The 113823-nt window shown below is 73.3% G+C and carries 99 protein-coding genes and 1 pseudogene (1 of these 100 only partly in view); 47 read left to right on the top strand and 53 right to left on the bottom strand.

Annotated elements, in window-relative coordinates; genetic code table 11:
* Both ACIQGV_RS29760 and ACIQGV_RS29755 read left to right on the top strand, forming a co-directional pair.
* Positions 1 to 303, top strand: partial view of a TetR/AcrR family transcriptional regulator gene (locus ACIQGV_RS29760; protein WP_402499701.1) — the 3' portion only. The gene continues 339 nt to the left of window position 1, outside the view; only the last 303 of its 642 coding nucleotides appear in the window; its start codon lies off the left edge, out of view; the stop codon is at positions 301 to 303.
* 91 nt (positions 304 to 394) lie between these two features.
* Complete coding sequence (locus tag ACIQGV_RS29755) at positions 395 to 1105, top strand: ArsR/SmtB family transcription factor (protein WP_402499699.1); 711 nt, start codon at positions 395 to 397, stop codon at positions 1103 to 1105.
* Between the two features lie 334 nt (positions 1106 to 1439).
* Here the strand turns inward: ACIQGV_RS29755 and ACIQGV_RS29750 are convergent, their stop codons facing one another.
* From ACIQGV_RS29750 to ACIQGV_RS29715, 8 genes are all read right to left on the bottom strand, one after another.
* A complete protein-coding gene (locus ACIQGV_RS29750; protein WP_402499697.1) occupies positions 1440 to 2522 on the bottom strand; it encodes a Zn-dependent alcohol dehydrogenase in 1083 nt (360 codons plus the stop codon).
* Between the two features lie 14 nt (positions 2523 to 2536).
* Positions 2537 to 3925, bottom strand: a complete 1389-nt coding sequence (locus ACIQGV_RS29745) for an aldehyde dehydrogenase family protein (protein ID WP_402499694.1) — start codon at positions 3923 to 3925, stop codon at positions 2537 to 2539.
* 164 nt (positions 3926 to 4089) lie between these two features.
* Positions 4090 to 5433 carry an ABC transporter ATP-binding protein gene (locus ACIQGV_RS29740; protein WP_402499691.1) on the bottom strand — a complete coding sequence of 448 codons (1344 nt, stop codon included), beginning with the start codon at positions 5431 to 5433 and terminating at the stop codon, positions 4090 to 4092.
* A gap of 217 nt (positions 5434 to 5650) precedes the next feature.
* Positions 5651 to 6868, bottom strand: coding sequence for an MFS transporter (locus tag ACIQGV_RS29735; protein WP_402499689.1), 1218 nt, complete (start codon positions 6866 to 6868; stop codon positions 5651 to 5653).
* 23 nt (positions 6869 to 6891) lie between these two features.
* A complete protein-coding gene (locus tag ACIQGV_RS29730; RefSeq protein WP_402499687.1) occupies positions 6892 to 8298 on the bottom strand; it encodes a CitMHS family transporter in 1407 nt (468 codons plus the stop codon).
* Positions 8299 to 8437: 139 nt separating this feature from the next.
* Positions 8438 to 10675, bottom strand: a complete 2238-nt coding sequence (locus tag ACIQGV_RS29725; protein WP_402499683.1) for a molybdopterin oxidoreductase family protein — start codon at positions 10673 to 10675, stop codon at positions 8438 to 8440.
* Positions 10676 to 11323: 648 nt separating this feature from the next.
* A complete protein-coding gene (locus ACIQGV_RS29720; RefSeq protein WP_402499681.1) occupies positions 11324 to 11941 on the bottom strand; it encodes a TetR family transcriptional regulator in 618 nt (205 codons plus the stop codon).
* Positions 11938 to 12663 carry a nuclear transport factor 2 family protein gene (locus ACIQGV_RS29715; protein WP_402499678.1) on the bottom strand — a complete coding sequence of 242 codons (726 nt, stop codon included), beginning with the start codon at positions 12661 to 12663 and terminating at the stop codon, positions 11938 to 11940. The genes ACIQGV_RS29720 and ACIQGV_RS29715 overlap by 4 nt, the downstream gene beginning before the upstream one ends.
* Positions 12664 to 12881: 218 nt before the next feature.
* Here ACIQGV_RS29715 and hmgA point away from each other — a divergent pair, with 218 nt between their 5' ends.
* From hmgA to ACIQGV_RS29700, 3 genes are all read left to right on the top strand, one after another.
* Positions 12882 to 14204: a homogentisate 1,2-dioxygenase gene (hmgA, locus tag ACIQGV_RS29710; RefSeq protein ID WP_402499676.1), complete on the top strand. Its 1323-nt coding sequence runs from the start codon at positions 12882 to 12884 to the stop codon at positions 14202 to 14204.
* An 85-nt stretch (positions 14205 to 14289) separates the two neighbouring features.
* The gene (locus tag ACIQGV_RS29705; protein WP_402499673.1) at positions 14290 to 15039 is read left to right on the top strand and encodes a GntR family transcriptional regulator; all 750 of its coding nucleotides are present in this window, start codon (positions 14290 to 14292) and stop codon (positions 15037 to 15039) included.
* A gap of 26 nt (positions 15040 to 15065) precedes the next feature.
* Complete coding sequence (locus ACIQGV_RS29700; RefSeq protein WP_402499671.1) at positions 15066 to 16217, top strand: type ISP restriction/modification enzyme; 1152 nt, start codon at positions 15066 to 15068, stop codon at positions 16215 to 16217.
* 245 nt (positions 16218 to 16462) lie between these two features.
* Here the strand turns inward: ACIQGV_RS29700 and ACIQGV_RS29695 are convergent, their stop codons facing one another.
* Positions 16463 to 17179: a TetR/AcrR family transcriptional regulator gene (locus ACIQGV_RS29695; RefSeq protein WP_402499669.1), complete on the bottom strand. Its 717-nt coding sequence runs from the start codon at positions 17177 to 17179 to the stop codon at positions 16463 to 16465.
* 63 nt (positions 17180 to 17242) lie between these two features.
* Between ACIQGV_RS29695 and ACIQGV_RS29690 the strand changes: the two genes are divergently transcribed.
* The 3 genes from ACIQGV_RS29690 to ACIQGV_RS29680 are packed head-to-tail and all read left to right on the top strand — an operon-like array spanning position 17243 to position 20218.
* Positions 17243 to 18199 (top strand): ATP-binding cassette domain-containing protein, encoded by a 957-nt coding sequence (locus ACIQGV_RS29690; protein WP_402499666.1) that lies wholly within the window; start codon positions 17243 to 17245, stop codon positions 18197 to 18199.
* Positions 18196 to 18978 carry an ABC transporter permease gene (locus tag ACIQGV_RS29685; protein ID WP_402499664.1) on the top strand — a complete coding sequence of 261 codons (783 nt, stop codon included), beginning with the start codon at positions 18196 to 18198 and terminating at the stop codon, positions 18976 to 18978. The genes ACIQGV_RS29690 and ACIQGV_RS29685 overlap by 4 nt, the downstream gene beginning before the upstream one ends.
* Before the next feature lie 43 nt (positions 18979 to 19021).
* The gene (locus ACIQGV_RS29680) at positions 19022 to 20218 is read left to right on the top strand and encodes a CaiB/BaiF CoA transferase family protein (protein WP_402499661.1); all 1197 of its coding nucleotides are present in this window, start codon (positions 19022 to 19024) and stop codon (positions 20216 to 20218) included.
* Positions 20219 to 20261: 43 nt separating this feature from the next.
* Here the strand turns inward: ACIQGV_RS29680 and ACIQGV_RS29675 are convergent, their stop codons facing one another.
* From ACIQGV_RS29675 to ACIQGV_RS29665, 3 genes are all read right to left on the bottom strand, one after another.
* Positions 20262 to 20525 (bottom strand): hypothetical protein, encoded by a 264-nt coding sequence (locus ACIQGV_RS29675; RefSeq protein ID WP_402499658.1) that lies wholly within the window; start codon positions 20523 to 20525, stop codon positions 20262 to 20264.
* Positions 20526 to 20653: 128 nt separating this feature from the next.
* The gene (locus tag ACIQGV_RS29670; protein ID WP_402499656.1) at positions 20654 to 21469 is read right to left on the bottom strand and encodes an anti-sigma factor domain-containing protein; all 816 of its coding nucleotides are present in this window, start codon (positions 21467 to 21469) and stop codon (positions 20654 to 20656) included.
* The gene (locus tag ACIQGV_RS29665) at positions 21466 to 22059 is read right to left on the bottom strand and encodes a sigma-70 family RNA polymerase sigma factor (protein ID WP_402499654.1); all 594 of its coding nucleotides are present in this window, start codon (positions 22057 to 22059) and stop codon (positions 21466 to 21468) included. Before ACIQGV_RS29665 ends, ACIQGV_RS29670 begins: the two co-directional genes overlap by 4 nt.
* A gap of 164 nt (positions 22060 to 22223) precedes the next feature.
* Between ACIQGV_RS29665 and ACIQGV_RS29660 the strand changes: the two genes are divergently transcribed.
* The 4 genes from ACIQGV_RS29660 (at position 22224) to ACIQGV_RS29645 (ending at position 28596) form a co-directional block, all read left to right on the top strand.
* Positions 22224 to 23759 carry a DUF4331 domain-containing protein gene (locus ACIQGV_RS29660; protein WP_402499651.1) on the top strand — a complete coding sequence of 512 codons (1536 nt, stop codon included), beginning with the start codon at positions 22224 to 22226 and terminating at the stop codon, positions 23757 to 23759.
* A gap of 152 nt (positions 23760 to 23911) precedes the next feature.
* The gene (locus ACIQGV_RS29655; protein ID WP_402499648.1) at positions 23912 to 25204 is read left to right on the top strand and encodes a hypothetical protein; all 1293 of its coding nucleotides are present in this window, start codon (positions 23912 to 23914) and stop codon (positions 25202 to 25204) included.
* Positions 25201 to 26904, top strand: coding sequence for a nickel transporter (locus tag ACIQGV_RS29650; protein WP_402499646.1), 1704 nt, complete (start codon positions 25201 to 25203; stop codon positions 26902 to 26904). Before ACIQGV_RS29655 ends, ACIQGV_RS29650 begins: the two co-directional genes overlap by 4 nt.
* Positions 26905 to 26979: 75 nt before the next feature.
* On the top strand, positions 26980 to 28596 hold the full coding sequence (locus ACIQGV_RS29645) for a serine/threonine-protein kinase (RefSeq protein ID WP_402499644.1): 1617 nt from the start codon (positions 26980 to 26982) through the stop codon (positions 28594 to 28596).
* Positions 28597 to 28600: 4 nt separating this feature from the next.
* Here ACIQGV_RS29645 and ACIQGV_RS29640 read toward each other — a convergent pair whose 3' ends face one another.
* On the bottom strand, positions 28601 to 29404 hold the full coding sequence (locus ACIQGV_RS29640) for an SGNH/GDSL hydrolase family protein (RefSeq protein ID WP_402499641.1): 804 nt from the start codon (positions 29402 to 29404) through the stop codon (positions 28601 to 28603).
* A 278-nt stretch (positions 29405 to 29682) separates the two neighbouring features.
* On the opposite strand from ACIQGV_RS29640, the gene ACIQGV_RS29635 reads away from it, so the two are divergent.
* From ACIQGV_RS29635 to ACIQGV_RS29605, 7 genes are all read left to right on the top strand, one after another.
* Positions 29683 to 30891 (top strand): S8 family peptidase, encoded by a 1209-nt coding sequence (locus tag ACIQGV_RS29635; RefSeq protein ID WP_402499639.1) that lies wholly within the window; start codon positions 29683 to 29685, stop codon positions 30889 to 30891.
* A gap of 175 nt (positions 30892 to 31066) precedes the next feature.
* Positions 31067 to 31501, top strand: coding sequence for a hypothetical protein (locus ACIQGV_RS29630; RefSeq protein ID WP_402499636.1), 435 nt, complete (start codon positions 31067 to 31069; stop codon positions 31499 to 31501).
* Between the two features lies 1 nt (position 31502).
* On the top strand, positions 31503 to 32603 hold the full coding sequence (locus ACIQGV_RS29625) for a GNAT family N-acetyltransferase (protein WP_402499633.1): 1101 nt from the start codon (positions 31503 to 31505) through the stop codon (positions 32601 to 32603).
* Positions 32604 to 33003: 400 nt separating this feature from the next.
* Entirely contained in the window at positions 33004 to 33819 is an 816-nt protein-coding gene (locus tag ACIQGV_RS29620) for a glycosyltransferase family 2 protein (protein WP_402499631.1), read from the top strand.
* The gene (locus ACIQGV_RS29615; protein WP_402499628.1) at positions 33816 to 35108 is read left to right on the top strand and encodes a glycosyltransferase family 2 protein; all 1293 of its coding nucleotides are present in this window, start codon (positions 33816 to 33818) and stop codon (positions 35106 to 35108) included. The genes ACIQGV_RS29620 and ACIQGV_RS29615 overlap by 4 nt, the downstream gene beginning before the upstream one ends.
* Entirely contained in the window at positions 35105 to 35905 is an 801-nt protein-coding gene (locus ACIQGV_RS29610) for a polysaccharide deacetylase family protein (RefSeq protein WP_402499626.1), read from the top strand. The genes ACIQGV_RS29615 and ACIQGV_RS29610 overlap by 4 nt, the downstream gene beginning before the upstream one ends.
* Positions 35898 to 39656, top strand: a complete 3759-nt coding sequence (locus ACIQGV_RS29605; protein ID WP_402499623.1) for a lipopolysaccharide biosynthesis protein — start codon at positions 35898 to 35900, stop codon at positions 39654 to 39656. Before ACIQGV_RS29610 ends, ACIQGV_RS29605 begins: the two co-directional genes overlap by 8 nt.
* 18 nt (positions 39657 to 39674) lie before the next feature.
* On the opposite strand, the gene ACIQGV_RS29600 is transcribed toward ACIQGV_RS29605, so the two are convergent.
* Entirely contained in the window at positions 39675 to 41081 is a 1407-nt protein-coding gene (locus ACIQGV_RS29600) for a xylan 1,4-beta-xylosidase (protein WP_402499621.1), read from the bottom strand.
* Positions 41082 to 41157: 76 nt separating this feature from the next.
* On the opposite strand from ACIQGV_RS29600, the gene ACIQGV_RS29595 reads away from it, so the two are divergent.
* Positions 41158 to 42252 carry a DUF5925 domain-containing protein gene (locus ACIQGV_RS29595; protein ID WP_402499618.1) on the top strand — a complete coding sequence of 365 codons (1095 nt, stop codon included), beginning with the start codon at positions 41158 to 41160 and terminating at the stop codon, positions 42250 to 42252.
* 93 nt (positions 42253 to 42345) lie between these two features.
* Positions 42346 to 42618 carry a hypothetical protein gene (locus tag ACIQGV_RS29590; RefSeq protein ID WP_402499615.1) on the top strand — a complete coding sequence of 91 codons (273 nt, stop codon included), beginning with the start codon at positions 42346 to 42348 and terminating at the stop codon, positions 42616 to 42618.
* Here ACIQGV_RS29590 and ACIQGV_RS29585 read toward each other — a convergent pair.
* A complete protein-coding gene (locus tag ACIQGV_RS29585) occupies positions 42606 to 42977 on the bottom strand; it encodes a GntR family transcriptional regulator (protein ID WP_402499613.1) in 372 nt (123 codons plus the stop codon). The genes ACIQGV_RS29590 and ACIQGV_RS29585 overlap by 13 nt on opposite strands.
* 71 nt (positions 42978 to 43048) lie before the next feature.
* Between ACIQGV_RS29585 and ACIQGV_RS29580 the strand changes: the two genes are divergently transcribed.
* The 4 genes from ACIQGV_RS29580 (at position 43049) to ACIQGV_RS29565 (ending at position 46410) form a co-directional block, all read left to right on the top strand.
* Complete coding sequence (locus ACIQGV_RS29580) at positions 43049 to 43981, top strand: GNAT family N-acetyltransferase (protein WP_402499611.1); 933 nt, start codon at positions 43049 to 43051, stop codon at positions 43979 to 43981.
* Entirely contained in the window at positions 43962 to 44462 is a 501-nt protein-coding gene (locus ACIQGV_RS29575) for a DUF402 domain-containing protein (protein WP_402499608.1), read from the top strand. Before ACIQGV_RS29580 ends, ACIQGV_RS29575 begins: the two co-directional genes overlap by 20 nt.
* 156 nt (positions 44463 to 44618) lie before the next feature.
* Positions 44619 to 44756 (top strand): hypothetical protein, encoded by a 138-nt coding sequence (locus tag ACIQGV_RS29570; RefSeq protein WP_402499607.1) that lies wholly within the window; start codon positions 44619 to 44621, stop codon positions 44754 to 44756.
* Between the two features lie 598 nt (positions 44757 to 45354).
* The gene (locus ACIQGV_RS29565) at positions 45355 to 46410 is read left to right on the top strand and encodes a lytic polysaccharide monooxygenase (RefSeq protein WP_402499604.1); all 1056 of its coding nucleotides are present in this window, start codon (positions 45355 to 45357) and stop codon (positions 46408 to 46410) included.
* 64 nt (positions 46411 to 46474) lie between these two features.
* On the opposite strand, the gene ACIQGV_RS29560 is transcribed toward ACIQGV_RS29565, so the two are convergent.
* The gene (locus ACIQGV_RS29560) at positions 46475 to 47344 is read right to left on the bottom strand and encodes an esterase/lipase family protein (protein WP_402499601.1); all 870 of its coding nucleotides are present in this window, start codon (positions 47342 to 47344) and stop codon (positions 46475 to 46477) included.
* A 191-nt stretch (positions 47345 to 47535) separates the two neighbouring features.
* Entirely contained in the window at positions 47536 to 47982 is a 447-nt protein-coding gene (locus tag ACIQGV_RS29555; RefSeq protein ID WP_402499599.1) for a MarR family winged helix-turn-helix transcriptional regulator, read from the bottom strand.
* 116 nt (positions 47983 to 48098) lie between these two features.
* Between ACIQGV_RS29555 and ACIQGV_RS29550 the strand changes: the two genes are divergently transcribed.
* On the top strand, positions 48099 to 48473 hold the full coding sequence (locus ACIQGV_RS29550) for a cupin domain-containing protein (RefSeq protein ID WP_402499596.1): 375 nt from the start codon (positions 48099 to 48101) through the stop codon (positions 48471 to 48473).
* A gap of 17 nt (positions 48474 to 48490) precedes the next feature.
* Here the strand turns inward: ACIQGV_RS29550 and ACIQGV_RS29545 are convergent, their stop codons facing one another.
* Positions 48491 to 49450 (bottom strand): ABC transporter substrate-binding protein, encoded by a 960-nt coding sequence (locus ACIQGV_RS29545; protein ID WP_402499594.1) that lies wholly within the window; start codon positions 49448 to 49450, stop codon positions 48491 to 48493.
* Between the two features lie 396 nt (positions 49451 to 49846).
* Here ACIQGV_RS29545 and ACIQGV_RS29540 point away from each other — a divergent pair, with 396 nt between their 5' ends.
* The 7 genes from ACIQGV_RS29540 to ACIQGV_RS29510 all read left to right on the top strand — a co-directional run bounded on the left by ACIQGV_RS29540 (position 49847) and on the right by ACIQGV_RS29510 (position 57513).
* Complete coding sequence (locus tag ACIQGV_RS29540; RefSeq protein WP_402499592.1) at positions 49847 to 50704, top strand: amino acid ABC transporter permease; 858 nt, start codon at positions 49847 to 49849, stop codon at positions 50702 to 50704.
* Complete coding sequence (locus ACIQGV_RS29535) at positions 50701 to 52512, top strand: FAD/NAD(P)-binding protein (RefSeq protein ID WP_402499590.1); 1812 nt, start codon at positions 50701 to 50703, stop codon at positions 52510 to 52512. Before ACIQGV_RS29540 ends, ACIQGV_RS29535 begins: the two co-directional genes overlap by 4 nt.
* Positions 52509 to 53270, top strand: a complete 762-nt coding sequence (locus tag ACIQGV_RS29530; RefSeq protein ID WP_402499588.1) for an amino acid ABC transporter ATP-binding protein — start codon at positions 52509 to 52511, stop codon at positions 53268 to 53270. Before ACIQGV_RS29535 ends, ACIQGV_RS29530 begins: the two co-directional genes overlap by 4 nt.
* A gap of 2 nt (positions 53271 to 53272) precedes the next feature.
* Positions 53273 to 54064, top strand: a complete 792-nt coding sequence (locus ACIQGV_RS29525) for an FMNH2-dependent monooxygenase (RefSeq protein ID WP_402499587.1) — start codon at positions 53273 to 53275, stop codon at positions 54062 to 54064.
* Positions 54061 to 54843: a DUF1684 domain-containing protein gene (locus ACIQGV_RS29520; RefSeq protein ID WP_402499584.1), complete on the top strand. Its 783-nt coding sequence runs from the start codon at positions 54061 to 54063 to the stop codon at positions 54841 to 54843. Before ACIQGV_RS29525 ends, ACIQGV_RS29520 begins: the two co-directional genes overlap by 4 nt.
* Positions 54844 to 55092: 249 nt before the next feature.
* On the top strand, positions 55093 to 55995 hold the full coding sequence (locus ACIQGV_RS29515) for a S1 family peptidase (protein ID WP_402499581.1): 903 nt from the start codon (positions 55093 to 55095) through the stop codon (positions 55993 to 55995).
* A gap of 435 nt (positions 55996 to 56430) precedes the next feature.
* Positions 56431 to 57513 carry a S1 family peptidase gene (locus tag ACIQGV_RS29510; protein WP_402499579.1) on the top strand — a complete coding sequence of 361 codons (1083 nt, stop codon included), beginning with the start codon at positions 56431 to 56433 and terminating at the stop codon, positions 57511 to 57513.
* A gap of 149 nt (positions 57514 to 57662) precedes the next feature.
* Here ACIQGV_RS29510 and ACIQGV_RS29505 read toward each other — a convergent pair whose 3' ends face one another.
* Positions 57663 to 58940, bottom strand: coding sequence for a DUF5685 family protein (locus tag ACIQGV_RS29505; protein WP_402499577.1), 1278 nt, complete (start codon positions 58938 to 58940; stop codon positions 57663 to 57665).
* Positions 58941 to 59288: 348 nt separating this feature from the next.
* On the opposite strand from ACIQGV_RS29505, the gene ACIQGV_RS29500 reads away from it, so the two are divergent.
* Positions 59289 to 59726, top strand: a complete 438-nt coding sequence (locus ACIQGV_RS29500) for a cell division protein SepF (RefSeq protein ID WP_402499574.1) — start codon at positions 59289 to 59291, stop codon at positions 59724 to 59726.
* 53 nt (positions 59727 to 59779) lie between these two features.
* Here the strand turns inward: ACIQGV_RS29500 and ACIQGV_RS29495 are convergent, their stop codons facing one another.
* Positions 59780 to 60952: an acyl-CoA dehydrogenase family protein gene (locus ACIQGV_RS29495; RefSeq protein WP_402499828.1), complete on the bottom strand. Its 1173-nt coding sequence runs from the start codon at positions 60950 to 60952 to the stop codon at positions 59780 to 59782.
* Between the two features lie 127 nt (positions 60953 to 61079).
* Positions 61080 to 62681 carry an MFS transporter gene (locus ACIQGV_RS29490; RefSeq protein WP_402499572.1) on the bottom strand — a complete coding sequence of 534 codons (1602 nt, stop codon included), beginning with the start codon at positions 62679 to 62681 and terminating at the stop codon, positions 61080 to 61082.
* Between the two features lie 261 nt (positions 62682 to 62942).
* Between ACIQGV_RS29490 and ACIQGV_RS29485 the strand changes: the two genes are divergently transcribed.
* A complete protein-coding gene (locus ACIQGV_RS29485) occupies positions 62943 to 64187 on the top strand; it encodes a mannosyltransferase family protein (protein ID WP_402499569.1) in 1245 nt (414 codons plus the stop codon).
* 226 nt (positions 64188 to 64413) lie between these two features.
* The gene (locus ACIQGV_RS29480; RefSeq protein ID WP_402499567.1) at positions 64414 to 65451 is read left to right on the top strand and encodes a phosphatase PAP2 family protein; all 1038 of its coding nucleotides are present in this window, start codon (positions 64414 to 64416) and stop codon (positions 65449 to 65451) included.
* 130 nt (positions 65452 to 65581) lie between these two features.
* Here ACIQGV_RS29480 and ACIQGV_RS29475 read toward each other — a convergent pair whose 3' ends face one another.
* Positions 65582 to 65797, bottom strand: coding sequence for an I78 family peptidase inhibitor (locus tag ACIQGV_RS29475; protein ID WP_402499564.1), 216 nt, complete (start codon positions 65795 to 65797; stop codon positions 65582 to 65584).
* A 324-nt stretch (positions 65798 to 66121) separates the two neighbouring features.
* On the opposite strand from ACIQGV_RS29475, the pseudogene ctaD reads away from it, so the two are divergent.
* Positions 66122 to 67804 (top strand): annotated as a pseudogene (gene ctaD / locus ACIQGV_RS29470) (cytochrome c oxidase subunit I); the annotation flags it as partial.
* On the opposite strand, the gene ACIQGV_RS29465 reads toward ctaD, so the two are convergent.
* The 3 genes from ACIQGV_RS29465 to ACIQGV_RS29455 are packed head-to-tail and all read right to left on the bottom strand — an operon-like array spanning position 67695 to position 70581.
* Entirely contained in the window at positions 67695 to 68735 is a 1041-nt protein-coding gene (locus tag ACIQGV_RS29465; RefSeq protein ID WP_402499561.1) for a helix-turn-helix transcriptional regulator, read from the bottom strand. The pseudogene ctaD and the gene ACIQGV_RS29465 overlap by 110 nt on opposite strands.
* 24 nt (positions 68736 to 68759) lie before the next feature.
* The gene (locus ACIQGV_RS29460; RefSeq protein ID WP_402499558.1) at positions 68760 to 70058 is read right to left on the bottom strand and encodes an ABC transporter substrate-binding protein; all 1299 of its coding nucleotides are present in this window, start codon (positions 70056 to 70058) and stop codon (positions 68760 to 68762) included.
* Positions 70027 to 70581 (bottom strand): hypothetical protein, encoded by a 555-nt coding sequence (locus tag ACIQGV_RS29455; RefSeq protein ID WP_402499556.1) that lies wholly within the window; start codon positions 70579 to 70581, stop codon positions 70027 to 70029. Before ACIQGV_RS29455 ends, ACIQGV_RS29460 begins: the two co-directional genes overlap by 32 nt.
* A 139-nt stretch (positions 70582 to 70720) precedes the next feature.
* Between ACIQGV_RS29455 and ACIQGV_RS29450 the strand changes: the two genes are divergently transcribed.
* The 3 genes from ACIQGV_RS29450 to ACIQGV_RS29440 are packed head-to-tail and all read left to right on the top strand — an operon-like array spanning position 70721 to position 74774.
* A complete protein-coding gene (locus tag ACIQGV_RS29450; protein ID WP_402499554.1) occupies positions 70721 to 71191 on the top strand; it encodes a hypothetical protein in 471 nt (156 codons plus the stop codon).
* Positions 71191 to 74136 (top strand): ATP-binding cassette domain-containing protein, encoded by a 2946-nt coding sequence (locus tag ACIQGV_RS29445; protein ID WP_402499551.1) that lies wholly within the window; start codon positions 71191 to 71193, stop codon positions 74134 to 74136. Before ACIQGV_RS29450 ends, ACIQGV_RS29445 begins: the two co-directional genes overlap by 1 nt.
* The gene (locus tag ACIQGV_RS29440; protein WP_402499548.1) at positions 74133 to 74774 is read left to right on the top strand and encodes an ABC transporter ATP-binding protein; all 642 of its coding nucleotides are present in this window, start codon (positions 74133 to 74135) and stop codon (positions 74772 to 74774) included. The genes ACIQGV_RS29445 and ACIQGV_RS29440 overlap by 4 nt, the downstream gene beginning before the upstream one ends.
* Here the strand turns inward: ACIQGV_RS29440 and ACIQGV_RS29435 are convergent.
* Together ACIQGV_RS29435 and ACIQGV_RS29430 are read right to left on the bottom strand one after the other, a co-directional pair.
* The gene (locus ACIQGV_RS29435; RefSeq protein WP_402499546.1) at positions 74740 to 75411 is read right to left on the bottom strand and encodes a transglycosylase family protein; all 672 of its coding nucleotides are present in this window, start codon (positions 75409 to 75411) and stop codon (positions 74740 to 74742) included. The two genes, ACIQGV_RS29440 and ACIQGV_RS29435, sit on opposite strands and share 35 nt — an antisense overlap.
* 118 nt (positions 75412 to 75529) lie before the next feature.
* Positions 75530 to 76204: a transglycosylase family protein gene (locus ACIQGV_RS29430; protein ID WP_402499544.1), complete on the bottom strand. Its 675-nt coding sequence runs from the start codon at positions 76202 to 76204 to the stop codon at positions 75530 to 75532.
* Between the two features lie 508 nt (positions 76205 to 76712).
* Between ACIQGV_RS29430 and ACIQGV_RS29425 the strand changes: the two genes are divergently transcribed.
* Positions 76713 to 77495 carry a hypothetical protein gene (locus tag ACIQGV_RS29425; protein WP_402499543.1) on the top strand — a complete coding sequence of 261 codons (783 nt, stop codon included), beginning with the start codon at positions 76713 to 76715 and terminating at the stop codon, positions 77493 to 77495.
* A gap of 134 nt (positions 77496 to 77629) precedes the next feature.
* The gene (locus ACIQGV_RS29420; RefSeq protein WP_402499541.1) at positions 77630 to 78040 is read left to right on the top strand and encodes a hypothetical protein; all 411 of its coding nucleotides are present in this window, start codon (positions 77630 to 77632) and stop codon (positions 78038 to 78040) included.
* Positions 78041 to 78099: 59 nt separating this feature from the next.
* Here the strand turns inward: ACIQGV_RS29420 and der are convergent, their stop codons facing one another.
* The 16 genes from der to ACIQGV_RS29340 form a co-directional block, all read right to left on the bottom strand.
* On the bottom strand, positions 78100 to 79587 hold the full coding sequence (der, locus tag ACIQGV_RS29415; RefSeq protein ID WP_402499540.1) for a ribosome biogenesis GTPase Der: 1488 nt from the start codon (positions 79585 to 79587) through the stop codon (positions 78100 to 78102).
* Between the two features lie 75 nt (positions 79588 to 79662).
* Complete coding sequence (locus ACIQGV_RS29410) at positions 79663 to 80367, bottom strand: lysophospholipid acyltransferase family protein (protein WP_402499537.1); 705 nt, start codon at positions 80365 to 80367, stop codon at positions 79663 to 79665.
* Complete coding sequence (cmk, locus tag ACIQGV_RS29405) at positions 80325 to 81011, bottom strand: (d)CMP kinase (protein ID WP_402499535.1); 687 nt, start codon at positions 81009 to 81011, stop codon at positions 80325 to 80327. Before cmk ends, ACIQGV_RS29410 begins: the two co-directional genes overlap by 43 nt.
* A gap of 511 nt (positions 81012 to 81522) precedes the next feature.
* Positions 81523 to 82608: a prephenate dehydrogenase gene (locus ACIQGV_RS29400; RefSeq protein WP_402499532.1), complete on the bottom strand. Its 1086-nt coding sequence runs from the start codon at positions 82606 to 82608 to the stop codon at positions 81523 to 81525.
* Positions 82605 to 82967 (bottom strand): chorismate mutase, encoded by a 363-nt coding sequence (gene aroH, locus ACIQGV_RS29395; RefSeq protein WP_402499529.1) that lies wholly within the window; start codon positions 82965 to 82967, stop codon positions 82605 to 82607. The genes ACIQGV_RS29400 and aroH overlap by 4 nt, the downstream gene beginning before the upstream one ends.
* Before the next feature lie 118 nt (positions 82968 to 83085).
* Complete coding sequence (locus ACIQGV_RS29390; protein ID WP_402499527.1) at positions 83086 to 84105, bottom strand: ADP-ribosylglycohydrolase family protein; 1020 nt, start codon at positions 84103 to 84105, stop codon at positions 83086 to 83088.
* A complete protein-coding gene (locus ACIQGV_RS29385; protein ID WP_402499525.1) occupies positions 84102 to 84821 on the bottom strand; it encodes an NUDIX hydrolase in 720 nt (239 codons plus the stop codon). The genes ACIQGV_RS29390 and ACIQGV_RS29385 overlap by 4 nt, the downstream gene beginning before the upstream one ends.
* A gap of 73 nt (positions 84822 to 84894) precedes the next feature.
* Positions 84895 to 85971 carry a pseudouridine synthase gene (locus tag ACIQGV_RS29380; RefSeq protein ID WP_402499523.1) on the bottom strand — a complete coding sequence of 359 codons (1077 nt, stop codon included), beginning with the start codon at positions 85969 to 85971 and terminating at the stop codon, positions 84895 to 84897.
* Entirely contained in the window at positions 85971 to 86639 is a 669-nt protein-coding gene (gene scpB, locus ACIQGV_RS29375) for an SMC-Scp complex subunit ScpB (protein WP_402499521.1), read from the bottom strand. The genes ACIQGV_RS29380 and scpB overlap by 1 nt, the downstream gene beginning before the upstream one ends.
* The gene (locus ACIQGV_RS29370) at positions 86636 to 87832 is read right to left on the bottom strand and encodes a segregation/condensation protein A (protein WP_402499519.1); all 1197 of its coding nucleotides are present in this window, start codon (positions 87830 to 87832) and stop codon (positions 86636 to 86638) included. Before ACIQGV_RS29370 ends, scpB begins: the two co-directional genes overlap by 4 nt.
* Positions 87833 to 87850: 18 nt before the next feature.
* Positions 87851 to 88426 (bottom strand): hypothetical protein, encoded by a 576-nt coding sequence (locus tag ACIQGV_RS29365; RefSeq protein ID WP_402499516.1) that lies wholly within the window; start codon positions 88424 to 88426, stop codon positions 87851 to 87853.
* Positions 88411 to 89547: a ParA family protein gene (locus ACIQGV_RS29360; RefSeq protein ID WP_402499514.1), complete on the bottom strand. Its 1137-nt coding sequence runs from the start codon at positions 89545 to 89547 to the stop codon at positions 88411 to 88413. The genes ACIQGV_RS29365 and ACIQGV_RS29360 overlap by 16 nt, the downstream gene beginning before the upstream one ends.
* A 387-nt stretch (positions 89548 to 89934) precedes the next feature.
* The gene (gene ald, locus ACIQGV_RS29355) at positions 89935 to 91059 is read right to left on the bottom strand and encodes an alanine dehydrogenase (protein WP_402499511.1); all 1125 of its coding nucleotides are present in this window, start codon (positions 91057 to 91059) and stop codon (positions 89935 to 89937) included.
* Positions 91060 to 91188: 129 nt separating this feature from the next.
* Positions 91189 to 93258 carry a tetratricopeptide repeat protein gene (locus ACIQGV_RS29350; protein WP_402499509.1) on the bottom strand — a complete coding sequence of 690 codons (2070 nt, stop codon included), beginning with the start codon at positions 93256 to 93258 and terminating at the stop codon, positions 91189 to 91191.
* Between the two features lie 293 nt (positions 93259 to 93551).
* Positions 93552 to 94178: an NUDIX domain-containing protein gene (locus ACIQGV_RS29345; RefSeq protein ID WP_402499506.1), complete on the bottom strand. Its 627-nt coding sequence runs from the start codon at positions 94176 to 94178 to the stop codon at positions 93552 to 93554.
* 81 nt (positions 94179 to 94259) lie between these two features.
* Positions 94260 to 95930: a CTP synthase gene (locus ACIQGV_RS29340; protein WP_402499503.1), complete on the bottom strand. Its 1671-nt coding sequence runs from the start codon at positions 95928 to 95930 to the stop codon at positions 94260 to 94262.
* Between the two features lie 530 nt (positions 95931 to 96460).
* On the opposite strand from ACIQGV_RS29340, the gene ACIQGV_RS29335 reads away from it, so the two are divergent.
* The 3 genes from ACIQGV_RS29335 to ACIQGV_RS29325 all read left to right on the top strand — a co-directional run bounded on the left by ACIQGV_RS29335 (position 96461) and on the right by ACIQGV_RS29325 (position 101412).
* Entirely contained in the window at positions 96461 to 98263 is a 1803-nt protein-coding gene (locus ACIQGV_RS29335) for a glycoside hydrolase family 15 protein (protein WP_402499825.1), read from the top strand.
* A 68-nt stretch (positions 98264 to 98331) separates the two neighbouring features.
* Positions 98332 to 99714 carry an FAD-binding protein gene (locus ACIQGV_RS29330; protein WP_402499501.1) on the top strand — a complete coding sequence of 461 codons (1383 nt, stop codon included), beginning with the start codon at positions 98332 to 98334 and terminating at the stop codon, positions 99712 to 99714.
* Between the two features lie 54 nt (positions 99715 to 99768).
* Positions 99769 to 101412, top strand: coding sequence for a PucR family transcriptional regulator (locus ACIQGV_RS29325; protein ID WP_402499499.1), 1644 nt, complete (start codon positions 99769 to 99771; stop codon positions 101410 to 101412).
* 14 nt (positions 101413 to 101426) lie between these two features.
* Here the strand turns inward: ACIQGV_RS29325 and ACIQGV_RS29320 are convergent, their stop codons facing one another.
* From ACIQGV_RS29320 to ACIQGV_RS29300, 5 genes are all read right to left on the bottom strand, one after another.
* A complete protein-coding gene (locus ACIQGV_RS29320; protein WP_402499497.1) occupies positions 101427 to 102557 on the bottom strand; it encodes a glycosyltransferase family 4 protein in 1131 nt (376 codons plus the stop codon).
* A gap of 226 nt (positions 102558 to 102783) precedes the next feature.
* Complete coding sequence (gene recN / locus ACIQGV_RS29315; RefSeq protein ID WP_402499495.1) at positions 102784 to 104526, bottom strand: DNA repair protein RecN; 1743 nt, start codon at positions 104524 to 104526, stop codon at positions 102784 to 102786.
* 186 nt (positions 104527 to 104712) lie between these two features.
* Complete coding sequence (locus ACIQGV_RS29310; protein WP_402499493.1) at positions 104713 to 105618, bottom strand: NAD kinase; 906 nt, start codon at positions 105616 to 105618, stop codon at positions 104713 to 104715.
* Complete coding sequence (locus ACIQGV_RS29305) at positions 105615 to 106430, bottom strand: TlyA family RNA methyltransferase (RefSeq protein ID WP_402499491.1); 816 nt, start codon at positions 106428 to 106430, stop codon at positions 105615 to 105617. The genes ACIQGV_RS29310 and ACIQGV_RS29305 overlap by 4 nt, the downstream gene beginning before the upstream one ends.
* A 7-nt stretch (positions 106431 to 106437) precedes the next feature.
* Positions 106438 to 106743 carry a hypothetical protein gene (locus tag ACIQGV_RS29300; RefSeq protein WP_402499488.1) on the bottom strand — a complete coding sequence of 102 codons (306 nt, stop codon included), beginning with the start codon at positions 106741 to 106743 and terminating at the stop codon, positions 106438 to 106440.
* 42 nt (positions 106744 to 106785) lie between these two features.
* Here ACIQGV_RS29300 and ACIQGV_RS29295 point away from each other — a divergent pair, with 42 nt between their 5' ends.
* Positions 106786 to 107133, top strand: coding sequence for an SCP2 sterol-binding domain-containing protein (locus tag ACIQGV_RS29295; RefSeq protein WP_402499486.1), 348 nt, complete (start codon positions 106786 to 106788; stop codon positions 107131 to 107133).
* A gap of 45 nt (positions 107134 to 107178) precedes the next feature.
* Here the strand turns inward: ACIQGV_RS29295 and ACIQGV_RS29290 are convergent, their stop codons facing one another.
* The 4 genes from ACIQGV_RS29290 to ACIQGV_RS29275 form a co-directional block, all read right to left on the bottom strand.
* Positions 107179 to 108078 (bottom strand): ABC transporter ATP-binding protein, encoded by a 900-nt coding sequence (locus ACIQGV_RS29290; protein WP_402499484.1) that lies wholly within the window; start codon positions 108076 to 108078, stop codon positions 107179 to 107181.
* Positions 108075 to 109136, bottom strand: coding sequence for a FecCD family ABC transporter permease (locus ACIQGV_RS29285; RefSeq protein WP_402499482.1), 1062 nt, complete (start codon positions 109134 to 109136; stop codon positions 108075 to 108077). The genes ACIQGV_RS29290 and ACIQGV_RS29285 overlap by 4 nt, the downstream gene beginning before the upstream one ends.
* Positions 109133 to 110176 (bottom strand): FecCD family ABC transporter permease, encoded by a 1044-nt coding sequence (locus tag ACIQGV_RS29280; protein ID WP_402499480.1) that lies wholly within the window; start codon positions 110174 to 110176, stop codon positions 109133 to 109135. Before ACIQGV_RS29280 ends, ACIQGV_RS29285 begins: the two co-directional genes overlap by 4 nt.
* Positions 110177 to 110273: 97 nt before the next feature.
* The gene (locus ACIQGV_RS29275; protein WP_402499479.1) at positions 110274 to 111302 is read right to left on the bottom strand and encodes an HAD hydrolase-like protein; all 1029 of its coding nucleotides are present in this window, start codon (positions 111300 to 111302) and stop codon (positions 110274 to 110276) included.
* A gap of 73 nt (positions 111303 to 111375) precedes the next feature.
* On the opposite strand from ACIQGV_RS29275, the gene ACIQGV_RS29270 reads away from it, so the two are divergent.
* The gene (locus ACIQGV_RS29270) at positions 111376 to 112659 is read left to right on the top strand and encodes a DUF1015 domain-containing protein (protein ID WP_402499476.1); all 1284 of its coding nucleotides are present in this window, start codon (positions 111376 to 111378) and stop codon (positions 112657 to 112659) included.
* 102 nt (positions 112660 to 112761) lie between these two features.
* Here ACIQGV_RS29270 and ACIQGV_RS29265 read toward each other — a convergent pair whose 3' ends face one another.
* On the bottom strand, positions 112762 to 113592 hold the full coding sequence (locus ACIQGV_RS29265) for a hypothetical protein (RefSeq protein ID WP_402499823.1): 831 nt from the start codon (positions 113590 to 113592) through the stop codon (positions 112762 to 112764).
* Between the last annotated feature and the right edge of the window lie 231 nt (positions 113593 to 113823).

Raw genomic sequence — 113823 nt, 5'->3', positions numbered from 1 at the left:
GCCCTGCGGCTCGCCGACGCGGTCTACGGCGCGATGGTCGAGGCGGGCTGGCCGCCGCCGCAGGCCACCTCCATCGGCGCGCTGATGCGGTACTTCATCATGGGCTCCGCGCTCGGCTCCTTCGCCGGCGGCTTCGTGGACGACCGGAGCGCCTACGACCCGGCCGACTACCCCCACCTCGGCCAGGCCCATCTGCTGGCGGAGCTCCAGGAGAAGATCGACGAGCGGGCCTTCGAGACCGGACTGGCGGCGCTGCTGGACGGGCTCCAGCAGCAGTACGACCAACTGGCCCGGGCCGTGTAGGACCCGGGCGCGGGCGGCCCGGGATCCGGTCCCGCGCCTGCGCCCGCACAATTCGGTGGGGACCGAAGCGTCGGCGGCGCATGCTGGGGCCATGACCACGAGGGATCCACAGGCGGCCGGGCTCGCGTCGCTCGCCGCGCTGATCGCCGACGAGACCCGCGCCACGTGTCTGCTGGCGCTGCTCGACGGGCGGGCCCGGACCGCCGGCGAGCTGGCCCGGCACGCGCAGGTCGCCCCGTCGACGCTGAGCGAGCATCTGAGCAGGCTGGTCACGGGCGGGCTGCTCGCGCAGGAGCGGCAGGGGCGGCACCGGTACGTACGCCTGGCCGGGCCGGATGTCGCACAGCTCGTGGAGGACCTGGCCGCGCGGGTCGAACCGGGCCGGACGCCGAAGCCGCGCACCCTGCGCGAGTCGAGCGCCGCAGCGGCGACGGCCCGCGGACGCACCTGCTACGACCATCTCGCCGGGCGCCTCGGGACCACGGTCACCGACGCGTTCGCCTCCCGGGGGCTGCTGGGCCGGGACACCGGGTTCGCGCTCACCGACGCCGGTCTGGAGTGGTTCGACTCGGCCGGCATCCCGCTGGAGCGGGGCGGGCGGCGGCCGCTGGTACGGGCCTGCCTGGACTGGACGGAGCGGCGGCCGCATCTCGCCGGGGCCGCCGGGGCGGCCCTGTGCCGGCACGCGCTGGAGGCGGGGTGGTGCGTGCGGATCGGGTCCGGGCGGGCGGTGAAGGTGACCACGGCCGGCGAACGGGCCTTCGGTGAGCTGCTGGGCATCGAGGGCGGGGCGCTGCGGTGAGTTCTCCGGCCGGCCGTACGCCGTGGCCTGTCGCGCAGTTCCCCGCGCCCCCGGGGACACCACCTGCAAGGCGCCGGCGGGCCCAGGCGTCGCGGCGAGATCTCCCGTCGGCCGTACGCCGTGGCCTGTCGCGCAGTTCCCCGCGCCCCCGGGGACACCACCTGCAAGGCGCCGGCGGGCCCGGGCGTCGCGGCGAGATCTCCCGCCGGCCGTACGCCGTGGCCTGTCGCGCAGTTCCCCGCGCCCCCGGGGACACCACCTGCAAGGCATCGGCGGGTTTGCGGGGCCATGGACCGGTCGGATCCATGGCCCCGTCGGCCCTTCGGCCGGTGGGTCAGAACACGACCAGGGCCCGGCCGCCCTTGCCCGCCAGCATGTTCTCGAAGGCCGCGGGGATGCCGTCGAGGGCGATCCGCTCGGTCACCAGCGAGGAGAGGTCCAGACGGCCCTCCCGGACGTGCTCGGCCAGGGCCGGGAGGTCACGGGCCGGGTCGCTGTTGCCGTAGACGCAGCCGGAGAGGGTGCGGCCCCAGTGGAAGATCTCCAGGGCGTTGAAGGTGACCTGCTGGTCCTTGCCGCCGATGCCGACGACGGTGGTGCGGCCGCCGCGGCGGGTGGACTCCCAGGCGGCGCGGATGGTGACCGCGCGCCCGACGCACTCCACGGCGACGTCGACGCCCTGCTTCGCGGTGAGGGCGCGGATCGCGCGCGGGGTCTCCTCGGAGGCGACGACGTAGTCGGTGGCGCCCGCGGCGCGGGCCAGTTCCTCCTTCTCCGGGGAGACGTCGACGGCGACGATCTTGGAGGCGCCCGCGATCCGGGCTGACTGGAGGGCGGCCAGGCCCACTCCCCCGACGCCGAACACCGCGACCGTCTCGCCCTCGCGCACCCGCGCGGAGTGGTGGACGGCGCCGTAGCCGGTCAGCACGGCGCAGCCGAGCAGGGCCGCGTCGGCGAGCGGGATCCCGGCCGGTGCGGGCAGGGCGCAGGCGGCGGGGACGACGGTCTCCTCGGCGAACGCGGCGACGTTCAGGCCGGGGTACAGGTCGGTGCCGTCGGCGGTGCGGGCGTGGACGCGGGCGATGCCGTTGAGGGCGTTGGCGCACAGCCACACCTCGCCCAGCGAGCAGGCGTGGCACGCGCCGCAGGAGGGCGCCCAGTTGAGGACGACGCCGTCGCCGGGGGCGACATGGGTGACGCCCTCGCCGACGGCGACGACCGTGCCGGCGCCCTCGTGACCGAGGACGGCGGGCACCGGGACGCGCATGGTGCCGTCGGACAGCGACAGGTCGGAGTGGCAGACACCGGCGGCGGCGAGGCGGACACGGACCTCGCCGGGGCCCGGATCGGGCAGGTCGATCCCGGTGATCTCCAGCGGGGCACCGATGGCGGGAAGGACAGCGGCACGGACAGCCATGGCGGGCAACTTTCCTAGAACTGGAGGGACTTGGTCTGGAGGTACTCGGCCAGGCCGTGCGAGCCGAGCTCACGGCCGACGCCGGACTGCTTGTAGCCGCCGAAGGGGGCGAGGGGGTTGAAGCGTCCGCCGTTGATGTCGACCTGGCCGGTGTCCATGCGGCGGGCGAAGGCGACCGCCTCGGCCTCCTCGCCGGCCCAGACGGCACCGGCGAGTCCGTACACCGTGCCGTTGGCGATGCGCAGGGCGTCCTCCTCGTCCTCGTAGCGCAGGATCGACAGGACCGGCCCGAAGATCTCCTCCTGGGCGACGGTCATGTCCGGCGTCACATCGGCGAGGACGGTCGGGCTGACGAAGTAGCCCGTCTCGCGCGGGGGTTCGGAGCCGCCCGCGACCAGACGCGCGCCCTCGGCGACACCCTTGTCGATGTAACCGCGCACCCGCTCGTGCTGCCTGGCGTTGACCAGCGGGCCCATGCGGTCGGCGTACTTGGCGGCGGCGGCCGCGGCGAGCCCGACCGCCTCGTCGTAACGGGCGGTGTCGACGAGCATGCGGGTCCACGCGCTGCACGTCTGGCCGGAGTTGGCCATCACATTGGCCACGCCCACGTTCACCGCCCTGGCGAGATCGGCACTCGGCAGGATCACGTTGGCGGACTTGCCGCCGAGCTCCAGGGCGACACGCTTGACGGCGCCGCTCGCGAGGGCGCCGATCCGCCTGCCGACGGCCGTGGAGCCGGTGAAGGAGACCAGATCGACGTCCGGGTGCTCGGCGAGCGCCTGTCCGGCGACCGGGCCGAGGCCGGTGACGAGGTTGAACACACCCGCGGGGACGCCCGCCTCGTGCACGGCCTCGGCGAACAGCTGGGCCGTCAGCGGGGTGTCCTCGGCGGGCTTGAGGACGACCGTGCAGCCGGCCGCGAGGGCGGGGGCGACCTTGGCGACGATCTGGTGGAGGGGGTAGTTCCAGGGGGTGATCGCGGCGACCACGCCGACCGGCTCGTGGAGGACGACGGAGTTGCCGACCTTCTCCTCGAAGGCGTGGGTCGCCGCCAGTTCGGCGTACGAGGCGGCGACCGCGAGCGGGGCGCCGACGTGCACGTTCAGCGAGAAGGCCAGGGGTGAGCCGAGTTCGGCGGTGACCGTCCCGGCGATCTCGTCCTTACGGGCCGCCAGCGCGTCCCGCAGGGCGGCGAGCCGCGCGGCACGGGCGGCCGGGGGCGTCGCCGCCCAGCCGGGCAGCGCGGCGCGGGCGGCCCGTACCGCGGCGTCCACGTCCTCGGCACCGCCCGCGGGGACCCGGGCGACGACCCGCTCGTCGGCCGGGTTCACCACGTCGATCGCGCCCTGGCCCGCGGCGGGGCGCCACGCGCCGTCGATGTACATGCCGTCCTGGGCCTTCATGGCCTACCTCCCGAGATCGCGGCGACAACCGCAGCCAAACTAGCGGCGATAGTTTTTCCGCGCCAGAGGCATCCCGGCCGAGGCTACGTCAGGGGCCACGAGGAAGGGGCCGGTCCGATGTGACATGGACCGGCCCTGCGGTGTGACCTCGAAGACCCGGCCGGTCACTCCTCCAGGCCGGGGAGACGGGCCGGGGCCGGGCAGATCCGGTCGCCGTGCTGGTCGAAGACGAACAGATGCGCGAGGTCGACCAGGAGCGGTACCTGCATGCCGTGCCTGAGGTCGATGTCGGGTGTCGTGCGGACGATGAGGTCGCCGGGGACACGGCCCTCCGGCGGGGCGGGCTGCGGGCGTCCGGGTTCCTCCTCCTCGGGGTGGTCCAGCACCACGACCGGGCCGGCCCGCACCGCGCCCGCGCGTTCCCGCAGCCGGTCCAGCATGGTGCCGCCCTCCCGGCGGCGCCGGACCCGGCCGGCCGGGCGCGCGGCCTCCAGCTCGGGGACGACGGCCGGGCGGGAGCCGGTGTTGACGTGAACGAGCACCTCGTGCCCCTGGAACTCCACATGCTCCACCAGTCCCACCAGCGGCACCTCGCCGGGACGGGCCGACGAGGCCGCGCCGAACCGCACGGCCTCCGAGCGCAGACCGACGATGACCTCGCGGCCCTGCTGGACCCGGAGCAACTGATGGTCCCGGGACAGCGGTTCGGTCAGCCGCAGGTACTGCCTGCCGAGACTGACGGTCATCGCGCCGCCGATCGGGGCCCGGACGAAGCCGCGCAGCAGATTGATGCGCGGCGTGCCGATGAAGGCGGCGACGAAGACGTTGCGGGGCAGGGCGTAGACCTCGCGGGGTGTGCCGACCTGCTGGAGGACACCGCCGCGCATCACCGCGACCCGGTCGCCGAGCGACATGGCCTCGGCCTGGTCGTGGGTGACGTAGACCGTGGTGACACCCAGGTCCCGGGTGAGCCGGGTGATCTCGGCGCGCAGATGGTTGCGGAGCTTGGCGTCCAGGTTGGACAGCGGCTCGTCCATCAGGAAGGCCGAGGGATGCCGGGCCACCGCGCGGCCCATGGCCACACGCTGCCGTTCACCGCCGGACAGCTGCCGGGGGAAGCGGTCGAGGAGGTCCTCGATGCCCAGCATGCGCGCGGTGGCGTCCACGCGCGGGCGCGGGTCCGTACCGGGCGACTCGATGCGCAGCGGGAAGCCGATGTTGTCGCGGGTGGTCATGTTCGGGTAGAGGGCGAAGTTCTGGAAGACCATCGCCATGTCCCGGCCGGCCGGGGGCAGTTCGTTGGCGTGCTCGCCGTCCAGCAGCAACTGCCCCTCGTCGATCTCCTCCAGGCCCGCGATCATGCGCAGCACCGTCGATTTCCCGCAGCCCGAGGGGCCGAGCAGGACGAGGAACTCGCCGGACCCGATGTCCAGTGTCAGCCGGTCCACCACGCGGGTGCCCTTGGTGTAGCTCTTGCTCACGTCGTGCAGAGAGATGGCGCGTGTCATGAGGGATGCCCCCGGGGGCTCATACGGGCGCTGATGCTCCACGGTCGGACGCGCCTTGCGGTGCGCAAGACGCCTGTGGGTCACGGAAGCTAACGGAAGGTGTGCGGCCGGGGAAGGTGAATGGCCGAATCCGCTCGTACGGTCCACCTGGTGAGACGGCGGACGCCCCTCCCTCCGGCCGGGGCCTTCCCTCCGGCCGGATTCAGTGCTGCCGGATTCAGTGCTGCCGCACCCGGCGCGGTCCGGCCGGCTCACCGGCCGCCGCCGGTCTCGCCGGAGAGCGCAGGGCGACGCCCGAGGAGAGCAGCAGCAGCGCCCCGAGCATCACGAACGGCGCCGCCACGCCCGCGGCTCCGGCGACCAGACCGGCCGCGGCGGGGGCGGCGACCTGGCCGAGACGGTTGCCGGTCAGGCGGAGGGCCAGGGCGGTGGAGCGGGCCCCGTCGGGGGCGGCCCGGACGACCGTCGTCATGGACAGCGGCTGGCCGACCCCGAGGCAGAAGCCCAGCACCGCCAGCATCACGGCCAGCGCCCACACCGGCACCGGCAGCGCGACCCCGGCGCACAGCACCGCGGCCGACAGGCAGGTCGCCGTGAGCAGCGCGGTGCGGCCCAGCAGCCGCAGCAGGGGCGTGAGCACCAGTCGGCAGGCGATCGTGGCGGCGGCACGCAGACCGAGCAGCAGCCCGATCACCGGCGGGGCGATGCCCCGGTGCTCACCGACCACCGGCAGATAGGCGGTGAGGACGTCGGTCGCGGACAGCACGGAGAGGCTGATCAGGATGCCGGCCGGTACGCCCCTGGTGCGCAGGATGCGCTGGACCGGGACCCGTCCGCCCGGGGCGGACCGGGGCGCGGACGCCGTCGTACGGTGCTCGATGCGCCACAGCGAGGCGAACGCGGCCGCGGCGCCCGCCCCCGCGACGAGCAGCGCCAGCGCGCTGGTGCCCGCCATGTCGCGGCCGCCGATCAGCGCGCCGGCCGCGACGGGGCCGACGAGCTGGCCGAGGGAGGCGCCGATGGTGAAGTGGCCGAAGTTGCGGTCCTGTTCGTGCGGCGCGGACTGCCGGGCGACCAGGGACTGGGCGCCGATGACGAAGGAGAGATGGCCGAGCCCCGTCACTCCGCTCCAGACGGCCATCGTCCCCGGCGAGTCCGCCAGAGCGCCGAGCACGCAGCCGCCGGAGATGAGCACCACGCCGGCCGGCAGCAGGGGCGCGCAGCGGCCGTGGTCGGTGCGGCGGCCCAGCGGGACGGCCGCGAACAGCGGCAGCAGGGCGTAGACGCCCGCGATCACACCGATCGCCGTCTCGTCCGCGCCCAGCCCGAGGGCCCGGTAGGACACGGCGGGCCGGGCCATCGACACCGCCCCCTGCGCGAAGCCGAAGGCGATGACGAGGCGGAGCAGCCAGCCGCGGTTCCCACCGGGCCTCATGGTCGGTTCCCTTCCTGGGAGGGTCAGACGATGCCGAACAGCAGGGCGGCGGCGAGGATCACCAGACAGGTGGCGGCCGCCCACTTCACGACGAACCGGGTGTGGTCGCCGAACTCGACCTTCGCCATGCCGACCAGGACGTACACGGCCGGCACCAGCGGGCTGGACATGTGCAGCGGCTGGCCGACGATGGAGGCGCGGGCCATCTCCAGCGGGGTCACACCGTGCGCCGCTCCCGCCTCGGCGAGGACCGGCAGGACACCGAAGTAGAAACCGTCGTTGGACATGAAGTAGGTCAGCGGCAGGCTCAGCAGGCCGGTGACGAGGGCCATGTGCGGGCCCATGCCGTCCGGGATGATGCCGACCAGCCACTCGGCCATGTGGTCGACCATGCCGGTGCCCTGGAGCACCCCGGTGAAGACGGCGGCGGCGAAGACCATGCCGGAGACGTTGAGGACGTTGTCGGCGTGGGCGGCCAGCCGGGCCCTCTGGTCGGGGATGCGGGGGAAGTTGACGGTGAGCGCGAGGGCGGCGCCGAGCAGGAACAGCACCGGGATCGGCAGCCACTCCATGATCATGGCGGTGAGCAGGGTGACCGTGAGCAGGGCGTTGAACCACAGGAGCCGGGGGCGCAGGGTGGGGCGGTCGGGGTCCAGGCCCTGGAAGCCGTCCTCGGTCCCGTCCTCGGTCCCGACTCCCGCACCCGCACCCGCACCCGCACCCGCACCCGCACCGGAACGCGCCTCGGTCCCGCCGGACCCGGAACCCGCGCCCACCAGCACGGTCTCCTCCTCCAGCACCTCGTCCAGCGTCAGCGTCCCGAGCCGCCTGCGCTCGCGCCGGCCGAGGACGTACGAGAGGGCGATCACGAACAGCAGGCCGACGGCGAGGGCCGGGATCATCGGGACGAAGATGTCGCTGGCGTCGACCTTCAGCGCGGTGGCCGCGCGGGCGGTGGGGCCGCCCCAGGGCAGGGTGTTCATGACGCCGTTGGCCATGGCGGCGACACCGGTCATGACGACCAGGCTCATCTTCAGGCGCTTGTACAGCGGGTACATCGCCGAGACGGTGATCATGAAGGTGGTGGAGCCGTCACCGTCCAGCGAGACGATCGCGGCGAGCAGGGCCGTGCCGACGACGATCCGCATCGGGTCGGCCTTGGCGAACTTCAGGATCGCCCGCACGATCGGATCGAACAGGCCGACGTCGATCATCACGCCGAAGTAGACGATCGCGAACATGAGCATCGCGGCGGTCGGCGCGAGGCTGGAGACGCCGTCGATGACGTAGTCGCCCAGCTCGGCGCCCTTGCCGACGAACACGCAGAACAGCGCGGGGATCAGCACGAGCGCCGCGATGGGCGACATCTTCTTCATCATGATCAGGACCAGGAAGGTCGCGATCATGGCGAAGCCGAGGATGGTCAGCATGAGTGGACACCTAACGTTCGCCCTTGAACTCCCACCAGGGCCGGCGGTGCGAGCGACGTTAGGTGCCGTACATCGGCGTCAGCAAGACGTCGGCCTGCGAGCAATAAGAGCAAAACTGCTGGTCACAGCTCTGCGCAGCTCACAGGGACACCAGGGCGGCCACCTCCACCGGCACCCCGTTGAGGACGGCGTTGCCCGACAGGGGGTCCAGCAGGGTGCCGTCGAGGAGCTGGTTGACGTTGACGCCGGGGTCCTTCGCGGCGTGGTGCAGCCGGGTCCCGGGACGGTCGTGGCCCCAGCCGTGCGGGAGGCTGACGACGCCCCGCCGCACCGCGTCCGTGACCTCGGCCGCCACGGTCACCTCTCCGCCGGCGCCCTTCACGCGTACGTCCGCCCCGTCGAGGACGCCGAGCCGTTCGGCGTCCTCGGGGTGCAGCTGGAGGGTGCAGCGGTTGGTGCCGCCGGTGAGGGCGGGCACGTTGTGCATCCAGCTGTTGTTCGAGCGCAGATGACGGCGGCCGACCAGGAGCAGCCCGGCGGGCCGTTCGGCCATGGCCTGCCGCAGCCGCGGGAGGTCGGCGGCGATCGGGGCGGGCAGCAGCTCGACCTTGCCGCTCGCGGTCTTCAGCGGCTGCGGCAGGCGCGGGCGCAGCGGGCCGAGGTCGATGCCGTGCGGACGGGCCAGCAGCCGCTCCAGGGTCAGCCCGTCCGGCTCCGCGCCGAAGCCGTCGCCGTAGGGGCCGAGGCGCAGCATCATGTCGAGCCGGCGTTCGGGGCCCGTGTCGCCGCCGAGCCGCGCGGCCAGCTCACGGGGGTCGCGGCCGTGCACCGGGGAGTGGGGTTCCTTCACCGCCCTGCCGAGGGTCTGGTCGACGACGAGCGTGTCCACCGCCGAGGGGTCGGCGCCGTGCATGCCGGTCGCGGCGAGGACCAGCCGGGCGAGGATCTCGGTCTCGGCCATGCGGCCGTCCTCCAGCGGGACGGCGGGGCGGGTGTAGCGGACCTGGTTGCGCACGGCGAGGGTGTTGAAGGCGAAGTCGTGGTGCGGGCTCTGGGAGGGCGGGGGCGGCGGCAGGACGACATGGGCGTGCCGGGAGGTCTCGTTGAGGTAGGGGTCGACACTGACCATGAAGTCCAGTGAGTCCAGGGCCTTGTCGAGGCGGTCGCCGTCGGGTGCGGAGAGCACCGGGTTCGCGGCGACGGCGATCAGCGCGCGGACCGGTACGCCGTCCCCGGTCGCGGTGTCGATCTCCTCGGCGAGGGCGGACAACGGCAGTTCGCCCTTGGCCTCGGGGTGTCCGCTCACCCGGGAGTGCCAGCGGCCGAGCGCGAACCCGCGGCCGGGGCCGGCGGGGCGGGGGGTGCGGTCGGTGGCGGCCTGCGGGAAGAGGGCTCCGCCGGGGCGGTCCAGATTGCCGGTGAGGATGTTGAGGACGTCCACGAGCCAGCTGGCCAGGGTGCCGTGGGCGACGGTGCAACTGCCGATGCGGGCGTAGACGGCGGCGGTGGGCGCGGCGGCGAGCTCGCGGGCGAGTTCGCGGATGACCGCGGCCTCGACGTCGCACGCCTCCGAGACGGCCTCGGGGGTGAAGTCCTCGACGGCGTGCCTGAGTTCGCCGAGTCCCTGGAGCAGGGGCGTCAGCTCGCCGGGGTCCGCGAGGTCCTCCTCGAACAGCACCTGGGCCATCGCGGCGAGCAGCAGGGCGTCCGTGCCGGGCCGGATCGCGAGATGCCGGTCCGCGAGCCGGGCGGTGCGGGTGCGGCGGGGGTCGACGACGGTGAGGGTGCCGCCGCGCGCCCTGAGGGCCTTGAGCTTGCCGGGGAAGTCGGGGGCGGTGCACAGACTGCCGTTGGACTCCAGAGGGTTGGCGCCGATCAGGAGGAGGTGGTCGGTGTGGTCCAGGTCGGGGACGGGGATGGCGTTGGCGTCGCCGAAGAGCAGTCCGCTGGAGACGTGCTTGGGCATCTGGTCGACCGTGGAGGCGGTGAACAGGCTGCGGGTGCTGAGGGCTGCCAGCAGGACGGGCGGGTAGAGGGCGCCGGCCATGGTGTGCACGTTGGGGTTGCCGAGCACGACGCCGACCGCGTGCGGGCCGTGGCGTTCGACGACCGGGCGCAGTCCGGCGGCGACCGCGTCGAACGCCTCCTCCCAGGTGGCCTCGCGCAGTTCGCCGTCGCGGCGCACCAAGGGGGTGCGCAGTCGGTCGGGGTCGCCGTCGACGGCGCCGAAGGAGGCGCCCTTGGGGCAGACGAAGCCGTGGCTGAAGACGTCCTCGCGGTCACCGCGGGCCCCGGTGACCCGGGTTCCGTCGATCGTGAGGGTCAGCCCGCAGGTGGCCTCGCACAGAGGGCAGATTCGCAGGGCGGTGCGGGACACGGGTCCTCCCGGAAGGGGTCGCGGCTGCGCGCACGGGGCCGCGGCCGGGCGGTGGGCACGCACATGCCGCGCCGGCGGCAGCGGTGGCGCACGGACTGCCGCCGAGCATACCGACCGGTAGGCATGGAGGGGAGCCCCCGGCTGCCGCCGAGGCGGACGAGGACGAACCCTCCGGCCACGGCCGGGACACCGGATCCCGGCCGGCCGGTCAGGCACACGGGCCGATCCGACACCCGGGACGGCCGACACCCGGGACGATCCGGCACACAAGTCAGCCCGATACCCAGGACAGCTCCATGCCCGGGACGACCCGACACCCGGGACGGCCCGACACGCAGGTCAGCCCGACACCCGCAGGACAGCCCACGCCCGAATCGGCCCGACACCCGGGACGGTCCCGACACCCGGGACGACCCGGCACACAGGTCAGCCCGACACCCGCAGGACAGCCCACGCCCGAATCGGCCCGACACCCGGGACGGTCCCGACACCCGGGACGGCCCGACACGCAGGTCAGCCCGACACCCGGGACGGCCCGGCACCCGGGACGGTCCGGCGCACAAGGCGGCCCGGCATCAGGGACGGTCCGGCGCACAGGGCGGCCCGGCATCAGGACAGCCCGACGCCCGAACCGGCTCCGCGCGCAGGTCAGTCCAGTACACGGGAGAGATAGGCACGCAGCAGTTGCCGCATCTCCGCGATGATCTTCTCGTCGCCCTCGGGGTCGACCCGGAAGGCCAGGTGGACGAGGGTGTCGGCGGTCTCCACGGCGATCAGGAAGCTGCGCCGCATGTCCTCGTCCGGCTCGCGGGAGAGGTGGCCGGCGAGCATCTCGGTGAGGCGGTCGGCGACGCGGTGGTTGGGTTCGGCGTCACGGGAGCCGACCGGGATCTGGTTGCCGAAGTCGACGAGGGAGAAGCCGGGCGCGGTGCGCTTCATGGTCAGGTACTCGTCGAGCAGGGCGTCCACGGCCGTCCGCCAGTCGCCGCCCCGGCTGCCGTACAGGCGCTCGCGGACGCGCTCGGCGAAACGGTCGAGGTTGCGTTGGGCGAGGGCGTCGGCCATGGCCCGTTTGTTGCCGAAGAAGCGGTAGACCGAGCCGATGGGCACACCGGCGCGCAGCGCCACCGCGCGGGTGCTCAGGGCGTCGTAGCCGACCTCGTCGAGGAGATCGGCGCACGCGTCGAGGATCCGGGTCAGCCGTTCGGCGCTGCGCCGCTGGACCGGGGCGCGGCGGAGCGAGGTCGCTTGGGACACGGGCTTCATGATGCCTTTCCGCCGGGGTCGGGTGAACCACGCCCCTCAGTACGCGGCGGAACGGCCGTTCGACTCGGCCGCCCGGTGGCCGGCGTCGCGCCGTCGGCCGGGGCGGCGCCGGCCGACGGGGCCGCACCGTCCGACGGCACCCCGGCCCCCGACGGCACCCCGGCCCCCGACGGCGACTCGGCTCCCGAGGCGGTGATGTCGGCGGTGCGCTCGACGGGTTCGCCGTCGACCGCCCAGACGGTGGCGTCGTCGGCGTAGAGCCGGGCGGTGAGCTGGTGGGTGCCCCGGGGGACGAACCGGGCGGCCAGCCGGTGGCCGGGTTCGCGCAGCTCGGTGACGAGCCGGCCGTCCAGGTAGAGACAGGCGAAGCCGCGTCCGGGCGCCGCCCGGTCGGGCGCTCCGGGCGGCGAGAAGCGGAAGTTGCGCAGCGCCAGGCGGACGTCCCAGCCGCCCGAGGTGTCCGGTTCGACCTCGATGCCGACCTCGGGGGCGTCCTCCTCGTCCACCTCGCGATAGGCCCGCCCCTGTTCGTCCCGGTCGTCCAGCACCTTGCCGACCGGCGAGGGCGACGCGCCGTTCCTCGCGTCGCCGGCACTTCCGACGCCTCCGGCACTCCTGGCACTCCCGGGACTCCCGGCGTCGCCGCCGCGGCAGCCTGCGGATCCGGTCAGCAGCAGGACACAGAGGGCGAGCGTGGTGAGGGATCTCCGTGTCCATGGCATGTCCGCGAGCGTAGAACGCGGGTCCGGCGCCCCGAATCCCCCTGGAGTCTGGTTCCCGTCGTCCCCACGAAGGAGGAGGAGGGGACCTCGGGAGGACCACGGGGCCACCGGGCGGCCCCGCGGGATCGCGCGGCCCTCTTGCGCCCGGGGCGAGCCAATCCTACGGTGAACCATAGGAATCAGTCGGATGCGGCATCGGACGGCAGGGAGCAGCGAGCATGAGCGCGGACGCGCGGAAGACGGCCGAGGGGCTGTCCTATCTCTCCGGTTTCGGCAACGAGCACAGCTCGGAGGCCGTGCCGGGCGCACTGCCCGAGGGCCGCAACTCACCGCAGCGGGCCCCGCTCGGCCTGTACGCGGAACAGCTCAGCGGTACGGCGTTCACCGAGCCGAGGGCCCACAACCGCCGCTCGTGGCTGTACCGGATCCACCCCTCGGCCGCGCACCCGGCGTTCACCCGCACGGGCAACGGCAGTCTGCGCACCGGTCCGTTCACCCAGACCGTCCCGGATCCCAACCGGCTGCGCTGGGACCCGCTGCCGGAGCCCGACGAGCGCACCGACTTCCTGGCGGGCCTGTGGACGCTCGGCGGCAACGGCGACGCCGCCCAGCGCGCCGGCATGGCCGTGCACCTCTACCACGCCAACGCCGACATGGACCGGGTCTTCAGCGACGCGGACGGCGAGCTGCTGATCGTCCCGGAGCGCGGCGGCCTGCTGCTGCGCACCGAGTTCGGTCTGCTGCACGCCGAGCCGGGCCATGTCGCCCTGATCCCGCGCGGTGTCCGCTTCCGGGTGGAGCTGCTCGACGAGACCGCCCGCGGCTACGTCTGCGAGAACTACGGCGCCATGTTCCGCCTGCCCGACCTCGGCCCGATCGGCGCCAACGGCCTGGCGAACGCCCGCGACTTCCGTGCGCCCGTGGCCGCGTACGAGGACGTCGAGGGCCCGGTGGAGGTGGTGAACAAGTACTGCGGCAACCTCTGGCGGGCGACGTACGACCACTCCCCGCTCGACGTCGTCGCCTGGCACGGCAACTATGTGCCGTACGTCTACGACCTGCGCCGCTTCAATGTGATCGGCACGATCTCCTACGACCACCCGGACCCCTCGATCTTCACGGTGCTGACCTCGCCGTCCGACACCCCGGGGCTCGCGGGCGTCGACTTCGTCGTCTTCGCGCCACGCTGGCTGGTCGGCGAGGACACCTTCCGGCCGCCGTACTTCCACCGCAACGTGATGAGCGAGTACATGGGCCTGATCGAGGGCGCGTACGACGCGAAGACGGCCGGGAAGGGCGGGTTCGTGCCCGGCGGCGGCTCGCTGCACACCATGATGTCGGCGCACGGACCGGACCGCGAGACGTTCGACCGGGCGAGCGCGGCCGAGCTGAGGCCGCAGAAGATCGACGACGGTCTGGCGTTCATGTTCGAGACGCGCTGGCCGCTCACCCTGACCCCGCACGCGGCCCGCGCGGAGCACCTCCAGCCGCACTACGACGACGTGTGGCAGGGCATGGAGCGGCACTTCCGCCCGGTGTGACGGGCGGGTCCGCCTCCGGTCCGCCGTGCGCCGGGGACGGCCCACCGGTTGCACGGAAGATTCCCGAAAGGGTACGGATGACCCCGTGACCTCCTTCGCCCCCGACTCCGTCGTCCTCAACCGCAAGCTGCCGCTCTGGTACCAGGTGTCGCAGTCGCTGCGCGCCTCGATACTGGGCCGCTCGCCGCAGGACCCGCTGCGGCTGCCCACCGAGGAGCAGCTGGCCGGGCACTACGGCGTGAGTGTGCTGACCATGCGGCAGGCGCTGAAGGAGCTGGAGGACGAGGGCCTGATCAGCCGGCACCGGCGGCGGGGCACGTTCATCGAGCCGGGGGTCAAGCGGGGCGCCCCGGTACGGCTGCTGGGCTCGGTCGACGCGATCGTGGCCCAGCAGTCCGGGATGACCACCGAACTGCTGGAGCACGGCCGGACCGCGCCGCCGGCCGAACTCGCCGAGCACTTCCCGGACCTGGCGGAGGTGACGGCGTACCACCGGCTGCGCAGCGACGAGAAGACGGGCGAACCGACCAACCACGCCCGCAACTACGTCCGTCCCGAGCTGGCCGAGCGCATCGATCCCGCCGATCTGGTGCGCTGGCCGATGACCAAGGTGCTGCGGGACGTGGTCGGGGCGGACATCAGCAGGATCACCGACACGGTAGAGGCCCGTCTCGCCGACCCCGAGACGGCCCGGCTGCTCGAAGTGCCGCTGCTGAGCCCGATCCTGCACTACACGGGTGTCACCTACGACACCGCGGGGCGCGTGCTGGACGTGGTCGTCATCCACTACCGGGGCGACCGCTTCTCCTTCACGGTGACGCTGGACGCCACCTGACCCGCGCCGCGGCGGCCCGTCGTACCATGCCGGGCGTGACGAACGACGACGCTCCGCCGCTCGCGGACCTCATGCCGTGGTCCGTCGCACCACCGAGGCTGGGCCGGGCCTGGCCCATGGCGCCGGATCCGGCGTCGCTGAAGGCCCGGTGGGCCGCGCTGCTGCGGGCCGAGGGCGCCGGACGCGCGGCGCTGTTCGCACCGACCCGCTCACGCACCCTGGACACGGCCGTCGCCCAGCTGCCCGGCCGGTCCGGGGGCACGGAGAGGCTGGCGCGGGCCACCGGCCCCTGCCCGGAACCCGTGAGGGTCCTGCACGCCCCGTTCGACGAGCAGTGGCTGATCCCCGACCACCGGCTGATCGACGCGGCCCGCCCCGAGCTGTGGCGGGTGGCCGACGAGCACCAGATCTTCGTCGTCGAGACGCCCGGCGCCTCGGGCCTTCCCCTGCTGGCCACCTCCCTGCCGCCGTTCACCCGGCGCGGACGGGTCCGTCCCCTGTACCGCCGGCCCGGCGCCGGGGAGCCCAACCTCGCCCCGGGCCTCACGGACCATCTGACGGGCCTGCTCGGTGCGGCCGTCGCCCCGCAGGACGTGCTCGCCTGGATCGTGGCCGCGGCCCGCCCCGATCTGACGGTGCCGCTCACCGGCGACGCCGCGGCCTGGGCCTCGGGCGTGCGGACGGGCCGGCGCATGCTCTGGCTGATGCGCCGCGACGGCGAGCGCCCCCGGCTCCCCGGCGGCCGCCGCCCCTACGTCCGCGCGCCCCTGCCGCCCCGGCCGCTCTCACTGCGCTACGACCGCGACGAGGAGACCCTGCATCTCGACGAGGGCCGGGTCTCCCCCGTACCGCCCGCGGCATGGGACTTCGCGTCGGACGGGGTGCGGGTCCTGGAGTCCTGGTTCGCCGCGCGGACCGCCGAGGCCCCGCCGGGCACCCTGGAGGCCGTCCGCCCGCGGACCTGGCCGCAGACCTGGACGTCGGAGATGCTGGAGCTGATCACCGTACTGGCGCTCCTGGCGGAACTGGAGCCCGTACGGGAGGAGCCGAAGTCCCCGGTCACGGCGAGGGATCTGAGGCGGGCGTCCGTCCTGCCGCCCCCGGACGCGGCCCGTCTGCCGGCCTCGGTGCTGGACCACGAGGAAGAAGGCCCCGGCGGCCAGTTCACCCTGATCTGAGGCACCCCAGAAGGCGTGCGGGGCCGCAGCCGGCGCGGGACCGTACCGGTATACGGCCCCGCCGCACGGACACGGGCGACCCCGTACGGCGGGGAGCCGCAGAACGCACCTGCGCCCCCCGCGGAGCGCGGCCGTCCGGCACCCGTCCGCGGGACGACGTCCCGAAGGCGCGCGGGCGACGTCCCGAAGGCGCGCGGGCGACGGCGCGCACGGCCGCGGCACACCGGGACCGGCGCACGAGACGGTCAGGAACGCGGCGCGTACGCGTCCAGCACCCTCCCCACGACCCGCTCGAAGACCTCCTCCAGGTCCACCGGCCCCACCCCGCCCTCCGCGAACGCCGCGGCCAGCCGGGGGAACTCCCCGCTCGCGAGCTGCCCGCCCACGTACGCGGAGCGCACCCCGGCCTCCTGCTCGACCGACCACGGCAGCGTCCGCGCCCGCTCGGCGACGGCCAGTTCGTTGGCGACGGACGTGGCCACCACCCCGTTGACCATGGCGATCAGCTCGACCTTCGTGGCGTGGGACGCGTCCAGCGGGTCGAGACAGGCCAGGGACCACTCCAGGTACCGCAGCGCGTTGGGCGAGAAGCCGTGGACGCCGGAGATCAGCCGGATCATCCAGGGGTGCCGGTGCACCAGGGCCCGTCCCTGCCGGGCCATGCGCAGCGTGTCCGCCCGCCAGTCGCCCGTCGGCTCGGCGAGCTCGTGCTCGCCCGCCGCCGCGTCCATCATCAGCTCGAACAGGTCTTCCTTGCGCGGCACGTAGTTGTACAGCGACATCGTGCCGCAGCCCAGCTCGGCGGCGACGCGCCGCATGGACACCGCGTCCAGGCCCTCGGCGTCGGCGAGACGCACCGCCGCTGCGGTGATGTCCGCGCGGGAGTACGCGGGCCTGGGCCCCCGGCCCGTGCGTTCGGGCCGCGTCCAGATCACATGGGGTTCGGCCGCTCGGCCCGCCATCGGTCATCACCTCGCCCACCATCGTAGTTACGTACGCCGTACGTAGTGCGCTATGGTCAGGCCATGACTTCTACGTACGGTGTACTTAGTGAAGGTCTGGAGAAGCGCTTCGGCGCTGTCCACGCCCTGCGGGGGCTGGACCTGGCGGTGGCGGCGGGCACGGTCTGCGGGATGCTCGGCCCCAACGGCGCGGGCAAGACGACGGCCGTACGGCTGCTGACCACACTGCTCCGGCCGGACGCCGGCTCGGCCAGGATCGCCGGGCACGACCTGGTGCGGGAGGCGGCCGCCGTCCGCGAGCGCATCGGGGTCACGGGGCAGTACGCCTCGGTCGACGGCGATCTGACCGGGCGGGAGAACCTGCGGCTGTTCGCCCGGCTGCACCGGGTGCGCGGCCCGAACGCGGCGGCCGACGCGCTGCTGGAGCGGTTCGGCCTCGCCGAGGCCGCCGGCCGGGCCGCGAGCACCTACTCGGGCGGCATGCGCCGCCGGCTCGACCTCGCGGCGAGCCTCGTGAGGCGTCCCGAGGTGCTGTTCCTGGACGAGCCGACCACGGGCCTCGACCCGGCGAGCCGCAACCGGATCTGGGACGCCGTGCGCGATCTGGCGGCCGAGGGCACGACCGTGCTGCTGACCACGCAGTACCTGGAGGAGGCCGACCGGCTCGCCGACGACGTCGTGCTGGTGGAACGGGGCCGGGTCGCGCACACCGGGTCGCCCGCGGAGCTGAAGTCCGCCGTCGGCACGTACGCCGAGGCCGTGGTGACCGCGCCCGAGGCGATGGCCGGGGCCGCCGCGGTGCTGGACCGGCTCACCGGCAGCGAGCCGGTGCTCGACCACGGCCGCCGCGCCGTCGGCGCGATCACCCGTGACACCACCCTCACGCTGCCCCGGCTGGTGCGCGAACTCGACGCGGCGGGCGTGCCGTTGCTCGACGCGAGCCTGCGGCCGCCGACCCTCGACGACGTCTTCCTGCGCCTGACCGGCGCCCGTCCCGGCCACGAGGAGCGTGCGGCATGAGCGCGTTGGCGTACGACGGCACCGCGATGCTGGGCCGGCAGCTGCGGCGGATCCGCAACAACCCGGGGCTGGTGGTGCTCACCCAGACCGCCCCGATCACGATGCTGCTGTTCTTCGGGTACGTCTTCGGCAGCGCGGTCGCCATGCCCGGGCAGGAGTACCGCTCCTTCCTGGTGCCGGGCCTGCTGGTCGCGACGGCCGCCGGCGGTCTGACCACCGGCATGCTCCAGGCCGCCCAGGACACCCACCGCGGCGTGACGGACCGCTTCCGCACGATGCCGGTGAGCCGGGCCGCGGTGCCGCTCGGACAGGCGGCCGCCGACCTGGTGGTCACCGCGGCCGGCACGGTACCGCTGCTGCTGGTGGGACTCGCGGTGGGCTGGCGGGTCGAGGGCTCGGCCCTCGGGGCGGCCGGGGCGATCGGGCTGCTGATGCTCTTCCGGTTCGCGGCGACCTGGGCCGGGATCCTGCTCGGGATGCTGACCCGCGACGAGGAGACGGGCGGGCAGCTGGCCAGCATGACCTTCGTGCTGCCGCTGCTGTCCAGCGCCTACATCCCCGCCGACGGCATGCCCGGCTGGCTGCGCACGGTCGCCGAGTGGAACCCGATCAGCGCGGTGACCACCGCCCTGCGCGACCTGTTCGGCAACGCGCCCGTGCCCGAGGGGGCCGCCTGGCCGGTGGCCCACCCGGTCGCCGGGTCGCTGGCCTGGTGCGGGGTGCTGCTCGTGGTGTGCGCGCCGCTCGCCGTGCGCCGGTTCACACACGCGGTTCACTGACCGCCACTGACACGGACGCCGCCCAGGGGCGATGATCCACTCCATGGACCGACTCCCCCTGCCCCTGGACGGCATCACCGTCGTCGCCGTCGAACAGGCCGTCGCGGCCCCCTTCGCCACCCGCCAGCTCGCCGACCTCGGCGCCCGGGTGATCAAGGTGGAGAGGGTCGACGGCGGCGACTTCGCCCGTGGCTACGACACCGCCGCACAGGGCCTGGCCTCGCACTTCGTGTGGTGCAACCGGGGCAAGGAGTCGGTCGCGCTGGACCTGAAGGACCCGCGGGGGCTGGCGGTCGTGAAGCGGCTGATCGCGGACGCGGACGTGTTCGTGCAGAACCTCGCCCAGGGCGCGGCCGCCCGGCTCGGCCTGGACGCGGCCACGCTGTGCGCCGCGCACCCGCGGCTGATCGCGGTGGACATCTCCGGCTACGGCCCGTCGGGGCCGTACGCGGACAAGCGGGCCTACGACATGCTCGTGCAGTGCGAGGCGGGGCTGGTGTCGGTGACCGGGACACCGGAGCAGCCGGTGAAGGCGGGCATCCCCGCGGCCGACATCGCGGCGGCCATGTACGCCTTCTCGGGAGTACTCGCGGCACTGGTGCGGCGCGGCACGACCGGACGCGGCGGGCCGGTGGAGGTGTCGATGCTGGAGGCGCTGACCGAGTGGATGGGCCATCCGCTGCATCACACGATCCACGACGGCACTCCCCCGGCGCGCACCGGCCTCGCGCACGCCGTCATCGCCCCCTACGACGCCTATGCGACGGCCGACGGGGGGCGGGTGCTGCTGTCGGTGCAGAACGACCGCGAGTGGAGGCGGCTGGCCGGGCAGGTGCTCGGCGGCGCCGGGTACGGCACCGACCCGCGGTTCGCGACGAACGCCGCGCGGGTGGCGAACCGGGAGCACACGGACGCGCTGGTGGCGCGGGCGCTGGGGGTGCTGGGCACGGACGAGGCGATGGCCCGGCTGGAGGGCGCGGGCATCGCCTGCGCACGGCTGAGGGACCTGTCCGAGGTGGCGGAGCATCCGCAGCTGGCGGCGCGGCGGCGGTGGCGTGAGGTGGGTTCGCCGGTGGGCCCGCTGCGCGCGCTGCTGCCGCCGATCACGCTGCCGGGTGGGGGCGAGGCGCGAATGGGGGACGTCCCCGCGCTCGGCCGGCACACCGAGGCGGTGCTGCGCGCCGCGGGGATGACGGACGACGAGATCGCAGCGCTGCGCCGGGACGGCGTGGCAGCCTGAACACGGCCCCCGGGGAGTGACCCCGGGGTATGCCGGTGACGGCTCAGTGACCGCCGAACAGCGAGCGGCGCAGACGGCGCAGCGGCGCGAACAGGGAGACGCGCCGCATCCGGGCGCCCTGGCCGCTGTGACGTGTACGGTCACGCGCGGTCAGTTCCAGCATCAGCGAGGTCGCCTCCGCGGCCTTCTGCTGCGGCACGGCGGGACCCCCCAGCACCGAGAGATGTCGGTCCAGACGGGAGCTGGTCGCGCTGCTCCCGCAGGTGATCGCAGGGACCCTTGCCCTGCGCACAGTTATCTGTTCCATGTCACTCCCCACCCGTACGAGTCCACCCGGCTCACGGGCAGGGTAACCCTATCGTCCTTATTGGGCACGTGTGTATCGAGGCCACAGGATTCACCTTCCCCGTAAGGGTGTTGACGACTCCTCGCCGATCACTCTCCGAATCCAACCGATTCCAGGGCGAGTTGGACAACCGGCTGACCAGTGGGCTGAGGTGAGCCGCCGCCCGGCTCGACGGTTACAGCGAGTGAGGTCGAGGACGGGTCGAGACCGTCCGCGACCAGGGGCGTGTCGGGGTCGAACAGGCCCAGGGAGCGGGGCCGCGCATCGGGGCGCATGAGCCACAGTTGGTGTACGCGGTCGCCCGGCGGATCGCCGTATCCGCTCAGGGTCACCACCGCGCGCCCCTCGGAGGCGGAAGCGATCACTCCGATACTGCGGCCGCCGGGGTCCCGCGAGGCGGCCGTCCGCACGTCGGGCGCGGCGAGAACGTGGGCGATCTCACGTGCCCGGTCGCGCTCGGCGGCCAACTGGCCCTCGGTGCGGTCCGCCTGGACGGCGAACAGCGCGGCGACGACGAGCGCGGCGGCGGCCGTCACGGTGGCGAACGGCATCAGCAGGGGGCGCGGACGGGGCGCACGGACGCGCGACGGCGGCGGCGCCGTGCCCCAGACATGGTCGGGCAGCCGCCGGCCGCGTTCCGGTGCCGGGCCCGCGGCCTCCTGGGCGGTGGCGCGTACGGCGGTCAGGACCCGGTCGCGCAGGGCGGCGGGCGGCGCCGCCGCCGTGGACCAGGCGAGCCGGACGGCGTCCTCGGACAGGGCACGCACCTCCGCGATGCAGCGGTCGCAGCCCTCCAGATGCCGCTCGAAACGGCGGCGTTCCTGTGGGTCCAGCGCGTCCAGGGCGTACGGCGCGGCCAGCGAGTGCACATCCCCGCGGCGCAGCAGACGGTCGAGCAGGCTCATGCGGCGCCTCCCAGGCACTCGCGCAGCCGGGTCAGGCCGTCGCGCATCCGTGTCTTCACCGTGCCCAGCGGCAGCTTCAGCCGCTCGGCGACCTCACGGTAGGTGTAGCCGTCGTAGTAGGCGAGGGTGACGGACTGACGCTGGAGGGCGGTCAGCCGGTCCAGACAGCGGCGCACCCACTCGCGCTCCAGCCCGGCCTCCACCTCCTCGGTGACCTGGTCGAAGGCGGGCGAGCCGGAGCGCATGGCCTCGCGCTGCTCCCGTTCGCCCGCCGCGCGGGCGCTGCGCACCCGGTCGACGGCACGCCGGTGGGCGAGGGTGAGCACCCAGGCCAGGGCGCTGCCCCGGGCCGGGTCGAACCGGGCGGCGGAGCGCCAGAGTTCGAGCAGCACCTCCTGGGACACCTCCTCGGACTGGGCCGGATCCCGCACCACGCGCCGGACCAGCCCGAACACCGGTCCCGACACCAGCTCGTACAGCGCCTCGAACGCCCGCTGATCGCCCCTGGCGACCTGCAGCAGCAGCTCGTCCGCCTCCACCCGCTCCCCCTCTCGCCGGCCGCACCGGCCCCGTCCCGTCACACCAGCCATTCGCACCGAACGCACCTCCGGATGGGATACGGATCAGGACCGGAAAAACGCGGGTGTTCACGTTTCCGGGCCGGCCGAAAATTTTTTTCCCGTCCGACCAATCCGGTCCGCGCCCCGTTCCGAATCCCCGGTCGTCAGGCAAGACGGCACGGAGGACGGACGGCATGACAGGTATCTCCAGGAACGCGGCACGGCGCAAGAGCGTCGCGACCCTCATATGCGGCGCGCTGGCCGCCGGGGGGCTCGCGGCCGCCGGCGTGACCGTGCTGGAACCGGGGGCGGCCGCCGCCTCCAGCCACCGGGAGGCCCCGCTGATCTCGGGGCAGCCGCAGTACGACAACACGGACGTGTACGCGTTCGTCAGTCCGGACAAGCCGGACACGACCACCATCGTCGCCAACTGGATCCCCTTCGAGGAGCCCGCCGGCGGCCCGAACTTCTTCCCGTTCGCCGAAGACGCCCAGTACGACCTCCACATCGACAACGACGGTGACGCGCAGGGCGATCTGCTCTACCGCTTCACCTTCAAGACGCATGTGAAGAACAAGCGGACGTTCCTGTACAACACCGGCCCCGTGGACAGCCTCAAGGACCCGGACCTCAACATCACCCAGACCTACGACATCGAGCTGCTGCGGCTGAAGAAGCAGCATCTGAAGTCCCGTACGAAGATCGCCGACGATGTGCCGGTCGCACCGTCCAACGTCGGCAAGGCGTCCATGCCCGACTACGCCAAGCTGCGCAAGCAGGCGGTCCACAAGCTGGCGGGCGGCTCCACGTCCTTCGCCGGACAGGCCGACGACCCCTTCTTCCTGGACCTGCGCGTCTTCGACCTGCTCTACGGAGGGAACCTCTCCGAGGTCGGCAACGACACCCTCAAGGGCTACAACGTCAACTCCATCGCCCTCCAGGTGCCGAACCACATGCTCCGGCAGTCCGCGCACCAGCCGGTCGTCGGCATCTGGTCCACCACCCAGCGCAAGAACGCGCACGGCGAGTTCACCCAGGTCTCCCGTCTGGGCAACCCGCTGGTGAACGAGGTCGTCAACCCGCTCGGGGACAAGGACACCTTCAACGCGAGCTCGCCCTGGGAGGACGGGAAGTTCCTGAAGAACGTCACCAACCCCGAGCTGCCCAAGCTCATCGAGGCGATCTACAAGATCAAGGCGCCCGCCGAGCCGCGCAACGACCTCGTCGACGTCTTCCTCAAGGGGGTCGACGGCCTCAACCAGCCGCCGCACGTCACCCCGTCCGAGATGCTGCGCCTCAACACGTCGATCCCGCCGACCCACAGCCCCAAGCGGCTCGGTGTCCTCGACGGCGACAACGCGGGCTTCCCCAACGGCCGCCGGCTCACCGACGACGTGATCGACGCCTCGCTGCAGGTCGTCGAGGGCGAACTGCTCGGCGCGAAGAACGACCTCGGTGACGCGGTCGACAAGAACGACAAGGCGTTCGAGAAGTCGTTCCCGTACGTGGCGCTGCCCACCGAGGGATCGCGCGGGCCGCTCGCCAAGGGCACGTCCGGCGACGCCGACGTGCGCAGCCAGCTGGGTGACGCGCTCCAGCCCGCGGGTACCTCCGGCGGCTCCACCGACACCGCGCTGATCACCGCGTCCGCCGGTGCCGGAGCCCTGGGCGTCCTGCTGATCGGCGGGGGCCTCATGTGGTGGCGGCGGGCCCGGAACCGGGCGTACTGAGCGCCGCCGGGGGCGCGGCCGTACTCATGCCGGGCCGTCCATGACGGTCCGCGCACCTCCCGCGCCCCTGGGAAGTCCCCTCGTTCCCCCGTCCGTCCCCCGTCCGTCCCCCGTCCGTCCCCTGTCGGGCCCCGTCGACCTAGGAGAGGGCGATGTCCTCCAACAAGCTCCAGCTCGGACTCAGTTCCGTCCTGCTGGCCGTCGCCCTGACGGCCGGGTCCGTCGCCCTCGGGGCCGTACGTGAGGGACAGGACGCCGGTACCGCCGCGGCGCCCGCCGCGGCCCGCCCCGGAGCGGGGATCGAGGCGCTCCAGGCCCATCTGCGCGGCCAGCCGAAGGACTACGTCGGCTGGTCCACGCTCTCGCTCGCCTACGTCGAGCGGGCCAGGGTCGACGGCGACCCCTCGCTGTACCCGAAGGCCGAGGAGGCCGTCGAGCGGTCGCTGGCGCTCTCGGCCGGCAACGACCAGGCGCTCGCCGCGCGGGCCGCGCTGGCCGCCGCACGGCACGACTTCACCCGGGCCCTCGCGGACGCCGACCGCGCTCTGGCCCGCAACCCCTACAGCGAACGGGCCCTGTGCACCCGGATCGACGCCCTCGTCGAACTCGGCCGGTACGCCGAGGCCGAGCGGGCCGCCGACACGGCCGACGCACGGAGGCCCGGGATCCCGGTGTTCACGCGGTACGCCTATGTGCACGAACTGCGGGGCGACATCCGCACGGCACGCCGGGTGCTGGAGCAGGCTCTCTCCGGGGCCACCTCCCCCGGCGACATCGCGTACGTCGCCACCCAGCTCGGCCAGCTCGACTGGAGCCAGGGCGCGTACGACAGCGCGCTGGGGCACTTCGGGCGGGCCCTGGCCGCCGACGAGGACTACCTCCCGGCGCTGGAGGGCCGTGCCCGGGCCCAGGCGGCGTCCGGGGAACGCGCCGCCGCGGTCAGGGGCCTGGAGCAGATCGTCGCCAGGGCCCCGCTGCCCGGCCCGCTCGTCGCGCTGGGCGAGCTGTACGAGGCCGGGGGCGACCGGGACCGGGCGCGTGAGCAGTACGCCCTGGTGGACGCCTGGACGGCCCTCGCCCGCGCGGGCGGCGTCGAGGCCGATCTCGACACCGCGCTCGCCGCGGCCGACCACGGGGACCGGGCCACCGCCCTGCGCGCCGCCCGGGCCGAGTGGGACCGCCGTCGCACCGTGCACACCGCGGACGCCCTCGCGTGGGCGCTGCATGTCAACGGCCGTGACGCACAGGCCCTGCCGTACGCCCGCCGGGCCACGGCGACCGGCTACCGCAACGCCGCCTTCCTCCATCACCGGGGTGTGATCGAACTGGCCACGGGCCATACGAAGGAGGGCCGCGCGCATCTCGCGGCCGCCCTGAAGCTGAACCGGGGCTTCTCGCCGCTCGGCGCCCGCGAGGCCCGTGCGGCGCTGGAGGCGGCCCGGTGAACCTCCGTCGCACCCTCGCGTCCGCCGCGGCCGTCCTGACCTCCGCCTGCGCGCTGGCGCTGGTCCCGGCCGCCGGCGCGCACGCGCACCCTCTCGGCAACTTCACCGTCAACCGTTACGACGGTCTGGTCGTCGCCCCCGGCGAGCTGCGGATCGACCATGTCGAGGACCTCGCGGAGATCCCGGCGACGCAGGCCGGGCCGCAGATCGAACGGACGGGCATCGCACGGTGGGCCCGGGAGCGGTGCGCCACGGCCGCGCGGGACAGCGAGGTCGAGGTGGACGGCCGCAGGGCCGCCCTCTCCGTGACCGCGAGCCACGCGCGCGTGCTGCCCGGCCAGGCGGGGCTCGACACCGTCCGGGTGGAGTGCCGGCTCAGGGCTCCGCTGCCGAAGGGCGAGAGCGTCGCGGTCGGTTTCCGGGCGGCGGGCGCGTCGTCCGGGCCGGGCTGGCGGGAGGTCACCGCGCAGGGCGACCGGACCACCCTCACCGCGTCGGACGTGCCGCGCACCTCAATGTCAAGCGAACTGCGCACGTACCCGAAGGAGTTGCTGTCCTCCCCGGCGGACACCTCGGCCGCCTCCCTGACGGTGCGGCCGGGCGGGCCCGCCCTGGCGGAGGACCGGCCGCAGGCTCCCGCGGCCTCGGTGCTGCCCCGCGGCGCCGACCGGTTCACCCAGGCCCTGGAGTCGCTGGTGGCCCGGCAGGACCTCACGTTCGGCTTCGCCGTGCTGGCCCTGTTCGTCGCCGTCGCGCTCGGCGCGATGCACGCGCTCGCGCCGGGGCACGGCAAGACGCTGATGGCCGCGACGGCCGTGGCGCACGGGGGCAGGGCACGGCTGAAGCACGTCCTGCCGCTGGCCGCGTCGGTGACCGTCACGCACACGCTCGGCGTGGTCGCCCTGGGCCTGCTCGTCACGGCCGGTTCCGCGGCGGCGCCCTCGGTGATCGCCTGGCTGGGCATCGCGAGCGGGGCACTGGTGACGGGGGCGGGGGTGAGCCTCCTGCGGAAGGCGTGGCACACGCGGGCGCGGCCGGCCCGGCCCCGGAAGGCGCCGGAGCGGGTCCCGGTGCTCGTCGGTGCGCACGGCCACGCGGGTCATGCGCACCGTCACGCCGAGGACGGGGAGCACACCCACTCCCCCGACGAGGAACACACCCACTCCTCCGACGGAGAGCACACGCACTCCCCCGCGCACGACCACAGCCACGACCACGGCCACGGCCACAGCCACGGCCACAGCCACGACCACGGCCACGGACACGGACACAGCCACGGGCACGCGCACGGGCACACCCACGGCGACACGCACACGCACACGCACAACGGCTTCACCCACTCGCACCCCGTCGCCCCCACCCTGCGCGGCACGCTCCTCCTCGGCTTCGCCGGCGGGCTCGTGCCCAGCCCCTCCGCGGTCGTGGTGCTGGTCGGCGCGGCCGCGCTCGGGCACGCCTGGTTCGGACTGCTGCTGGTCGTCGCCTACGGGGCGGGGCTCGCGCTGACCCTCACCGCGGCCGGGATCGCCGTCGTACGGCTGGGCGGGCGGGCCGTGCAGGCGCTGGAGCGGCGTCCGCGCTGGACCGCGCACCCGCTCGCGACGGCGGCCCGCAGGGCGCTGCCCCTCGTCTCCGCCGGGGTCGTCGTGCTGCTCGGAGCCGGATTGCTGCTCAAGGGGGCGGCATCAGCATTCGGCTGAGCTACTTTTGGGGAGAAACCAGACGGGACCGAATCGGACGGGACATGACTCCCGGAGCTGCGATGGGAGGTTCCCGTGTCGGGATCACCGGGTGGTGAACGTGTGATCGCGGGCCGCTACCGGCTGCTGTCCCCGCTCGGCGAGGGCGGGATGGGCACGGTGTGGCGGGCCCTCGACGAGGTGCTGCGGCGCGAGGTCGCGGTCAAGGAGGTGCGCGCGCCCGCCGGTCTGCCGGCCGGCGACGTGGAGCGGCTGTACGCCCGGCTGGAGCGTGAGGCGTGGGCGGCCGCCCGGGTGGCGAACCGCAATGTGGTGACGGTGTACGACGTGGCGACGCAGGAGGGCCGCCCCTGGATCGTGATGGAGCTGATCCGGGGCATCACGCTCGCCGACCTCCTCGACGCCGAGGGCCCGTTGCCGCCGCAGCGGGTGGCGCTGATCGGCGCCGAGGTGCTGTCGGCGCTGCGCGCCGCGCACGAGGCGGGGGTGCTGCACCGGGACGTGAAGCCGGGCAACGTGCTGATGGCGAACGACGGCCGGGTGGTGCTGACCGACTTCGGCATCGCCACGGTGGAGGGCAGTTCCGCGCTGACCATGACCGGGGAGGTCGTCGGCTCACCGGAGTTCCTGGCGCCGGAGCGGGCGCTGGGCCGTACTCCGGGACCGGCGTCCGACCTGTGGTCGCTGGGTGTGCTGCTGTACGCGGCGGTCGAGGGCGTCTCGCCGTTCCGCAAGGACACCCCGCTGAGCACGCTGCACTCGATCGTGGACCAGGAACTGCCGCCGCCGCACCGGGCCGGACCGCTCGCGCCCGTGATCGAGGGGCTGTTGCGCAAGGACCCGGCCGGACGGCTGGAGGCGGAGGAGGCCGAGCGGGAGCTGCGGGCCGTCGGCTCGGGCCGCGCCCCCCGGGCGGACGGCGTGCGGTCCGCGCCGCCGGCGCCTTCGGCGTCGTACGCCCCGACGGTGGCGGGCCGGCCCCAGGACGGGGGAGGGACACCGGCGCAGCCTTTCGCCGCGGGGACGGTGCCGACCCGTGAGGTGGCGGACCCCCGCCGCCGGCGGGCCGGTCTCGCGCTCGTGGCGGGTGCCGCGGCGCTGGCGCTGGCACTCGCGGGGCTGACGTACAGCCTGCTGAACAATGACGACGGCAAGAAGACCGGGGCGAGCCGTACGGAGAGCCGTACGGCGTCGGCCGTCGCACCGGCCCCGAGCGAGACCGGGAAGCCTGCGGACACCGGGAAGCCGTCACCGACGCCGACGCCGGCCCCGAGCAGCCCGAGCCCGTCGAGCACGCCACCGCCTCCGCAGACGGTGCAGGTGAGCGTGACGGGCACGCGGACGGACTACACCGGCACCTGCCCTCCCGCGAAGGAGGAGGCGCCGGTCTTCACGGCGACGTTCACGGTGGGGCGGCTGCCCGCGGAGGTGGACTACCGCTGGGTGACGGCGAACGGGGAGGTGGTGGGCGGCGGCTGGAAGACGCTGTCGTTCCCGGAGGGCGGGGCGCGGTCCGGGCAGGACTCGGTGGTCCTGACGACGCAGGCGCAGGAGGGGACGTACAGCGACCGGCTCGGCGTCGAGGTGCGGGAGCCGGTGGAGTTCACGTCCGGCTCGGTGGCGTTCTCGGTGACCTGTGTGCGGGAGACCCCGACGGACGGGGCCTCCCCTTCTCCGACGCCTTCGCAGTGAGGGTTCAGTCGTTGCTGTTCAGGACCGGCAGGTAGCCGCCCGACTGGCCGGCGGCCGTCGGGTGGTAGGACTCGCCGATGTTGAGCCAGTTGACGCTGTGCAGCCAGGCGCTGCCGGAGCAGATCTCATGCCCGGTGAAGGTGCCGCGCACGTCGCCGAAGACGAAGCCGTGTGCGGCGGCGCGCTGTGCGATGGCGCTGTTCAGAAGGTCGGACGCCTGGTTGATGGCGGATCGCTTGGCCTCGGACAGGCCCAGGCAGGTGGTGCCCAGCTTGTAGAAGCGCGGGTAGCCGATGACGACGACCCGTGCAGAGGGGGCACGGGTGCGGATCGCCGAGTACACGCCGTCGAGCTTGCCGGGCAGGGTCGAGTTGACGTAGGCCCTCGCGGTGTTGATGCGGGAGAGACAGGAGCTGTCGGACTGGAGCACGCACGTCGTCATGACGTCGGCGAAGCCGGCGTCGTTGCCGCCGATGCTGATCGAGACCAGTCCGGTGCCGGAGTTCAGCGGAGCGAGCTGGCCGGCCAGGACGTCGTCCGTGCGGGCCCCTGAACACGCGGTGAAGCTGAAGGACGAGGGCGAGTTGGCGGCCGCCCACAGGGACGGGTACGCCTTGGTGCTGCGCTTGCAGTCGCCGCTGGAGCCGATGTAGCTGCCGGCTCCGACGCCGGAGGAGTACGAGTCGCCGAGTGCCACGTACGAGAGGGCGGCGGACTCGGCGGCCTGCGCCGTGGCGGCCCCGGTGAGGGCACTGCCGAGGGCGAGGAGGATCGAGCTGACGAATACGACAAGTCGGGAACGTCTCATGGAACCTCCGTTTAGCAGGATCTCTGCCATGACTGTCGTAGCAACTACGCGTGTTGACGGGAAGTGTCCATGCCAAGAAATGTGATGCCTTTTCAGTAACTCCGCACGGCCTTCATCGCTCGTTCGATTACGTGCCCATGTCAGGTTTGTTGACAGAGCCTCAACTCCCTTGTTCTGCAAGGGCTGTTCACGGAGGCTTCTGCTGCGCGACAACACGCGCATCCCCCACAGCGCCCGCCCCACCCGGGCGTGCGCGCCTACAGGAGGACTTCCTCGTCATGGCACAACTGCGGAGCAACAAGGTGCGGCTCGCCGCGATCACCGGTGTGGCGACGGCCGCCCTGGCCGGAGGGCTGACCGCCCTGCCCGCCCAGGCCGCCCCGGCCGAGGGCCGCGTACTGGCCGCCGGCTCCCCCACGGCCGTCAAGGACAGCTACATCGTGACCCTCAGGAAGGGCACGGCCTTCAAGGCGTCCTCGGCCGCCGGGAAGAACCTCGTCGAGAAGTACGGCGGCACGGTGAAGCGGACGTTCGGCGCCGCCCTCGACGGGTACGCCGCCACCCTCTCCGCCGGTGAGGCACGACGGCTCGCGGCCGACCCGTCGGTGGCCTCCGTGGAGCAGGACCAGATCGTGCGGGCGGCCGACACCACCCAGACCGGCGCCCCCTGGGGCCTGGACCGCGTCGACCAGACCTCCCTGCCGCTGTCGGGCACCTACACCTACCCCGACTCCGCGGGCAGCGGCGTCACGGCGTACGTGATCGACACCGGTGTGCGCATCACCCACGCGCAGATCAGCGGCCGCGCCTCCTACGGCTACGACGCCGTCGACAACGACAGCACCGCCCAGGACGGCAACGGCCACGGCACCCATGTGGCCACCACCATCGCCGGTTCGACCTACGGCGTCGCCAAGAGAGCGCGGATCGTCGGCGTGCGGGTGCTCAACAACAGCGGCTCCGGCACCACCGCGGGCGTCGTGGCCGGCATCGACTGGGTGACCGCGAACCACAGCGGTCCCTCGGTCGCCAACCTGTCGCTGGGCGGCGGCGCCTCCACCGCCATCGACACGGCCGTGCGCAACTCCATAGCCAGCGGCGTGACCTACGCGGTGGCCGCGGGCAACAGCAACGCCAACGCCTCCTCCTACTCCCCCGCCCGGGTCGCCGAGGCCATCACCGTCGGCGCCACGACCAGCACCGACGCCCGCGCGAGCTACTCCAACTACGGCTCCGTCCTGGACCTCTTCGCGCCGGGCTCCTCCATCACGGCCGGCTGGTACACCTCCGACACCGCCACCAACACCATCTCCGGCACCTCGATGGCGACCCCGCACGTCGCGGGCGCCGCGGCCGTGTACCTCGCCGGCCACACCTCCGCCACCCCGGCCCAGGTCGCCACGGCGCTGGTGAACGGAGCCACCACCGGGAAGGTGACCGGCCCGGGCACCGGCTCCCCCAACCGGCTGCTGAAGATCGTCCGGTGACACTGAAGAAAGCGCTGTGACCTGCGTGTTCCCCGGGGGACCCCACTCCCTCCGGGGAACACGCGTCTGACGGGAGGAAGAACCGGGCGACGGGACTCTCGCCATCTTGACGCCCGTGCACGGGCTGCGCGACATTGAAGCCCGGCATCCGGCGCTTCGGGGGGAACCGTCGCCAATGCAGACCTTTCACGAAAATCCCGACAACACAGCTTCGGCCGACGACGCCGAGCCGGTGGGAACAGGTCCGGGGAGGGACCTGATCACCCTGCTCACGGGCGCCGCCACGGCCGCCGCCGGCACCGGGGCCCTGCTCGCGCTGAGCGACTCCGGCTCGCCGCTGCGCGGCCCGTTCACCCTGTTCTTCCTCGTCGCGGCACCGGCCACGGCGATCGCGGCGAACCTGCGCGGACTCGACCCGCTGGGCCGGGTGATCGCCGCGCTCGGCGGGGCGATCGTCGTCGACATGCTCGTGGCGCAGAGCATGCTGGCCCTGCACCGATGGTCCGTGCGCGGCGGGATCGTGGCCGTGGCCGTGGTCAGCGCCGTCATCCTCCTGCCGGTCCCGCTGCGCCTCCTGCGCGAGCGCGGCGCACGAAGGCGGGGTGCGTGACATGGACACCGGCATCCGCGTGCACCGCCCCGGCGAGCTCACCGCGGCCGACCGGGCGGCCTGGACCGCCCTGCAGTCCAAGGCCCATCTGCACGGCTCGCCCGAGCTGGCCAACCCCTTCCTGTCCCCCGAGTTCACCCTCGCCATGAGCCGGGTGCGGCGCGGCGTCCGTGTCGCGGTGGTCCGCGAGGGCGGTGAACCCGCCGCCTTCTTCCCGTTCCAGCGGTCCGTGACCGGCGTCGGCCGGGCCGTCGGACTCGGCGTCTCCGACGCCCAGGGGGTCGTCCACCGGCCCGGCTTCACCTTCGACGCCCGGGAGCTGCTGCGCGCCTGCGGACTCGCCGTGTGGGAGTTCGACCACCTGGTGGCGGGCCAGGGGCCGTTCGCGTCCGGGGCCACCGGCACCTTCGAGTCGCCGGTCATGGACGTCGACCAGGGCTGGGAGACGTACCTGGGCCGGCTGCGCGAGCGCTCCCCGAAGTTCGCCCGCACCACACTGGCCAAGCAGCGCCGGCTGATGCGGGACACGGCCGGCGCGCGGTACGTCCACGACGAGCGCGACCCGGCGGCGCTGCGCACCCTGATGGGGTGGAAGTCGGCGCAGTACCGCCGCACCGGGCGCAGCGACCGCTTCGCCAGCGCGTGGATCACCGCTCTGGTGGAGCGGCTGTTCCACACCCGCTCCGACCCGTTCGCCGGGATCCTGTCCGTGCTCTACGCGGACGGCCGGCCGGTCGCCGCCCACTTCGGGCTGCGCACCGAACGGGTCCTGGCCTGCTGGTTCCCGGCCTACGACCCGGACTACGCGAGGTACTCACCCGGACTGGTGCTGCATCTGCGCATGGCCGAGGCGGCGGCCGCCGACGGGATCGCCCAGCTGGATCTCGGCCGCGGCCGCAAAGAGTACAAGGACTCCCTCAAGACACGGGACCTGTACGTGTCCGAGGGCTGGGTGACCCGGCGTCACCCGGTGGCGGTCGGACACCGGGCACGCCGTGCCCCGGTCCGGGCGCTGCGCAACGCGGTGGTGTCCCGGCCGGAGCTGTTCGAACCGGCGGACCGGCTGCTGAAGCGCGTGGGAAGGATCCGATCACGACCGTGACCGTCAAAGGAGGTTGACCGACCGGACCCACGAAATGGTGAGGTCCTCATACAGGTCTTGCCATTCACGTCGAAGCATCAATACAGTCACATATTTCACCCGTATCGGACCTGCAGCACGAACGGCTCACAGGGGAGGGCCTAGGAGCCACGACCGGTCCGACGCGGAGCGCGGTAGGGGGGTGTCGTGCGCGGTGACCCGCGAGGGTGGCCGAACACGAGCCGCGCGACCGGCCGCCGCCTCGGGGCCGGCCAGCAGTGCCAGCTCACCCGGCATGCACGGAGGGTGCATCCGCCGTTGCCGTACACGCCGCACGGGTGAGAACCCCCCTTTCGAACCGGATACAGAGCCGGGCCGCCCCAGGGGCGGGCGGTCCACCGGACGAGAGGGACCAGACACCATGACATCTGTTCTGCACCCGGCGGTGCCGGGTGACACACCGGCATCCCGTTACCGGCCCGTCTCCTCCCACCTCGCCATCGCACCGCCGGTGAGCGTGGTGATACCGGCCATGAACGAGGCCGAGAACCTTCCGTACGTCTTCAAGACCCTGCCTGCCTGGATCCATGAAGTGGTCCTGGTGGACGGCAACTCCACCGACGACACCGTGCGGGTGGCCCGGGACCTGTGGCCCGGGGTGAAGGTGGTGGAGCAGCACGGCCGGGGCAAGGGGGACGCCCTGATCGCCGGCTTCGAGGCGGCGAGCGGCGACATCGTCGTGATGGTCGACGCGGACGGCTCCGCCGACGGCAACGAGATCGTGTCGTACGTCTCCGCCCTGGTCTCCGGCGCCGACTTCGCCAAGGGCTCCCGCTTCGCCAACGGCGGCGGCACCGACGACATGACGTTCGTCCGCAGGCTCGGCAACTGGGCGCTGTGCACGGCCGTCAACCGCAAGTTCGGCGCCCGCTACACCGACCTGTGCTACGGCTACAACGCGTTCTGGCGGCACTGCCTGGACAAGATCGACCTCGACTGCACGGGCTTCGAGGTGGAGACCCTGATGAACATCCGGGTCGTCAAGGCGGGCCTGAGAGTGCAGGAGATACCCAGCCACGAGTACCTGCGCATCCACGGCACCAGCAATCTGCGGGCCGTCCGGGACGGGCTGCGGGTGCTGAGAGTGATCCTCAGGGAGCGCTCCAACCGCCGCGAGCTGCGCCGTCAGGAACGGCACTCGCCACTGCTGGAGTCGGTGCGGGGAGAGGTGTCTTGAACTCTCCCCGCATCTCCGTCGTGATCTGCGTGTACACCGAGGACCGCTGGGAGGACATCCTCGCGGCGGTCGCCTCCGTGCGCGCACAGTCCGTCCCGGCGCTGGAGACGCTCCTGGTGGTGGACCACAACCCGGCTCTGCTGGAACGGCTGTCCCAGGAGTACACGGAACGCAAGGAGCGGAAAGGGCAGGAGGGGCGGGAGGGAGACCGGGGCGACGGTGAGGCCGGAAAGACGGCCGGGGAGACCGGCGGGACCGGCGGGACCGTGCGGGTGCTCGCCAACGCGGGCCCCCGTGGACTGTCGGCGGGCCGCAACACCGGTGTCGCGGCCGCGCGGGGCGAGGTCCTCGCCTTCCTCGACGACGACGCCGTCGCCGGACACGACTGGCTGCGGCACTTCGCCGAGGCGTACGCCGACCCGCGCGTCATGGCGGTCGGCGGCCGTACCGTGCCGGTCTGGGCCTCGGGCCGGCGCCCGGCCTGGTTCCCGGAGGAGTTCGACTGGATCGTCGGCTGCACCTACCGGGGCCTGCCCCCGGGCCGGGTGCGGGTGCGCAACGTGCTCGGGGGCAACGCCTCGTTCCGGCGCACCGCGTTCGACGCGGCGGGCGGCTTCGCCACCGGCATCGGACGCGACGGCGGCAGACGCCCGCTGGGCTGCGAGGAGACGGAGCTGTGCATCCGCCTCGGCCGGGCCCTGCCCGGCGCGGTCCTCCTGATCGACGACCGCGCGGTGATCCACCACCGGGTGCCCCCCGTACGGGAACGCTTCGCCTACTTCCGTACCCGTGCCTACGCCGAGGGCCTGTCCAAGGCGCTCGTCGCGCGCAGTGCGGGCGCGGACAAGGGCCTGGAGTCGGAGCGGCGCTACACCGTCCGGGTCCTGCCGGCCGGTGTCGCGCGCGGACTGCGCGACGCCCTGCGCGGCCGTCCCGGCGGCGCGGGCCGGGCGGGCGCCATCGTGACCGGCGTGCTGACGGCGGCGGGCGGATACCTCGTGGGCAGCGCCCGGGCACGACGCCACGGGACGGCGTTCTCCGTCCCACCGATCGCACCCCGTCGCGTCCCGCCCGGCACCGACGCCTGCGCCCCGGCCGACACCGGCCTTTCCACCCCGCCCGGCACCGACGCCTCCGTACCGGCCGACACCGGCCTTTCCACCCCGCCCGGCACCGACACCTCCGTCCCGGCCGACACCGGCCTTTCCACCCCGCCCGGCACCGACACCTGCGTCCCGGGCGGCGCCGGCGCCTGCGTCCCGGGCGAGGCCGAAAGGGGCCTGTCATGAGGGGCGAGGGCGTGCCCATCCTCATGTATCACTCCGTCACCGACGTCCCCAGCGCCGCGACCAGGGCCCTGTCGGTCGGGCCCGAGGCGTTCGCGGAGCAGATGGCGCTGATCGGCCGGCTGGGTCTGACCCCGGTCACCACGGCGGACCTCGCGGGCCGCTGGCGCGACGGCCGGCCGCTGCCGCCGCGCCCGGTGCTGATCACGTTCGACGACGGCTACGAGGGCGTGCACCGCCACGCCCTCCCCGTGCTCGCCGCGCACGGTTTCCCGGCGACCCTGTTCGTCTCCACCGGCTGGCTGCGCGGCGCCCACGACACCGGAGGTGCCCTGGACACCATGCTCGACTGGACGCAGGTGCGTGAACTGTCCGGCTCCGGCGTCGAGATCGGCGGTCACAGCCACACGCATCCCCAGCTCGACCAGCTCGACGACGCCGCCCTGCACCGGGAGCTCAGCCGCTGCCGGGACGTCGTCGCCGGTGAGCTGGGCGCCCCGCCGGTGTCGTTCGCCTACCCCTACGGCTACTCCAGCCGACGGGTGCGGCAGGAGGTGCGGGCCACCGGGTTCGCGCAGGCCCTCGCCGTGGGCAACGGCCTCGCCCGGCGCGCGCAGGGGCCGTACGCCCTGCGCCGGGTGACCGTACGCCGCACCACCGACGCCGCCGAGTTCGCGCAGCTGGTCCAGGGCCGTGCCGTCGCCCGCGTCTTCGTCCGGGACCGTGCCCTCACCCAGGGGTACGCACTGGTCCGCAGAACCCGACAGGCGAGCCGGAAGGCCATCCGATCCCGTGTCTGACACGACCACCACCGCCGAGGCCGGACCGGCCGGCGCCGGGCCCGCCGCACCGGGCGGGCGCCGGTCCGCGGGCGGCGGCCAGCTGTTCCGCAACGCCTACGCCCTGATGCTCAACACCGGTGTCTCCGCCGTGCTGGGCCTCGGCTTCTGGCTGGCGGCGGCCCGCTACTACTCCGAGTCCGCCGTCGGCCAGGGCTCCGCCGCGATCGCCGCGATGAAGCTCCTGGCAGGTCTGACCGCGGTCACCCTGACCGGCGCGCTGGCCCGGTTCATCCCGGTCGCCGGGCGCACCACCGGCAGGCTCGTCCTGTGCACGTACGCCGGCAGTTCGCTGGTGGTGGCGCTGGCCGCCGGGGTGTTCCTGCTGACGCTCGGCCTGTGGGGGCCGTCGTACGGCTTCCTGGACGGGCCGGTCAACGGACTCGGGTTCGTGGTGGCGGTCGTCGCGTGGAACGTGCTGACCCTCCAGGACGGGGTGCTGACCGGGCTGCGCAGCGCGCTGTGGGTGCCGGTCGGCAACACCGCGTTCTCCGTGGTGAAGCTGGCCCTGCTCGTCGGCTTCGCGGCGGCGGTCCCCACCACCGGTGTGTTCGTGTCCTGGGTGGCGGCGATCGCCGTGTCGGTGCTGCCGCTGGGCTGGCTGGTGTTCCGGCGGCTGGTGCCCCGGCACGTCGGGGCGACGGAGGGGCGTGCGCGGCCGCCGTCGCTGCGGGAGGCCGGCCGGTTCCTCGCGGGCGACTGCACCGGCTCGCTGTTCTCGCTCGCGGTGGTCTATCTGGTCCCGGTGATCGTGGCCGCGCGGATCGGCTCCGAGGACAACGCGTACTTCTACGTCACGGCCACCATCGGCGGCACGGTCAATCTGCTCGCCGTCAACATGGGTGCCTCCCTCACCGTCGAGGGCTCGCACGCCCCGGACCGGCTCGCCGCCTTCACGCGGGCCGCGCTGCGCCGGATGGCCCGGATCATGCTGCCGGTGGCCGCGGTGCTGTTCTTCGGGGCGCCGTGGATCCTCGGCGTGTTCGGCGCCGGTTACGCGGACGCGGCGACGCCGCTGCTGCGCTGGTTCGCCGTCGGCGGGCTGCTGCGGGTGGTGACGGAGACCTACTTCGCGGTGCTGCGCGCGCAGAGCCGCACCGCGGGACTCGCCTGGCTCCAGGGCCTGCTGTGCGCGCTGGTGCTCGGGCTGACGCTGCTGCTGCTCCCCCGGATGGGGCTGACCGGCGCGGGTGTGGCCGAGATCGCGAGCCTGGCGGTGATCGTGGCGATCGCCGCACCCCGGCTGTACCGGACGCTGCGCGCGGCCCCGGCGGACGTCCCCCGCGCCGGGGCCGACCCCTCGGACGACGCCCTCGCCGGCCCGGGCGCCGCCGGGGGCGAGGCCGCCCCGGTGCCGCGGCGGCGGCGCGGTCCGGCCTGGGCGCTGGACTCCGGGACCCTCGCCCTCGGTGTGCACGCCGACTTCGACCATCAGGAGCGCCGGCCGGACGTACGGCCGGGCCCCGGCACCCCGCCCGCGGGCACGCCGGTGCTGCGCGCGCGGACGCAGCCGGAGGTGGACGCGCCGTTCGGACCGGCCGAGCTGGAGCTCGTGCCCGAGCCGGGAAGACCGGCCGGACCGAGGGGGGCGGCCGGCCGGGAGGGCGTGTCCGGGCACGGGACCGGGCACGAGGGTGTGTCCGGTCCCGCCCCGGGCTCCGGCCCCATGGGCGCGGGACCGCCCCCGCCCCGCTCCCTCGTGCCCACCCTTCCCGGCGTGCTCCTCGGCTCTCTCCTCGTCGCCGCGCTGCTGCTCTACTGGGTGCCCGCGCTGCGGCTGACCGAGGCCGACCTGGACCGGATGGGCGGGCTCGGCCTGATCTCCGTGCTGCCGGCCGCGACCCTGACGGGTGCCGGGCTGCTGACCCTGGTGTTCGCCTCGCTGCTGTGGCTGGGCCGCGAGCACCGGGCGCTGCTGCTGGTGACGCTGCTGGCCACGGTGGTCTCGCTGCACGCGCTGCCCGCGCTGATCGAGACCGAGCCTCGGTTCGCGACGGCCTGGCAGCATCTGGGCTTCCTGGACTTCATCGGCCGCACCGGCACCGCCGTGCCCGACCTGGACGCCCGCTGGAGCTGGCCGGGCTTCTTCGCGGCGGCCTCGTTCGTCGCCGAGGCGTGCGGGGTCTCCGGCCTCACCGAGGTCGTCCGCTGGTGGCCGCTCACGGTCCAGCTGCTGTACCTCGCGCCGATGTTCCTGCTGACGCGCTCGCTGCGGGCGAGCTGGCGGGCCCGCTGGACCGGGCTGTGGTTCTTCGTGCTGAGCGGCTGGGTCGGCCAGGACTACTTCTCCCCGCAGGGTTTCACCTATCTGCTGTATCTGGTGTTCGTGGCGGTGCTCCTCGTCTGGTTCCGTGCGCCGCGCGCGATCTGGGCCGGGGCACGGCCGGGCGAGCTGGAGGTGGAGCCGGCCGGCAGACGGCAGCGGACCGTGCTGCTGCTGGTGGTGACCGGCCTGTTCGCGGCGAGCGTCCCGGCCCACCAGCTCACCCCGTTCATGATGCTCGGGGTGGTCACCGCGCTGGTCGTGACCGGCCGCTGCGAACTGCGCGGACTGCCCCTGCTGTGCACGGTGACGGTGACGGCCTGGATCGGTTTCATGGCGGAGCCGTACTGGTCGGGGCACTTCGACGAACTGTTCGGCGGGGTCGGCGGGGTCGGCGGCAATGTGTCCTCCTCGGTGTCCGGCCGGATCGAGGGCGGCAGCTCCGCGCACCGGCTCGTGCTGTACACCCGGGTGCTGCTGGCCGGCGGGGTCATGCTCCTCGCCTGCTGGGGCTTCTGGCGCCGGCGCGAGCACCGCTACCGCGAACGCGCGCTGCTCGTCCTGGCCCTCGTGCCGTTCCTCGGCTTCGGCATGCAGTCCTACGGCGGTGAGATGGCGCTGCGGGTCTTCATGTTCGCGCTGCCCGGAGCCGCGCTGCTCGGCGCGCTCGCGCTGTTCCCGCGTACCGGCGCGACCCCGGAGGAACGCGACAGGGACCGGACGAGTCTCGCCCCGCTGGCCGCGCTGACGGCGGGGCTGCTGCTGATGGGCGGCTTCCTGGTGGCGCGCTGGGGCAACGAGCCGTTCGAGCGGGTACGGCCGGGCGAGGTCGCCGCCATGGAGTACGTCTACGCCCATGACGACCCGTCGGTGCGGCTGCTGTGGCTGAGCGACGACACCGTGGAGAACGTGACGCCGGCGATGCCGTGGGGCGCGCGGGACATGGAGAAGGTGCGGTACGTCCCCGCCCTCGCGCCGATCGACCCGGTGCTGGTGTCGGGGCTGGTCAAGTCGCTGAGGGACGCGGGTCCGCACTCGTATCTGATCGTCAACCGCGGTCAGGTCACCTATCTCACGATGGACGCGGGCTACGCGCCGTCGTGGGAGCGGCGGCTGATCCGGAACCTGGACCGCAGGCCGGAGTTGCGCAAGGTGTTCGCCGACGGGGACGCGACCCTGTACACCCTGCGCGAACAGCCCGCGGGGCCCGTGCCCGAGGCGGACCCGGGCCGGACCGGGCCGCAGGTGACCTGGACGCCCTGGTCGGTGACGGGCGCGCTGTCGGCGGTCGCGCTGGTGGTGCTGCTGGCCTCGCGGGAGGTGGTGCGGGTGGCGACACGGCCGGGTGTGCGGCAGCTGCGGTGGCTCCAGAGCAGCTTCTGGTTCTCGCTGCCGCTGCTGGCGGTGCTGCTCGCGTCGCTGGTGCAGAGGTTCCTGACGATCGAGTAGGGCGTGCGGGGGCGCGGTTCAGCGGTCGAGCCAGCGCACCTCGTACGCCTGGAGTGCGGTCCTCCTGCCGTCGACCCGGGCGGTCGTCGCCCGGTCGAGGGTGTTGACGACCAGGACGGCGCGGTCGTCGGCGAGGACGCGCAGGCCCCGTCCCACGGCCTCGACGTCCTGGTAGGCCGTGCCGGGCGGGAAGGCGGCGGAGAAGCGGCTCACCAGGCCGTACATGGGCAGGGGGCGGCCTCCGTCCGCGGTGCCGGTCGGGGACCACAGGCAGCCCGCGCAGTCGGGGCCCTTCTCCTTCTGCGGGTTCCAGTAGAAGCCCGAAGCGGCTCCGCCGCGGACCATGGCGATCATCCCGGCGGCCTGGACGGCGACACGCCGGGTCTCCGACCAGCCCCTGCGCTCGTCGGCGCCGTCGGCGGGCTCGACGTAGTACTCGGCCCACCACAGCGGCAGTCCGCCCGTGCGGGCGCGCACCCAGTCGCCGACGGCGGTGAACTTGTCGGTGGCGGCGAACTCGTCGGGCAGCAGCTCGTCGTCGCGGGTGTGGCTGGAGCCGTCCACGACGACGAAGTCGGCGCCCGCCTTGTGCCGGTTCCAGTAGTCGAAGGCGTCCAGGACGCGCTGGTCGAGCGCGCCCCAGGGGCCCTTCAGGGTGTCCGAGGCGTGCTCGGCGCGCGGGTCGAGGCTGTCCGCCACCAGGTAGGGGCCGCCGACCATGATGTCCGGGTCGACGTCCTTCAGCGCCCGGTGCACCAGGTTGTAGAGGCGGGTGTACCCCTCGTAGTCCCAGCGGTTCTCGGCGTCGTTCCAGAACCCCTTGAACTCGTTCCAGACGATGAAGTGCCGTACGTCCGGATAGCGCCGGGCGACCGTGGCGGCGAGGGCGGCGAAGTCGTCGTAGTGCCCGGGCTCGGGGGCGGTCTCCAGCGCCGCCCGGCTCCAGTCGGTGGCGTCCGCGCCGGGACGGCCGCCCTTCATCCAGTCGGGGGCGCAGCACAGGGTGACGACCGGGGTGCCGCCGGTGGCGCGGACGAGGTCGACGCGCTGGTCGAGCCCCTCGAAGTCGTAACGGCCCTTCACCGGCTCGGGGTTCTCCGCGCCCCAGCCCATGATGTGCTGGTTCTGCGGCAGCGGGCGGGAGCCGAGCAGCTTCCCGGCGCGGGCGACGGCCGCCGGGTCGCCGTGCCCGGCGCTGAACCGTGTGTGGGTGAAGCCCCATCCGACATCGGGGCCGGTGGCCCTCGGGACGGCCGGGGTGCCGTGCACCTTGCCGCCGTCGGGGGTGGTGCCCGCGGTGTCGTCCCGGTCTCCGGGGAGCGTGCCGATCACGGTCACGAGCAGGGCCAGGGCGACCAGGCCCACGCCGAGCAGCGCGGCGAGACGCCACCGCCGGGCCCCCGCATTCCACCCATGTCGCCCCATCGAGGGCAACAGTAACGGCACGGCCACCAGCAGGAAACCGGGTGCACACCGGGCACTTGTGGCGGATCATGGCGGCATGTCAGCTCAGCCGCAGGACGCCCTGCCGATCCGGCTCACCGTCGACGACTCCGACTCGCCGTCCGACGTCGTCGACGCGCTGTTCCTCGGCCGCTTCGCGACCGGTGAGCAGCCGTACGCGCACGCGGCCAACATCGACCGCGTGCGTTCCGGCGCGACCCTGCTGCCCGCGGGCGCCCGGGTGCTGCGTGTGGCCCGTGACGACGACCGCAGCGCCACCCTCGCGGAGGGCGACGGCTGGACCCTGCTGATCTCCCGCTGGAACCGCGGCGCCGACGTCACGGTCACCGCGACCAGCGCCGAACTCGCCGCCGAGGTGCTGGGGAGGGCGACGGACGGCGCGGAGGACGAGCCCGAACCCCAGCCGGAGAACGTGACGATGGGGTTCTGGTACGTCTCCCCGCGCCGCGGCCCGCACCGCACCACCCGGCAGATCTCCGCGGGCACCTGGGAGGAGGTGCGGCCCAACTACACCGCGCCGGTGGCGGACGCGATGGACCGGCTGATGGGGACGACCCCGCAGGACATCGCGGGCCGTCTCCTGCTGCTGCACGGCCCGCCCGGCACCGGCAAGACCTCCGCGCTGCGCACCCTCGCCCGGTCCTGGCGGGACTGGTGCCAGGTGGACTGCGTGCTCGACCCCGAGCGGCTGTTCTCCGACGTCGGCTACCTCATGGACATCGCGATCGGCGAGGACGACTCCACCGGCAAGGGCCGCTGGCGGCTGCTGCTCCTGGAGGACTGCGACGAGCTGATCCGCGGCGAGGCCAAGCACACCGCCGGCCAGGCCCTGTCGCGGCTGCTGAACCTCACCGACGGCCTGCTCGGGCAGGGGCGCAACGTCCTGGTCGGGGTCACCACCAACGAGGACCTGGAGCGTCTGCACCCCGCCGTCGTGCGGCCCGGCCGGTGTCTGGCCCGCATCGAGGTGGGGCGGCTGACCCGCGAGGAGTCGGTGCGCTGGCTGGGCACCGAGGAGGGGATCGGCCGCGAGGGCGCGACCCTGGCCGAGCTGTACGCGCTGCGCCGGGGGACCTCCCCGACCTCGCTGCCGGAGCCGCGCGAGACCGCGGACGCGGGCCTGTACCTGTGAGTGCCTCCCCGGAGGCATGACCCTGCACGCCGGCACCTCGGGCCGGCGGAGCACGGGGACCGGCGCGGCCTGCCGCACCCGGCCGATGTGCCCGTGCGGCGGTGGCCGCAGGAGTGCACGGCCCGTTCCGCCGGCGTCGAGACCGGCGACGCCTTCCACCGGCTGCCGTCCCGGGAGACCTTCGAGGTCCGGCGGGACCGGGTCCCGCCGGACCTCGTGGCCGCGGTGAAGGCGAGCCGCCTCACCCGCATCGAGCGGCTGAACGGGGCGGCGGCGCAGGACGCGGAAGTGTTCGCGGGGACGGCCCGGGCCCAGGACCTCCCGGTGACCCGTACCCCGTGGCGGTGGGCCCGCTACTCCCCGTAGGCCGCCCGCAGGGCGTCCCGTGCCGCGGCCGACGCCTCCTCCCGGGACGCTCCCAGACGGTGGGCGCGCTCGGCGAACGCCTGCGCCTCGGAGGCCAGTTCCCGCTCCACGGCGGAGCCGGCGGCGGCGACGAACGTGCCGTTGCGCCCCCGTGTCTCGATCACCCCGTCGCCCTCCAGCACCCGGTACGCCTTGGCGACGGTGTTGGCGGCGAGGCCCAGCGACTCGGCGAGCCCGCGCACGGTCGGCAGCCGGTACCCCACCGGCAGGGCCCCGGACCGCGCCTGCCCGGAGATCTGCGCCCGGACCTGCTCGTACGGCGGGACGCCGCTGTCATCGATGTCGATCTTCAAGGTCACGGGCCGATTCTCCCGCACCCGCAGGAAAATGGGCGGCGGCGGCGTGCGCCGCCCACGTAACGTGCGGCTCCATGACCGTCATCGTGCGTGAGATCCGGCCCGGCGCGCGTGCCGACCTGGAGGGCTTCGCCGCCGTCAGGCACCACGCCCTCCCGTTCCATCTGATCACCGCGGACTCCCTCGCCCACGACCTGGACCATCTCTCCCCCGACGCCCGCTACCGGCCGCTCGTCGCCGAGGACGGGACCGGCGAGATCATCGGCTCCGCGCAGGTCGGCCTGATCGCCGACAGCCGGGACCCCGGCCAGGCATTCGTCAACGTGTACGTGCACCCACGGCACACCCGGCGCGGCGCCGGCACCCTGCTGGTGCGCGCCGCCGAGGAGTATCTGGCGGCCCAGGGCGCGACCAGGCTGCTCTCCTGGGTCCTGGACGAGCCCGGCAACCGTGCCTTCGCCCGGGCACGGGGCTACCGCGCGAGCCGTTCCGCGCACTTTCTGCGCCTGGACCTGGCGGGCGGCACGCTTCCGCCGCTGCAGGACCCGCCGCCCGGGATCGAGCTGCGCACGGGTGCCGACTTCGCGGACGACCCGCGCCCGCTGTTCGAGCTGGACGCGGAGGCGGCGGCGGACGAGCCGAGCGACGCCGGTGTCGCGCCGGACGACTACGGGGCATGGCTGGCGGAGACCTGGCGGCATCCGCTCGGCGACCCGGAGCTGACCGTCGTCGCGGTGGCCGACGGCCGCCCGGTCGCGTTCACCGCGGCCCGCACGGACGGCGTCCGCCGCTACGACAGCGGCATGACCGGCACGGCCCGGGCCCACCGCGGCCGGGGTCTGGCCAAGCTGGCCAAGAACCACTCCCTGCACCGTGCTCGCGCGGCCGGTTACACCGACGCCTTCACGGGCAACGACACCGGTAACGGACCGATGCTGGCGATCAACAAGTGGTTCGGGTACGAGATCTGCGCAACGGAGGTACGCCATGTCCGTGAACTCGGCTGACAGGACGGGGACGGTGGAGGTCGTCCTGGTCAAGGCCGGTCGCACGAAGATCCGTTACTCGGCGGAGCTGCTCGCCGACGACGGCACCCGGATCTCGGTCCGCGCCCCCTGGGCCGGCGACGGCGTCCGCGACTTCGGCTTCGTCCGCTTCGAGCCCGGTGACGTGTTCACCGAGCACTACTGGCGCGACCGCTGGTACTCCGTCAAGGAGGTCCGTGACGGCGGGGGCGCGCTGAAGGGCTGGTACTGCGACATCACCCGCCCCGCGGTGCTCTCCGGCGGCGAGCTGGTCGTCGAGGATCTCGACCTGGACCTGTGGCGCTCGGCCGACGGCACGGACGTACAGCGACTGGACGAGGACGAGTTCGAGGCGAGCGGCCTCGCCGGGCGGGATCCCGCGGCGGCGGCAGCGGCCGTGGCGGCTCTCGACGAGCTGGAGAAACTGGCTCGCGAGGGAGGCTTCGGCACCCTGCCGGCCTGAGGTCCCGCACGTTCCGCGGCCGCACGGTCACGGACGGCGTTCACGTCCCCCGGGGTGACGGACGCCACAGACAGACCGGCCGCGATGAGGAACTCTCACCAAAAGCGTCTACCTCCGTGAGAACACGGAACACGGTAGGCACTGAAGGAGGCAGCCATGCGCCGAGCAACAGTGCAGAAGCCCCTGAAGAGGTCGGACTCCCGCAGGATCCGCGACGAGGCCGAGGAACAGCCCGTCACGCGCCCGGAGATCCGAAAAGACATCGCCCGGGTCTGGTGGCCGGAGGCGCCGTGAGCGCCGGCCGGGCCAGACGTCCGCGGTGGCGGACGCGGCCCTGAAGCCGCGTCCGCACGCCGCTCGACGGCCTCGCACCCGCACTCCGGACAGACCTTCGGGTCTCCCCCGTCGTCGCGTCGGTGGAGAGCCCGGCCCCGGACGGACCCGGGGCACACGCGCGGGTCCCGGTGAACCTCGGCAGCCGTCCCCCACGCCCTGCCCACGGACGTCGGGGCGGACGGCGATGCCGTCCGGGAACAGCCGGCCCCGTACGTCTCCGGGACGACGGGACCGACGACCGGTCCACCGGTGACGCACACCCGCCCCGCGGCCACGTCTGCCGCGCGATCCGCCCCCATGGGCTGCGGCATCACACCCATGCGCTCGGCACAGGGGCGGTGAGCGGCGTCGGTGAGGGCCTTCACGGCCGGCCCGCCGGCGCCCCCGGCGGGCCGGATCCCTTCCTGTGCCGTGGCGTGGACCGCACCCACCTGATCTCAGCCTGAGCACTCCCTTAAAAGCACCATAAGGATCTCCGTCAGGGCCCCTCAGCAGGCGATTTCACGGGTTCTTGGGGCTAGCTTCTGATCGCCGCCCCACTCGGAGGAGATCACCGATGCCCGCACGTCTGAAGGCCGCCGCGACCGTCACCGCCCTCGGTCTGGCCCCGCTCGCGCTGACCGCGCTGTCCGCCGCGCCCGCGGCCGCGCACGGCTCGATGGGCGACCCGGTCAGCCGGGTCTCGCAGTGTTACGCGGAGGGCCCGGAGAACCCGAGGTCGGCGGCCTGCCGGGCGGCCGTCGCCGCGGGCGGCACACAGGCGCTCTACGACTGGAACGGCATCCGGATAGGCGACGCCGCCGGACGTCACCAGGAGCTGATCCCCGACGGGAAGCTGTGCAGCGCGAACAGCGAGGAGTTCAAGGGCCTCGACCTGGCGCGCGCCGACTGGCCCGCGACGAGCGTGAACAGCGGGCCGCACACCTTCAAGTACCGGGTGACCGCCCCGCACCGGGGCACCTTCAAGGTGTATCTGACCAAGGCGGGCCACGACCCGGCGAAGCCGCTGGCCTGGGGTGACCTGGACCTGGCGAACCCGGTGGCGACGTCGACGAACCCGGCCGCGTCGGGCGGCTTCTACACGTTCTCCGGCACGCTCCCCGAGCGCGCCGGCCGCCATGTGCTGTACGCGGTGTGGCAGCGCTCGGACAGCCCGGAGGCGTTCTACTCCTGCTCGGACGTCGACTTCGGCGGCGCGCAGGCGGCCCCGGCCGGGCCCGCGCCGAGCGCCTCCGCCCCGTCCGAGGAACAGATCTCGGACGGCAGCGACCGGTCGACGGTCGAGAACCACGGCCACGGGGACGACGACGCGCACACCTCCGCCGAGCCCACGGCGCCGGCCCGGGACGCCGACGGCGGGAACGGGCAGGACACCCCGGCCGCGCAGGACGAGCAGGCCGGGCAGGGCACCCCGGCCGCCCAGGGCGCACCGGCCTCGTCGGGCAACGAGCCGAAGGCCGCCGCGGCCGGCCGGAGCCTCGCCGAGACCGGCGGCGACAGCAGCACGGCGTATCTCGCGATGGGCGGCGCGGCCACGCTCGCGCTGGGTTCCGCGGTGCTGTTCGCCTCGGTGCGCAGGCGCGCGGCGTCCGGCGCCCGGAACGCCGGCTGAGCGGGGCCCTCGCAGACTTCCGGGGCCTGAACGGCGGCTCAGGCCGGTCAGGCCCCGGCGGACGTCAGCTGAAGACCGACGCGCAGGTGGTCCGGGTGGCACGGGCCGGGTCGAGCGCGTTGGCCACCTCGTGGAAGGCGATCCGGTCCAGCAGGCCGATCGCCAGGTGCTCGGACAGATCGAGCGGGCACAGGTCCTGGAGCAGCACATTGCGTACGCCCGGACCCTCCAGCCAGCCGCTGGTGTACGGCGTGACGACCTCGTCGTACCGGGTGGCGATGACGGTGTAGCGGACGCCGGGCACGGTGTCACCGCCCTGGTTGAGCTTGGTGAGGAAGGCGGATCCGGCGATCTGGTCGGCGAGGCCGGGGGTGGCGAGGGAGAGCAGGTCCTCGGCGCCGGGGAAGTACGGCAGCAGCTTGGTCAGGCCGTTGAGCGTGGTGCCGTGGTTGTCCGGCGCGAGGCCGATCAGGGCGTTCACCTCGGCGGCCCCGCCGAGGAACTTGAGGTAGTAGCGGGGCATCATGCCGCCCTGGGAGTGCCCGACGAGGTCGGCCTCGGGGGCGCCGGTGGCGGCGAGCACCTTGTCGACGAAGGTGTCGAGCTGCTGGGCGGACCTGTCGATCGGGCCGAGGCCGTGGAAGAACGGCACGCCCGGCAGCTGGCCGTAGTCGAGGGAGAAGACGCAGTAGCCCCGTGCGGTCAGGTAGGGCGCGAGGCCGAGCCAGTTGTCGACGGAGTTGCCCAGCGTGCCGTGGACCAGCACGACGGGGCGGGGGTGGGCGGCGGACGGCTTGCAGTGGTAGTCGTTCCAGCCGCTGCTGGTGACGGCGGCGTTCTGCGCGTGGGCGGCGGTGGCGGCGGGGACGGTGGCGACCGCGGCGGCCAGCAGCAGGGCGGAGACGGATCTGAGCAGGCGCTTGACGGGCAGCATCGGGTGATCTCCTTGCGGCTCAAGGGAAGTGGCGACTGCCTTACGCCCTGTGATCCGGATCACGGGATGCTGTTCACTCGTCAAGTTACGAACGAGTAGTCAAAGATGGAAGTTACGCGTCAGTAAAAACTTCCAGTGCTAGTCGGACTCGACCGGCGCACTGGCTGACACGAGCCACTGCGGCCCCACCGTCACCACGCGGGCCGCAGGGGCCCGCCCGGGGCGATGCGCGCCAGAGCCGCGTACAGACCCCGCAGCTCCCCCTCCCCCAGCACGTCCGCCCAGGCGCGCACCGCCTCCGCGGCCGCCTCCTCCGCCGCCCGCGTGCAGGCCCAGCCCCGTTCGGTGAGCACGATCAGCCGCGCCCGCGCGTCGTCGGGGTGCGGACGCCGCTCGGCGTACCCCTTGCGCACGATCTCGTCGACGAGCTGACTGGCGGCCTGCTTGGTGACCCCGAGATGCGCGGCGAGGTCGGTGGCCGTGGCCCCGTCGGGCGCGAGCCGCGCGAAGGCGAACCCGTGCGCGGGCCGCACCCCCTCGAAGCCGCGGGCGGCGACCCCGTCGTTGACGTGCCGGGTGAGTTCACCGGCGACGGCGAGCAGGGCGGCGGACAGGGCCATGGCGTCGGAGTTCTGCACCCCCGCATTGAAACACCCTTGACAGACCGGTCAAGCAGCTTGACCATATAGTCAAGCTGCTTGACCAAATGCACCGGCTCTCCGGCCGGTCCGGCACCCTCCGGGAGGAACCCGCCTTGCCCGTGATCCGTTCGTCCGACGCCGTCACCCATGAGATCCACGGCGCCCGCTTCGTCTCGTACGCGAACCCGCGCACCGGCAGCAAGGAGCTGTGCGCCTGGCGCGGCGAGATCCCGGCGGGGACGAAGGCCCCCGCGCACACCGTCAGCCGGGAGGAGATCTTCCTGCTCCTGATCGGCGAGCTGCTGATCACCCTCGACGGCCGCACCGAGCGCGTCACCGCCGGCGACACCGTGATCGTCGGCCCCGGCTCGACCCTCGCCGTCGAGAACCCGACCGATCACACCGCGGTCTCCTGGGTCACGACGTCCGTGGGCCTGGAGGCGGAGCTGGCCGACGGCACGCTCCTCACACCCCCCTGGGCCAACTGACCCCGAGGGCGCGCGGGTCAGTCCTTGAGCTCCGGCGGCGAGATCCGCGACTCCTCGATCGCGGAGCCCGCCGTGCCCCACTTCTCCAGGATCCGGTCGTAGGTGCCGTCGGCGATCAGCCTGTTCACCGCCGCCCGGAAGGCGGGCGCCAGCTCGGTGCCCTTCTTGAAGGCGAAGCCGACGTCGAGGCGGTGGAACTCGTTGAGGAACCTGAAGCCCTCCTGGTGGGCGACGGCGTAGCGCAGCCCGTTGATGGTGGACATCACCACGTCGCTGCGGCCCTGCTGGAGGGAGGACCAGACGGCGCCGGCCTCGCTGTACGTCTGGACCTCGTACGGCTTCTCGCCCGCCTCCTCGCAGAGGTGCCTGTTCTCCTCCAGCGTGGCCTCGAAGGTGGTGCCCGCGCCGGTGGCGACGTTCAGACCGCACAGCTGCGCCAGGTCGGTGATCTTCGGCAGGTCGCTGTCCTCGCGGGTGGCGAAGCCCTGGCCGTCGTTGACGTAGGTGACGAAGTCGACGGTCCTGCGCCGCTCGTCGGTCACACCGAAGTTGCTGGCGCCCACGTCGTACCTGCCGCTGTCCAGGGCGGGCAGGATCGCCTCGAAGCTCGCCTGTTCGGTCTTCAGGTCGATGCCGAGCACCTTGCCGACGGCTTCGGTGAAGTCGACGTCCTGGCCGGTGAGGGTCGTTCCGTCGTCGAGGTAGGTGGTGCCGGGCGGTGTGCCGCCGACACTGACGGCGACGGTGAGGCTCGTGACGCCCGGCGGGAGCAGCTTCACCGCGGCGGGATCCTCGGCGATGCCGGAGACGACGTCCTCGGTGGGGACCTCGCCGGACTTCGCCGCGGCCTGCGCGGTGCCGCCGCCGGCGGGGTCGTCCGAACCGGAACCGCATGCGGTGAGCAGCAGGGTCGCCGAGGTGATCAGGACGAAGGGGGCGAAATGACGTGCACGGGCGTGCACGGGCGTACGACGCATGGTGTGCGGTCTCCTGAGGAGCTGAAGGGAAAAGCGCGGGGCGAGGGGAGGGGCGCGCGTGTGAAGGCTCTCGGACAGAGGGAGAGGTGAAGGAAGAGAACGCGAGATGCGCCCGGGTTCAGACAGGGCGCGCAGGGGGTCGGCTCAACAAGAACAGGACCACACTCGACCGAAGTCGATGTGGGAGCGCGTGACCAGCCACTGCTGCGGATGCATGGGCCAAGTGGAGCAGGTCTCCGGTTGTGCGTCAACTGCGCCGAGACGCGACGCTCACAGTTCGGACACCCTTGACAGCGTGGGGAATTGGCCCCGTAGTCTCGCAGGACGGCCCTGCTGAGGGGCTCGGCCGTGTCCGCCGTGTGAAGGCATCCATCCTTTGTGCCATGGAGCCCTCGCATGTCTTCCGACACCCTTGCCGAAGCCCCCGCGGCCCCTGACGTACCGGGGGATCCCGAGGTACCGCGGATCGTGCCGCGGCGCCGGTACGGACAGTGGACCGCCGCCGTCGTCGTGCTCGTCCTGCTGGGCCTCGCCGTCGACTCCGTCCTGCGCAACGACGCGTTCCGGTGGGACGTCGTCGCCGAGTACTTCACGTCCGCCTCGGTGCTGCGCGGACTGTGGCTCACCCTCTGGCTGACCGCGGTCGTCATGGTGCTCGGCTTCGCGCTCGGCACCCTGCTCGCCGTGGCCCGGCTGTCCGCCAACCCCGTTCTGCGTGCGGTGAGCTGGGGTTACGTCTGGCTGTTCCGGTCGATCCCGATCCTGGTGCAGCTGCTGCTCTGGTTCAACATCGGGGCGCTGTACCCGCAGATCCTCGGGGTGAGGACCGTCGACCTGCTCGGCCCGGTCACCGTCGCGGTCATCGGGCTGACCCTGCACGAGGCCGCGTACGCCGCCGAGGTGGTACGCGCGGGCATCCTGTCCGTCGACCGGGGCCAGATCGAGGCCGCCCAGGCGCTGGGGCTGGGCCGGTGGCGGCGCGGGCGGCGGATCGTGCTGCCGCAGGCGATGCGCTCCATCGTGCCGCCGGCCGGGAACATGCTGATCGGCACCCTCAAGGGCACCTCCATCGTCAGCGTGATCGCGGTGAGCGACCTGCTGTTCTCGGTGCAGCTCGTGTACCACCGCACCTACCAGGTCATCCCGCTGCTGATGGTCGCGACCGTCTGGTACACGGTCGTCACCTCGGTGCTGAGCGCCGGCCAGTACTACGTGGAGAAGCACTACGCGCGCGGCACGGAGACCTCCCGATGAGGCCGTCGCTGGTGATCGTCGGGGCCGGTCCGCGGGGGACCGGTCTGCTGGAGCGGATCGCCGCCAACGTGCCCGGGATGTACGCGGACCAGGGTCTGGACATCCATCTCGTCGACCCCCATCCGCCGGGCGCCGGGCGCATCTGGCGCGAGGCGCAGTCGCCGCTGCTGTGGATGAACTCGCACGCCGAGGACGTCACCATGTTCACCGACGACACCGTGAGCATGGCCGGGCCCGTCGAGGAGGGGCCCACGCTGCACGAGTGGGCCGGCATCGACGGCCGCACCTTCACCGGACGCCGGCTCCAGGGCTCCTATCTGCGCTGGGTTCACGAGCGGACGGTGGCGCGGCTGCCTCCGCGGGTGCGGGTGCATCACCATCCGAGGCGGGCCCTGCGGGTCGACGGCCCGCGCGAGGGCCGCCAGCAGGTGTGGCTGGAGGGCCGTCCGCGTCCCCTCCTCGCCGACCTCGTCGTCCTCGCGCTCGGCCATCTCGACGCCGAACCCGACGACGAGCAGCGGGCGCTGGCCTCGTACGCGCGGACCCACGGGCTGGTGCATCTGCCGCCCGGCTTCACCGCCGACAGCGACCTGTCCGCCCTCCCGGCCGGCGAGCCCGTCCTCGTACGGGGCTTCGGGCTGGCCTTCGTCGATCTGATGGTGCTGCTCACCGAGGGGCGCGGCGGACGCTTCGAGGACGGGACCTATGTGCCCTCGGGCCGGGAACCGGTGCTGTACGTCGGGTCGCGGCGCGGGGTGCCCTATCACTCCAAGATCGGCTACGACTGGACCGGCGAACGCCCGCCGCTGCCCCGCTTCCTGGGTCCGGCCGAGATCGACGCGCTCCTCGCCCGGCCGGGCGGCTTCGACTTCCGGCGGGACGTGTGGCCGCTGGTGGAGAAGGAGCTGGGCTTCGCGCACTACCACCGGCTGTTCACCGCCCACCCCGGGCGGACCGCCCTGCCCTGGCCCGACTTCGAGGCGAAGTACGCCGTCGCCGACGCGGCCGAGCGGGCGGCGCTGGTGGCGTCCGCCGTGCCCGACCCGGCCGACCGGCTCGACCTCGCGGCCCTGGACCGGCCGCTGGACGGGGTGCGGTACGCCTCCTCCGCGGACCTCCAGGAGGGCATGCGCGGCTACATCGAGAACGACCTGACCCGGCGGCACGACGCCGGGCACAGTCCCGACCTGGCCGTCTTCCTCGGGCTGCTCTCGGTCTACGGACAGCTCGTGCGGCTCGGCGACATCGGCGGCTGGTGGCACGGGTTCTTCAGCTCCCTCGCCTCCGGGCCGCCCGGCCCCCGGCTGCGGCAGATGCTCGCCCTGTCCCGGGCCGGGGTGCTGCGCCTCGTCGGCGCCGACATGGCCGTGGCCGCGCAGGACGGGGTGTTCCGGGCGTCCAGCCCGACCGTGCCCGGGGTGCGGATCGAGGCCCGTGCGCTGGTCGAGGCGCGGCTGCCGCAGCCGACGGTGGAACGGACGCGGGACGGGCTGCTGCGGGAGCTGTACGCCGACGGGGCCGCCGCCACCCCCGACGGACTGCTGGCCGTCGACCCAGCCGACGGGCGGGTGCTGGACCGGGCGGGACGCCCGCATCCCAGACGGTTCGCGCTCGGCCCGCACACCGACGCCCGCGGCTCGGGCGCCTTCACCCGGCCCCGCACCGGCGGCCCGGCCTTCCGGCAGAACGACGCCACCGCCCGGGCCGCGCTGGCCTTCCTCACGGAACTGGCCGAACGGGCCGCCGTCCAGGCGGACTCCGCCGGCTTCCACCGTCCTCCACCGGTCTTCAAGGGATGCACGCGATGAGCGTCATGGTCGACATCAGATCCGTCCACAAGAGCTTCGGCTCCCTGGAGGTCCTCAGGGGCATCGACCTCACGGTCCGTGCCGGGGAGGTCGCGGTGGTCCTCGGACCTTCCGGCTCCGGCAAGTCCACGCTGCTGCGCACCGTCAACCACCTGGAGAAGGTGGACCGGGGCACGATCAGCGTCGACGGGTCGCTGATCGGCTACCGCCGCTCCGGGAACCGGCTGCACGAGCTGCCCGAGCGCGAGGTGCTCGCGCAGCGCACCCGGATCGGTTTCGTCTTCCAGAACTTCCGGCTGTTCCCGCACCTCACCGTCCTGGAGAACGTTGTCGAGGCCCCGGTGTCGGTAGGGAAGCGGTCCCGCCGCGAGGCCGTCGCGGCCGCGCGCGCACTGCTGGACCGGGTCGGGGTCGCCGACAAGGCCGGCGCCTACCCCCGGCAGCTGTCCGGAGGGCAGCAGCAGCGGGTGGCCATCGCCCGGGCGCTGGCGCTGGAGCCGGCGCTGCTGCTGTTCGACGAACCGACCTCCGCGCTCGACCCCGAGCTGGTCGGTGAGGTCCTCGACGTCATCAAGGACCTGGCACGCCGGGGCACCACGATGATCGTGGTCACGCACGAGATCGGGTTCGCCCGGGAGGTCGCCGACACGGTGGTGTTCATGGACGCCGGGCGGATCGTCGAGCAGGGCCCGCCCGGTGAGGTGCTCGACGCACCGCGGCACGAGCGGACCCGCGCGTTCCTGTCGAAGGTGCTGTGACGATGGGGCTGCTGCATCTCGCCGCCGCGCTCGACACCGACGGCGGCCATTGCGCCGACGCGACAGCGCTCGCCGAGCGCGGCGGGCTCGACTTCGTGACCCTCGCCGGTGCGGACCCGCAGGCCGTGGTGGCACGGGCGGCGGCGCTCACCACCCGGATCGGGCTCGTGACCGGCACCGGAACGGGCGCGGGCACGGGAGCCGCGTACGGCCGCGCGGGGGTGCGGGTCGGGGAGCCCGGGCCGCACGGCGTCCCGGCGGACGCGGCCGTCCTGGTCGTGGACGTCACCGCCGACCCGGCCACCTCACGGTTCGCCGCCCGGTACGCCGACGTGGCGCTGGTGCGGGCCCTCGGGCGCGCTCAGGCCGGCGAACTGCGCGCCGGACTGCGCCGGGAGACGGCCGCGGCCGGGCGCGACCCGGACGCGCTGCGCGTGCTGGCGGGTCTGCGGGTCGACCTCGGCGGCGGCGAGCACGCGGCCGAGCCCGGCCACGGCGGAGGAGGTCCCCGGCACACCGCGGAGGGCCCCCTCTACCGCGGCGGCCCGGTCGATCTCGCCGAACTGATCGCGCGCTGGCACGCCGACGGGGCCGCCGACGGGTTCCACATCACGCCGGTCGAACCGCGCCGCGACCTGGAGCGGTTCGTCAACGGCACGGTCGCCCTGCTCCAGCACCGCGGCCTGTTCCGCACCTTCTACCCCGGCGGCACGCTCCGCGAGCATCTGGGTCTGCCCCGGCCCGTCCCGGCGGACCGGGCCGGCCACGACACCATGGAAAGGCTGATCACATGACGACCGAAGCATCCGACGCATGGAAGCGGTGGCACGAGCACCGCTCGGAAACGGTGTCGGCGCCCTACGGACCGCTGGCGCTGTCCGGTACGCATTGGCTGGAGGACTATCCGGAGGGGCGACTTCCGGACATTCCCGGGGTCTGGCGGGCCGACGGCGACGCGGTGCTGCTGACCGCGGCCGCACCGGACGGGCTGGAGGTGGACGGCACGCCCCTCACCGGCGGGATCCGCCTGACGGCCGACACCGGCCCCGCGGCCGGCGCCCGGGTGACCCTCGGCGAACGGCGCCTGGTCGTGCTGGTGCGCGAAGGCGCCTGGGGCGTGCGGGACTTCGACCCGGCGTCCGAGGCGCGACGCGCCTTCAAGGGCATCGAGGCCACGCCCTACGACCCGCGCCGGGTGGTGCCCGGGCACTTCACCCCGTACGGCGAGGACCGGACCGTGCGCGTGCCGAACGCGGACGGGCGCGAGCGCGGGCTGGGACTCGGCGGCGAGCTGTCCTTCGCCCTGGACGGACGTACGTTCACGCTCCAGGTGAGCGTCGAGCAGGACGGCTCGCTGTGGGCGGTGTTCGCCGACGCCACCAGCGGGATCAGCAGCTACCGGTTCCGCTTCCTGCGGCCCGCCGCGCCCGACGCCGAGGGCCGTACGACGGTCGACCTCAACCGTGCCCTGCTGCCGCCGTGCGCCTTCGCCGACCACTTCATATGCCCCTTCCCGCCGCCGGGCAACACCCTGGACACGGCGGTGGAGGCCGGGGAGCGCACCCTGCGCTGAGCCCGGTCCGGCGGGGCGGGGCATGCCCTGTCCGTCCTCGCGCGCCTGATGGACGCGCGTTGCTCGGCGGACAGTTGAAAGCCGCACGGCCGAAAGGCGCCCTTGCGCCGGTCGGCCGTGCGGCCGAATATTCCCCACAGCGCTTGTCAGGGGCACGACGTGTTCGGGATCCGGACGGTCGCCCCCGACTGCGCCTCACGGGCCCCGACCCCACGCGGGCCCCCGACTTCCTTTGTGGAGGAACGACAAGTGAGGATCAAGCGCACCACCCCCCGCAGTGGCTTTTCGAGACGGACCCGGCTGATCGCCGTATCCACCGGACTCGTGGCCGCCGCAGCCATCGCGATCCCCAACGCGAACGCATCCGACGTCACCACGTTCAGCGCGGCCCAGCTCCGGGGCACCGCCGACGCGGTGCTCCAGGCCGACGTCCCGGGCACCGCCTGGGCCGTCGACGGCAAGACCAACCGTGTGCTGCTGACGGTCGACAGCACGGTCTCCCAGGCCGAGCTCGCGAAGATCGAGCGGCAGGCCGGCGCGAACGCCGACGCGATCACCGTCAAGCGCACGCCCGGCACGTTCAGCAAGCTGATCCAGGGCGGCGACGCCATCTACGCGTCCAGCTGGCGCTGCTCCCTCGGCTTCAACGTCCAGAGCAGCAACGGCACCCAGTACTTCCTCACGGCCGGTCACTGCACCGACGGCGCGGGCACCTGGTACTCCAACTCCGCGCGCACCACGGCCATCGGCTCGACCGCCGGCTCCAGCTTCCCGGGCAACGACTACGGCATCGTGCGCTACACGGGGTCCGTCAGCCGGCCCGGCACCGCCAACGGCGTGGACATCACCCGGGCGGCCACGCCGAGCGTGGGCACCACCGTCATCCGCGACGGCTCCACCACCGGTACGCACAGCGGCCGGGTCACCGCCCTCAACGCGACCGTCAACTACGGCGGCGGCGACGTCGTCTCCGGCCTGATCCAGACCACGGTCTGCGCCGAGCCCGGCGACTCCGGCGGCGCGCTCTACGGCAGCAACGGCACCGCGTACGGTCTGACCTCCGGCGGCAGCGGCAACTGCTCCTCCGGCGGCACGACCTTCTTCCAGCCGGTGACCGAGGCCCTGAGCGCCTACGGAGTGAGCGTCTACTAGGACGCCCCGGGGCCGGACCGCGCACCCGGCCCCCCTCCGTACCGAACCGCCCGCAGCCGGCAGCACCCCGAGCCCCCGCACGCATCCGCCGTGCGGGGGCTCGTCCGTGTGCGCGGGCCCGGCAGCACACGGCGGCAACCGCCTCCGGCCCGCGCGGGGTCGGATTCGCGCCAGGTCCGTACCTCACCGTCCGGGACCAGTTACTCGCGCGTAGTGTTTGCAGTGCGAATTTTCTGTGTGGCTCCGGTGACGCGACCGTGGACACCCCCGCAGACACAAGGGCCAGGGGCGCACGGAGGGTTGGCACACGCGCGTCCTGAAGTCGACCTTGTGTGCTCCCTGTGAGGTTCGGAAGAGTAAGTGCCCGTCAACCAGCCTTCCGGTCCGCGAGGCCCCCACAGCCCGCGGAACCGACCCCCCACAGGAGGACGCGAGTTGAAGCACCGACGCATACCCAGGCGGCGGGCCGCCGTGGCAGGTGCGGGTATCGCCGCACTGGTGGTCGCGGGTGTCACCTTCCAGAGTGCGAACGCGAGTGAGCCGACCGACAGCGCGCAGCCGAAGACCCTCTCGGCGCCCGCGGCCGGAAAGCTCGCCTCACTGCTCGGGCAGAACCTCGGCACCGACGCCGCGGGCACGTACTACGACGCCGAGACCCGGAGCCTGGTGGTGAACGTCCTCGACGAGGCCGCCGCCCAGGTGGTCGAGGAGGCCGGCGCCGAGGCCCGGCTCGTCGAGAACTCCCTCGCCGAGCTGAGGAGCGCCCGCTCGACGCTCCGGCAGGAGGCCACGATCCCGGGCACGGCCTGGGTGACCGACCCGACCACGAACAAGGTCGTGGTCACGGCCGACCGCACCGTGTCCGACACGGAGTGGGCACAGCTCACCGACGTCGTGAGAGCGCTCGGAGGGACGGCCGGGCTCCAGCGCACGAAGGGGGAGTTCAAGCCCTTCGTCGCGGGCGGCGACGCCATCACCGACGGCAGCGGCCGCTGCTCGCTCGGCTTCAACGTGGTCAAGGGGAACGAGCCGTACTTCCTGACCGCCGGGCACTGCACGCAGTCGATCACCACCTGGTCGGACTCGTCCGGCAAGGAGATCGGGCAGAACGAGACGTCCAAGTTCCCGGGCGACGACTTCGGCCTGGTCAAGTACACGGCCGAGGTGGACCACCCGAGCGAGGTGAACCTCTACGACGGCTCCGCGCAGGCGATCTCCGGCGCCGCCGAGGCCACCGTCGGCATGGAGGTGACCCGCAGCGGCTCGACCACCCAGGTCCACTCGGGCAAGGTCACGGGCCTCGACGCCACGGTGAACTACGGCAACGGCGATGTCGTCGACGGCCTGATCCAGACCGACGTGTGCGCCGAACCCGGCGACAGCGGCGGCTCACTCTTCTCGGGCGACAAGGCCGTCGGCCTCACCTCCGGGGGCAGCGGCGACTGCACCGCCGGCGGGGAGACCTTCTTCCAGCCGGTGACCGAGGCCCTGACGGCCACGGGCACCCGGATCGGCTGACCTCCCGCACGCCCTGAGCCGAAGGCCCGCCCCGCGCGCGAGGGGCGGGCCTTCGGTGGTTCCGCGGCGACGGGCCCACGGGGCGCGGGGAACCGCGTGAGAACCCGCACGGCCGGAGCCGCGGCACGGGCTTCCGCGACGCTCGGGCGTCAGCAGTCGCACCCGCAGTCGCACCCGTCGCAGCAGCCCCCGTCCTCACCGCAGCAGCTGCAGCAGTTGCAGCAGTCCCCGCACCCGGAGCAGTCGCAGTTGGAGCACGACGCCTCCTTGCGCTCACGCGTCCAGGGGTCCTCGTACGTGCCGCAGCACAGCTGGCAGGTGCAGGCGAGGCCCGCCCACACCGCGCACCCCGCGAGCAGCCCGCGCCGGTCCCGGCGGGGCGGCTGGGGCGGCAGCGGCGCACCGGGACCGCCGGGCGGCCCGTACGGCCCCGAGGGCGGCGGCCCGTACGCGACAGGCCCCTGGCCGAGGGGCCCGTGCGCGGAAGGCCCGTGCGCGGAAGGCCCGTGCGCGGAAGGCCCGTGCGCGGAAGGCCCGTGCGCGGAAGGCCCGTGCGCGCAGGAGGCCGTCGCGCCGAAGGCGCGGTCCACGGAGGCGGGCAGCTCGTGCACCAGCAGCCGGTGGGCGAGCCGGCCGTCGGTGAACTCTGCCTCGCGCAGGGCCAGGCGGATCCCGTGCACGGCGTCGTCGGCCAGCCTGCGGGCCTCCGGGAGAGAGGTCCCGGTCGCGGTGAGCGGGTTCCAGGCGCCGGAGGCCGCGTCGGCCGCCCGGTCCTCGACGGCGTCCAGCAGATGCGCGAGCCGCCCGAAGAGCCGGCCCGCCTCGGCCAGCGGCTCGGCGTTGCCCGGCCGTCCGGCGAGGACCGCGGTGTGGGCGAAGGCCGCCGCGGTGGCGGTCTCGGTCGGCTCGGTGACGGTGAGGATCGGGGTGCCTGGTCCGGCCAGTGCCTCCAGACCCACCTGCCGGTCGACCGCCTCGACCAGCACGGCCGTGTCGAAGCCGACCTCGATGCCGCTGCGCGCGCCGGCCCGTCCCCAGCTGTCGGCGACCCGGCGCGCGGCGAGGGCCACGGGCGCCCGCGCCAGCAGTCCGTCCCCGTCGGCCATGTGGTCGCGCACCTTGGCCGAGGCCAGCACCAGGGACACGGCGGCCGCGAGCCGCGCTCCCTCGCCCCGGGCGACCGACGCCGTGCGCATCCCGCGCAGCGGGCACGGTCCGGCGGTACGGCGCCAGCCCTCGGCCTGCTCCTTCGGTGCCTGAGCCTCCGTCAGAACCGAGACCAGCAAACCGTCGTAATTCGTTACAATCCGGGCAAATTGCCCGTGATCCCGGCGCAGTGCCAGGCACAGCCCGCACAAGTGGGCCATCCACTGGGTCTTGAGCCGCTCACCGAGACGGTGACGGCACGGCCTGACTATTCCGAACACGACGATCCCCCGTGATGTGTGCGACGTCTGACGCGGCATCGACAATGAGCCGAGTGGCTCGATCGTATCGGCCGACAGTCACACCGAAGGGCCCTCCCCCGGGACCGCTTCGTTCACCCGTACGCACCTCTGTTCACTCGCGTGCCGTGAAGAATCATATTTCACTCACAGTCAGCAGCCATACGCGTCGGGACCCTTGGGGGACCTGGGCTCTCGACGGATCGACTGTGCACCAGTACCGTCACAAACCCCCCGCGCGGCGTCTATCCACTTGGCGCACCGTCCGCATCATGGATGACCATAGGGATGCAGGACAGAAGAAGAAGACCGCTGTGAGAGGAGGCGTCCATGGGATCGGTGCGCAAGGCGAGTGCGTGGCTCGGCCTCGTCGACGACAACGATGACGAGCGCTACTACGACGACGACACCTACGAAGGGAACGACTCCGGGGACGCCTGGGTCACGGACCCGCGGGTGAAGGTGGCCACGGACACGGCAGAGGAGAAGGGCCGCCGGATCGGCACGGTCACCCCGGACAGCTTCCGGGACGCCCGCGCGATCGGCGAGCTCTTCCGGGACGGGGTCCCGGTCATCATGAACCTCACGGCCATGGAGCCGGCGGACGCCAAGCGCGTCGTCGACTTCGCGGCCGGCCTGATCTTCGGACTGCGCGGCTCGATCGAACGCGTGTCCACCCGGGTGTTCCTGCTGACCCCGGCCAACACGGAGATCATCAACGGCGAGCCGGCGGCGCACCGCACCGACGGCTTCTTCAACCAGAGCTGAGGCAGGGCCGACCCACCGGCCCTGCCCCGCTCGGGGTACAGCGTTTCACCGGCTCACCGGAAGGCGTCCAGCCCGGTGAGCGCCTTGCCCAGCACCAGCTGGTGCATCTCGACGGTGCCCTCGTAGGTGAGCACCGACTCCAGGTTGGTCGCGTGCCTCATGACGGGGTACTCCAGCGAGATCCCGTTCGCCCCGAGGATCGTGCGGGCCGTACGGCAGATCTCGATCGCCTCCCGTACGTTGTTCAGTTTGCCGAAGCTGACCTGCTCCGGACGCAGCCGGCCGGCGTCCATGCGCCGCCCGAGATGGTGGGCGAGCAGGATTCCCTTGTGCAGTTCGAGCGCCATGTCGGCGAGCTTGGCCTGGGTGAGCTGGAAACCGCCGATCGGCCGCCCGAACTGTTCGCGGGACTTCGCGTAGTCCACCGCGGCCTCGAACGAGGACCGCGCCGCCCCCATCGCGCCCCAGACGATGCCGTAGCGCGCGTGGGACAGACAGCTGAGCGGGCCGCGCAGGCCCCTGACCTCGGGAAGTGCGGCGTCGGCGGGCAGCCGCACCTCGTCCATCACGAGTTCGCTGGTGACGGAGGCGCGCAGCGACCACTTGTGCTTGATCTCGGGCGCGGAGAAGCCGGCGCTGTCCGTCGGCACCACGAACCCGCGGATCCCGTCGTCGGTCTGCGCCCAGACGACCGCGACCCCGGCGACGGAACCGTTGGTGATCCACATCTTGCGCCCGCTGAGCACCCAGTCGCCGCCGTCGCGCTTGGCGTACGTCCGCATGGCGGCGGGGTCGGAGCCGACGTCGGGCTCGGTGAGCCCGAAGCAGCCGATCACCTCGCCGGCGGCCATCCGCGGCAGCCAGGTCTGCTTCTGCTCCTCGCTGCCGAACCGGTGGATCGCGTACATGGCGAGGGAGCCCTGCACCGACACCAGCGACCGGATGCCGGAGTCGGCCGCCTCCAGCTCCAGACAGGCGAGCCCGTACTGCACCGCGGACGCCCCGGCGCAGCCGTAGCCCTCCAGCGACATCCCGAGCGCGCCGATCCCGCCCAGTTCCCGGGCGAGCTCCCGGATGCCGGGCAGCTCCCCCTTCTCGTACCACTCGGCGACGTACGGGATCACCCGCTGCGAGGCCCATCGCCGCACGGTGTCCCGTACGGCGAGGTCCTCGGGCTCCAGCAGATCGTCGATCCCCAGGGGATCGGCGGGGTCAAAGGCAGGCAACTTCGCGGACACGGCTCACCTTCCGGCACAGGAAACTAGCACCGCTAACGGCATCGACTGCCAGACGCTACGACGCCCCCCGCACGACGTCCACCCCGCCCCACCGGAACCGTGCCGGCGAAGAGGATCAGGCGGAGACCCTGGACTCGGCGACGCCCCGCGGCGCGGGCAGCTCCACATCGACGGTCTCGCAGCTCATGGCACGCGGCAGTCGCAGCGCCATCACGGCGCCCAGCAGCAGCAGTCCCGCGCTCACCAGCAGCGTCACATGCAGCCCGTGCACGAAGGAGTCCCGCGCCGCCCGGCGCAGGGTCGCCCCCGCGTCCCCGCCCAGGCGCCCGGCCACCGCGTACGCCTCCCCCAGCGAATGCCCCGCGGCCGTCGACGCCGACGCCGGCACACCGGGGACGGAGGCGACGCCGGGAGCGTAGGCCGCGTTCATCACGGACCCGAGGAGGGCGATGCCGATGCCCGCCCCGAGCTGGTAAGACGTCTCACCGATGGCCGCCGCTCCCCCGGCCCGCTCCACCGGCGCCTCGCTCAGCATGGACTCGTACGCGCCGAACAGGGTCGTCTCCAGCCCGAACCCGAGCAGCACGAAACCGGCGAGCAGCAGCCCGGCGTTGTCCTCCCGTCCCATCGCCGTCAGCAGCACCACGGCCACCGCGGTCAGACAGAACCCGGCGCACACCATCCGCCGCGGCCCGAGCCCCCGCAGCATCCGCGCCCCGAACAGTCCGGCGGCCATCGCCGCCACGGTCAGCGGCAGCAGCCGCAGCCCGGTCTCCAGCGGCGACAGCCCCAGCACGAGCTGGAGGTACTGCGCGGCGATCAGTTCCAGTCCGACCAGCGCGAGCATGGCCAGCACGATGCATCCCACCGACGTGCTGAACGCCGGCCGGGCGAACATCCGCAGGTCCACCAGCGGGTGCGTCCGCCGTCGCTGCCGCTGCACGAAGAGGAGGAGCAGCACCGCACCTGCCAGCAGCGGCACCACGGTGAGCGCGTCGGCCGCGGGCTCCCCGCCGCCGAGCCGCTTCACCCCGAACACGACGCCGAACAGTCCGGCGGCCGCCATCAGGGCACCCACGACGTCCCAGGGCCCGGTCCCGTCGCCGGTCGACTCCGGCAGCAGCATCCGTCCGACCGGCAGGCTGACCAGCATCAGGGGGATGTTCACCAGGAACACCGAGCCCCACCAGAAGTGCTCCAGCAGGAACCCGCCGAGCAGCGGCCCGACGGCCGCGCCGACCGCGGCGACCGCGCTCCAGATGCCGATCGCGAGCGCCCGCTCGCGGCGGTCCGGGAACACCTGCCGCAGGATCGACAGCGTGGCGGGCATGATCATCGCCCCGCCGACGCCGAGCAGCGCCCGCGCGAGGATCAGCACCTGCGGGCCCTGGGCGAACGCGGCGACCGCGGAGGCGACGCCGAACAGGGCGTAACCGAGCAGCAGGATCCGTCTGCGGCCGACGCGGTCGCCGAGCGTGCCGAACAGGATCAGCAGCGAGGCGCAGACCAGCGGGTAGATGTCGACGATCCAGAGCAGTTCCATGGCGCCGGGCTGGAGGTCCTCGGTGACGGCGGGCACCGCCACGTGCAGCACGGTCGCGTCGACCGCGACGAGCAGCAGGCTGGCGCACAGGACGACGAGAACGACCCAGCGGTCGGCACCGGCCCCGGCCGGCCGACGGTGCGCACGCAGGGCAGCCGTGGTCGTCCCGGACATGTAAGTACCTCCCAGATGTCCCCTCGCGTACGGCGGGCTCACGGGATGGGGACTCCCCGTGCCGACGGCCGGAACTGAGCGGGGCTCCGGCCCGCGCAACGGATACGCGAGTGAGCCGTCAGCGTACGCGAGTTCGTGCCTCGGCCGCGTGGCGGAACTCTCACCCGTGTCCGGGAACCCCTGTGGCGTAGGCCACTCTCCCCGCCTTGTTCCACGTCAGCGTGGTCGGGACGGTTCCGGGCACACCGGATAATCGAGTCCGTGACCGATCTTGACACGCGTGTGGCACCGGCTTCCCCGGCCCTGCGCCGGGCGGCCCCGGCCCTCGCCGGCTACGCGGCCGTCCGCGCCCTGGGCCTGATCGCGCTGACCCTGTGGAGCGCCGCGCGCGACAAGAGCGCGCACACCCTGCTGACCGCCCGCTGGGACTCCCTCTGGTACACCCGCGTGGCCGAGCTGGGCTACGGCTACGAGGTGCGGCTGCCCAACGGGGACGTGCACTCCAATCTGGCGTTCTTCCCGCTGCTGCCGTGGCTGGAGCGGGCGCTGCACGCGGTGAGCCCGCTGTCGTACGCCGACGCGGGGCTGGTGGTGTCCCTGCTGGCCTCCCTCGCCGCGGCCTGGGGGATCTTCGCGGTCGCCGACCATGTGTACGGGCGCCGGGCCGGGGTGTGCGCGGTGCTGCTGTGGGCGGTGCTGCCGGTGGGGATCGTGCAGTCGATGGCGTACAGCGAGTCGCTGTTCACCGCGCTGGCCGCCTGGTCGCTGTACGCCGTGCTGACCGGCCGCTGGATCACCGCGGGCACCCTGGCCGCGCTGGCCGGGCTGACCCGCCCGGTCGGCCTCGCGGTGGTCGCGGCGGTGTGGGCGGCGGGGCTCGCGACGTTCGTACAGGAGCGCCGTTCCCCTTCTTTCGTGCATGGCGGGAGCACGCCGGCGAAGGGCGGCGCCCGCAATGCCGTGCACGCCCCCTCCATCGCTCCCGCAGGGCCCGGCCGGGGCGCACCTGCCTGGCGACGCGCCCTGGGACTGCTCCTCGCGCCCTTGGGCGCCGCCGCCTACGTGCTGTGGGTGGGGTGGCACACCGGCAAGGGCGTGTTCGGCTATCTCGACGTCCAGGCGGGCTGGCGCAACGGCTTCGACGGGGGCTACGCCTTCGCCCGTTTCGTCGCCGACAAGTTCACGTCGCCGCCGGGCGCCCTCGCGGGAACCGCCCTGATCGCCGGGGTGGCCCTGGTGATCTGGCTGTACGTCGTCTGCGTCCGGCAGGGCCAGCCGCTGCCCCTGCTGGTGTACGCGGGTGTGGTGACGGCGCTCGCCCTGTGCGCGTCGAGCTACTTCGGCTCGAAACCGCGGCTGCTGATGCCGGCGTTCCCGCTGCTACTGCCGCTCGCCCTGGCGCTGGCCCGGGCACGCCCCAACAGGGCGGCGGCGGTGCTGGGCGCGGTGGCGACGGCCTCCGCGGTGTACGGCGCGTTCTGGCTGAACGGCTCCGGCCCGCCGTGACGGTCCGCGCACTCCGGGTGAATTCCACGCCATAGCCCGGTGAACGAATTCAGAAGCACAGTAAAACCGGAACCGGAATGATCAAAGGAATTGAAGGGGAGGCACGCACAGGATTACGGATTCCGTGGAAATAACTCCGCCACTGAGAGGAATCCCACATCACATCGTCATTACGAAGCCCCTGCTTCCGCGAGACCGCTAGCTCACTCGCTGTAACGTCGATTGCGTGCGTACCGAACCACAGCCGACCCGGCTCGACCGGATCTTCGCCCGACTGGACCGCGAGCCCGAACGGCCACGCCTGGACGTGCCGCGGATGACGCGGCACCGCGTCGTGCTCTTCGGCGCCACTCTGGCCTTCTACGTGGCGATCGTGCTCGCCGTGGCGGCCACCACCTGGCTGGTGCGGATCGACTGGCAGGCCATGCTCTTCCGGCCTTACCAGCAGTGGCCCGAGATCCACGCCTTCCTGGACTACTGGGTGGTCCTGGGCCAGCGCGGCCCGACGGCCGTCATGGTGTCGGCCTGGCTCGGCTGGCGCTGCTGGCGGCAGCACACGCTGCGCCCGCTGCTGACCTTCGGCGCGGCGCTGCTGCTGCTGAACATCACCGTGGGCGCCGTGAAGTACGGCCTCGGCCGCTCGGGACCGCACTACGCGACCGAGGTCGGCTCCAACGAGATGTGGCACTGGCTGGAAGCCGGAAGCGACATATTTCCCTCGGGCCACACCGCGAACGCCGTGGTCACCTGGGGTGTCCTCGCCTACCTGGCGTCCACGCCGTGGACCCGGCGCTGGCTGTCGGCCCTGTCGGCCGTGCTCTCCCTGAGCGTCGGCCTGACCACCGTCTATCTCGGTACGCACTGGCTGAGCGACGTCCTGCTGGGCTGGGCGGCCGGCCTGCTGGTCCTGCTGGCGCTGCCGTGGTGCGAGCCGCTCATCTCGCGGGCCGAGTCCTTCCTGCTGGACCTGCGCGACGGCCTGGCCGCCCGCCGGCCCGGTGCGGTTCCCGCACCCGCGCCCGCCCCGGTCCTCGCCTCGGTGCAGACCGGGGAGGGCGGCGGCGACGCGACGCCGGTGCGCGAGACCATCCCGTCGGCGGCCGTCCGCGCGCCGCACGGCCCGGTCCACCCGGCCGTCCCCGGGCGGCACACGGCCCGCCCGGAACGCACGCCGGTCACCCCGGCCGGCAGCCGCCGCCCGCCGCACCCCGACCGTGTCTCGCGCGCCGCCGGCTCCCCGGCCCGCCCGCTGACCGGCGGCTGACCGGTCCCCACCCGCCGCGGGGCGCCCGGTACGCACACATCACGCCCCGGACCACGAAGGCCCCGGCTCCCCCGAGGGGAGCCGGGGCCTTCGGCGTCGCGGAACAGGCGCGGGGCGCTCCCCGGGGTGCTCAGCCCTGCCAGGCGCGGACGACCCGGCCCGCGCGCACCTCGAAGTTCAGCCGTCCCGGGCGGTACTCCATCGTGATCACCGCCCCCGGCGGCAGCGAGCGGACGCTGGACCACCCCCGTTCACGCGCGAGCCGCTCGGCCCCGGTCGCGTCGAGGCCGACATAGGCGTCCGGTTCGTCCTGGGGGCCCGCGGAGGGGGTCGGTATCGGTGCCATGCCGCCACGCTAGGCGCAACGCCCCCGCGCGGGGAAGCGGAACGCGGACACAGCCGGTAGTCGGTCCCTCGTCGGTCACGCTTCTGTCACAAGATCACTACAGGGGTTTCCGGGGAACTCCCTCACACGAACGGGCGATTCCGTACGCCTTCCGCAGGCATTCGAACGTAATTCCCGCGTGTCGCCGCACGCCTCGGAATTACCGGGCGGAAAGTTCCCGGAGGACTGTTCCCGGGCCCCGTTCCATTCCGTTTCCGGGCGCCCCGCGGACACCGGAACCGCAGCCGAAAACGCCGGCGCGACGAGCGAAGGGGCGAGCGAGGCATGGGGACGCAGAGCGTGCGGGCGACGGCCGAACCGGTGCGGGGCGAGCGGCGCGGCCGGGTGGTCGTGGACTGGCTGACCACCACCGACCACAAGAAGATCGGGCACCTCTACCTGATCACGTCCTTCGTGTTCTTCCTCGCCGGCGGGGTGATGGCCCTGCTGATGCGGGCCGAGCTGGCCCGGCCGGGCCTCCAGCTGATCACCGCCCAGGAGTTCAACCAGCTGTTCACCCTGCACGGCACGATCATGCTGCTGCTGTTCGCGACGCCGAGCTTCGCCGGGTTCGCCAACGAGCTGATGCCGCTGCAGATCGGCTCGCCGGACGTGGCCTTCCCCCGGCTGAACATGCTGTCGTACTGGCTGTTCCTGTTCGGCGGCCTGATCGTGATGGGCTCGCTGCTGGTGCCCGACGGTCCCGCCTCCTTCGGCTGGTTCGCCTACTCGCCGCTCAACAGCCTGGAGCGCTCGCCCGGGATCGGCGCCGACCTGTGGATCATGGGTCTGGCGCTGGCCGGGTTCGGCACGATCCTCGGCGCGGTCAACTTCATCACCACGATCATCGGCATGCGCGCGCCCGGCATGACCATGTTCCGGATGCCGGTGTTCACCTGGAACATCCTGTTCACGTCGATCCTGGTCCTGATGGCGTTCCCGGTGCTGGCGGCCGCGCTGCTGTGTCTGGAGGCCGACCGCCGGTTCGGCGCCCAGGTCTTCGACGCCGCCAACGGCGGGGCGCTGCTGTGGCAGCACCTGTTCTGGTTCTTCGGGCATCCCGAGGTGTACATCATCGCGCTGCCGTTCTTCGGCATCATCACGGAGATCATCCCGGTCTTCAGCCGCAAGCCGATCTTCGGCTACACCGCCCTGGTCGGCGCCACCATGGCGATCACCGGGCTGTCGGTGGTGGTGTGGGCGCACCACATGTTCGCCACGGGCGCGGTGCTGCTGCCCTTCTTCTCCTTCATGAGCTTCCTGATCGCCGTGCCGACGGGCGTGAAGTTCTTCAACTGGACCGGCACCATGCTGCGCGGCTCGCTGTCCTTCGAGACACCGATGCTGTGGGCCACCGGCTTTCTGGTGACGTTCCTGTTCGGCGGACTGACCGGGGTGATCCTCGCCTCGCCGCCGATGGACTTCGCGGTCACCGACTCGTACTTCGTGGTGGCGCACTTCCACTACGTCGTCTTCGGCACGGTCGTCTTCGCGGTCTTCGGCGGCTTCTTCTTCTGGTGGCCGAAGTTCACCGGCAGGATGCTCGACGAGCGGCTCGGCAAGATGCAGTTCTGGACGCTGTTCGTGGGCTTCCACACCACGTTCCTGGTCCAGCACTGGCTGGGTGCGGAGGGCATGCCGCGCCGGTACGCGGACTACCTCGCCGCGGACGGGTTCACCGCGCTGAACACCCTCTCCACGATCGGCTCGTTCCTGCTGGGGCTGTCGACGCTGCCGTTCCTCTACAACGTGTGGAAGACCCACAAGTACGGCGAGAAGGTCGAGGTGGACGACCCCTGGGGCTACGGCCGGTCCCTGGAGTGGGCGACCTCCTGCCCGCCGCCGCGGCACAACTTCCTCACGCTGCCCCGGGTCCGCTCGGACTCCCCGGCGTTCGACCTGCATCATCCGGAGTTCGTGGAGCTGGAGCAGCGTCACCCCGTGCAAGAGCACGGCTCAGCCGGTCCCTTCCCGTCCTGATCGCGTCCGTCAGCGCGGCGGGCTCCAGCACCTCGAACTCAAGGCCCAGCATCATCACATGGACCACCATCACGTCCAGGCTCGCCGCTCCCGTGCGCAGGACGCAGGTCTGCTCCCCCTCGGGCTCCAGCGTGCCCGTCGACGGCGAGATGTGCCGGGCCGCCTCCTCCACGGGCACGAACAGCCGGACGACGGCGTGCGCGGCGTACGCGCGCGTGGAGACACCCCGGGAGACATAGGCGGCGAGGTCGTCGGCGGGCGGCTCGCGCGGGGTGAAGCGCGGGCCGTGCGGGGGCCGCGGGCGGATGCGGTCGACGCGGAAGGTGCGCCAGTCCTCCCGGTCGAGGTCCCAGGCGACCAGGTACCAGCGCCGCTCGGAGCACACCAGCCGGTGCGGCTCGACCGTGCGCCGGGTCGGTGCGCCGCCGTGGTCCTCGTACGCGAAGCGCAGCCGCTCGGCGTCCCGGCACAGTCCGGCCAGCTCGGTCAGCAGGGCCGGGTCGACCGCGTCGGGCCGTGCGCCCCTGAGCATCGGCACGGTGAAGGCGTTCAGCGCGCCGACCCTGCGGCGCAGCCGGTGCGGCAGCACCTGCTCCAGCTTGGCCAGCGCGCGCACCGAGGAGTCTCCGATGCCCTCGACGCCCTGTCCGGCGGCGGTGCGCAGGCCCACCGCCACGGCGACGGCCTCGTCGTCGTCCAGGAGCAGCGGCGGCAGTTCGGCGCCGGCGCCGAGCTGGTAGCCGCCTCCGGTGCCGGGGCTGGCGTTCACCGGGTAGCCCAGTTCCCGCAGCCGGTCCACGTCGCGGCGCACCGTGCGCGGGGTGACACCGAGGCGTTCGGCCAGGTCGGCCCCGGACCACTCGCGGTGGGCCTGGAGCAGTGAGAGCAGACGCAGCAGTCGGGCGGAGGTCTCCAGCATGGCCACAGTCTGGCGCAGGCGGGTTCAGGGCTCGTACGGCAGCTGCGGCACCTCGAAGCAGGTGTCGTCCATCTCCCCCTGGGAGACCCAGCCGGTGCCGTCCTTCCAGCGCGCCACCGACAGACAGGTCCGGCGGGTCGCGGGCGGCTCGGCCAGCCGCTCGAAGGTGACGGGCAGCAGCAGCCCGCCGGCGGTGAAGCCCTCGCTGCGGTTCATGAAGGCGTCCACGCACGCGCGCGTGACACCCTCCGCGGCGCAGGCCGTCGCCGCCTCGGTGAACCACCGCGCGGCGGCCCATCCCTCCAGCTGCCACTGGGTGTGCGTCTCAAGGCCCTTCGTCGCGTCCCGGAACTCCCGTACGGCCGGGAAGGAGGTGTCGTCGAAGTTGCGGCTGGACCCGGTCACCCACAGGGCGTTGCGGCAGCGCGGCGCGTCCTTGTAGTCGTCGGCGACGGTGGAGGTCCAGTTCTGCACGTTGGTGACCTTGGCGGTGACCCGGGCGCCCACGTCGTCCATGGCCCGGCACAGCTGGGCGTTGCCGTGGCTGTCGATGGCGTCGAACACCAGGTCGGCGCCCTGCTCCTTCAGGTCGGCGGCGACGGCACGGAAGTTGGGCAGGACGAAGTCGACCTGCTCGGTGACCACCCGGTAGCCCTCGGCCTTCAGACCGCGCTCGATCAGACCGGCGTAGGAGGCGGAGGCGGCCTGGTTGTAGGAGACGACGGCGGCGGTGCGGGCGCCGTGCTCCCGTCTGAAGTAGCGGTAGACCTCGGTGCCGCCGTACAGCGTGCCGTCCCAGCCCGGGGTGCCCTCGCGCGGCGCGAGACTGCCGTAGACGCCGTACAGGTGGGGCCAGGTGTCGTAGGCGGCGCCGATGGGCTGGCCGCCGATGTCGGGCACGCGCGCGCGGGAGACGCGGGAGGCGCCCGCGTAGTCGAGGGCGGTGGTGGCGACCAGGGCGACGACCCTGTCCTCGTCGATCAGACGGTGCACGCACTCGTTGTCGCCGACACCGCTGCCGCCGTCGTCGCACAGCTTCACCTCGACGCGGCGGCCGCCGATGCCGCCGTGCGCGTTGAGCCGGTCGAAGAAGGCCACGGCGCCGTCACGGGGGCCGGTGAACGCGGCGCCGCCGACCGGGCTGGTGGCGCTGGAGAGGATGCCGACCCGGATCGGGGCGTCGGTACCGGCGCCCGTCGGCGTGCCCCGGTCGCGGTGCCCGAAGTCGCTCTCCGGCAGCCTGCTGCCGCAGGCGGCGGTCACGAGGACGAGCAGCGCCGCGGCGGCGGCCTCAGCAGCCCGGGATCGGCGACTGGGTCGCACTGCCGGTCCGGCTCAGCTGCACCAGCGCGCACAGCGTCCGGACGGACACCTTCCAGGTGCCGTCCTGTTCGACCGCCGTCCCGGAGGCGTTCGGGAGCGCGGTCTGCCCCTGGAGGGTCAGCGTGTACGTCACGTCCGCGTCGGTCGGCGAGGTGAAGACGATCTTCTGGACCTCGGCGCCGACCTGGCCGCCGCGTTCGTCGCCGCCGAACGCCTGGAGCACCGGGGCCATCCGGTCGCCGTTCTCCAGGACGGCCTGCTTGGCCTGGAGCGAGGTCTTCGGGTCGAAGAACTTCTGCCAGTTCTGCCTGATCTCGGCCTCGGCCGCCTTCACGTCGGACGGCTGCGGCTGGGCCTCGGGCGCGCTCGACGTCGGCGCGGGGGGCGTGCTCGCGCTGCCGCCGCCCTCGTCGTCGCTGCACGCCGCGAGGGCCGGGGCGAGGAACAGCAGCAGGGCGGCCGCCAGGGCCGTACCTCCCCGCCGGGCCTTCCCCCACCTGATGAGGTCGCTCCCGAGAACCATCTGGCTCACCACCGGGTGTCGGTCCGGGCCGTACGCGCCCGGTTCTTTCAGGGTCGGCTCACGGAAGGCATAGTGCAAGCCATTGGCCGACTTGGACATACCGCCAGCACTTCACGTGTGGGAGCCGACGATGCCGACGTTGAGGACACTCCGGGCGCGGCCCGGGCATCCTGTGCTGTGGGCCGGCTGGACCGCGCTCGCGGCCGGGGCGGTGCTGTGCGTCATCGGCTGGTACGGCGTCTCCGGGGAGCGGTTCGCCGAGCGCCAGCTGCCCTACCTGGCCTCCGGCACGATCCCCGGCGCGGCCCTGATCGTCGCCGGCGCGGTGCTGCTGGCCCGCGGCCGGGACGCCGTGGCCGCCGCGCGGGTGGAGGAGCTGTACCGGCTGCTGGTGGCGGAGCAGCCGCCCGGCGAGGAACGGCGGACGGATCCGGGCCCCGTGGCGGTGTCGCGCGAGCTGCGGGCGGTGCCCGGCGGCACGCTGTTCCACCGTGCGGACTGCCCGCTGGTGACCGGCAGGACCGAGGCCGTCGCGGTGGACGCGGAGCTGCGGGCGAGGCGGGAGCTGCGGCCCTGCCCCGTCTGCGAACCGGCCGCGGCGGACACCTGATGTCCTCGCTCACCTACGACCTGACCCTGGCCGGCCTGTCGGTGGGCGCCGCCACCGCGCTCACCGGGATCGGGCTGATCGTGACGTACCGCGCGACGGGCGTGCTGAACCTCGCGCACGGGGCGGTCGCCATGGTGTGCGCCTATGCCCTGCGGCAGTGCGTGGTCGGGTGGGGCTGGCCGCTGTGGCTGGGGGCGGCGGTGACGCTGCTGGTGCTGGCGCCGGGCATCGGGGTGCTGCTGGAGCGTTTCGTCTTCCGTCCGCTCGCGGTCCTCGGCGGCGATCCGGCGCAGACGCTGGTGGCCTCCATCGGTGTGTTCGTGCTGCTGGTCGGCGGGGCGGCGCTGCTGTGGGGGCAGGGCGCGCGCGACGACGCGCCGGAGCTGGCGGGGGCGGACCCGTGGACACAGCTGGCGGTGGTGCTCGTGCTCGCCGCGGGCGTGGCCGCGGTCGTCGGCCGGACCCGGTTCGGGCGGGAGCTGCGCGCGGTCGTGGACGACCGGGGGCTGGCCGTCCTCGGCGGTATCGACGCCGACCGGGTCGCGGCGGCGGGGTGGGCGTTCGGGTCGTTCACCGCGGGTCTGACGGGCGTCCTGCTGGCGCCGTACGTCCGGCTGGACCCGTACGGCATGCCGCTGCTGGTGATGGAGGTCGTGGCGGTCGCGGTGGCCGCGCGGATGCGGAGCCTGCCGGTGGCGATCGTGGTGGCGCTCGGCATCGGGGTGGCGCAGAGCCAGCTGACGCGGCTGCATCCCCCGGGCTGGGGCGAGCCGCTGCTCCAGGCGGTCGGGGCCAACCTGTTCGTGGTGGCGCTGCTGGTCGCCGCGCTGGTGCTGCCGGGTGTCGGCGGACGGGACGCGCTGCCGCGCACGGTGACCGCGCGGGTTCCGGCCCCGCCGGGCACGGGCCTCGTGGTGGTGCTGCTGTTCCTGCTGCCGCTGGGCTTCGCGGGCTCGGACCTGCACACGGCGGTACAGGTGCCGGCCCTGGCGGTGGTGCTGCTGTCGCTGGTCGTGGTGACCGGCCGGGGCGGCCAGATCTCGCTCGGGCAGGCGGCGTACGCGGGTCTGGGCGCCCTGTTCACCGCCCTGCTGGCCGCAGGGCGCTTCCCCGGTCTGCCGCGTCTGCCCGAGCTGGCGGCGCTGGCCGTGGCCGTGCTGCTGGTCGCCCCGCTGGGCCTGCTGACCGGCTGGCCGGCGATCGGCCGTCACGGTCTCGCGCTGGCCCTCGCGACGTTCGCGGTGGGGGTCGGGGTGAGCCGCTTCGTCTTCGCCCAGCCCTACGCCACGCACGGACTGTCGCTGGGCCGTCCGGCCGGGTTCGACGGGGACCGCGCCTACTACGTCCTGGAGCTGCTGGTGCTCGCGGCGGCGGTCCTCGCGGTGCGTGCGCTGCGCCGGGGCCGCACCGGACGCGCCCTGGCGGCGATCCGGGACCACGAGGCGGGCGCGTCGGCGGCGGGCGTCGGCGTCCCGTCCCTGAAGCTGCTGGCGTTCGTCGTGGGCGCCGCGCTCGCCGCGCTCGGCGGCGGCCTGCTCGGCATGGGGCTGCGCGCCTTCGACCCGGCCGCCTACGACCCCGTCCGGGGCCTGCTCTGGTTCGCCGCCGTCGTCGTCCTCGGCGCCGACAGCACCCTCGGCGCCCTCGCCGCCGCGGCACTGCTGGTCGGCCTGGACGCGGGCGCCCGCGGTGGCGTGGCCGCGGCCCTGGTCGGGGTGCTCGCGGTGCTGGTGGGCCGGTTCCCGGGCGGCCCCTACGAGGCGCTCCGCTCGGCGGCGGCCCGGCTGGGGCCACGGGCCACGCTCACCCTGACCCCGGCGGGAACCCGGGCGCGGACAAGACTGCGTGACGCCACGCTCACCGGCGAACCCCCGGCCCCTCCGGGAAAGGCCCAGCCCCCGAGGGCCACCCCCTCCGGGAAACCCGCAGCACCGACGCCCCCGCCCCCGGCGCAGGCACCCGCCCCCGGGCCCCCCGGGCCCTCCGTGCCGCCAGGACCACCGCAAGCCACCCCCTCCCGGAAATCCGCACCGCCGACCCCTCCGGGCCCGGCGCAGCCGCCCACCCCCGAACCCCCCGCACCGCCACAACCCCCCACCGCTCCCGCCCAGACACAACCACCGAAAGCCACCCCCTCCGGGAAACCCGCAGCACCGACGCCCCCGCCCCCGGTGCAGGCGCCCGTCTCCCCGAAGGAGGCGCGGGTGCCGAAGGCCGGCGGGGCCTCCGTGGCGGGGGGTGCCCCCGCCGGGGCGCCGCTGCTCGACGCCCGCGGCCTGGTCGTCCGCTACGGCGGCTTCACCGCCCTGGACGGGGTCGACCTCTCGGTGCTCCCCGGCCGGGTCACGGCGGTGGTGGGGCGCAACGGCGCCGGCAAGAGCACCCTGTTCGACTGTCTCGCCGGGACCCTGCGCCCCGCTCGCGGCCAGGTCCTGCTGGACGGCCGTGACATCACCGCCCTGCCCGCCCACGCCCGCGCCCGCCTCGGTCTGGCACGGTCCTTCCAGCAGCTCGCGGTGTTCCCCTCGATGACCGTGGCCGAGAACGTCCGGGTGGGCGCCGAGCAGGGCCGCGGCGGGCCGGGCTCGACGGACCGGGCGCTCGCGCTCTTCGGCCTGGACGGCGTACGGCACCGCCCGGCCGCCGGTCTGCCCACCGGCACCCTCCGGCGCGTGGAACTCGCCCGCGCCCTGGCCGGCGGCCCCCGTGTCCTGCTGCTCGACGAACCCGCCGCGGGTCTGGACACCGCCGAGGTCACCGCGCTGGCCCGCGTCCTCGCGGCGGTGGCCGCCGACGGCACCGCCCTGCTCGTCGTGGAGCACGACCTCGATCTGGTGGCCGGCCTGGCCGACGTCGTGCACGTGATGGCGGCCGGCCGGATCGTCGTCGGCGGGCCGCCCGGCCGGATCCTCGACCCGCACGAGCCACGCCGGACGGACACATGACGATCTCCCTGCGCCACGCGCGCGTGCGCTACGGCCCCCTGGAGGCCCTGCACGGCGTCACCCTGGCCGCCCCCTCCCCCGGTCTGACCGTGCTGCTGGGCCGCAACGGCTCCGGCCGGACGACGGCCCTGCGGGCCCTGGCCGGAACCGTGCCCCTGTCCGGTGGCGCGGTCGTGTGGGACGGAGCCGACGTGACCCGGCTGCCCCCGCACCGGCGGGCCCGCCGCGGGCTGTGCCTGGTGCCCGAACGGCAGGCCGTCTTCGCCTCCCTGACCGTCGGCGAGAACCTGGAGCTGGCCGCCCGCGCACCCGGCCCCGCCCTGGCGGCCTATCCGCAGCTCGCCCCGCTCCTCGACCGGCGGGCGGGCACCCTGTCGGGCGGTGAGCAGCGGATGCTCGCCCTGGCGCGGGCGCTGCTGTCCCGGCCGCGGGTGCTGCTGGTCGACGAGCCCGCCCAGGGCATGTCGCCGCGGACCGCAGCCCGCACCTACGAGCTGCTGGCGGGGCTGGAGGCGTGCGTGGTGCTCGCCGAACAGCGGCTGCCCGAGGCGCTGTTCGGCAGGCCGGCGTTCGTGTACGAGCTGCGCCGGGGCTCGGTGGTCCTCAGCGGGGAATCGGCAGGGTGGGAGCGGCGGTGAGCGGCGGACCGAACACCGCCGGGACATGGCCGAGCGGGTCCTGCGCCCGGCCCGAGTTCTTCGGGATGACGAGCAGCATCCCGATCAGCAGCCGGTCCGGGTGGTCGCCGAGCGTCTTCTCGTTGGCCGCGTGGAACGCCTGCCAGCCGCCCTGGACGCCGTACTTGCGGGCGAGGGAGGAGAGGGTGTCGCCGCGCTTCACGGTGTGCATCCGGCCGGAGAGCCCGTATCGCTTCGAGCACACCGGCCAGGCCGACCAGCCCTGGACGGCCAGCACCTCGCCGGCCACGGCGATCTGCTCGGCGCGGGTGGCGAGATCCGCCCGGGGGGCGTACTCCAGGCCGCCGAAGCCGACCCAGGTGGGCTGCCAGAACTGGAGTCCGCCGTAGAAGCCGTTCCCGGTGTTGATGTGCCAGTTCCCGCCGCTCTCGCACTCGGCGACGCAGCCCCAGGGCCACTGGTCGCCGGTGCAGGTGTAGGGCGCGCGCGGGGCGGCGGCCGGCGCGGGCGGCAGGGGTGCGGTGTGCGCCGCCGGAGCGGCGAGCGACGTGAGCAGGGCCGTGACGAGTCCGGTGAGCACGGTCCGCCGGAGGCGGGGCGTCGGCCGCGGGCGGGCCGTCGGGTGCGGGTGAGGCATCGGGCCACGCTAGGCCGCGGCCGGCGCCCGGCCGGTCGAGCCGCGCCCGGCACGGGCGGCGCCCCACCCGGTCGGCGGACCGGGCGGGGCGGTGCCGTGGGCCGGGAGGCCGCGCGGCTCAGACGTCGAGGCGCAGTCCGGGCACGATCAGGTCGGGGTCGGCGCCGATGACGGCCCTGTTGGCCGCGTACAGGTTCTGCCAGCTGGTGCCGTTGCGGGCGGCGATGCCGCTGAGCGTGTCGCCGCGGCGGACGGTGTAGTCCCCGCGCGAGGCGCTGCGGTCGGTGTGGCCCGAGGTGCGTGCCGGTGCCTGCGCGGGCCGGGCCGGGGCCGCCTCGGGGGTGCTCGGTGCGCTCCGGGTCCGCTCCGTGCTCCGGGTGTCCGAGGCCGGGGTCCCTGTGTCCGCGGGGGCGCCGCCGTAGGCGCCGGCCCGGGCCGAGCAGGTGGGCCAGGCGCCCCAGCCCTGCGCCTGCTGGACCTTGGTGGCCACGGAGATCTGCTGCTCACGGCTCGCGCCGTCGGCGGTCGGGGCGTAGGCGGTGCCGCCGTACGCGCTCCAGGTGCCGGCGGAGAACTGGAGTCCGCCGTAGTAGCCGTTGCCGGTGTTGATGTGCCAGTTCCCGCCGCTCTCGCACTGGGCGATGCGGTCCCACACTCCGCCGTCCGCCGCGTGGGCGCCGCCTGTCGCGGCCAGCAGGCCGAGCGGGGCGAGCAGTACCGCCCCGGCGAGAGCCGCCGTCGTACGCGCCTTGCGGGAGGAGCTGTCGTAGGTGGTATCGGCACATTCGGACATGAGCATCCCTCTCTACGGACCCGGGGTCCCCGAAGCAGGGCACGCTCCCGCGCGTCGGCGCGTTCTGCGTGCTCCGCCCCGTCCGCCGGAGGGGGTCGTGCTGTCGAACTGGTCTGGTGCGGTCGGCGGACGTACCCGAGCGGTGCTCGTTGCACACGGCCGATGAATGTACGGAGCGTGGTGAGCCGATCTCAACCAACTTCCCGTCCTGGCAGGCCAGTTCGGCGTTACCGGCGGTATCCGCGCATTGCGGGAGCCCGCTTCATTCCTGAATTTCCTGATTTTTCGAACAGGCCGCGTGGCGTTCTGTGACCCAGCTCACCGCGTCAAGTTTCTTTGATTTCCGATTACTTGACATTGAGTGGCCGATTCCGTACGGCATGTGACCCTGCGCGTCGGATGGCGCAATTCCGTTCGTGGAGCAGCGTGACCCCCGCCACAGGTCCCCCGTTGTCATCTTCATGAGGCCGTCCGGCCTCGCCCACCCCGCATCTCTAGGGAGCCACCCGTGCCGCGCATGCTCGACCTCAGCGACGAGGTACGCGCCGAGATCGGCGACGAAGAAGCAGACCGGCTGCTCGCCGGAGACCACGCCCCCGGCGGTTACGACTGCACCTCCTGCCGCACCCCGGGCGACTCCGAGCACGAGCGCACCAGCACCGTCCTCTTCGTCGGTGACGAGACCGCCGTCCTCGCCTTCGCCCACGCCACCTGCCTGCCCTCGCAGGTCGTCCAGGTCACCGAGGAGCAGCTGCGCGGTGCCGTGCGCTCCATCAGCGGCGACACCGTCGACCTGGACCCCGGCAAGGTCGTCGCCGAGCAGGCCGTGCTCGGGGTGACCAGCGGACTCGTGCTGATCGCCGGGGAGTTGCACCCCGCCCTGGTGGTCGAGCCGACCGGCCCGATCGTGCGCCCCGGCTCCGTCGCGGCCGGCGACGACTTCCTGCCGCTGCTGATCGAGCAGGGCTTCATGCCGGTCACCGAACTGTCGGCGGTGCCGCCGGTGCAGCACGGCTGGTCGGTGCTGCTCGCCATGGGCCAGCTGCACGCGGTGCTCCAGCCCGGCCCGAACGGCGGGCAGCCGGTGGCCTGGTGGCAGGCGCACCAGCCGCTCCAGGTGACCGAGGGGTGGCGGGCCGCCGCGAACAAGCACCAGCAGGTGCTGATGTTCGCCGCGCCGGTGGGCTCGATCGGCCGCCAGCCGCGCGAGGACCTGCTGCGTGACGCGCTGGACAAGGCCGCGGGGGGCGGGCAGCTGGTCGGTGCGACGCTGCCTCTCGCCGGCACCTGACGCGGTTGCGCCGAGCGGGACGCCGTGAGCGGACCGGGGCCCCAGGGCGTTCCCGGTCGCTCGCGCGGTTCCCCGCGCCCCTCGGGGGCGCCGCACCACCGCATCTCTTCAACTGGCCGGTCGTTTGGACATACGTGCACGCATACGACGCCCCCCGCCGCCAGGTCCCGCCGCCGATCCCCTCGGCGCGGGCGGCTCACGACTCCCAGAACGGGCCATCGGCCACGCCGATCTACGACAGGCTCTACGCCGAGTACGTCAAGACCTTCCGCTCGCTGCCCGGTGACCGCAGCGGCGAGGAGGCACTGGGTTTCACCGCGTTCGGCAGCAGCCCGCACGGGTCGGGGTCGTACGGCTCGGGCTCGTACGACAGCCAGAACCCGTCGTCGTACAGCAGCTCGTACAGCGCCTACAGCGCGGGCGCGAACAGCGCGCGGACCGGCACGGGCCAGCAGCCGCAGTGGCAGCGGATCGGACTGCTCGGGCAGCACGGCACGATGACACATGTGCCGGCCGCGCTGCCGCCGGGGACACGCGGGCAGTGACCCGCACGGATGCGGGGCGGCCTCCGGTGGAGGCCGCCCCGCATCCGTGCGTCACACCGCTACTTCTTCTTCTTGGCGCCGCGCTTCTCGCGCACCCGCACCGAGATGTGGATCGGGGTGCCCTCGAAGCCGAACTCCTCGCGCAGCCGGCGCTCGATGAAGCGCCGGTAGCCCGCCTCGATGAAGCCGGACGCGAACAGCACGAACCGCGGCGGCTTGGTGCCGGCCTGGGTGCCGAAGAGGATGCGCGGCTGCTTGCCGCCCCGGATCGGGTGCGGATGGGCCGCGACCAGCTCGCCGAGGAAGGCGTTCAGCCGGCCCGTGGGCACACGGGTCTCCCAGCCGTCGAGAGCCGTCTCGATCGCCGGGACCAGCTTCTCCATGTGCCGGCCGGTCCGCGCGGAGACGTTCACCCGGGGCGCCCAGGCGATCTGGCCCAGCTCGGTCTCGATCTCCCGCTCCAGGTAGTAGCGGCGCTCCTCGTCGAGGGTGTCCCACTTGTTGAAGGCCACCACCACCGCGCGCCCGGCCTCGACGGCCATGGTCACGATGCGCTGGTCCTGCACCGAGATGTTCTCGGAGGCGTCGATCAGGATGACGGCGACCTCGGCCTTCTCCACCGCGGCCGCGGTGCGCAGGGAGGCGTAGTAGTCGGCGCCCTGCTGGAGGTGGACCCGCTTGCGGATACCGGCGGTGTCGACGAACTTCCAGGTGACGCCGCCGAGGTCGATCAGCTCGTCGACCGGGTCGCGGGTGGTGCCGGCGAGCTCGTTGACGACGACGCGCTCCTCGCCCGCGACCTTGTTCAGCAGCGAGGACTTGCCGACGTTCGGGCGGCCGATCAGGGCGATGCGACGCGGGCCGCCGGCCCCGGCGCCGCCGAAGCTCTGCTCGGGCGCCTCGGGCAGCGCCTCCAGGACGGCGTCCAGCATGTCGCCGGTGCCTCGGCCGTGCAGCGCGGAGACCGGGTGCGGCTCACCGAGGCCCAGCGACCACAGGTAGGACGCGTCCGCCTCGCCGCTCGGACCGTCGACCTTGTTGGCGCACAGCACCACGGGCTTGCCGGCCTTGCGCAGCAGCCGTACGACGGCCTCGTCGGTGTCGGTGGCGCCGACCTTGGCGTCGACGACGAAGACCACCGCGTCGGCCGCCTCGATCGCGAACTCGGCCTGCGCGGCCACGGACGCGTCGATACCGAAGACGTCCTGCTCCCAGCCGCCGGTGTCGACGACCTTGAAGCGGCGGCCCGCCCACTCGGCCTCGTAGGTGACGCGGTCGCGGGTGACACCGGGCTTGTCCTCGACGACGGCCTCGCGGCGGCCGATGATCCGGTTCACCAGGGTCGACTTGCCGACATTGGGACGGCCGACGACGGCGAGCACCGGCAGCGGGCCGTGCCCGGCCGCCTCGATCGCGCCCTCGACGTCCTCCAGGTCGAAGCCCTCTTCCGCGGCGAGCTCCATGAACTCCGCGTACTCGGCGTCGCCGAGTGCCCCGTGGTCGTGCTCGAAGTGGTCCGAGCCGCCGGGCTGGATCTGGTCGTTCATGAAGTCCGTACCTCGTCGTTCATCGTGGTGATCGGTGGAGTGCCCGTTTCGGGGTGATCCACTACTCAGTGTCGCTCAGCGCCCGGTCAGACGCCTGGCGTTTTCCAGGTGGAGAGTGAGCTGCTTCTGGATGCGCTCGGTCGCCTCGTCCAGCGCCTTGCGCGTGCGCCGCCCGGAGCCGTCCCCCGCATCGAACGGGTCGCCGAAGACGACGTCGACACGGCTGCGCAGCGGGGGCAGCCCCTTTATCAACCGTCCGCGCCTCTCGGAACTTCCCAGCACGGCCACCGGCACGATCGGGGCGCCGCCGCGCACCGCGAAGTAGGCGAGTCCGGCGCGCAGGGAGGCGAAGTCGCCCTCGCCCCGGGTGCCCTCGGGGAAGATCCCGAGGACGCCGCCGCTCTCCAGCACGCCCAGGGCCCGGGTGATCGCCGTGCGGTCGGCGGTGGTGCGGTCCACCTTCAGCTGGCCGATGCCGGTCAGGAAGGGGTCCAGGGGGCCGATGAACGCCTCCTTCTTGATCAGGAAGTGGGTGGGCCGCGGCGCCACTCCCATGACCATGGGGCCGTCGATGTTGTGGCTGTGGTTCACCGCGAAGATCACCGGGCCGGTGGCGGGCACCTTCCAGGCACCCAGCACCCGCGGCCGCCACAGCCCGTACATCAGGCCGACGCCGATCCGGCGCCCGACCTCGGCGCCGCGCTCCGAGGGAGGGCCCGCCTCCCCGCGCTCCACGCTCACTGCCCGGCCCGCTTCTCCTCGACGAGGGTGACGACGCACTCGACGACCTGCTGGAGGGTCAGCTCGGTGGTGTCCACCTCGACCGCGTCGTCCGCCTTGGCGAGCGGCGAGGTCTTGCGGCTGGAGTCGGCCGCGTCCCGCTTGAGCAGCGCCTCGCGGGTGGAGTGGACGTCCGCGCCCTTGAGCTCACCGCTGCGGCGGGCGGCACGGGCCTCCGGCGAGGCGGTCAGGAAGATCTTGAGGTCGGCGTCGGGCAGCACGGTGGTGCCGATGTCCCGGCCCTCGACCACGATGCCCCGCTCCGCCGAGGCGGCGATGGACCGCTGGAGCTCGGTGATCCGGGTCCGCACCTCGGGCACCGCGCTGACGGCGCTGACCTGGGAGGTGACCTCCTGGGTGCGGATCGGGCCGGAGACGTCGATGCCGTCGACGGTGATCGTCGGACCGGCCGGGTCGGTGCCCGAGACGATCTCCGGCTTGCCCGTCACGGCGGCGATCGCGGTCGGGTCGTCGATGTCGATCCCGTTGGTCACCATCCACCAGGTGATCGCCCGGTACTGGGCGCCGGTGTCCAGGTAGCTCAGGCCGAGCTGCGCGGCGACGGCCTTCGACGTGCTCGACTTGCCGGTGCCGGAGGGACCGTCGATGGCGACGATCACGGACTGGGCGGCGCCGTTTTCCACGGAGGGACACCTTCCTGGTGCGGTGTGGCGGGAGGGGTGCGGGGCGCGAGGGCGCCCCGCACAAGGTTACCGGCCCTCGGGCACACCCCTTCCCGCCGCCTTCCCGGCACCGCCGCCGGCCGGCTCACCGCGGCTTTCCGGGCACCGCGACCCACCGGGCACCGCGACCGCCACGGCACCGCCGTCCGCCGGCCCCGCAGACCGTCCGGCGCCACAGACCGTGCGAGACATCGCCGCCCGCCGCCCGCCGCGACCCACCAGGCACCGCGACCGCCACGGCACCGCCGTCCGCCGGCCCCGCAGACCGTCCGGCGCCACAGACCGTGCGAGACATTGCCGCCCGTCGCCCGCCCCGGCACCGCGGCCCGCCGGGCACCGCGACCGTCCCGGCACCGCCGTCCGCCGGCCCCGCAGACCGTGCGAGACATCGCCGCCCGCCGCCCGCCGCGACCCTCCCGGCACCGCAGCCCGCCGGGGGCCCGCCGCCTTCTCGCCGCCGCGGGCCCACGGCTCACTGCCGGATCGACCAGCCCCGGTCGCGCAGGGCCGCGGTGAGCACCGGCGCGGCCTTCGGCTCCACCATGAGCTGCACCAGGCCCGCCTGCTGCCCGGTCGCGTGCTCGATGCGCACGTCCTCGATGTTGACGCCGGCCAGGCCGGCGTCCGCGAAGATACGGGCCAGCTGTCCCGGCTGGTCGTCGATGAGCACGGCCACGGTCTCGTAGACGCGCGGCGCGGACCCGTGCTTGCCGGGCACCCGGACCTGGCCGGCGTTGCCGCGCCGCAGCACGTCCTCGACGCCGGCGGCGCCCTCGCGGCGCTTGTCCTCGTCGGAGGACTGCAGGGCGCGCAGCGCCCGGACCGTCTCGTCGAGGTCGGCGGAGACCTCCGTGAGCAGGTCGGCGACCGGCCCGGGGTTCGCGGAGAGGATGTCGATCCACATCCGCGGGTCGGACGCGGCGATCCGGGTCACGTCGCGGATGCCCTGCCCGCACAGGCGTACGGCGGCGTCCTCGGCGTGCTCCAGGCGCGCGGCGACCATGCTGGAGAGCAGATGCGGCATGTGGGAGACCAGGGCCACCGCGCGGTCGTGGGCGTCGGCGTCCATGACGACGGGGACGGCCCGGCAGTGCGAGACCAGCTCCAGGGCGAGGTTCAGCACCTCGGTGTCGGTGTCCCGGGTCGGGGTGAGCACCCAGGGGCGGCCCTCGAAGAGGTCGCCGGTGGCGGCCAGCGGCCCGGACTTCTCGCGGCCGGACATCGGATGGCTGCCGAGGTACGTCGTGAGGTCCAGGCCGAGCGCCTCCAGCTCGCGGCGCGGCCCGCCCTTGACGCTCGCCACGTCGAGGTAGCCGCGGGCCACGCCCCGGCGGACGGCGTCGGCGAGCACCGTGGCCACATGCGCGGGCGGGGCGGCGACCACCGCGAGGTCGACCGGGCCGGCGGGCGCCTCGTCGGTGCCGGCGCCGAGGGCGGCCGCGGTGCGGGCCTGCTCCGGGTCGTGGTCGGACAGATGCACGACGACGCCGCGCTGGGCGAGGGCCAGGGCGACGGAGGTGCCGATCAGCCCGGTTCCGATGACGAGTGCGGTCCTCACTGGGCGATGTCCTTGCGCAGGGCGGCCGCCGCACCGAGGTAGACGTGTGCGATGTCGGCGCGGGGCTTGTCGGATTCGATGTGCGCGAGGATCCGTACGACCCGGGCCATGGCGCCCTCGATGTCGAGTTCCTGGGCGCAGATCAGCGGTACGTCGACGATGCCGAGCTTGCGGGCGGCCGCCGCCGGGAAGTCGCTGTGCAGATCGGGCGTGGCCGTGAACCAGATGCTGATCAGATCGTCGGCGGTCAGGCCGTTGCGTTCCAGGACGGCCGTGAGCAGCGCCCCGACCTGCTCGTCCATGTGGCCGGCCTCGTCCCGCTCCAGTTGCACGGCCCCCCGGACCGCTCGTACCGCCACCGCACCGCTCCTCGCTGATGTACGACTGTTTCGCGGCACCAGCCTAGTCAGCCCCCGCGGGTCCGGCGTCCGCCGCCCGTCCCGTGAGACACGCCGGGGGCGGCGGGCCCCGGTCCGGTCACTCGTCCCACAGCGCCCCGAGCGCGATCAGTTCCCCGTGGTGCTCGATCCGGTCGGCCCAGGCGTCGGGCCACGCCCGCGCCCCCAGGTACGCGCCCGCGAAGGCGCCCGCCAGACAGGCGATCGAGTCGGAGTCGCCGGAGGAGCAGGCGGCCCGGCGCAGGGCGGTGAGGGGCTCGTCGGGGAAGAGCAGGAAGCACAGCAGCCCGGTCGCCAGCGCCTCCTCGGCGATCCAGCCCTCCCCGGTGGCCAGGCACGGGTCGTCCTCCGGCGCGGGGTCGCGCAGCGCGGCCTCCAGCCGCTCCAGGACGCCCAGGCAGTCGTCCCAGCCGCGCGCGACGAAGTGCTCGGGGCTCGGGTCCTGGGCGCGGGTCCACAGGTCACCGAGCCAGGTGTGGTGGTAGCGGGTGCGGTTCTCCAGGGCGTACGACCGCAGGTGCCCGACCAGCTCGTCCGGCCCGGTCCCCTGCGCGAGCAGCCGTACGGCGTGCGCGGTGAGGTCGGACGCGGCGAGCGCGGTCGGATGCCCGTGGGTGAGGCCGGACTGCAACTGGGCGGCGCCCGCCCGCTGTTCGTCGCTCAGCCCGGGGACGAGTCCGACCGGCGCGACGCGCATGTTGGCGCCGCAGCCCTTGGAGCCGATCTGGGAGGCGTCCTGCCAGAGCCGGCCCTCGGTCCTGAGCAGATCGCAGGCGACGAGACAGGTGCGGCCGGGTGCCCGGTTGTTCTCCGGTGACCGGTACCAGTCCACGAACTCCTCGCGCACCGGCCGCTCCAGCCGCTCGGGCGCGAGGTGTCCGCGGTCCATGGCGGTGCGCAGACCGCGGCCGAGGGCGAGGGTCATCTGGGTGTCGTCGGTGACGAGCGCCTTCTCGGGCAGCCGCATCTCCCGCCACGGCCCGAACCGGAAGAGGATCGACTCCACGGTGCTGAACTCGGTCGGGCGGCCGAGCGCGTCGCCGAGCGCGAGGCCCAGCAGGGCTCCGGTGGCGGCGTGCTTCCTCTCGAAGACGGTCATGCGGGACGTCCTTCCCGGGGCGGTCGGAGCAGGGGCGGGTGCAGTGCGGCGGCGGGGCCCGCGCGGTAGAGGGCGGCCGGTTTGCCGCGGCCGCCGGTCAGCCGGGAGGCACCGGGCACGGGTTCCACGAAGCCGGACGTGGCGAGCACCTTGCGGCGGAAGTTGGGCCGGTCCAGCGGGGTGCCCCAGACCGTCTCGTAGACCTGCTGGAGCTCGCCGAGGGTGAACTCGGGCGGGCAGAAGGCGGTGGCGAGGCAGGTGTGTTCGAGCCGGGTGCCGACGCGGTCGTGGGCGTCGGCCAGGATGCGTCCGTGGTCGAAGGCGAGCGGCCCCGCCGCGCCGTACGGCACCCAGCGGGCCTGCGCCGCGTCCCCGCCGCCCCGCGCCTCGGGGGCGTCGGGCAGCAGCGCGGTGAACGCGACCGACACGACCCGCATACGGGGATCGCGGCCGGGTTCGCTGTAGGTGCGCAGCTGCTCCAGGTGCAGCCCCGTGACGTCCGCCAGGCCCGTCTCCTCCGCCAGCTCCCGCCGGGCGGCGGTCTCGGCCGACTCCTCGGGCAGCAGAAAGCCGCCGGGCAGGGCCCAGCGGCCGGCGTACGGCTCCTGTCCGCGCTCGACGAGCAGGACGTGCAGGGCGCCGTCGCGAAGGGTGAGCACCGCCAGGTCGACGGTGACGGCGAAGGGCTCGTACGCGTGCTTGTCGTAGTCGTCCACGGCATCCACCCCCTTTTATAGTCGTCCTGACTATAAAAGGGGGTGGATGCCGGTGACAAGCTCCGGGTGCGTCCTAGAGGTCGACTTCCTTCATCAGCATGCCGACCTCGGTGTTCGACAGCCGCCGCAGCCAGCCCGACTTCTGGTCGCCGAGGGTGATCGGACCGAAGGCGACCCGCACGAGCTTGTCGACCGGGAACCCGGCCTCGGCGAGCATGCGGCGCACGATGTGCTTGCGGCCCTCGTGCAGGGTCACCTCGACCAGGTAGTTCTTGCCGGTCTGCTCGACGACCCGGAAGTGGTCGGCGCGGGCGTAGCCGTCCTCCAGCTGGATGCCGTCCTTGAGCTGCTTGCCCAGGTCGCGCGGGATCGGGCCGACGATGTGCGCGAGGTAGGTCTTCTTCACGCCGTACTTCGGGTGGGTCAGCCGGTGGGCCAGCTCGCCGTGGTTGGTGAGCAGGATGACGCCCTCGGTCTCGGTGTCGAGCCGGCCGACGTGGAAGAGCCGCGTCTCACGGTTGGTGACGTAGTCCCCGAGGCACTGCCGCCCCTCGGGGTCCTCCATCGTGGAGACGACGCCCGCGGGCTTGTTCAGCGAGAAGAACTGGTAGGACTGCGTGGCGACGGTCAGGCCGTCGACCTTGATCTCGTCCTTCTCCGGGTCGACCCGCAGGCCCTGCTCCATGACGATCTGCCCGTTGACCTCGACACGGGCGTCCTCGATCAGCTCCTCGCAGGCACGCCGGGAGCCGTAGCCCGCACGCGCCAGGACCTTCTGCAGCCGCTCGCCCTCCTGCTCGGCGCCCGGGAAGGTCTTGGGCGGCTTGACGTCCTTCTTGCCCGCGTACCGCTCGCGGTTGCGCTCCTCGGCCCGCGCCTCGTACTCGCGGGAGCGCGCGGGGGCCGTACGGCCTCGTCCCGCGCCCTGCTGGGACTGCCGGGGGCCGCCCTTGGCGCCGCCGCGCGCGGAGGCGCCGCGCCCGGACTTGGGGCCGTCCTGGGTCGCGCCGGGGCCGACGTCGTAGCGGCGCTCCTCGGGGCGGGGCTTGCGGGGGCGGCCCTGCCCCTGCCGGTCGTCCCTGCTGTTGCCGGCACCGCGGTAGTTGCCCCGCCCGCCGTTCCTGCCGCTGCCGCTGCCGCTGCTTCGCATCAAATGTCCGTCGTCGTCGTGTGTTCGTCGTCTGCGCCCGGGCCCTCGTCGGGAGCGTCCGGGTCGAACGACGGCACCCCTTCCTGGCTCTCGGCCTCGATGGCGTCCGCCTCCGGGAGGAAGGGCGCCAGCTCCGGGAGTTCGTCCAGACCGCGCAGGCCCATCCGCTCCAGGAAGTAGTTCGTCGTCACGTACAGGATCGCACCTGTTTCGGGTTCCGTGCCCGCCTCCGCGACCAGACCGCGCTGGAGGAGGGTGCGCATGACGCCGTCGCAGTTGACTCCGCGCACGGCGGAGACCCGGCTGCGGCTGACCGGCTGGCGGTACGCGACGACGGCCAGGGTCTCCAGAGCCGCCTGGGTGAGCCGGGCCGTCTGCCCGTCCAGGACGAGCTTCTCGACGGCCGCGGCGTACTCGGGGCGGGTGTAGAACCGCCAGCCGCCCGCGACGAAGCGCAGCTCGAAGCCGCGGCCCTGCACGGTGTACTCGTCGGCCAGTTCGCGCAGCGCGTCCGCGATCTGCCGCCTGGGCCGTTCGAGGATCCTCGCCAGGTGCTCCTCGGCCGCGGGCTCGTCCACGACCATGAGGACCGCCTCCAGGGCGGGCTTGAGGCCGAGCCCGGCGACACCGTCCGCCCCGGCCCCGGCTTCGCCGGCTCGCTCGTTCACGGCTTCCTCTCCTCCTCCGGCTCCTCGGGCGGCCGGTCGAACTCGTCGGTCACCCTCGGCGTCCCGTCCCCGTGCCCGCCGGTCCAGCGCACCAGCAGGTCGCCGAGCGCCGCCTCCTGCTCCAGCGCGACGGCCTTCTCCCGGTAGAGCTCCAGCAGCGCGAGGAAGCGTGCCACCACCGTCAGGGTGTCCTCGGTGTCCTCCACCAGGGACCGGAAGCTGGCCTCGCCCAGTTCCCTGAGCCGTGCCACGACGATCCCGGCCTGCTCCCGCACGCTGACCAGCGGCGCGTGGATGTGGTCGACGTACACCTGCGGCTTGGGCTTCGGCTGCATCGCCCTGACGGCGAGCGCGGCGAACCCCTGCGCGCCGATGCTGATCACGACCTCGGGCAGCAGGTCGGCGAGCTGCGGCTCCAGGCCGACCGTACGGGGGTACCGGCGTGCCTCGTCGTCCAGGCGGCCGCTGAAGATCTCCGCGATCCGCTTGTACGCCCGGTACTGGAGCAACCGCGCGAACAGCAGGTCCCGTGCCTCCAGCAGCGCCAGGTCGGCCTCGTCCTCCACCTCCGCCGCGGGCAGCAGCCGGGCGGTCTTCAGATCGAGCAGCGTGGCCGCGACGACGAGGAACTCGGTCGTCTGGTCGAGGTCCCAGTCCGGCCCCATCGCCCGGATGTGCGCCATGAACTCGTCGGTGACCTTCGACAGCGCGACCTCGGTGACGTCCAGCTTGTGCCGGGAGATCAGCTGGAGCAGCAGGTCGAAGGGACCCTCGAAGTTGGCGAGCCGCACCTTGAAGACACCGTCGGGTGCCTCCTCCGCCCCCGGCGCACCGGACCCCGGCTCCCCGGCCGACGGCCCGGCGACGGGCTCCACGGCCGACTCGGCGACCGGCTCCACGGCCGGCCCGGCGGCAGACCGGGCCACCGGCTCCGCGGCCCGCCCGATGACGGGCCGGGCGACCGGCCCGTCGGCCGGTTCGGCGGCAGGTCCGGTGACGGGCTCCACCTCCGGCGCCTCAGCCGGTTCGGTGGCCGGTCCGGCCACCGGCTTCGCGACTCGCCCGGTGACAGACTTCTCGGCCGGCGCCTCAGCCGGTTCCGCGGCGGGCTCCACGGCTCCAGGACCGCGCCCGAGCGCGCGTCTGCGTCCGCCGGACGTACCGGCGCCGCGGGGAGGGTCGTTCGAGGTCATGGCCCCCGCAGGCTACCGCTAGCGCCCCCGCAGCCGTCGTACGAGGATGCTGGCGTCCCCGCGGGTCTCCAGATCGGCGAGCACCACGGCGACGGCCTCCCGGACGATCCGCCCGCGGTCGACGGCCAGGCCGTGCTCGCCCCGGAGCACCAGCCGCGCGTGCTCCAGGTCCATCAGCTCTTCGGCCGACACGTACACGGTGATCTTCTCGTCGTGCCGCTCACGGCCGCTGGGGCGCCGCGTGCCCGACCGCCCCCGTTTGCGCGACGCGGAGGAGTCGGCGGCCGCCCCGGCAGAACCTTCCTGCGGCGCCTGGCGCCGGGAGGCCCGCTCGGCGGCGGCCGCCCTGCTGCGGGACTCCCCGGCGTCGGCAGCCTCGGTGTCGGCCGCGACATGCTCCGCCCCGTCGCCGTCGCCGCCCTGGACGGGCACCGACTGCGGGGCGTCCTCCGCGGCGGCGTCGCTCTCCCCCGCGGGAGCCGGCACCCTGGCCTCGCCGTTGGCGGAGCGCCGGGGAGTGGACGGCTGGAGCGCCATCCCCCCTGTCGTACGGAAGAGTTCGTCGGCCCCCGGCAGACTCACTCGGCGTGACACCGGGCGAGCACCTCCCTGGCGAGCTGGCGGTAGGCGGCGGCACCGACGGAGTTGGAGGCGTACGTGGTGATCGGCTCACCGGCGACCGTGGTCTCCGGGAAGCGGACCGTGCGCCCGATGACCGTGTGGTAGACGTGGTCGTCGAACGCCTCGACGACCCGCGCGAGCACCTCACGGCTGTGCACGGTGCGCGAGTCGTACATCGTGGCGAGGATCCCGTCGAGCTCCAGCTCCGGGTTGAGCCGCTCCTGCACCTTCTCGATCGTCTCGGTCAGCAGCGCGACACCACGGAGGGCGAAGAACTCGCACTCCAGGGGGACGATCACCTTGTGGGCGGCCGTCAGCGCGTTGACGGTGAGCAGACCGAGCGAGGGCTGGCAGTCGATCACGATGTAGTCGTAGTCGTCCATCAGCGGCTTGAGCGCCCGCTGGAGCGTGGACTCGCGCGCCACCTCGGAGACCAGCTGGACCTCGGCGGCCGACAGGTCGATGTTGCTCGGCAGCAGGTCCATGTTGGGGACCGCGGTCTTCAGCAGGACCTCGTCGGCGGACATGCCCCGCTCCATGAGCAGGTTGTAGACCGTGAGGTCGAGCTCCATCGGGTTGACACCGAGACCCACCGACAGCGCGCCCTGCGGGTCGAAGTCCACGAGCAGCACGCGCCGGCCGTACTCCGCGAGCGCGGCACCCAGGTTGATGGTCGACGTGGTCTTGCCGACGCCGCCCTTCTGGTTGCACATCGCGATGATCTTCGCGGGGCCGTGGTCGGTCAGCGGGCCCGGGATCGGGAAGTACGGCAGCGGGCGCCCGGTCGGGCCGATGCGCTCACGGCGCTGGCGCGCGGCATCGGGCGCGAGCGTGGCCGCGTACTCCGGATCCGGCTCGTACTCGGCGTCGGGGTCGTAGAAGTGCCCTTCGGGCAGTTCGTCGTAGTCGGCGAAGTGGTTGCGGGGCGCGCCACTTCCGTCGCCGGCCATGGCGTTCACGTGATGGCCATCCATGCTCTGGTGTGCTGACAGAGCCGTGTGGGGGCTGGTCTGGCTCTGGTGGGCTGCGAAGGTTCGGACAGCGACGGAGCCGACAGCCTCGAGCCCCGTGGAGCCCTGGCTCCGCGTAGGCATTCCTGGTTGACCACCCCCGGGAGAAAATGTCGACTCATTCACAAGTCGTCTTACCTCCTTGGTGACCAGGAAACTTCTAGACAAGGTCAGCGTGGCACCATGCCGACGGTTGGCGACTCTATGGCGTGTCGGCGGTCCGCAGCAACACAATCCGCCGGACCCGGCACGATGTGTCGGCAATGAAACATCCCTCTGTCAAGGGCGTACGGCCGTCGCACGGCAGGTTTCACCGGTGTGCGAATCGGTCCAAGGGTTACGTTCGAGGCGAGTTGGCCCAGAGCCGCAAAGTGACCATACACACATCCGGCCGGACCTTGCGGGCAAGGTCCGGCCGGATGTGCATCGTTGACGCGCCTTGTTGACGTATCGCCTTTACGAAAAGGTGACTTAGCCGAGCAGCGAGTCGAGCTCCACGTGCTCCAGGCCGTGCGCCTCGGCGACCTCCTTGTAGACGACCTTGCCGTCGTGGGTGTTCAGACCCCTGGCGAGCGCGGCGTCGCGGCGCAGCGCCTCGGCCCAGCCGTTGTTGGCCAGCGAGACGATGTAGGGCAGCGTGGCGTTGGTGAGCGCGTAGGTGGAGGTGTTGGGCACCGCGCCGGGCATGTTGGCGACGCAGTAGAAGACCGAGTTGTGGACCATGAAGGTCGGCTCGGCGTGGGTCGTGGGGCGCGAGTCCTCGAAGCAGCCGCCCTGGTCGATCGCGATGTCGACAAGGACACTTCCGGGCTTCATGCGGGACACGAGCTCGTTGGTGACCAGCTTCGGGGCCTTGGCGCCCGGGATGAGGACCGCGCCGATGACGAGGTCGGCCTCCAGGACGGCCTTCTCCAGCTCGAAGGTGTTGGACATGACGGCCTTGACCTTCGTGCCGAAGATCTTGTCGGCCTCGCGCAGCTTGTTGATGTCGCGGTCGAGCAGGGTCACGTCGAAGCCCATGCCGACGGCGATCTGCGCGGCGTTCCAGCCGGAGACGCCGCCGCCGATGACCACGGCCTTCGCCGGGACGACACCCGGGACTCCGCCCGGCAGCACGCCGCGGCCGCCGGCCGAGCGCATCAGGTGGTAGGCGCCGACCTGCGGGGCCAGCCGGCCCGCGACCTCGGACATCGGGGCGAGCAGCGGCAGCGCGCGGTTGGCGAGCTCGACCGTCTCGTAGGCGATGGCGGTGGTGCCGGACTCCAGGAGGGCGTCCGTGCACTCCTTGGAGGCGGCCAGGTGCAGGTAGGTGAAGAGCGTCTGGTCCTTGCGGAGGCGGTGGTACTCCTCGGCGATGGGCTCCTTGACCTTCAGCAGCAGGTCGGCCGTGGCCCACACCTCGTCGGCCGTGTCCAGGATCCGGCCGCCGGCGGCGATGTACTCGGCGTCCGGGATCGAGGAGCCGAGGCCGGCGCCCCGCTCGATGACGACCTGGTGGCCGTTGCGCACCAGCTCGTGCACACCGGCGGGGGTGATGGCCACCCGGAACTCGTTGTTCTTGACCTCGCGGGGGATGCCGACCTTCACGTCGATCACGGTCCTTGGCTCAGAGGGTGTTTTCCACGACATACCGGCCATGCGGGGGCACACCGGTAGACACCGCAGGAGAACGTGCGGCAGAGCCAGTCTAATGAAGGTGTTCCCGCTGTCTAGCCTTTCATTGCATCAATCTTCGATGGATGTACTGCGGATTTCGCAGGCGTTAGGGTCTTGTTCCGGGACGGATCCCTGTGTATCGCCCTCGTGTAGCTCCTCCCCCAGCATGCGCTCGGCCGCGCCGCGGTGCAGCCGCGCGGCCGTCGGGTCCCCGAGGTGCTCCAGGGTGTCGGCCAGCCGCAGGTGCAGCGCGGCCTGCAGCCGTGTGTCCTCCGCGCGCCGCGCCCACTCCACCGCCTCCTGGCAGGTGCGCAGGGACTCCTCGGGCCGTCCGGCGTACTCCTGGACCCGCGCCAGCTCGCTCAACGCCCGCGCGTGGGCGGCGACATCACCCTCCTTGCGGTGTCCGGCGACGGCCGCCCGCCAGCCCCGCATCGCCTCCCCGTAGCGGCCCGCGTAGGTGTGCGCGGTGGCGATCCGCCCGTACAGCCGGGCGGCGTCCGTCCGCTCGTCCCGGGCCAGCCGCTGGGCCAGCGCCCGGCCGAACCAGTCGGCGGCCCGGTCGTAGTCCCCGAGCTCCAGGTGCGCACCGCCTACGGATTCCATCGCCCGGCCGGTGGCATACGGATCGTTTCCCTCGCGTCCGGCGTCCAGCGCCGCCCGGTAGCGCACCAGAGCCTTGGCGGTCCGGCCGGTGCGGACGTCCAGATCGCCCAGGTTCAGCAGCGCGGCGGCCTTCTCGCGGGGCAGCCCGCGCCGCTCGGCCACGTCCAGGACCAGGCCGTGGACGCCGTACAGGTCGGCGGCCGCCGCCTGGGTGCCCCAGTGCGCGACCATGGCCCGTACGAGCTGGGACATCAGCCTGCGGGCGAGGGTGTCCAGCTCTCCGTCGGCCACCGCCAGCCGGGCCGAGGCCAGCAGCGCGGGCCTGCGGACCTCCAGCCACTCGGCCGCCGCGCGGGGGCTCGGGAAGCGCAGCGAGCGGGGCATGCCGAGCAGCTTCTCGCGGGCCTGCGCACTGTCGGTCTCGGTGATCGCACGGCAGGACTGCAGCAGCCGTACCGTCCGCTCCAGCATCCGGGCGCGGGCCAGCTGGATCTCCGCCGGACGGTCCTGCGACTCGGCGAGCGCCTTCAGCATCGGCTGGATGCAGCCCGGGACCTCGTACTGCGGCAGCGGCGAGTCCACGGCGTGCAGCAGACCGAGGGCGACGAAGTCGTCCAGCGTGGCACGGGCGCTGCTGACCGAGCACCCGGCCAGGGCGGAGGCGGTGTGCGGGTCGACCAGGCCCGCCGGGGCGAGACAGAGCAGTCGCAGTGTCCGGGCGGCGGGCGCGGGCAGCGAGGCGTGGGCGAGCCGGAAGACCCGGGCGAGCGGGCCGGCCGTCTCGTCGCCCTCGGCGCGCAGATGCTTGGCGAGATCGGCCACGGCGGCCTTCGGGCGGGCGGCGAGCCAGCCGCCGGCCAGCATCAGCGCGGCCGGCTGGGCCTGGCACTCCTCGACCAGGCCCTCGGCGGCCCGCGGGTCGACGGTGATGCGCACCGAGCCGGTGTGCCGGGACAGCAGCTCCACGGCCGACTTGGTGTCGAGGCCGCCCAGGGTGCACGGCCGCACGTCGGTGATGCCGGTGAGCGGTCCTCTCGCGACGGCGACGACCAGGCTCTGCGGACTGTCCGGCAGCAGCGCGTCGACCTGCTCGGCGTCCGCGGCGTCGTCGAGCAGCATCAGCGTCCTGCGCCCGGCGAGCGCCTCGCGCAGCGCCTGGGCGAGATCGTCCTCGGCCGCCCCGGCGGGGACCGCCACGTCGAGGGCCGTGAGCAGTTCGCGGGCCGCGCGCTCGACCGGGACGGGCGTTCCGTCCGGCTCGCTGAGACGCGCACGCAGCACACCGTCCTCGTAACGGTCCGCGACCTGCCGGACGAGTTCCTCGGCGAGCGCGGTCCGCCCCGACCCGGGCCGCCCGGCGATGAGCAGGACGCGCGCGCGGGGGGCCTTGCGGCCGGAGAGGGTGTCCAGACCGGCGCGCTCGATGTCGGCGCACAGCCCCTTCAACTCCCTTGTGCGGCCCAGGAACCGGCTGTCCTCACCGGCCCCGTCCGACAGCCGGGCACCGTTCGTCTCCACCGCCTGATCCGTCACGGGCCACGCTCCCGTCCCACCGCACGCGCAAACCCGCCGGGACTCCGGTTCGGGCGTTTTCCAGAGCCTAGTTCACGCTCTGCAACGACCCGGTCGGAGCATGCCGACGCCGTCCGAGGACTCCCCGATCGGATCAACGGACAGTAGGACAACGCCGCCGAGGGGTGCGGGACGCGACCGATGCGCGGCTCCCCCGCGTGGGCGCGACGGGCCACCGCGGCGCGGCAGCCGCACGGCGGCGGGGCCCCGGCGGCGAACCCCGCGGAGCCCCGACGGCGGAGCCCCGGCGGCGGTCAGGCGTCGAACGGCCGCGCGGGCCACGGCGCCTCCGCGGGACGCAACTGCTCCACCCCGCCCGACTGCCGCGCGGCGACCAGCGAAAGCACCCCCACCACGAGGCAGTTGTTGTGCAGCTCCCCCGCGAGGACACCCCGCACCAGCTCGTCCAGCGGCACGCGGTCCAGCTCCAGGTCGATCTCCTCGTGCTCCGCCGTGAACCGCTCCCCCTCGGCCTCGGACAGATCCCGCGCGAGGAAGACGCGCACCGCCTCGTCGCACCCGCCGGGCGTGGTGTACACGTCCGTCAGCACCCGCCAGGACTCGGCCTTGACGTGCGCCTCCTCGTACAGCTCGCGCTGCGCCGCGTGCAGCGGGTTCTCGCCGGGCACGTCGAGCAGCCCGGCCGGGATCTCCCACAGCTTGTGCCGTACGGGGTGCCGGTACTGCCGGAGCACCAGCACCCGGTCCTGCTCGTCGAGGGCCAGGACGGCGACCGAACCGGGGTGGACCTGGTAGTCGCGGCGCACCACGGTCCCGTCGGGCATGACCACCTCGTCGGTCCGCACGGAGGTCTTGTTGCCCCGGAAGGGGATCTCCGTCGCCCGGGTCTCCCACTCCTCGGGGGTGTCCTTGATCGTCATGCCAGCCCTTCCACGTGCGAAGACGAAACCGGGGCGCGCACCTTTGAAGGTTCGCACCCCGGCCACCGTACAACTGGTGTGTTACTTCGAAGCCTTCTCCCCGGCCGCCGCCAGCTGACGCTCGACGGACGCCTTCACCAGTCCCGCGAACAGCGGGTGGGGACGCGTCGGACGCGAGCGCAGCTCCGGGTGGGCCTGCGTGGCGACCAGGTACGGGTGGACGTCACGCGGGTACTCGACGTACTCGACGAGCTTGCCGTCCGGGGAGGTGCCGGAGAACAGGATGCCCGCCTTCTTCTCCAGCTCCGCGCGGTAGGCGTTGTTCACCTCGTAGCGGTGACGGTGCCGCTCCTCGACGTACTCCTTGCCGTCGTAGACCTCGCGCACGATCGAGCCCTCGGCCAGCTTGGCCGGGTACATGCCCAGCCGCATGGTGCCGCCCATGTCGCCCTCACCGGCGACGATGTCCATCTGCTCGGCCATCGTGGAGATGACCGGGTGGGCGGTGGCCGGGTCGAACTCGGTGGAGTTGGCGTCCGTGACGTCGGCCAGGTGACGCGCCGCCTCGATCACGATGCACTGCAGGCCGAGGCAGAGGCCGAGCAGCGGGATCTTGTTCTCGCGGGCGTACTTGATCGCGCCGACCTTGCCGAGCACACCGCGGTCGCCGAAGCCGCCGGGGATGCAGATGCCGTCGACGTCGGCCAGCTGCGCCTTGGCACCGGCCGGGGTCTTGCAGTCGTCCGAGGTGACCCACTTGATCTTGACGCGGGTCCGGTTGGCGAAGCCGCCGGCGCGCAGCGCCTCGGTCACCGACAGATACGCGTCGGGCAGGTCGATGTACTTGCCGACCAGGGCGAGCGTGACCTCGTGGTCGGGGTTGTGGACCCGGTCGAGCAGGTCGTCCCAGGTCGTCCAGTCCACGTCCCGGAACGGCAGGTCCAGCTTGCGGACCGCGTAGGCGTCCAGGCCCTCGCCGTGGACGGTCTTCGGGATGTCGTAGATCGAGCGGGCGTCGGGGCAGGCCACCACGGCGTCCTCGTCGACGTCGCACATCAGCGAGATCTTGCGCTTGATCGCGGTCGGCACCTCACGGTCGCAGCGCAGCACGATCGCGTCGGGCTGGATGCCGATGTTGCGCAGGGCCGCGACCGAGTGCTGGGTCGGCTTGGTCTTCAGCTCGCCGGACGGGCCGATGTAGGGCAGCAGCGAGATGTGCACGACGAAGACGTTGTCCCGGCCGACCTCGTGGCGGACCTGGCGGACGGTCTCCAGGAACGGCAGCGACTCGATGTCGCCGACCGTGCCGCCGACCTCGGTGATCACGACGTCGACCTCGTCGGTCGCCATGCGGCGGATGCGGTGCTTGATCTCGTTGGTGATGTGCGGGATGACCTGCACGGTGTCACCGAGGTACTCGCCGCGCCGCTCCTTGGCGATCACGGTCGAGTAGACCTGCCCTGTAGTGACATTGGCGGTGCCGTCCAGGTCGCGGTCGAGGAAACGCTCGTAGTGTCCGATGTCCAGGTCGGTCTCGGCGCCGTCGTTGGTGACGAAGACCTCGCCGTGCTGGAACGGGTTCATCGTGCCCGGGTCGACGTTCAGGTACGGGTCGAGCTTCTGCATGACGACCCGCAGGCCCCTGGCCTTGAGCAGCATGCCCAGGCTGGAGGCGGTCAGCCCCTTGCCGAGAGAGGAGGCGACACCCCCGGTGACGAAGATGTGCTTGGTCGTCGTGGATTTGGGCGTCATGGCCAAGAGGGGGCTCCCGTGGTCGCTGTCTGGGGGTGCGGTGCGGCTGCCGACCGGAGGGTTCCGGGGGGCGCCGTCGCTGCGGTTCGGGGGTGCGTTCTCCTGGAAAGAACACCCACCGGTCCACGGGCTACCAGCGTATCAGCGCCTCGACCCGATGGCTTCCGGCCACGCTCCGCGCACGTGCGGACACCCGTCCGAACAGGGTCACCGCCCGTCCCGCGGGGCTCACCCGCAGCTCACTCGTCCGGCGGAGGCAGGTTGCCCGGAGCGGCACGCAGATCATCCGTGTGCGTCGTATCCTGCTCGGACACTCGCTGTCGAGCAGGCCGGGAGAGACGGCAACCACCCCCGCCCGTACCCACCGGAACAACAAGAGCTCGTCAGTTCGTTGAGCAACAGATGTCGCTTGTGTCCCCGACTCGGCGACCGATCTGCCTCACAGCTCAATGACGCAGCACAACGACCCCTTGACCGCACTTGCGACCGCCCCCATGCGGGGTGACGTGGCCGTTCGACTGGAGATGCACGTGGCCGGGCGCATCGAAGACTACGCACTCATCGGAGACATGCAGACCGCTGCACTGGTCTGCCGGGACGGGACAGTCGACTGGCTGTGCCTCCCCCGCTTCGACTCGCACGCCATCTTCGCCGGCCTGCTGGGCACCGAGGAGCACGGCTTCTGGCGCATCGGACCGGCGCACGCCGCCGACACCGCGCCCCCCACCGCGGACCGGCGCACCTACCGCGGTGACTCGCTCGTCCTGGAGTCGGAGTGGGACACCCCCCGCGGCACCGTGCGGGTGACCGATTTCATGCCCCCGCGTGACGGGGCGCCCCAGCTGATCCGCATCGTGGAGGGCGTCTCCGGGCGGGTGCCGATGCAGTCGGCGCTGCGGATGCGCTTCAGCTACGGCCGGGTCGTGCCCTGGGTGCACAAGCACGACGGACGTACGGTCGCCGTGGCGGGCCCCGACTCGGTGTGGTTCGACACCGACGCCGAGACCTACGGCCACTCGCTGACGACGTACTCCGACTTCACCGTCTCGCCCGGCGAGCGGATCGCCTTCACCGTCTCCTGGCAGCCCTCGCACAAGGAGGCACCGCCGCTGCCCGAGCCGGAGCAGTCCCTGACGGCGACCGAGGACTTCTGGCGCGAGTGGGTCGAGCACTGTACGTACCACGGCCCCTACCGTGAGGCCGTCGTCCGCTCCCTGATCACACTGAAGGCCCTGACGTACGCCCCCACCGGCGGCATCGTCGCCGCGCCCACCACCTCCCTGCCGGAGGACATCGGCGGCGTGCGCAACTGGGACTACCGCTACACCTGGCTGCGCGACGCGGCGATCACCCTGTCGTCGCTGCTGCGCACCGGCTACCGCGAGGAGGCCCGCGCCTGGCGCGAGTGGCTGCTGCGCGCGGTCGCAGGCGACCCGGAGAACCTCCAGATCATGTACGGCATCGCCGGCGAGCGCGAGCTCGGCGAGGCGGAGCTGGACTGGCTGCCGGGCTACGAGGGCTCCGCCCCGGTCCGTGTCGGCAACGGCGCCGCCCACCAGCTCCAGCTCGACGTCTACGGCGAGGTCACCGAGGCCCTGCACCTGGCCCACATGACCGGCCTGGCCCGCAACGACTACGCCTCGCTGCTCCAGCTGAAGCTGATCAGCTACCTGGAGAAGCACTGGCAGGAGCCCGACGAGGGCATCTGGGAGGTGCGCGGCCCGCGGCGGCACTTCGTGCACTCCAAGGTGATGGCCTGGGTCGCCGTCGACCGCACGATCAAGCTGATCGAGTCCGGCGACGCGGACGGCCCGCTGGAGAGCTGGAAGGAACTGCGCGACGACATCCACCGCGAGGTGTGCGAGAAGGGCTACGACAAGGAGCGCAACACCTTCACGCAGTCCTACGGCTCCAAGGAGCTGGACGCCTCGCTGCTGCTGATCCCGCAGATGGGCTTCCTCCCGCCCGACGACAAGCGCGTCATCGGCACCATCGAGGCGATCCAGCGCGAACTGTCCACGCCGGACGGCTTCATCCTGCGCTACCCCACCGAGGGCGAGTCCGAGGGCGTCGACGGCCTGCCCGGCGACGAGGGCGCCTTCCTCGCCTGCTCGTTCTGGATGGCGGACGACCTGGCGATGATCGGCCGGGTCGACGAGGCCCGCCAGCTGTTCGAGAAGCTGCTGTCGCTGCGCAACGACCTGGGTCTGCTGGCCGAGGAGTGGGACCCGCACCTGCAACGCCAGGTCGGCAACTTCCCGCAGGCGTTCAGCCACGTCCCGCTCATCGACACCGCGCTCAGGCTGACGGCGTCCGGGGCGTACGGCGGCTGAACGAGCCACCGGGCCCGTGCCCGCCTAGGCTGGAAGACATCAACCCCCCTTCCGGAAAGGGGGCGGCCATGGCTTCCCTCTCGAAGGCGGGCGCGGCCCTCACCGCGCTGCGCGAGGATCTGTCGGGCGATGTGTTCGCACCCGGCGACGAGGGCTACGACGACGCCCGGACCGTGTTCAACGCCATGATCGACCGACGGCCCGCGGTGATCGCCCAGTGCGTGGACGAGGACGACGTGGTCCGGGCCGTCCGCTTCGGCCGGGAACTCGATCTGAACATCGCCGTGCGCGGCGGCGGCCACAGCGTGGCGGGCATGGCGCTCAACGACGGCGGGCTGGTGGTCGACCTGCGTCATATGCGCACGGTCACCGTCGATCCCGGCGCCGAGGCCGTACGGATCGCCGGCGGCGCCACGATGAGCGACCTGGACCGCACCACCCAGCCCCACGGCCTCGCCACCACCGGCGGCCGGGCCTCGACCACCGGTGTCGGCGGCTTCGTCCTGGGCGGCGGCAGCGGCTGGCTGGACCGCTGGTGCGGGCTCGCCGTCGACAACCTGCTCGGCGTGGAGCTCGTCACCGCCGACGGTGAACGCGTCCACGCGAACGCCGACGAGAACCCCGACCTGTTCTGGGCCCTGCACGGCGGCGGCGGCAACTTCGGCGTCGCCACCGCGATCACGCTGAAGCTCCACGAACTGCCCGAGTTCTCCATCGCGCTGCTGCTGTACCTCCCGGAGCACGGCCCGCAGGCGGTGCGCACCTTCCGCGACCTGATCACCGTGGGCCCGAACGAGGCGAGCGGCGCCATCATCTACATCACCGGCCCGCCCGAGGAGTTCGTGCCGCCGCACCTGGTCGGCACACTGCTGTGCGGAGTGCTGCTGACGTACGCCGGTCCCGAGGCCGACATGCGCAAGGTCGCCGAGCCGCTGCTCGCGCTGCCGCACGAGGCGGAGGTCGTCGGACAGATGCCGTACGCCGACGTCCAGTGCATGATCGACGACCCGCCCGGCTTCCGGAACTACTGGTCGGCGGAGTACCTGACGGGCGCGCCCGACGCCTACATGGACCTCTTCTGCGCCCGCGCGTCCTCCATGCCCGTGCCGACCGGCACCATGCACGCGCTGTTCCCGCTCGGCGGCGCGATCACCGAGGGCCCGCACGAGTACCCGGTGCCCTACCGGGACGCCCCCTGGGGTGTGCACCCGTTCGGACTCTGGGAGGACCCGGCGGACGACGAACGCTGCATCCAGTGGGTGCGCGACGTACGCACCGACGCGCACCCCTGGAGCACCGGCGCCGTCTACCTCAACTTCATCGGCGACGAGGGCACCGACCGGGTGGTCGCCGGGGTCGGCGCCGACAACGCCCATCGGCTCGCCGAACTGAAACGGCGCTACGACCCCGACAACGTCTTCCGCTTCAACCACAACATCAAGCCGCTCTGAACGGACGCGGCCGAAAGATGTCGCCGCAGCTCACGCACCGGTAGCGTCCGCCGCATGGAAAGCCGCACGGACTACCGATCCGAAAGCCAGGGCGCCGGCATCACGGTCCAGCGGGCGCTGGAGCTGCCCGGACTGCGCAGCGGACTGCCCGAGGTCCTCGCGGGCGCCGACCGGCTCCAGCGCACCGTGCGGTGGGTGCACGCCGGCGAGGTGCCCCACATCGCCTCCCTCCTCAAGGGCGGCGAGCTGCTGCTGACGACGGGCTACGGGCTGGGCACCCGCCCGGCGGAACAGCGCGCGTTCGTGCGGACCCTGGCCGAGCGGGGCATCGCCGCCCTCGTCGTCGAACTCGGCCCGCGCTTCGCCCGGCTGCCCGCCGCGCTGGTCGAGACCGCCCGCGCGGCCGGCCTGCCGCTCGTCCAGCTGCACCGCGAGGTGCCCTTCGTGACCGTCACGGAGGAGATCCACACCGAGATCGTCAACGGCCACTACGCCCTGCTTCAACGCGCCGAGGAGGTGCACCGCCGCTGCACCCGGGCCCTGCTCGACGGCGGCGGGGTGCCCCAGGTCCTCGGCATCCTGGCCGACTTCGCCGGCAACCCCGTCTTCCTGGAGACCGGCGACGGACGCCTGCTGTACGCCGCGGGGTCCGGGCCCGAGGGCACCGATCCGCTCCAGGTGTGGGAGGGGCTGCGCGGTCCGCACAAGGACACCCCGCCGCCCGCCGGTTCGGTGCTGGTGGACGTGCCCGGCGGCGGGCCCGGCACCGGGTCGGTGCGGGCCCGGCTGGTGCTGCTGCCGGTGCGCGCCCCGCTGGCACCCGTGCACCGGATCGCCGCCGAGCGGGCCGCGGGGATCCTGGCCGTGGTGCTGATGCAGGCCCGCCAGGAGGAGGAGCTGGCCGCGCGGGGACGCGGCGACTTCCTCACCGACCTCGCCGAGGGCCGTATCGCCGCCGAGGACGCCCCCGCCCAGGCCAGGGTGCTCGGCTTCAGGCCCGGCACCGGGCCGCTCCTGCCGGTCGTCATGCGGCTCGGCGACTCCCTCTCCCCCGGCGGGGGCTGGGCCGTGCTGGCGCGCGCGGTCGCCGAGGAACTGGCCTCCGTGGGGGTGCCGGTGCTGCTGGGCGTGCGTCCGGTGGAGGGGCGGGTGCCGGTGCTGACCGGGCTGCGCGCGGAGTCGGAGCGGGCCGCGGTCGCCGACCGGGTGGCGGCCGCGCTGCGCGCCGGGGTGGAGCGGGCCGGCATGCAGCGCCCGGGCGCCCGGCCCCCGGTGGTGGTCGTCGGTGCGGCGGGCGGCTGGGCGGCCGCCTCGACGGGCCTGCGGCACGCGGCGGAGACGGCCGCAGCCGCCCAGGGCCTGGCGGACCGGCCCTGGTACGACGCCCGGCGCCTGGACATCGACCTGCTGCTGTGGCGGCTGCGCGACGATCCCGACCTGGCCGCGTTCGTGGACCGCGCGATCGGCCCGGTCCTCGCGCACGACGTCCGCTCCAGGCCCCCGCTGCTGCCCACCCTGGAGACCTATCTCGCGCACGCGGGCCGCAAGGCGGAGACCGCCCGCGAACTGCACCTGAACCGGCAGACCCTCTACAACCGGCTCGCCCGCATCGGCGAGTTGCTGGGCACCGACCTCGACGACCCGCAGACGGTGCTGGCGCTCAGCCTGGCCCTGCGGGCCCGGCGGCACGTCGGCTGACGCCGCGGGCCGGTTCAGATCAGCGGCGTCGGCCGGGTCAGCTCATCGTAGACGCTGAGCACCTGGGCGACGGTCTCGTCCTCCGTCGGCCAGGTCGCCGCCTGCCGGACCCCCCGCTCCCGCAGACGCTCGCACCGCTCGGGGTCGGCGACGAGGCCGCTCACCGCGCGGGCGAGGGCACCGGCGTCGCCGTACGGGACGAGTTCGGCCGCGTCACCGACCAGATCGGGGATGCCTCCGACCCGTGTGGCGACGAGCGGCACACGGGCGTGGAGCGCCTCCTGCGCGAGCACCGAACGGGACTCCCAGCTGCTCGCCAGCAGCGCCACGTCGGCGGCCGCGAGCAGATCGGGCACGTCGTCCCGGCGGCCCAGCAGCCGCACCGCGAGCCCCTCGTCCTCGATCCGCCGCTGCAGCAGCGGCCGCAGCGGGCCCTCCCCGGCGATCACCACCAGCGGAAGCGGCTCCAGCCGACGCCACTCGCGCGCCGCGTCCAGCAGCACATCGTACCCGCGGTGCCGGTCCAGGGAGCCGACCGCGAGCAGCAACGGCCGCCCCGTCGCCCCGAGTTCGGCACGCAGTTTGGGCCGGTGGGACTCGTCGCGCTCGACGGCGGCCCCCGGCCCGGGCAGCGCCGCCGCGGCCAGGCGGGCGTCGCGGGCGCCGGTCGAACGGGCCCGGTCCACCAGGTCGGAGGTGGTGCCCAGCACCACGGAGGCGGCCCTGACGACCCGTCGCTCCAGCAGCCGCAGGAAGTGGGCGCGCGGCCCCTCGGCGTGCGCCCGGCCGTGCCAGGTGACCACGAGCGGGACGCGCCGGCCGCTGAGCGCGAGCACGGCCCGGAACGAGGCGTGCAGCCCGTGCGCGTGCACGAGGTCGGCGTCCGCGCACGCCGCCCGCAGCGCGGCCACGGACGCCGGGTCGCTGCTGCGCGGCACATGCACATGGTCGGCGCCGGCCCCGGCGAAGTCATAGGTGTGAGCGGCCTCGTAGGGGGCGCACACCGTGACTCGCACGCCCCGCGCGACGAGCCCGGACGCCAGGGAACGCACATGCGCGCTGCTGCGGGCGTTGCCGCCGCCGACCACCTGCACGGTGCGCAGCGGCGGCTGTCCGGGCGCTGAGTGGCTGCTCACGTGGCTCACGTGGCCGGGCTCCTGGTTCGGCGTGGACGTCACGAGGAAACGTACGGAAGGAACGGGCGCCGGGGGCGGACCGTACGGTCCGGCCCCGGTCGCTCGGCGCGCACCGGGCGTGCACTCGGCCAAGGATGCCAGGGCGTACGGGTGTTCCGGGAACGCCGACGTCCCGAAGCCCGGCCGACACCCCACCGATCCTCACCCGTACGGGTGAACTTCGGCGGGGGTGCGGCTATGCGTCCGTCCTCGCCGCCGCCAGCAGTTCCTCCGCGTGTGCCCGTGCCGTCTCGGAGTCCTCCTGGCCGGCGAGCATCCGCGACAGTTCCCTGATCCGCTCCTCGCCCTCCAGGACCTTCACACCGGACCGTGTGACCGACCCGTCGCTGGTCTTCTCCACCAGCAGCTGCCGGTCGGCGAACGCGGCCACCTGGGGCAGATGCGTCACCACGACCACCTGCGCCGTCTTCGCCAGCCGGGCCAGCCGCCGCCCGATCTCCACGGCCGCCTTGCCGCCGACACCGGCGTCGACCTCGTCGAAGAGATACGTCGGCACGGGGTCGGTGCCCGCGAACACGACCTCCACGGCCAGCATCACCCGGGACAGCTCACCCCCGGACGCGCCCTTGGCGATGGGCCGCGGCGGCGCCCCCGGATGCGGGGCCAGCAGCAGCTCGACCTCGTCCACGCCCGACGGCCCGTAGGCGACCGTCCGCCCGCCGACCTCGACGCCTTCGGGGTCCTCGCTCTGGCGCAGGGCGAAGGACACCCGCGCGTGCGGCATGGCGAGCGAGGCCAGCTCGGCGGTCACGGCGGCGGCGAACCGTTCGGCGGCCTCCGCCCGGGCGTCCGTCAGCGCCTGCGCCAGCGCACCCAGTTCGACCCGCAGCGCGTCCCGTTCGGCGGTCAGCTCCCCGATCCGCTCGTCGTCCCCGTCCAGCTCGGTCAGCCGCGCGGCGCCCTGCTCGGCCCACTCCAGGACCGCGTCGACGCTCTGTCCGTACTTACGGGTCAGCACCGTCAGCGCGGCCCGGCGTTCCTCCACCGCGGCCAGCCGCAGCGGATCGGCGTCCAGGTCGTCGGCGTACCCGGCCAGTTCCCCGGCCACGTCGCCCAGCAGGATGCCGATCTCCCCGATCCGGTCGGCGAGCGCGGACAGCGCCGGGTCGTGCGACCGTACGGCCTCCAGGGCACGGTGCGCGCCCGCCACCAGCGTGGCGGCGTCGACGCCCTCCGGGTCCTCCGGGTTCCCCGCGAGCGCGGCGTGCGCGGCCGTCGCGGCGGACGCCAGCGCCTCGGCGTGCCCGAGCCGCTCGGCCTCCTCTGCCAGCTCCGTGTCCTCGCCGGCCCGTGGTTCCACGCCGGCGATCTCGTCGAGTCCGTAGCGCAGCATGTCGGCCTCCTGGGCCCGCTCACGCGCGCGCGTGACGATCTCCTCCAGCTCGGCCGAGACGGCACGCAGCCGCCGGTAGGCCCCTGCGTACTTGGCCAGCGGCACGGTGACCGCGTCCCCGGCGTACCGGTCGAGCGCCTGCCGCTGGCGGGCCAGCTTCAGCAGCCCCTGCTGGTCGGTCTGCCCGTGCACGGCCACCAGCTCGTCCGCCAGCTCCGCGAGCAGCCCGACGGGCACGCTGCGGCCGCCCACGTGCGCCCGGGAGCGGCCCTCGGCCGAGACGGTACGGCTGATCAGCAGCGCCCCGTCGTCCAGTTCGGCCCCGGCCTCCTCGGCCCGTACGGCCGCGGAGGCTTCGGCGCGCAGCGCGATCCGGCCCTCCACGACCGCCTTGTCGGCGCCGATCCGCACGAGCGCCGGATCGGCCCGCCCGCCCAGCAGCAGCCCGAGGCTCGTGACCACCATGGTCTTGCCCGCGCCGGTCTCACCGGTGACGGCGGTGAACCCGGGCGACAGTTCGACCACCGCGTCGTCGATGACGCCGAGCGACCGTATCCGCATCTCTTCCAGCACGGTGAAGACCATACGAGGTCCGGAGCGCGGATTGCGAGGCGCCCTTGTCACCCGGGCGAGGGAAGCGCGCCCCCGAAGGGGCGCGGGGCCGTACCGGTACGGGGCTTTGCCGCGCGGGCGCGCGGAACACACGACGGACCCGCGGCCGCCGGCGAAGGGCCCCGCCCCGGGACGGCTGGTGAGGCCGCCCCGGGACGGCTAGTGAGGCGCTCCCCGCCACCCGGAGACCGGCAGCGCGAACTTCGCCACGAGCCGGTCCGTGAACGACGCGTGATGCAGCCGGGCGAGCCGCACCGGCACGGTGCCCCGCCGCACCTCCACCCGGGCCCCGGCGGGCAGCTCCACGGTCCGCCGCCCGTCGCACCACAGGACACCGGGCGGGATGTGCGGCAGCACCTCCACCGCGAGCACGGAGTCCGGCGAGGTCACCAGCGGCTTGGCGAACAGCGCGTGCGCGGAGATCGGCACCATCAGCAGCGCCTCCACCTCCGGCCACACCACGGGCCCGCCCGCCGAGAACGCGTACGCCGTCGACCCCGTCGGGGTGGACAGCACGATGCCGTCGCACCCGAACCCGGTCACCGGCCGCCCGTCGATCTCCAGCACCACTTCGAGCAGCTTCTCGGCGCCGGCCTTCTGCACGGCCGCCTCGTTCAGCGCCCAGTCGGTGTGCACGATGTCGCCGTTGCTGTGCACGACGACGTCGACGGTCATCCGCTCCTCGACCTCGTAGGACCGCGACACGACCCGGTCCACGACCTTGTCGAGGTCGTCCCGCTCGGCCTCGGCGAGGAAGCCGACGCGGCCGAGGTTGACGCCCAGCATCGGCACCCCGGAGGCCCGTGCGAACTCGGCCCCGCGCAGCAGCGTCCCGTCACCGCCGAGCACGATCAGCAGCTCGCACCCGTCGAGGCACTGCGGTGTCGCCTCGCGGACCAGCTCCACCTCGTCGGGCAGCGGCAGATCGCGCGCCTCGGCCTCCAGGACGCGTACCCCGATGCCCGACGCCAGCAGCCCTTTGACCACGAGCTCGGCGCTGCGGATGGCTGCCGGCCGCCCGGTGTGGGCCAGCAGGAAAACAGTACGAGCTCGGTTCTGGGTCAACTCGGCCCCTCCGCCACTGCACGGTCAACGTCGGCCGGGTCCAGCGCGGGGGCACCCGACCGCAGCCACAGAAAGTATTCGACATTCCCCGAAGGCCCGGGCAGCGGACTGGCGGTGACACCCTTCACCCCGAGCCCCAGCTCCCACGCCCTCTCGGCCACACCCCGCACGGCCTCCGCCCGCAGCTGCGGACTCCGTACGACACCCCCGCTGCCCAGCCGTTCCTTCCCCACTTCGAACTGCGGTTTGACCATCATCACCAGATCGGCATCCGGCCGCACGCACCGCGCAAGCGCGGGCAGCACCAGTCCGAGCGGGATGAAGGACAGATCTCCCACCACAAGGTCCACAGGCACTCCGTCGATCGCCTCCAGCGTCAACTCGCGTACGTTCGTACGGTCCTTGACGGTGACGCGTTCATCGCTCTGGAGAGACCATGCGAGCTGCCCGTAGCCGACGTCGACGGCGACGACGTGCGCGGCGCCGGCGCGCAGCAGCACATCCGTGAATCCCCCGGTGGACGCGCCGGCGTCCAGGGCTCTGCGGCCCTGGACGGCGAGCCCCTGCGGAACGAACGCCGCGAGCGCCCCGGCGAGCTTGTGCCCGCCCCGGGACACGTACTCCGGGTCGCTGTCGTCGGCCGTCACCACGATGGCCGCGGCGGTCTCCACCTGGGTGGCCGGCTTGGTCGCGACGGTCCTCCCGACGCTCACCCGCCCGGCGGCGATCAGCTGGCTGGCGTGCTCGCGCGAGCGCGCCAGCTTGCGGCGGACCAGCTCCGCGTCGAGACGGCGGCGTGCGACTCCTGCCACGTTCGGTTCAGCTCCTGTTGCCATGAGTGGACGAGGGCGCCGGACGTGCCGGCACCGGGGGCGCCGGAGGTCCCGGGCGGGCGTCGAGCGCGGTGAGCGCGTCGCGCAGCCCCCGGTGTACATCCTCGTACACCTCCAGGTGTCCGTCCGTCGCGAGGTGGTCCGCGTCGGCCAGCCGCTCCAGTCCGGCGTCGACCTCGGCACGGCCGGTGGGGACGCGCGGGACGTCGAGGGGAGCCGGGGCCGAGGGGTCCGCCTCGGGCTCCCGGCCGTCCGCCGGGAAAGGGCCCGTCTCCGGGACAGCGTCGCTCATGCCCCGACGCTACCCCGAACCACTGGGGTACCGTCGGGCGCCATGGCCACGATCGAGGAGTGCCGTGCCGCACTCGAGAAGCTCTCGGACAGCATGGGGCGGGCCGAGGGCGACGTCCGCTCCGCGGCCGCCCTGGACCGCTCGGTGAGCTGCCACATCACCGACCTGGACGTCACCTTCGCGGGCCGGATGTCGGACGGCCGGATCCATGTCCGGGAGACCCTCCAGGGGCCGCCTCCGCAACGGGCCGAGATCCGGCTCGCCATGTCCGGCGACGACCTGGTGGCCCTGGTCGACGGCGAGCTGAACTTCGCCAGGGCGTGGGGCGCGGGCCGGGTGAAGCTGGAGGCGGGCCTGATGGACCTGTTCCGCCTGCGGAAGCTGCTCTAGGTCCCTTCCTGACGGGGATCTCCGCCAGAAGGGCCCCAGGGCCGCTCACGGGGCGTCGGCGGCCGCGACCTTCGTCTGCCTGGCCCGCGCCTTGCGCGCCGCCGGCACCACCAGCGGGGTGCCCGTCTCCGGGTCGTCGATGACCTGGCAGCGGAGCTGGAAGACCTCCTCGACCAGCCCGGCCGTGACGACGTCGCCCGGCGCGCCCTGCGCGATGACCTCGCCGCCCTTCAGGGCGATCAGGTGCGTGGCGTAGCGGGCGGCGTGGTTGAGGTCGTGCAGGACGGCGACGAGGGTCCGGCCCTGGGTCTCGTGCAGCTCGGCGCACAGGTCGAGCACGTCGATCTGGTGCTGGATGTCGAGGTAGGTCGTCGGCTCGTCGAGCAGCAGCAGCGGCGTCTGCTGGGCGAGCGCCATCGCGATCCACACCCGCTGCCGCTGCCCGCCGGACAGCTCGTCGACGTACCGGTCGGCCAGTCCGGCCACCCCGGTGTGCGCCATGGACTCCTGCACGACCCGCTCGTCCTCGGCCGACCACTGGCGCAGGATCCCCTGGTGCGGGTACCGGCCCCGGCCGACCAGGTCGGCGACCGTGATGCCGTCCGGCGCCACGGACGACTGCGGCAGCAGTCCGAGCGTGCGGGCGACCTTCTTGGCCGGCATCGACTGGATGGCCTGTCCGTCCAGCAGCACCCGGCCCTGACTCGGCCTGAGCATCCGCGACAGCGCGCGCAGGAGCGTGGACTTGCCGCACGCGTTGGGCCCGACGATGACGGTGAAGGAGTTGTCGGGTATCTCCACCGACAGTCCCTCGGCGATGACGCGCTGGTCGTAGGCGAGGGTGACGTTCTCGGCGGACAGGCGGTTCACGGTGCTCCTCGAAGTGTTCTGGTGTGCGGGGCCGCTCGCGTCCGGCCGTCCGGCGGCGCGTCCGGCGGCACTCATATCCGGCCCGCCCGTCGCTCGGTGACCAGCAGCCACAGCAGGTACACCCCGCCGACGACCCCGGTGACCACCCCGACCGGCAGCTGGTCGGCGCCGAACAGCCGCTGCGAGGCCCAGTCGGCGGTGACCAGCAGGGCGGCGCCCATGCACAGCGACGCCAGCAGGTTCGGACCGGGCGAGCGGGTCAGCCGCCGGGCGAGCTGCGGCGCGGTGAGCGCGACGAAGCCGATCGGGCCGGCCGCGGCGGTGGCGGCCGAGGTGAGCAGCACGGCGGCCACCATCAGCACCAGCCGCACCCGCTCGACCCGCACCCCGAGCGCGTTGGACACGTCGTCGCCCATCTCCGTCATCCGCAGGCCCCGCGCGTTGGCGAGGACCAGCGGGACGAGGACGACGCACAGCCACAGCAGCGGCCACACCTGCTCCCAGCCCCGGCCGCTGAGGGAGCCGGTCATCCACACCACCGCGCGGGAGGCGTCGACGAGGTCGGCCTTGGTGAGGAGATAGCCGTTGACGGCGGTGGCAATGGCCGACACGCCGATGCCGACCAGCACGAGCCGGTAGCCGTGCACGCCCCGCTTCCACGCGAGCAGGTAGATGGCCGTGCCGGTCACCAGGCCGCCCACGAGCGCACCGCCCGCGACCTGCTCGGCGCTGCCGGACATCAGCACGATCACCACGAGCGCACCGGCCGTGGCGCCCTGTCCGAGGCCGAGCACGTCCGGGCTGCCCAGCGGGTTGCGGGAGACGGCCTGGAACAGCGCCCCGCCGAGGCCGAGCGCGGCGCCGACCAGCAGGCCGACCAGGACCCGCGGCAGCCGCAGCTCGTTGACGATGAACTCCTGGCCCGCGTCGCCGTTCCCGGCGAGCGTCTTCAGCACGTCCCCGGCGGAGACGGGGAAGTCGCCGGTGCCGATCAGCAGCACGCCCGCGGTGAGCGCGGCCGTCAGCAGCGCCAGCACGACGGCGAACGCACGCAGATCCAGCCGGACGGACAGCCCGCCCGGGCCGCGCAGGGCACGGGTGGTCCCCCGGGGGTTCTTCACTGTGGTGCTCACAGCTGGGCCGTCCTCCGCCGTCGTACGAGAAAGATGAAGACCGGGCCGCCGATGATCGCGGTGACGATGCCGACCTGGAGTTCGGCCGGCCGGGCCACGATCCGGCCGAGGACGTCGGCGCCGAGCAGCAGCACGGGCGACAGGACAGCCGCGTACGGCAGGATCCAGCGCAGGTCGGGCCCCGTGAAGGAGCGCACCACGTGCGGCACCATCAGCCCGACGAACACGATCGGACCGCAGGCGGCGGTCGCGGCTCCGCACAGCACGGTCGCGGCGAGCATCGACAGTGCCCGGGTGCGGTGGAGGTGGGCGCCGAGCGCCTTGGCGGTGTCGTCGCCCATGGCCATCGCGTTCAGCGGCCGGGCCAGACCGAACGCGAGCAGCATGCCGACGGCCAGGAAGGGCAGCACCTGGACGATGGTCTCGTCGGTCGCCGAGTTCAGTGAGCCGACCGTCCAGAAGCGCATCTTGCCCAGCGCCGCCTGGTCCATGATCATCACGGCCTGGAGATAGCCGTACAGGGCGGCGCTGAGCGCGGTGCCCGCCAGCGCGAGCCGCACGGGCGTGGCGCCCCGGCTGCCGCCGAGGAACCAGACCAGCGCACCCACGGCCGCCGCCCCGAGGAACGCGAACCACACATAGCCGCTCAGGTTCGTCACCCCGAAGAAGGTGATCGCGGTGACCACCGCCGCGGACGCACCGGCGTTGATGCCGAGCAGTCCGGGGTCGGCCAGCGGGTTGCGGGTGAGCGCCTGGAGCACGGCACCGGCCAGGCCCAGCGCGGCACCGGCGAGCAGCCCGAGCAGGGTGCGCGCCAGCCGCTCGTCGACGACGACGTCGCCATAGGTCCCGGAGTCCTGGAACAGGCCGTGCCAGACCTGGCCGAGGGACAGCTCCTTGGCGCCGATCGCGATGCTGCCCATCGCCACGAGCGCCAGGACCAGGACGGACACGAGAAGCCCCGCGGCGCGTATCGCGCGGCGGCTGGGGGGCGCGGAGGCGGATTCCGCGCGCTGTTCGGGAGGACTGTCGACCAACACGCGAGTTAGGTTAGCCTACCCTCCCATTCTGGACGATGCCCGGCCGGACCTCCGCGCACGCCGCTCCCCCACGGGCGCCTCACCCGCTGAGGGTCTCTCAGAGGCCCAGTCTCGCCAGCGCCTTGCCCGCGTCGAGGCCGCAGGAGCCCTCCCCGGCCGCCGTCCACGCCGCCGCGCACAGCGCCCGCAGCCCGTCCAGCGCGTCCCCGTCGCCCTCCAGCTCCAGCCGCTCGGCACCGGCCGTCGCCGTCCAGCCCCCGCAGGAGAAGCCCTCCCCCGCCCCGGCGACCTCCGGCTGCCCGGTGAGCATCCCGCGCAGATCGGCCGCGACGTACGTCGGCCGGTGCTGCGGCGGCGCCGCCAGCAGCTGCGCCCCGTCGGTCACCCCGGTCAGCACCAGCAGCGAGTCCACCTCACCGTTGAACGCGCCCTCGATGTCCGTGTCCAGCCGGTCCCCGACCACCAGCGGCCGCTCCGCGCCCGTCCGCAGGATCGTCTCCCGGTGCATCGGGGGCAACGGCTTGCCCGCCACCTGCGGCTCCGCCCCGGTGGCGATGCGCACGACCTCCACCGCGGCCCCGTTGCCCGGCGCGATCCCCCGCCCGCTCGGGATGGTCAGGTCCGTGTTCGACGCGAACCACGGCACGCCCCGGGCGACCGCGTACGACGCCTCCGCGAACCGCCCCCACGCCAGGTCCGGCCCGCCGTACCCCTGCACCACGGCCGCCGGATCGTCGTCGGCGCTCTCCACGGGCTCCAGCCCCCGCTCCCGCAGCGCGACCCGCAGACCCTCACCGCCGATCACCAGCACCCGCGCCCCCGCCGGCACCTGCTCGGCGATCAGCCGCGCGACCGCCTGCGCCGAGGTGATGACGTCCTGCGCGCCCGTCGGTATCCCCAGCTCCGTCAGATGCTCCGCCACGGTGTCCGGCGTCCGCAGCGCGTTGTTGGTGACGTACGCCAGCCGCATCCCGCCCTCCCGGGCCGTCTCCAGCGACGCCACGGCATGCGCGATCGCGCTCCCGCCCGCGTACACCACCCCGTCCAGGTCGAGCAGCGCCGTGTCGTACGCCGCGCTCAGGGCCCGCCCACTGCCCTCGGGCCTCGTCCTGACGACCTGGCTCATTCCGCATCGCTCCTCGTTCGCTCGCCTTTCCCCCGATCATCCCGCATACCACCGGCACACGTACGATGCCCTGATGAACACTGCAGGTCACTCGGAAGCAACGGCGCCCCGGGGCCTGGAACTCACCCCGTTCCGAGGCCTGCGCTACGACCCCGACCGGGTCGGCAGCCTCGCCGCTGTCACCTCCCCGCCGTACGACGTCGTCGTACGCCCCGACGGAGTGCACCACCTCCAGGACGCGGACCCGCACAACATCGTCCGGCTGATCCTCCCCCAGGCCGGCACGGTCGGCGCCCGCACCGAGCAGGCCGCGGACACCTTGCGCCGCTGGCTCGACGAGGGCGTCCTGACCGCCGACCCCGATCCCGCCCTGTACGTGTACGAGCAGCGGCACGCCGACGGCATGCTCCAGCGCGGCCTCATCGGCACGCTACGCGTGTCCGACCCCTCCGAGGGCATCGTCCTGCCCCACGAGGACGTCATGCCGCACGTGGTCGCCGACCGCGCCGCCCTGATGCGCGCCACCTGGGCCAACCTCGAACCGCTGCTGCTGACCTACCTCGGCAACGGCGTCACCGCCGAGGTCGTCGACCGTACGGCCGAGCAGCCCCCGCTGCTGTCGACCACCACCGAGGACGGCTACTGCCACCGGCTCTGGTCGGTGACCGACCCCGGCGACATGGCCCGCGTCCAGGCCGACCTGGCCCCTCACCAGGCCCTGATCGCCGACGGCCACCACCGCTGGGCCACCTACCGTCGGCTGCGCGCCGAGCATCCCTCCCCCAGCCCCTGGGACCACGGCCTGGTGCTCCTGGTCGACACCGCCCGCTACCCCCTGCGGGTCCGCGCCATCCACCGCCTGCTGCACGACCTGCCGGTCGCCGACGCCCTCGCCTCGGTCGAAGGCCGCTTCCGGGTGCGCCGCCTCGACGTTCCGCTGCCGCAGGCCCTCGACACCCTGGCGGACGCGGCCTGCGCCGGCAACGCGTTCCTGCTGGCCGGAGACGGCGCCTTCCACCTCCTCGACCATCCGGACCCGGATCTGCTGGCCCGCACGGTCCCCGCCGACCGGCCCGCCGCCTGGCGCACCCTCGACGCGACCGTCCTGCACGCCACGCTGCTCGCCCATGTCTGGCACATCCCCGAGGACGATCCGGCCCGCATCGCCTACATCCACGACACGGCGGCCACCGTCGCCAAGGCCGAGCGCGGCGGCGGCACGGCCGTCCTGATGCACCCGGTCCGCGAGGACGTGGTCCGCGCCCTGGCCCGCCAGGGCGTCACCATGCCCCGCAAGTCGACGTCCTTCGGCCCCAAGCCGGCCTCGGGCCTGGTCCTGCGGGCGCTCGACATCTGACGCCGGGCACGCCGAACGCGTCCCGCAACGCAAAGAGGGCGGGACCCCGACCGGGATCCCGCCCTCCTTCACACGCTCACGCGCTCAGGCACGTACGCGAGGTCAGTCCTCGTCGCCGGCCTTCGGCGCGTCGGCCGCCTTCTCGTCGACGTCGTCCGCGTCCGCGTCGTCCACCGCGTCCGCGTCGTCCACCTCGTCCGCGTCGTCCGCGTCGGAGGTCGCCTCCTCGGCCTTCGCCTCCTCGTCGTCGGACTCGTCGAGCGCGTCGACGAACTCGACGCCGTCCATCTCGGCCAGCCGGTCCGAGGCGTCCGTGCTGCCGTCCCGGTCGGCCTCCACGGCCTTGGCGAACCACTCCCGCGCCTCGCCCTCACGACCGGCCGCGAGCAGCGCGTCGGCGTAGGCGTACCGCAGCCGTGCGGTCCACGCCTGCACGGCGCTGGACGCCAGCTCCGGGCTCTGCAGCGTCACGATGGCCGCGTCCAGCTGCCCCATGTCGCGCCGGGCCCCGGCCGCCACGAGGCGCATCTCCACCTGACCGGCCTTGTCGAGCTTGTTCACCTCGGGGGCACCGGCCATGTCCAGTGCCTTCTCCGGCCGGCCGAGGCCGCGCTCGCAGTCGGCCATGACCGGCCACAGCTCCACGCTGCCGGTCATCCGCCGGGCCGCACGGAACTCGGCGAGGGCCTCGGAGTACTTCTGGTTCGCGTACGCCGCGAACCCGGCCGCCTCCCGCACCGCCGCGACCCGCGACGCCAGCCGCAGGGCCACGCGCGAGTAGCCGTACGCGCCCTCCGGGTCCTCGTCGATGAGCCGCGCGACCATCACCAGGTTCCTGGCGACGTCCTCCGCGAGCGTCTTCGGCAGGCTCTGCAGCTCCTGCCGCACGTCCTTGTCGATCTCGTCACCCGTGACGTCCTCGGGGATCGGCAGCCGCTTGATCGGCTCCCTGTCACGGTCGCGCTCGCGGTCCTCACGGAACCGGCCGCCACCGCGCCGGTCGTCCCCGCCACGCCCGCGGAACCCACCGCGCTCGTCGTCGCGGCGGTACGAGGGACGGTCACCACCGGGGCGCCCGCCACGGTCGTCGCGACGGAACCCACCACGGTCACCGCCACGCTCGTCGTCACGACGGTACGAGGGACGGTCACCACCACGGTCGTC

Source organism: Streptomyces sp. NPDC093094 (assembly GCF_044754345.1).
Lineage (GTDB): Bacteria > Actinomycetota > Actinomycetes > Streptomycetales > Streptomycetaceae > Streptomyces.
This window is presented reverse-complemented; position numbering and strand designations above follow the sequence as displayed.

Excerpts from the sequence above, each read along its gene's own strand:
- ACIQGV_RS29560 (WP_402499601.1), bottom strand. The coding sequence starts at position 47,344 with ATGCTGCCCGTCAAGCGCCTGCTCAGATCCGTCTCCGCCCTGCTGCTG.
- ACIQGV_RS29295 (WP_402499486.1), top strand. The coding sequence starts at position 106,786 with ATGGCCACGATCGAGGAGTGCCGTGCCGCACTCGAGAAGCTCTCGGAC.
- ACIQGV_RS29435 (WP_402499546.1), bottom strand. The coding sequence starts at position 75,411 with ATGCCTCACCCGCACCCGACGGCCCGCCCGCGGCCGACGCCCCGCCTC.
- ACIQGV_RS29660 (WP_402499651.1), top strand. The coding sequence starts at position 22,224 with ATGACAGGTATCTCCAGGAACGCGGCACGGCGCAAGAGCGTCGCGACC.
- hmgA (WP_402499676.1), top strand. The coding sequence starts at position 12,882 with ATGAGCGCGGACGCGCGGAAGACGGCCGAGGGGCTGTCCTATCTCTCC.
- ACIQGV_RS29530 (WP_402499588.1), top strand. The coding sequence starts at position 52,509 with ATGAGCGTCATGGTCGACATCAGATCCGTCCACAAGAGCTTCGGCTCC.
- ACIQGV_RS29275 (WP_402499479.1), bottom strand. The coding sequence starts at position 111,302 with ATGAGCCAGGTCGTCAGGACGAGGCCCGAGGGCAGTGGGCGGGCCCTG.
- ACIQGV_RS29370 (WP_402499519.1), bottom strand. The coding sequence starts at position 87,832 with ATGACCTCGAACGACCCTCCCCGCGGCGCCGGTACGTCCGGCGGACGC.
- ACIQGV_RS29340 (WP_402499503.1), bottom strand. The coding sequence starts at position 95,930 with ATGACGCCCAAATCCACGACGACCAAGCACATCTTCGTCACCGGGGGT.
- ACIQGV_RS29465 (WP_402499561.1), bottom strand. The coding sequence starts at position 68,735 with ATGCTGGAGACCTCCGCCCGACTGCTGCGTCTGCTCTCACTGCTCCAG.
- ACIQGV_RS29715 (WP_402499678.1), bottom strand. The coding sequence starts at position 12,663 with ATGCCATGGACACGGAGATCCCTCACCACGCTCGCCCTCTGTGTCCTG.
- ACIQGV_RS29525 (WP_402499587.1), top strand. The coding sequence starts at position 53,273 with ATGGGGCTGCTGCATCTCGCCGCCGCGCTCGACACCGACGGCGGCCAT.
- ACIQGV_RS29440 (WP_402499548.1), top strand. The coding sequence starts at position 74,133 with ATGACGATCTCCCTGCGCCACGCGCGCGTGCGCTACGGCCCCCTGGAG.
- der (WP_402499540.1), bottom strand. The coding sequence starts at position 79,587 with ATGAACGACCAGATCCAGCCCGGCGGCTCGGACCACTTCGAGCACGAC.
- ACIQGV_RS29490 (WP_402499572.1), bottom strand. The coding sequence starts at position 62,681 with ATGTCCGGGACGACCACGGCTGCCCTGCGTGCGCACCGTCGGCCGGCC.
- ACIQGV_RS29735 (WP_402499689.1), bottom strand. The coding sequence starts at position 6,868 with ATGAGGCCCGGTGGGAACCGCGGCTGGCTGCTCCGCCTCGTCATCGCC.
- ACIQGV_RS29380 (WP_402499523.1), bottom strand. The coding sequence starts at position 85,971 with ATGCGAAGCAGCGGCAGCGGCAGCGGCAGGAACGGCGGGCGGGGCAAC.
- ACIQGV_RS29445 (WP_402499551.1), top strand. The coding sequence starts at position 71,191 with ATGTCCTCGCTCACCTACGACCTGACCCTGGCCGGCCTGTCGGTGGGC.
- ACIQGV_RS29640 (WP_402499641.1), bottom strand. The coding sequence starts at position 29,404 with ATGAGACGTTCCCGACTTGTCGTATTCGTCAGCTCGATCCTCCTCGCC.
- ACIQGV_RS29595 (WP_402499618.1), top strand. The coding sequence starts at position 41,158 with ATGTCAGCTCAGCCGCAGGACGCCCTGCCGATCCGGCTCACCGTCGAC.
- ACIQGV_RS29300 (WP_402499488.1), bottom strand. The coding sequence starts at position 106,743 with ATGAGCGACGCTGTCCCGGAGACGGGCCCTTTCCCGGCGGACGGCCGG.
- ACIQGV_RS29695 (WP_402499669.1), bottom strand. The coding sequence starts at position 17,179 with ATGGCGGGCCGAGCGGCCGAACCCCATGTGATCTGGACGCGGCCCGAA.
- ACIQGV_RS29720 (WP_402499681.1), bottom strand. The coding sequence starts at position 11,941 with ATGAAGCCCGTGTCCCAAGCGACCTCGCTCCGCCGCGCCCCGGTCCAG.
- ACIQGV_RS29600 (WP_402499621.1), bottom strand. The coding sequence starts at position 41,081 with ATGGGGCGACATGGGTGGAATGCGGGGGCCCGGCGGTGGCGTCTCGCC.
- ACIQGV_RS29670 (WP_402499656.1), bottom strand. The coding sequence starts at position 21,469 with ATGAGCCTGCTCGACCGTCTGCTGCGCCGCGGGGATGTGCACTCGCTG.
- ACIQGV_RS29665 (WP_402499654.1), bottom strand. The coding sequence starts at position 22,059 with ATGGCTGGTGTGACGGGACGGGGCCGGTGCGGCCGGCGAGAGGGGGAG.
- ACIQGV_RS29630 (WP_402499636.1), top strand. The coding sequence starts at position 31,067 with ATGCAGACCTTTCACGAAAATCCCGACAACACAGCTTCGGCCGACGAC.
- ACIQGV_RS29475 (WP_402499564.1), bottom strand. The coding sequence starts at position 65,797 with ATGGCACCGATACCGACCCCCTCCGCGGGCCCCCAGGACGAACCGGAC.
- ACIQGV_RS29675 (WP_402499658.1), bottom strand. The coding sequence starts at position 20,525 with ATGGAACAGATAACTGTGCGCAGGGCAAGGGTCCCTGCGATCACCTGC.
- ACIQGV_RS29325 (WP_402499499.1), top strand. The coding sequence starts at position 99,769 with ATGGAAAGCCGCACGGACTACCGATCCGAAAGCCAGGGCGCCGGCATC.
- ACIQGV_RS29685 (WP_402499664.1), top strand. The coding sequence starts at position 18,196 with ATGAGCGCGTTGGCGTACGACGGCACCGCGATGCTGGGCCGGCAGCTG.
- ACIQGV_RS29580 (WP_402499611.1), top strand. The coding sequence starts at position 43,049 with ATGACCGTCATCGTGCGTGAGATCCGGCCCGGCGCGCGTGCCGACCTG.
- ACIQGV_RS29690 (WP_402499666.1), top strand. The coding sequence starts at position 17,243 with ATGACTTCTACGTACGGTGTACTTAGTGAAGGTCTGGAGAAGCGCTTC.
- ACIQGV_RS29360 (WP_402499514.1), bottom strand. The coding sequence starts at position 89,547 with ATGCCTACGCGGAGCCAGGGCTCCACGGGGCTCGAGGCTGTCGGCTCC.
- ACIQGV_RS29750 (WP_402499697.1), bottom strand. The coding sequence starts at position 2,522 with ATGGCTGTCCGTGCCGCTGTCCTTCCCGCCATCGGTGCCCCGCTGGAG.
- ACIQGV_RS29345 (WP_402499506.1), bottom strand. The coding sequence starts at position 94,178 with ATGACGATCAAGGACACCCCCGAGGAGTGGGAGACCCGGGCGACGGAG.
- ACIQGV_RS29655 (WP_402499648.1), top strand. The coding sequence starts at position 23,912 with ATGTCCTCCAACAAGCTCCAGCTCGGACTCAGTTCCGTCCTGCTGGCC.
- ACIQGV_RS29755 (WP_402499699.1), top strand. The coding sequence starts at position 395 with ATGACCACGAGGGATCCACAGGCGGCCGGGCTCGCGTCGCTCGCCGCG.
- ACIQGV_RS29540 (WP_402499592.1), top strand. The coding sequence starts at position 49,847 with ATGTCTTCCGACACCCTTGCCGAAGCCCCCGCGGCCCCTGACGTACCG.
- ACIQGV_RS29455 (WP_402499556.1), bottom strand. The coding sequence starts at position 70,581 with ATGGTTCTCGGGAGCGACCTCATCAGGTGGGGGAAGGCCCGGCGGGGA.
- ACIQGV_RS29745 (WP_402499694.1), bottom strand. The coding sequence starts at position 3,925 with ATGAAGGCCCAGGACGGCATGTACATCGACGGCGCGTGGCGCCCCGCC.
- ACIQGV_RS29575 (WP_402499608.1), top strand. The coding sequence starts at position 43,962 with ATGTCCGTGAACTCGGCTGACAGGACGGGGACGGTGGAGGTCGTCCTG.
- ACIQGV_RS29635 (WP_402499639.1), top strand. The coding sequence starts at position 29,683 with ATGGCACAACTGCGGAGCAACAAGGTGCGGCTCGCCGCGATCACCGGT.
- ACIQGV_RS29565 (WP_402499604.1), top strand. The coding sequence starts at position 45,355 with ATGCCCGCACGTCTGAAGGCCGCCGCGACCGTCACCGCCCTCGGTCTG.
- ACIQGV_RS29520 (WP_402499584.1), top strand. The coding sequence starts at position 54,061 with ATGACGACCGAAGCATCCGACGCATGGAAGCGGTGGCACGAGCACCGC.
- ACIQGV_RS29545 (WP_402499594.1), bottom strand. The coding sequence starts at position 49,450 with ATGCGTCGTACGCCCGTGCACGCCCGTGCACGTCATTTCGCCCCCTTC.
- ACIQGV_RS29730 (WP_402499687.1), bottom strand. The coding sequence starts at position 8,298 with ATGCTGACCATCCTCGGCTTCGCCATGATCGCGACCTTCCTGGTCCTG.
- ACIQGV_RS29330 (WP_402499501.1), top strand. The coding sequence starts at position 98,332 with ATGGCTTCCCTCTCGAAGGCGGGCGCGGCCCTCACCGCGCTGCGCGAG.
- ACIQGV_RS29430 (WP_402499544.1), bottom strand. The coding sequence starts at position 76,204 with ATGTCCGAATGTGCCGATACCACCTACGACAGCTCCTCCCGCAAGGCG.
- ACIQGV_RS29535 (WP_402499590.1), top strand. The coding sequence starts at position 50,701 with ATGAGGCCGTCGCTGGTGATCGTCGGGGCCGGTCCGCGGGGGACCGGT.
- ACIQGV_RS29620 (WP_402499631.1), top strand. The coding sequence starts at position 33,004 with ATGACATCTGTTCTGCACCCGGCGGTGCCGGGTGACACACCGGCATCC.
- ACIQGV_RS29500 (WP_402499574.1), top strand. The coding sequence starts at position 59,289 with ATGGGATCGGTGCGCAAGGCGAGTGCGTGGCTCGGCCTCGTCGACGAC.
- ACIQGV_RS29625 (WP_402499633.1), top strand. The coding sequence starts at position 31,503 with ATGGACACCGGCATCCGCGTGCACCGCCCCGGCGAGCTCACCGCGGCC.
- ACIQGV_RS29270 (WP_402499476.1), top strand. The coding sequence starts at position 111,376 with ATGAACACTGCAGGTCACTCGGAAGCAACGGCGCCCCGGGGCCTGGAA.
- ACIQGV_RS29290 (WP_402499484.1), bottom strand. The coding sequence starts at position 108,078 with ATGAGTGCCGCCGGACGCGCCGCCGGACGGCCGGACGCGAGCGGCCCC.
- ACIQGV_RS29680 (WP_402499661.1), top strand. The coding sequence starts at position 19,022 with ATGGACCGACTCCCCCTGCCCCTGGACGGCATCACCGTCGTCGCCGTC.
- ACIQGV_RS29700 (WP_402499671.1), top strand. The coding sequence starts at position 15,066 with ATGCCGGGCGTGACGAACGACGACGCTCCGCCGCTCGCGGACCTCATG.
- ACIQGV_RS29570 (WP_402499607.1), top strand. The coding sequence starts at position 44,619 with ATGCGCCGAGCAACAGTGCAGAAGCCCCTGAAGAGGTCGGACTCCCGC.
- ACIQGV_RS29610 (WP_402499626.1), top strand. The coding sequence starts at position 35,105 with ATGAGGGGCGAGGGCGTGCCCATCCTCATGTATCACTCCGTCACCGAC.
- ACIQGV_RS29390 (WP_402499527.1), bottom strand. The coding sequence starts at position 84,105 with ATGACCGTCTTCGAGAGGAAGCACGCCGCCACCGGAGCCCTGCTGGGC.
- recN (WP_402499495.1), bottom strand. The coding sequence starts at position 104,526 with ATGGTCTTCACCGTGCTGGAAGAGATGCGGATACGGTCGCTCGGCGTC.
- ACIQGV_RS29740 (WP_402499691.1), bottom strand. The coding sequence starts at position 5,433 with ATGACACGCGCCATCTCTCTGCACGACGTGAGCAAGAGCTACACCAAG.